The following is a 115,343-nucleotide window of genomic DNA, read 5'->3' as shown; positions in this document are numbered from 1 at the left end:
CACATCAGCACACCGCGCTGTTCCGCCAGGCCATCGCCGGCGCCGGTGTCGCGCGCTCGAACCCCATGATGACCGGCGTGGACTCGCCGCTGCCGATCATGCCGCAGTCACCGGGGCTCAGCGAACGCATCTGGTGGGGCTCTGGCTCGCGCAAGACGGCTGTCTGGACGGCCGAGCAGGGCATGAACCTGATGAGTTCGACACTGCTCACCGAAGACACCGGTGTGCCGTTCGACCAGCTGCAGGCCGAGCAGATCGCGTTGTACCGCGAAGCGTGGAAGACGGCAGGGCACAAGCGCGAGCCGCGGGTGTCTGTGAGCCGCAGTGTGATGCCGATCACCACTGACGAAGACGCCGCCTACTTCGGCGACCGCGCATCGGCAGACGCGAAAGACCAGGTCGGTCACCTCGACGAGTCGACGCTCGCCCGCTTCGGCCGCAGCTACATCGGCACACCAGACAGAATCGCCGAAGAGCTGGCGCAGGATGCCGCTGTGCAGGCCGCGGACACCGTGCTGCTCACGGTTCCCAATCAGCTCGGCGTCGCCTACAACGCCCACCTGCTCGAGTCGATCGTGAAAGACGTGGCGCCCGCTGCCGGATGGCGGTGAGACCCCCTCGAGGTTCGCCCTCGCACCGCGACACCCTGCCTCGCCGGTCAGGGCTGTGGCGACCCTGGTTCTCTTCGTTCCTTTCGCACAACGTCTCGGCCGCTGTCGCGGTCGCGGCATCGTCGACAGCTCATCACGCGACGAGCGTGCCCAGCCAGAACGTGGTGCCGCAGAGCGTGAGCACGGCGAGGCCGAGCACACCAGCCCAGAGCAGGTCCCGCTGACGCTGGCGACGTGGGCTCCAGTAGGTGCCACGCCTGGCGCGGCGCTCGTGCCGGCGCAGACGACGCGCGTCTCGGCGAGTGCCCGGCGTCGCCATCGCATAGGCATCAGCCCCTCCGCGCAGCGTCCGCGCCACGTCGAAGGCAGTCGGTCGTTCCGTGGGCTCCTGCGCCGTCATCGCCATCAGCAGTTCGCGCCACTCCGGAGCAAGGCTCTCGGGAATGACAGGGTCTCGCTCGAGGCGGGCGAGCGCAGCGGGAATCACCTCTCCGTCGAACTCCCTTTTGCCGGTCAGCGTCTCGAGCAGCACAAGCCCGAGCGAGTAGATGTCACTCGCTCCCGTGATGAAGCCGCCGCGCACCTGCTCAGGGCTCAGGTAGCTCGCCGTGCCGATCAACGACCCGTCGTTGGTCAGTCGTGAGCCGTCGATCTGGTGCGCGATGCCGAAATCCGTCAGCTTCGCCGAGCCGTGGAATCCCGCATCGCTCGTGAGCACATTCTCGGGCTTCACATCACGATGCACGATGCCCTTGTCGTGAAGGTAGGCGAGGGCATCCGCCAGCTGAGCGCCGAGCATCGCCGACTCGACGCCGTTGAGCGGGCCGCTCTGCAGCCGCGATCGCAGCGATGGTGCCGCGATGAACTCCATCACCATGTAACGGCGCGCCTCTGAGCCGAACCAGTGCTGGCCTGCGTCGTACATCGCGATGACGGACGGATGCGACAGCTCACCGAGCAGGCGGATCTCGCGTCGCTGACGGTGGTCGTCGATGCCGGTGCTCACCTCTGCTCGAAAGACCTTGACCGCGACCTCACGGCCGATGCGTTCGTCCGTTGCTCGGTAGACGGAACCCATTCCCCCGCTGCCGACGCCCTCGATGAGTCGATATCGATCGCCCACCAGGTGTCCTGCCGCCGTGGCTGCCACTGTGACCACCGGTGCTCGCTCTCGTCTCCACCGCGAGAGAAACAGGTGAGGTGCCGTGGTCGGCGTCTCTCGAACGGGCGCCTCGGGCGGCGCGAGACTACGCTACGCGAGCACAACACAGGCCAGAAATTTGCCGCGCGGGGCTTCACAGCAGCAGATCGTTTGTGCTAATAGCTCGAGTTGTCGTTGGCGGACTGGGCCGAAGGCACGACGGCGCCACGACCAGTAGTGTCGGATCATGGCCAGACCCATCGCAACGACCACCATCGTGCAACAGGGCGAACTGCTCGATTTCGCCCGGAGCAGGCACCGGATGCTGCTCGCCACCCGGCGTGCAGACGGCGGCCCGCAGATGTCGCCGGTCACCGGCGGCATCGACCAGAACGGGCGCATCGTGATCTCGACCTATCCCGGCCGCGGCAAGACGCGCAATGCCGAACGCGACCCGCGGGCATCCGTCGTTGTGCTCTCTGACGACTGGAACGGCCCGTGGGTGCAGATCGACGGCGACGCAGAGGTTCTGCACATGCCAGAGGCCGAAGACGCTCTTGTCGATTACTTCCGCTGCATCTCTGGCGAGCACCCGGACTGGGCCGAGTACCGCGCGGCGATGCGAGTACAGGGCAAATCGCTCATCCGAATCACTCCGACGCGCTGGGGGCCGATCGCGACGGGCGGATTCCCCGCCGACGTCGCGGCGAGGCTCGACTCCGAATAGGGCCACTATGCCTCACGAACCGGACTCGCAGCCCGCGGATGACGCTGGCCAGGATCGCGGAGCGTCCGGTGACGCCGCCCCTCGCCGGCTGCCGTTCGCGCTCTATCTGACGATCGCCTTCTGCGAGATGCTTGTGCTGGCCGTGCTCGCGGTCAGCCCGCTGTTTGCGGTCATCCTGCTCTCGGCATCCGGCCTGATCACGCTGATGACCCTGCCGCTCGCCGTGTTCTACATCGTGTATGCCAGCCGTGTGCGCGCCGGAGTGCGCACGGCTCTTGCCGCACCGGCGGTCGGCACCGCGACTGGTGGCGGCGAGCTGCCACCGGCTTCCGCCCAGGTGGGGCGAAAGCTGCTCACCGCGCGAGCGTCGGGGTTTCGACTCTGGAGACAGGGGAGCCTGTTCGCCGCGCAGTCGCTTGCGATCCTCTCGCTCGTGGGATGGGCCGGGTACGCCGTCGCCACGCTCAACGAGGGCTCGATATTCGTGGCGGTGCTGATCGCGGCACCGCTGATGCTCGGGCTCGCCGTGTTGGTGATCACACCGTTCTGGGCGTTCCCGCGGCACGTCGTCGAAGGCGAAGAACGGGCCCTCGCCACCCGCACGGGGCGGTGGCAGCTGATCCGAGCCCATCGCATCCTCAACCTGGTCACCCTGCTGGCTTTCGCCGCGCTGTCGCTCATGCTGGTGCTCGTCGAGGTCGTCACCCTGTTCGGCTGAGCCTGCGCCCGCCTCCGCCCGCCTCACGCCGGTGAGTGTCCAAAAACAGCCGAACTCGCGAGAATCGCGATCCTTGGCTAGCTTTTTACCCACTCACACTCAACGAAGACGCGCACGCCCCAGGGCGACGATACCGACACCGAGTGCGACCAGCCGCACGACGTTCACCGTGTGCCAGCGCGTCTTGAGGCCGGACAGCCGTGCCGCTGACACACTCTGGTCGCCGGTCAGCAGCGGTACGTTCACCGTGCGAATCAAGAAACCGCTCAAGCCGAGTGCTGTGCCGAGTGCGCCCATTGCTACGGTCGCCTCGGTTGTGCGTCCTCGTCGCCAGGCGGTTGCCACTGCGAGCGCGGATGCCGGGAGGGCAGCAAGCCCATTCAGAGCGAAGTACCGCACAGGACTCCCCGGCGCGATCACGCCGGGCCGTCGGTGCGAGCGCGAGTCGATGAGCAACTGCGGAACATCTACGAGACCTTCATAGAGATTGGCCACGAACCAGGCAGCATCCCCCACCAGGGCAATGTCGACGGCGAGTTCCCGACCACTGCGCGCGCGTCTTCCCATGTCTGGAGTTTATCGCCGCGCCGGACCCACTCCCCAGCCTCGCCTCCGACCTCGCTCTCCGGCCGCTGAGTGTCAAAAAAGCAGCCAAGCTCGCGAAGATCACGACCCCTGGCTGCTTTTTTGGCACTCACACTCGGGCTCACGCAGCCCACAGAAGAGGCCAGACGGAAACTCCGCCTGGCCTCTTCTGGTTCTCGGGTGGGTGGTCAGGGGGTCACGCCGCTGCAGCCAGCCGCTCGCGGTTCGCCGTGGCGACGAGCCCGTCGTCGCCGACGGTGATCTCGACGCGCGCACCGGCATCCAGTTCGGCGTCGATCATCAGCTCGGCAATGCGGTCGTCGACCTGCCGCTGAATGACGCGGCGCAGCGGGCGAGCACCGTACTCGGGCTCGTACCCGTTCTCTGCGATCCAGTCGACGGCCGCCTCGTCGATCGAGAAGCCCATCCCCTGGGCGTGCAGCCGGGCGGATGTCTGCTCGAGCAGCAGCTGCACGATCTGACGCAGCTGCGCCTGGTCGAGCTTGCGGAACAGGACGATCTCGTCGATGCGGTTCAGGAACTCGGGGCGCATCGCCTCACGGAGCTTGCCCATCACGCGGTCCCGAAGCGCCTTCTCCGAACCGAAGCCGTTGTCGGAGCCGTCTGCAGACGGGGCCACGAACCCGAGCGCTCCGCTCTTGCTCGCGAGAAACTCTGAACCGAGGTTCGAGGTCATGATCACGACCGCGTTGCGGAAGTCGACGGTGCGGCCCTGCCCGTCGGTCAGGCGCCCGTCGTCGAGCACCTGCAGCAGCAGGTTGAACACGTCTGGGTGCGCCTTCTCGATCTCGTCGAGCAAGATCACCGAGTACGGGTTGCGCCGCACACGCTCGGTGAGCTGACCGGCCTCGTCGTAACCGACGTATCCGGGAGGAGCACCGACCAGGCGGCTGACCGTGTGCCGCTCGCCGAACTCGCTCATGTCGAAGCGCAGCATGGCGTTCTCGTCGCCGAACAGCGACTGCGCGAGCGCCTTCGCGAGCTCGGTCTTTCCGACACCCGTCGGGCCGAGGAACAGGAAGCTGCCGACCGGCCGACGCGGGTCGCCCATGCCCGTGCGGTTGCGCCTGACCGCCTTCGCGATCGAGGTGACCGCGTCATCCTGGCCGATCACGCGCTCGTGCAGCTCTGTCTCGAGCTTTCCGAGTCGGACCCGGTCGCCCTCGGTGAGACGCGTCGCCGGGATGCCCGTTGCGCGCGACACCATCTCGGCGATCTCTTTCTCGGTGACGACGGACGACACGTTCCTCGCCTCTGCGGTCAGCTCGGCGTTGGTCGCCTCTGCCTGCTCGATCCGGCGCTCGATGGCCTCGACCTCGTCACGCAGCCTCGAGGCGTCTTCGTACCGCTCTTCGGCGACCGCCGCGTTCTTCGCGTTCTCGAGAGCTGTGCGCTCTTCGCTCAGCGCATCGACGTCGATCCGCGAACCCAGACTGAGGCGCAGCCTGGCACCGGCCTGGTCGATGAGGTCGATCGCCTTGTCCGGCAGAAAACGGTCGGTGACATAGCGCGCAGACATCTCGACGGCCGCACGAACGGCATCCTCTGTGTAGTGCACGCCGTGGTGGTCTTCGTAGCGCACCTTGAGCCCGTCGAGAATGCGAACGGCATCGTCGATGCTGGGCTCAGCCACGGTCACCGGCTGGAACCGTCGCTCGAGAGCGGGGTCCTTCTCGACCTTGCGGTACTCGTTCAGAGTCGTCGCACCGATGATGTGCAGCTCACCGCGGGCGAGACGAGGCTTCAGGATGTTTCCGGCATCCATTCCGCCGCCCTCTCCGCTGCCGCCGGCGCCGACGACGGTGTGCAGCTCGTCGATGAAGACGATCAGCCGCTCTTTGTGTGCGCTGATCTCGTCCATGACCTTGGTCAGTCGCTCTTCGAAGTCACCGCGGTAGCGGGTTCCAGAGAGCATGCCGGCGAGGTCGAGGGCGACGACGCGCTTGTCGCGCAACATCTCGGGAACATCGCCGTCGGCGATCGACTGAGCGAGCCCCTCGACGATGGCCGTCTTGCCGACACCGGCTTCGCCGATCAGCACCGGGTTGTTCTTGGTGCGGCGCAGCAGGATCTCGACGGTCTGCTCGACCTCGTCTGCACGACCGATCACCGGGTCGAGCTCACCCTCGCGGGCGAGCGCTGTGAGGTCCGTGCCGAAGCTGTCGAGCGTCGGCGTCTCCGAATCCGGGGACACCGGACGGACGCCCTGCGCCTGCCCCTGCTGGGCCTGCTGGGCCTGCTGGGTCTGAGCCTGGCCGGCCTGCAATGCCTCTGGGGTCACTCCGTGACGGGCAAGCAGCTGTCCGGCGACGGCATCCTGGTTCACCACCAGGGCGAAGAAGAGGTGCTCCGGGTCGATGTAGGTGGAGCCGAACGCACGTGCGACCTGGTGTGCGTCGAGCAGGGCGCGCTGCGCGGACGGCGTCAGCGACGGACGCCCCTCGATCTCGGCACCCGATTTCTGCGGCAGGCGTTCCTCCACGGCACTCGCGAGCGCAGACGGGTCTGCGCCGGTCTGCCGGATGGCGTCTGCCGCCGGAGACTGCTCGAGCGAGGCACGCAGAATGTGAAGCGCGTCGACCTCGGAGTGGCCGTGCTCGACGGCGTAGTTCGCCGCAGCGGCGAGCAGCTCGTGGGTGCGCCGGCTCAGCAGCCGGGTGATGTCGATGGAACGCCCCGACTGCGCTGCGCGCTGGCCCTGCAGGTAGCGGGCGATGAACTCGTCGAACGAGCCGTCACCGGCGCCGGCCGAGCTGAAGAATGTAGGCATCAGACCTCCTGTGTTGAAACTTGAGTGCCTTTGACTCATGTTAACGCAGGCGAGGGCCATCCATTCCCGGATCCTCAAAAAGTTGAGCGGATTGGGCTCAAGGTTCTCGACACATCATGTCGGCGGCGCTGAAGATACGTCGGTCGTACCGCACCGAAGAGGCCCGTGCCCACAGCGCGAACTCACCGCACAAGCTCGTAGAACCGAAAGAACCCAGCCTCGCCGAGCGTGCGAACACCGCTGAATCCCGCCTCGCGGGCATACCGATGCAGGGTCGATGGCCTCATCACCGTGCCGGTGCCGGCCGACGGCGTCGTCGAGAGCCCGTCCGGCAGGCAGACGAACAGGCTGAACCCGTACATAAGCCGTTCGATATCGTCACCCCGCCCCGTGAACTCGTCGCCGACGGCCTCATCCATAACGATCACAACACCGTCATCGCTGGCGAGCTCGCGCATCGCCGTGAGCACCGGAACAGGCTGCGCCATATCGTGAACGCACTCGAACGCCATCACGACCTCGAAGGTGTCAGCGGGCGGACTCTGCACCACGTCATCGGCGCTGAACGAGACCCGCTCGGCAACCCCCTCCTGCCGGGCGTTGGCTGTCGCCATCTTGATCGAGGGGGCATCGATGTCGTAGCCGGCAACCGTGAGCGCCGGGTAGGCCCGTGCGAGGGCGATGGACGACCATCCCGCACCGCACCCGATGTCCGCAGCACGCGAGCCGGGTCGAGAGAGAAGCTCGTGAACCCTGTCGAATCCGCGGAGCTGGTCAGCCAGCAGACTCTCGAAGAACGGCCGGTTCATGTCACTCTGGCTCTCGCGCATGCCCTGCCCGAAGGCGTCCCACGACACCCCTCCGCTCACCCGGTGCGCTTCGAGGAGTGCCGTCATCTGCTCTCCCGCAGTTGTCAGCATCCGCGCGAGGGGCGCAAGATAATCGGGATTGAGCACATCGACCAGCACTGCCTGATGCTCTGGCGGCAGCGTGAACCGTGGCGTCTCCCCGTCGAAATGGACGGTGAGGATGCCGGTGGTCGCCTGCTGCTCGAGCCACTCTCTCGCGTATCGCTCGGATGTTCCGGCTTCGGCGGCGATCTCGCGTGGCGAGCGCGGACCGGCGGCCAGTGCGCGGTAATAGCCGAGGCGATCCCCCATGTGGATTGCGAGCATATCGATCATTCCGAGGGCGGAACCGAGAACTCTTTCAGCAAACTGCTCTGTTGTGCTGGTCATGACTGCCTCCGGCCGTCAGCGGGTGAGAAGGCAAACGTTACTCGCCGCCGCGCGAAAGCGCACGCATCCGTGCCTGCGACGGACGCCTCTCTAGGCGGGGGCCTCTAGGTGGGGGCCTCTAGGTGGGGGCCTCTAGGTGGGGGCCTCTAGGTGACTTTTGCGGACCCGGGTGCGCGTTCCGCCGGCCACACCCGTCCGGAAAGGTCACCTGGAGTGACGGGGTGGGCGACCCGGATCGCTCCGGCCGCCCACCCCGTCTCTGAGATGAGCCAGACCTCGCTCAGCCCCGGCTCATGCTCCTGCCGCGTCGTGCGAACAGCAGCGCACCCGCCGCCGCGAGCAGAGTGAGCACCGCGAGGAGCGCTGGTCCCGCATCGACCCCGGTGTGAGACAGTTCGCCCCGGTTCTCGCCACCCTGCGCGGCGGCGTCACCACCGGCATCCTGGCCACCGCCTTGCGCACCATCGTCGCCACCACCGTCGCCACCGTTGTGCCCGCCGTCGTCTCCGCCTCCTTCGCCGCCTCCGTCGGTCGGTGCGACCGTCAGAGCAGCGATCGCATCGAGGATGGCCTGCGCCATCGCGTCGACGACATGCTGCTGATCGGCCGTCAGCGAACGATCGACGGCCGCCACCGCACGGTTGAGCGCGGCCACCGACTCGGCGGTGTATCTCGTCAGATCCGTTGGGATCTCAGCCAGCGCGGCATCCACAGCGGAGTAGTCCGCGGAACGGTCTGTGTCCGGTGCGACGACGGCCGAGAACGGCACAAGCGGGTTCGGAATCGTGACCTGCCGCAGCTGCTCATCTGTGGCGAAGTCGTACGCTGTGACCACTATGCGGTCGCCGTAGGAATCAAGGGTCAGGCCCCGGTTGACGTCGCGTGTGACGATCTCCTCGATCCCCGCGGTGTTCTCACCCCGAGCGTCCCACTCGACGTGCATTGCGAGGGTGTTGACGGCCCAGAAGCCGTCTGAGTGCCCGTCTGCGGTCCGGCGCTGCACGGCCCAGTCGCCCAGTTCTGCCGGGTAATGGGTGTGACCGCTGAAGACGATCGCATTCGGATAGTTGCCGAGGATGCTCGTCAGCCGGTCATTGTGCAGATGGTGGTTGTGATACGCCGGGATCCACGAAGCCGAGACGGTATCTCCCAGCGGGAAGTGGGTGATGACGACGATCTGCTTGTCGCGTTCGGTCCAATAGGCCAGTCGTTCCTCGAAGAAGCGCACCTGTTCCTCACCCATCGCCACCTCCGAGGGGTTCGCGAACTCCTGCCCGAGCACGATGACGGGCTGCTCGCCGGACGGCCCATCAAGCACGTACTCACCCCACGCCTTGTCACGTTCCGCAAAGTCGAGGAATCGCTGGAAGTTGGCGTTGAACCCGCCGGCCGCATAACGTTCGTGATTGCCGATCGCCGCGACGGTCTGCTCAGGACGGAAGCCGGCTGAAGCGTCCATCACCCCGTAGATCTCGTCCCATTCGGCGCTCGTGCCCGAGTTCACGATGTCGCCGACCATAAGCAGTCCGCTGGCGTCAGGCGCGATCTCCCGAAAGTCTTCGAGGCCGTGGGCGAAGTCTTGCGGATGGCCCTGGATGTCCGAGACGACCCAGGCCTGCGTCGGCGTCTGCGACGTGTCGGTGAGCACCTGGTGCACCGCAACCGAGTCGATCGCCCAGTAGCGCGAGTCAGCGCCGCCCGTGAACTCCCAGGAGAAGACCACGCTCTTGGCCCGCGCGGGCACGTCGACCCTCACGTCGTGGGCGCTGTTCATCTCCATTCCGTCATAATCGCTGGTGACGCTGGTGTCGTCGAGACGCAGGATGTCCACCGGTGCCGCGCCATCGAAGCTCGCCCGAACGATGCCGGACTGGCCTGGCGCGCCGCGGTAATGACTGTCGAAGGTGAGACGAACCGCGCCCAGGTCGGTGACCGTCACGGGTTCGCTGGTGAGGGTCGCCGCGAACGGGTGATCGCCGAACTGCTGGGCGTCTGCGACGGCAATGGCGTCGTGCGACCGCCCGAAGCGCTTGCGCATCTCATCGGTGGTGCTCGTCCAGTCCGCACGCGTCGTGAACTGCCAACCTCGGTACTCGTCAGAGCCGATGCCGTCCATCCCGGGGGCCGACTCGACTGCCCATCCAACGGGCGCGGATGCGACCTCGAAGCCCTCGCGCAGGATCACGCCATCTGTCGCGGTGTCTGTGACGACCGGATCGATCTCGACCGGGGCGTTGGGATCGCCGGGGCCCGGTGCATCGGGGTCGCTGACGACCGTGAACGTCTGCTTTTCGGCCAACGGCGTGTACCCGTCTTCGGCCAGGAACCAGACATCGTATGCGCCCGGGGTGAGATTGAGAGTAAAGGTCAGTGAGCCTGACTCGTCTGGGGCGTATTGCCAGAGGGTGGATGAGACCGCACCCGGCGCCTCACCGTCGCCGTAGATGCCGATCCAGTTCAGCGCGTGCTGCGCGTCTGTCGTGTAATCGATCGTCAGCACGCTCTCCGCCTCCAGCTCACTGGCAGACAGCGTGAACGAGGAGCCGGTTGCGTCGGCGGCAGAAACAGCGGAAGCGGTTGGTGCGGAGGCGTCCGTGGCACTCGCATCGGCGACAGGGGTGACGATAAGCGCCACGGCCATCGCAATGCTCGCGAGCACAACGCGGCGACCGCCTAATCGGACGGCTTGAGGAGATGACATGTCAGGGTTCCTTTCGAATGATCCGCGGGGGCGGCCATGGGAAAGAAGTTCACGATCTGAATGTGAACAACTGGTTGACTCCTGCAGAACTATCGACTGCCACACAGCGAAACCGGCGACGCGGGGGAGATGAGTGTGCACAGCGGTTCAGAATCGTCGCTGCTTCCGGTTCATTCCACGGACATCACACCGAAGGATGCCCCTGTGACATCCCGCAGTGTCGCGATGCGTCCGTAGGGGGTGTCCTCCGGCTGCATCTCCACACTCCCACCCAGTTCAACCGCGCGAGCAACCGTTGCGTCGACGTCATCCGATCCGAACGACACCGACCAGGTGGCCGGTTCGCCGGCCGGGAGGGAGCCCGCGGCATCCCACAGCCCCGCGTACTGCTCACCGTCACGATCGAAGACCTTGTAGCGGAAGTCATCCGTGTCGCTCTCGGTCACGAGCGACCAGCCGAACGCGGCTTCATAGAAATCCTGCGCAGCCTCATAGTCGGTCGCGAGCAGTTCGAACCAGACCGGCGCGCCGTGTATGCCCTGCACCTGAAAACCCGTGTGGTCACCCGACTGCCAATACCCGACACTCGCGCCCGTGGCATCGACGGCGAAGCCCATGGTGCCCATCGCCGGAACCTCCATGGGTTCGAACATGTTGCTTCCGCCGGCCTCGGCGATGGCCTCTGCCGTCGCCGCCGCGTCATCGGTGCGCAGGTAGATCGTCCAGGCATCGGGATAGGGCATGGTGTCGTCTTTTTTCATCATGCCCGCCACCCGGTTGCCGTCGAGGGTGAAGCTCACGTAGCCGCCATAGACCTCGTCATCGCCGCGTGTCGCGTTCCAGCCGAACAGCGTGCGGTAGAAGTGTTCCGACCGCTGAGGTTCCGCGGTCGACAGGTCGATCCAGCAGGGGGCGCCGCCCACCGTTGCGGGTGCGTTCGGCATGGAAACATCCTTTCGTCGTCGATGACGTGGCTCACACTACGCCGGTCGTACACGGCTCGCCAGGGCGATGGCGCCGATGCACCCGTTCCGCACTATGGCGCCGGCTCGATGCGCACGATCCAGTCTGCCGTCACGTCCGGGTCGTGCGTCGCGTGCACAACAGCGGCCCCGGCATCCGCACAGTCCCGCAGGATGCCGGGCAGCAGCGCTTTCCCCTCGGCGTCGAGACTCGTGGCCGGCTCGTCGAGCAGCAGCAGCCGCGGCTGCTGCGCAAGAGCCTGGGCGAGAAGCACGCGCTGCCGCTGCCCTCCCGAGAGCGACGAGAGCGGCCGGGCGGCGAGGTGGGCGAGGCCCAGCCGGTGCATCCATCCGGTCACGATGTCGCGGTCGCGCGCACGGGGCGCCCGCCAGGCGCCGAGATGCGCCCACCTTCCCATGCCGACGGCGTCTCGCACGGTGATCGGAAGCGCATCCGTCACGGCGCTGCGCTGCACCAGGTAGGCAGGTCGTCCGCCGTGAGATCGCACGACTGTTCCCCTGTCCGGACGACGGATGCCCGCGATCACGTCGAGCAACGTCGACTTTCCCGCACCGTTCGGCCCGGTGAGCACGGTAATGCCCCCGGGGCGGATCTCGAGGTGCACCCCGGAGAACACCGCCTCGCCACGGTGCCAGACGCCCACGTCTCGCAGCACAACGACGCCAGATGCCTCTGAGGACGATTCCCCGAGAGCCTCATGTGCCGCCGCGCGGGTGCGCGGATGTTCCGAGCGCATATGACCTCCGGTGATGTCGGCGCGGTCGCGAGCGGCGGCGGCGGGCCGATCGCACCACTGTTGAGAATGAGTATCATTAGCAGTATAGGGTGGGATCATGGACTGGTTCGTGGCACCCTTCGAGGTCGCCTTCGTGCAGCGCGCACTGATCGGCGGCATGCTCGTCGCCGTGCTCTGCGCGCTCGTCGGCACCTGGGTGGTGCTGCGCGGGATGGCGTTCCTCGGCGAGGCGATGTCGCACGGGCTGCTGCCCGGCGTCGCGCTCGCGACCCTGCTCGGAGGCAGCCCCCTCATCGGGGCCGCTCTCAGTGCGATCGCGATGGCCGGCGGTGTGACGCTGCTCGGGCGATCCCGCCGCATCAGCGCCGACACGGCCATCGGCCTGCTCTTCGTGGGGATGCTGTCGCTCGGCGTGATCATCGTGTCGTTCTCGCGCAGCTTCGCCGTCGACATCACGGGATTGCTGTTCGGTGACGTGCTCGCAGTGCAGCCGGCACACCTCGTGGTGCTGACCGTCGCGCTGATCATCGCCCTGGTTGCGAGCATCCTCGGCTTTCGCTCGTTCGTCGCACTGTCGGTCGACCCGCGCACGGCGGCCGTTCTCGGCCTGCGCCCGCGGCTCGCTTCGGCCATGCAGCTGGGACTCGTCACCCTCGCCGTCGTGGCCTCGTACCACGTGGTCGGCACCCTTCTCGTCGTCGGCCTTCTTCTCGCGCCGGCGGCCGCCGCCGTGCTCTGGGCCCGCAGCATCCCGTTCGTGATGGTGACCGCCGGCATCCTCGGCGTCGCCGCGGTCGCCACCGGTCTGCTCATCTCCTGGCACGCCGGCACCGCCGCCGGCGCCACGATCACGGCGGTCGCCACCGGTTTCTTCGCACTCTCGGCATCGGGCGCCGCCATACGGGACCGGCCACGGAACCGGCGCCGGCGCCACGACGCAGACGCAGCCGCGACCTCGGCGAGGGTGACGTGGTCCGTCGCGCATCCCCCCACCCTGCCCAGTCTCAGCCCCGGCCCGACCGACACCACGCCCGCGCCCGCATCACGATCCCGAACGAAACCACCTCGTATGGAAAGCAGCATCAGATGAACCGACCCACCGAACGCGCCGCACGACTGGCCGGCGCCATGCTCGTGTTTGCCCTCGTGCCGTCCGCCCTCGCCGGGTGCGCAGACCAGCGGGACGGAGAGAACAGGGCCGACGCAACACCGCACGGATACATCGAGGGCGCGGAGGAGAACACCGAGCCGCAGACCCGCCTGATCGTCGCCGACACCGCCAGCGGAGACGTCGAGCTCATCGATCTGCTCACCGAGCAGTCCACGGCACTCGAATCCGTCCAGGGTGCGTCGTCGCTCACGGCGGACGGCCGCTACGCCTATGTGCAGGGTGACGACGGGCTCACCGTTCTCGACGGCGGCGCCTGGACCGTCGACCATGGCGACCACTCCCACTACTACTCCGCGGAGCCGTCCGTCATCGGCTCGCTGCCGACGGGCGACGGCGTTGTGGTCGCCGGCGACACGGCCACAGCCGTCTTCGAGGACGACGGCACGATCACCCTGCTCGAGCGCGAGCAGCTCGACGATCACCGTGTCGAGACCGCCGACGTCCAGACCGTCACACCGCACAACGGCGTCGCCGTCCCGGTCGGCGACGCGGTGCTGCGCAGCACGACCGGCGGCGACGAGCTGCCGAGCGGACTCGAACTGGTCGACGGCGACGAGATCAGGCCGGTCGAGGTCACCTGCACCCGGCTGAGCGGGACCACGGTCACCCGCCGCGGCATCCTGTTCGGATGCGCGGAAGGCGCCGTGCTCATCGATGACGAGACGCTCGAGGCGACGACCATCCCCTATCCGGACGGCACACCCGCCGAGAGCCTGGCCCGGTCGTTCGCGCACCGCCCGGCGTCGACGGTGATCGCCGCTCTCGCCGACAACGGCGTGTGGTCACTCGACCTGGACGCACTGAGCTGGATGCTCCTGCCCGTCACGGATCCGGTAGCGGTGTCGTCGGCCGGCGCAGGGATGCCTGTGCTCGCCCTCGACGGCGCCGGAACACTCCATGCGTTCGACCCGGCGACGGCCGAGCCGATCGCCAGCGCGCCACTTCTCGAGAGCGTTCCAGACGAGGGTGTGTCGATCGTTGTGGACACCGACCGCGCATACGTCAACGACCCGCACGCCGGAGTGATCCACGAGATCGACTACCTCGACGATCTTCGTGAGGCTCGCGTCCTGACCCCGGACGTGCGCCCCGATCTGATCGTCGAGACCGGATGGTGAGCGCCGTGACACCGGCACGATCGAGTCGCGACACTCGCACACCGCGACCGTTCACCAGGTTCGCCGCCCTGTGCGCCATCGGCTCGGCCGTCGCCCTCACCGGCTGCGCCGACGCGGGCGACGACGGCCCTGAGGTCGTTGTGACCACCAACATCCTCGGCGACGTCGTCCACGAGATCGTCGGCGACGAGGTGTCGATCGAGGTCTTGATGCCGGCTGGGTCCGACCCGCACTCCTTCGAGATCTCTGCGCGGGACGCAGCCGACGTCGAGAACGCCGAGCTCATCGTCGCCAACGGGCTCGGTCTTGAGGAGGGGATCGCGCAGATCGTCGCCGCCGCCGAGCAGGACGGCGTGCCCGTTCTCGAGGCCGCCGCGGCCGCCGACCCTCTCCTCTACAGCGACGGCGCGAGCGCCGGCACCGAGGACCCGCACTTCTGGACAGATCCCGCCCGGATGCTCGCGGCTGTCTACGCCATCGAGCAGGCGCTGCTCGAGCACGTTCCGCGAGCATCGGCCGACGGGATCAGGACGGGCGCTGACGAGTACCGAGACGAGCTCCGCACCCTCGACGCGTGGATGACCGAGTGTTTCGCCTCGTTGCCTGACGACCGCAGACGCCTCGTCACGAATCACCACGTCTTCGGGTACCTCGCCGAGCGCTACGACTTCGAGGTGATCGGAGCCGTTGTCCCGAGCGGAACCACTCTTGCGTCGCCGAGCGCCTCAGACCTCGACGAGCTGGCGACAGCCATCACCGATGCGGGTGTGCCCGCGATCTTCGCCGATTCCTCTCAGCCGGATCGTCTCGCGCAGGTCCTCGCCGAACAGGCGGGTCTCGACGTCGCCGTCGTCGGGCTGCACACCGAGTCTCTCAGCACCGATGACGACGCCGACAGCTACCTCGACATGATGCGTTCGAACACCGAGGCGATCGTCGCGGCCCTGAAGCCCTGACCGGCATCGCACACCACGCATCACACGTCACACCACACGCATCCCGAGACCACAGCCCCACAGAAGCGGGCGACGGCATCCGTCGCCCCGACGAGAAAGAAGAGAAATGATCAGAAGAACACGCACCATGAGCCTCGCGGTCGCGGCGGGCGCGGCAATCACCCTGGCACTCACAGCGTGCGGCGGAACGCCCACGGCCGGTTCCGACCCGTCTGCCGCAGAGCCGGATGCCGTGGACTGGCAGGGCGATCCGATCGTCACGACGTACGACGGCGGTATCTATGTGCTCGACGGAGAAACCCTCGAGGTCGTGGCCGACATCCCCCTCGACGGCTTCAACCGGGTGAACCCTGCCGGAGACGACGACCATGTGCTCGTGTCGACCACCGGCGGGTTCCAGGTGCTCGACGCGAGGGGGACGGAACTCACGGACGACGTCTTCGAGGCCGCCACACCCGGTCACGTGGTGCGCCACGGGGAGCAGACGGTGCTCTTCGACGACGGGACGGGCGAGGTGACGATCTTCGATCCGCATGACCTCGGCTCTGGACTGCCTGAGACCCGCGGCTACAAGGCAGCCGACGCGCACCACGGTGTGGCCATCGAGCTCACGACCGGCGAGCTCGTTGTCAGTCTCGGCACCGAAGAAGAGCGTGTGGGCGCGGTGGTGATCGGCCCGGACGGCGATGAGATCTCTCGCGCCGAGAACTGCCCGGGTGTGCACGGCGAGGCGACCGCGCAAGACGAAGCGGTGGTCATCGGCTGCACAGACGGCGTGCTGCTCTATGCCGACGGCACGTTCACCAAGATCGACAGCCCGACCGAATACGGGCGCATCGGCAACCAGGCCGGCACAGACGCCTCGCCGATCGTCCTCGGCGACTACAAGCAGGATCCGGATGCCGAACTCGAGCGTCCAGAACAGGTCGCCCTCGTCGACACACGAGATGCGACCCTCGAACTCGTCGACCTGGGCACGAGCTACACCTTCCGTTCTCTTGCCCGCGGACCTCACGGGGAAGCGCTCGTCCTCGGAACGGACGGCCAGATCCACGTGATCGACCCCGAGACCGCCGAAGTCGAGCGCACGATCCCGGTCATCGACGAGGAGTGGACCGAACCGCTCGAGTGGCAGGACCCGCGGCCCGCGATCTTCGTTCGCGACCACACAGCGTATGTCAGCGATCCGGCCTCGAAACGGGTGCACGCGGTCGACATCGAGTCCGGTGAGATCCTGAAGAGCGTCGACCTCGACGAGGCGCCGAACGAGCTCAGCGGCACGGTGCACCAGCACTGAGTTCGTGCTCCGGCACACGGATCTGAACCCGCCGCCCGGCTCGCACGGTCATTCGACCGCGCGAGCCGGGCGGCTTCTCGTTCGACGCGCGGTCACGGGCGATGGCTCGAACGGCTGTTGCCCGGTCGAGCCGCGGCGTACCATGCGAATCAGGTGCGAGCTGTCGCAAGAGGTGTCGGCGCCGGTCGATGCTCGGCAACACGCGGAACGGATGACCTGCGAATGATGAACACAACGATGCAGATGATGCAGATGCACGAGAAGGACATGCCGATGCAGGGCATGGACATGGCGATGATGCAGGAGTGCATCGAGGCGTGTTCGGCCTGCGAGCAGGCGTGTACGACGTGTTCGAGCACCATGACCGGCGACGGGATGATGACGTGCATGAACATGTGCATGAACACCGCGGACATGTGCAACACGATGATGCGGATGATGATGCGGCCGGCCGGCATGCACATGCAGACGATGCTGGCGGCGCTCGAAGCGTGTATGACGCTCTGCACTGCCTGTGCCGAGGAATGCGACACGCACAAGGACATGCACGCGGACTGTGCGATGTGCGCTGAGGCCTGCCGCCAGTGCGCGATGGCCTGCCAGAAGATGATGGACTCGATGAAGAGCTCGATGCAGATGTGACACGAGCAGCACCGGACGTGACCAGCACCGGACATGACCGGCACCAGAATAGGAGATCGGCGCGGCACAAGGATGAAATCGGCGGTTTCTACTCGTTGCCGCCGCGACGTCCTTTTCTCGCGTTCATGACGGGGATGCCCCGTCCTCTTCTCGCGCTCACCCTCAGCCCTCGGCTGAGGGAACCGCTGGCGCCTCGAGAACGTTGACGAGCTGTCCGCCGAACGCGAGTGTGCCATAAAGACCGTGCAGCGCGACCGGGTCACCCGCGCGCAGACGGTCGCTGAGGTCGCTGTGGTGCCAGAGCCAGACCGTGTCGGCCGAGTCGATGCGGTCGATGGCGATCCAGCCGCCCGTCGTCACCGAGCGCACGATCGCGTCACTCCACTTGCTCGGAGTCGCGGCCGCGATGCGCGCCTGCAGCGGACGCAGCGCGTGGCCGGGCGCACCGTGCTCACAGATCGAGTGCGTGCACTCCATCGTGTTCCGCACCGTGTTCCGCGTGCGTGTGCGCCGTGTGTGATCGCGCTCTGTCGACATCCTGACCTCCTCTGCTGCATATCCGCGACCGGCTCGTGCCCGTTCGCTCATTCAAAGGTAGGCTCGGCGAACGGATGCCGCATCCAAGCCGTCACACGGCGCAACATTCGCGGGAGGGCGGCGACATCCGACCGTCGGCGCGGGACGATCAGCGGGCGAGGGCCGACGCGCCGACGCGCCGATGCGCCCTACGAGCGCACGACGTACCAGCGGCCGCGCACACGTTCTGTGACCTTCCAGCTCGGGGCTTCTGCGAGTCGATTGGTCACAGCGGCCACGTGACCGCCCACCTGGAGCGCGGTCTCGGCATCCTCTGCGGTGAAGCGCACGATGACCTGCGCTCTGCCCGCGACGATTCCGAGATCGGATGCCTCGACGACAGCGATTTGCGACGCTGCAGCGGCCGCCGCCGGCACAACGGACTCTGCGGCGACGCCGGCTCGCAGTGCACCGATGGGCATGGTCACGCGGAACGAAGGCATACCACCAGGGTATTCCGCTGAAGCCTCGCCGAAAGCGTAACAACAGTGTTACGCTTCTGGCATGGACCTCTTCGAAGCCGTCGCGGATCCGGTGCGTCGCGATCTGCTGACGCAGCTGTCCAGAAGCACTGCGACCGCCGGCACCCTCGCCGCGAATCAGCGGGTGAGCCGCCCGGCGGTGAGCCGACACCTGCGCGTTCTGCGAGAGGCCGACCTCGTTCGCGTCACGCAGCACGGCCGTGAGCGTGTCTATGAGATCAATACCGCACCGATGCGTGCGGTCTGCGCGTGGATAGAGAGCCTGACGGGTGACCACGAGCGGCTCGCGCCGATAAGCAGCACTCAACTCGACGCACTCGAGCTCGAGGTGCGACGCACGGTACGCACGCGCGAACGCAGCCACGCGCGCACTCGCGCACAACCCGGAACGAAGGCAGAGATCGCACGGCGCGCCCGTGCATCCGGCGACATCAGAGAGGATTCAGCATGATGAACGACAAACCGGGCACGGGAATCCCCCTCGGCACCGGCACACTTCACGAGCGGGGTGGCCAGCCTGAACTCGTCTTCGAACGACAGTTCACGGCGCCGATCCACGATGTGTGGGCGAGCATGACGAACCCCGAACAGCTCGGGCGCTGGATCGGCCGGTGGGTGGGAGACCCTGCAAGCGGGCGAGTCACCTTTCTGATGACTGCAGAAGACGACCCTGAGCCCGAAGAGATCATCATTCGCGAGTGTGCCCCACCCCACCGGTTCTCAGCCGACACCTCGGTGGGCGAAGGGTCATGGCACGTCTTCTTCGAGCTGAATGAAGACGCCGGCGTCACCACCCTCGTGTTCGGGCAGCGCCTCTCGCCGGGCGACGATCCCCGTTCTGTCGGGCCAGGGTGGGACTACTACCTCGACAGACTCGTAGCCAGCCGCGAGGGCCGCAACCCCGAGGACGTCGACTGGAACAACTATTACCCGGAACTCAAGGCCTACTACGCCGCCCTCGTGCCGATGGATTGAAGCACCATGTCGTGGCTCTGACCGCGCCACGGTGCGTCATCCGCCGTGCCGGGCGCTTCCGACGGCAGACTGGTCGCGCACGGTTCACCCGGCGAGGTCAGGAGCGGACATGGCGACGATTCCCACCGAGCGAGGCCTCGACAGGCTCGTCAACTTCTCTGACGCCTCTGTCGCGATCGCGATCACGATCTTGCTGCTGCCCCTCGTCGACGTGGCCCAAGACATCAACCAGGTCTCGCTCGGCGAGCTGCTCGACGAGAACTCGGGCACACTCATCGCCTTCGCGTTCACCTTCGCGGTGATCGCACGGTTGTGGACCGCGCACCACCGACTCCTCGAGTCGGCGGGCAGTTACGACCACCGGATCGTCTGGGTCAACTTCGTCTGGCTGGCGAGCATGGTGTTCATGCCGTTCACCGGCAACCTGCTCGCCCACGCCGACTTCGGTGACCGCGGGGTGAACGCGCTCTACATCGGCACGGTCTTCGTGTCGTCGGCGTCCCTCTTCGTGCTGAGGCTCATCCTGGTGCGCTCACCGCACCTCAGGGCCGGCAGCGACGACTCAGACGATCTGCTGATTCTCGACGGCGCTCTTCCGGCTGGTGTGCTCCTGCTCGCGCTCGTGCTCGGCGTGCTCATGCCTGACATCGGCGTGCTGTGGTTGCTCCTGCTCATCATCGCCGGCATCGCGAGGAGACTCATCGTCAGACGGCGGTCCTCCCGCTGACCGAGCCTGGCGCTGACCGAACCTGCCGAGCTCCCCTCCCGGTGACGGATGCCTGTTGAGATCCCGCTCCCCGAACGAGCCCGCCGGGCCACCCGTTGCCCGGCGGGCTCGATCACACGTGGGCCGTGTCGTACTACTCCTTGTTCATCCTGTCTTGGGCTGCGCCAGCTGCCTTCTCCACAACGTTCGGGAGCTCTGTCGTGCCATAGAAACGGGCGTCCGGATGCGTCGGAGGGGGCATCGGCACACTGCTCTGCGGCTCTGGAAGGTACTCGAACGTGCCGTTGCCGTCTGGCGTGACCCCGCTCGCCCATGATCCCTCTGCCGCCTGCCGGCCGTCAGAGAAGTTGATGTACTGGTATGACACCTCTGTGAACTCCTTCGACTGCGGAAAGTTGCTCGGCACCGGCAGGTTCTCGACTCCTTCTTCTTGCAGCTCACGGGCCGCGGCCAGCCACTGGTTCTGGTGCATGGTGTCGCGGGCGAGCAGAAACGACAGAAGGTCGCGCACCCCGGGGTCGTCTGTCATGTGATAGAGCCTGGCGACCTGCAGCCGACCCTGCATCTCGGCGTTGGCGTTCGACGTGAAGTCGGCGAGCAGGTTGCCGCTGGCGGTGATGTAGCTGCCCTGCCAGGGATTGCCCATGCTGTCGACGGGCCTGGCCCCGGCGCCCGCGACGATCCCCTGCTGGATGTCTGTGCCGCCGACGACGGCCGCCACCGTCGGATCGTTCTGCACCGCGTCTTCGGTGATGCCCAGCGGCGCTTTCTCGAGCAGCTGGGCGATCATCGTCGCGAGCATCTCGACGTGCCCGAACTCCTCGGCGGCGATCCCGAACACGAGGTCGCGGTACTTGCCCGGGATATGCATGTTCCACGCCTGGAAGCTGTATTGCATGGCGACCGTGATCTCGCCGTACTGTCCGCCGAGCACCTCTTGGAGTTTTCGCGCGTACACCGCGTCTGGCTTCTCGGGGGTGGCATTGTGCTGCAGTTCTTGTTTGTGAAAATACACCGCTGGCTCCTTCACCTTGACTGCCCCGGCACCGGACTGGCACGCCCACCTGGCCGGCGAACGAGGGTGCGGGGATGTCCGCCACGGTAGCGCCGGGCTCGATCCCCTCCACCGGCTTGATTTTCTGAGAAGTGGGCGCTAGTCGGCACCGGCGCTCTCGGGCAGCGACGCCATGTCATCCTTGAGGCATGAACGTCGGATGCGACTGGCGCGGGATCACACGCTGATGGCCAATTCACCGAGCGGCGAATCCGTCACCGAACGGATCGTGCGCGTGCTCGAGACGTTCGACACGGATCGCACCGTGCAGTCGGTGAGCGAGATCGGTCGCCGAGCCGGGCTGCCGACCTCGACCGCGCACCGCATGGTGCGGGATCTCGTCGAGAGCGGGATGCTCGAACGCGACGAGGCAGGGCGGATCCGGCTGGGCCTGCGGCTCTGGGAGCTGGCGCTGCGCGGATCCCGTGCACTGCGGTTGCGCCAGGCCGCCCTGCCGCACATGGAGCGTGTGCAGACCAGGCTCCGCGAGCACACGCAGTTGGCTGTGCTCGAGAACGACGAGGCGCTGTTCATCGAGCGCCTCTCGCACCCGCAGGCCGGAGCGAACATCACACGGATCGCCGGTCGCCTGCCGCTGCACGCGTCGTCGTCTGGACTGGTGCTGCTCGCGTTCGGGCCCAGCGAGCTGCGAGAGCGCGTGCTGTCCGGCCACCTCTCGACCGTTTCGTCCGAGACGGTCACCGACGCGACGCGGCTGCGCAGAGCGCTCGACGACATCCGCCGAGACGGTGTGGTCGTCGCACCGGGCACCGTCGAGACGGTGTCGACCGGGATTGCCGTTCCGGTGCGCAACGCGCGTGGCAGCGTGATCGCCGCGCTGTCGGTAGTGCTGCCGCGAGACGCGCCGACCGCGGGCGCCGTCGACGAGCTGCGGGCTGCATCGTCTGCGATCACCGCGACGCTGGGTGCACAACACTGAACGGGCCTCCCACTCGACCGTCTTTCCCATTCAACGGGAAGACGATGGCCGGCGCGCCTCCGATCGTCGATGATCGAATCACCGGCAGGCGCCGGAACCATCGGCCAACGCCACAACCATCGCCAACGTCATAGGAGACGCCATGACAGAACGCACCCGCGTCGCCATCATCGGAGCGGGGCCGGCCGGCCTGCTGCTCTCGCACCTGCTCGACAGCCAGGGCATCGAGTCGATTGTGATCGACTCGCGCACCCGCCACGAGATCGAGACCACGATCCGTGCCGGCATCCTCGAGCAGGGCACCGTCGAGGTGCTGACAGAGTCCGGGGCCTCCGACCGGGTGCTGACCGTCGGCCGCAAGCACAACGGCATCGAACTGCGCTTCGAGGGCGATGGGCACCGCGTCGACTTCGCCGGCACCGTCGGGCGGGGCGTCTGGCTGTACCCGCAGCATGAGGTGCTCAAAGACCTGATCGCCGCCCGCCTCGCCGCAGGCCAGGACATCCGTTTCAGAACACAGGCTGACCTCGTCGACGGCGCCGAGACCGAGAGGCCGCGCGTCGTCGCAACGGATGCCGAGGGGCAGCGCATCGAGATCGAGGCCGACTTCGTCGTCGGTGCAGACGGGTCGCGCAGCGTCACCCGCACCGCTGTCACGGGCTCGCAGACCGGCGGCTACTTTCGTGAGTACCCGTTCGCCTGGTTCGGAATTCTCTGCGAGGCGCCTCCGAGTTCCGACGAGCTGATCTACAGCAACTCTCCGAACGGGTTCGCGCTGATCAGCCAGCGAAGCCCCGAGGTGCAGCGCATGTACTTCCAGTGCGATCCAGAGGCAGACACCGAAGCCTTCAGCGAGGCCCAGCTCTGGGACGAGCTCCAGTCGCGCGTGCCGGGCACCACCCTGCATCAGGGCCCCATCTTCCAACGCGACGTGCTGCGCTTTCGCAGCTTCGTGGCCCACACGCTGCGCAGGGGCCGGGTGGCGCTCGTCGGCGACGCCGCCCACACGGTGCCGCCCACCGGCGCGAAGGGCATGAACCTCGCCATCGCCGACGTCGTGCTGCTGAACGACGCGCTCGGCGCTCTGCTGAACGAGAACGACAGCCGCCTCATCGACGAGTTCCCCGAGACGGCCTCGCACCGGATCTGGAAGGCGCAGCACTTCTCGTGGTGGATGACGAACATGCTGCACACCGCTCCGACCGCGACCGATTTCGATCGGCGCCGTCAGGTCGGCGAACTGCGCTCCGTCGTCGAGTCCGAAGCCGGCCGCACGTTCCTCGCCGAGGCCTACACCGGCTGGCCGCTCGCGGGGAGGTAGAACGGGCGGGCGGTGACGCATGAACGGTCGGGCGATCCTCTCACACGCGGCTAGACTCTCGCGGTGAGCATGCCAGACGTCGCAGACGGCCGACCCGACCGACGCGGACCCTCCCGCGTGCGCTCGTTCGGCCTGCTGTTCGCGGCGGTCTGCCTCATCGCCGTCAACCTTCGCGCCACGATCACCGGCGTCGGTCCGCTGCTGGCGCAGATCAGCGCCGACACCGGACAATCGCTCGCCGTGCTCGGCGCACTGACATCGGTGCCCCTCATCGTGTGGGCCATCTGCTCACCGTTCGCACACGGTTTGAGCCGCCGTTTCGGTCTGGGCCGCGCGGTGCTCATCGCGCTCATCGCCCTGGCCGCGGGCACCGTCGTCCGATCCGTTCCCGGCTCGACGGCGAACCTCTGGATCGGCACGCTCATCATCGGCATGGCACTCGCACTGGCGAACGTGCTGATGCCGGCTGTCGTCAGACGAGGGTTCGGTGCGCGAGTCAACGTGATGACCTCGCTGTACACAGCACTGCTCGCCGGGTGCGGCGCTATCGCATCCGGCATCGTCGTTCCGCTCTCGCACGTGCCCATGCCAGACGGCGGAAGCTGGGGATGGCGCGTCGCACTGCTGCTCACCGGCTCGGTGGTGCCCATCGCGATAGTGCTCTGGGTGCTGCACACACGACGCGTCCCCGAGAAACGGATGCCGCCGGTCGTCAGAGCCCAGAGGGGGCCGACGGTCTGGCGCGACCCGGTCGCCTGGCAGATCGGGTTCTACATGGGCCTGCAGTCGATCGTCTTCTACATGCTCGCCACCTGGCTCGCCCCCTATTCGGCGTCGACGGGGCGAAGCGAGGCGGTCGGCGGGGCCGACGCGATGATCTACCAGCTCTTCGGCATCGTCGGCGCCCTCGGGTTGTCATCGGTGCTTCGCGGCGGCCTCACCCGCTGGGTTCCAGCGATCCTGCCGGTTATGTCGTCGTTCGGCATCGTCGGTCTGATGCTCGCGCCCGGGTCGATCATCGGCTGGCTGATCTTGCCTGGACTCGGCAGCGGCGCATCGCTGGCCATGTCCATGTCACTCATGGCGTCTCGCGCTCGCGATCACAACACGGCATCCGCCCTGTCCGGCATGGCACAGACCGTCGGCTACGTGATCGGCGCCTGCGGCCCGATGGCCTTTGGCTGGCTGCTCTCGGCGAGCGGTGGCTGGACAGCTCCGTTCAGCCTTGTGCTGCTCGCCCTCGCCGGTCAGTGCGTCGTCGGCATCGTCGTGGGGCGTGAACACAACGTCTTCGACGCGCTCGAGAACCGGTGAGCGAGCCGCGACGGCAGCCGGCGGGGACTACGCCGGGAACGCCAGACGACGCAGCAGGTCGTGCAGGACTCCGCGCTCGTCGTCACTCAGTCCCGCATGCGCCGCGAGTTCGGCGCGGGCGACCGCTTCTGCGGCGCCGGCGTGCACAGACCGGCCCTCGCCGGTGAGGACCACCACGTTCGCACGGCGATCGTGGGGATCGGGTTCACGCACAACGAGTCCGCGCTGCTGCAGGTCATCGACCAGCGCAACCACCTGGCTGGGGTCCAGACGCAGGAACTCGGCGATCTCGCGCTGTGTCGGTTTCACCTCGTCTGCCGCGAACGCGAGCACCGAGTACGACCGCACCTTCAGGCCGAACGGGGTGAGCGCCTCGTTGCCCGCGATGACCGATTGCGCGTTGGCGCGAGCGAGCAGAAAGCTGACGTCGTCACCGAGACGCTGTGCGACAACGGGCGCCGGATCGTCTGTGCTCGCCATAGCCATACAGTAGCAAAGTGCAACTCATCAATTATTGACTTCTTCAAGTATCTTTGCTCTGATGGTACCGACGCGAAGGAGCACACCATGTCGTTGAAGGGCAAAGTAGCCATCGTCACCGGTTCCGGCCGCGGACTCGGGCTGGCATACGCGCGGGAGCTGGCCCGGCAGGGCGCATCCGTCATCGTCAACGACGTCGACCAGGCAGCTGCCGCAGACGCCGTCACGACCATCGAGCGGGCGGGTGGCACCGCCGCAGCCGTCGTCGCCCCGGTAGGTCCGGCCGAGACGGCGAAGAAGCTGGTCGACACCGCCTTCGAGACATACGGCCGCCTCGACATCCTCGTCACCAACGCGGGGGTACTGCGTGACACGGTGCTGTGGAAGATGAGCGACGAAGACTTCGACACCGTCGTCAACGTGCATCTGCGGGGCACGTTCACCTGCGTGCGCGAGGCCGCAACCCGCATGCGAGAACAGGGGGAGGGCGGCCGCATCATCTGCATCGGGTCGCCGACGGGCCAGCGAGGCAATTTCGGCCAGACGAACTATGCAGCGGCGAAGGCCGGCATCGTCGGAATGGTGCGCACCTGGGCCATGGAGCTCAAGAAGGCCGGGATCACCGTCAATGCCGTGATCCCCGTCGCCGCCACCGAGATGACCAAAACCGTTCCCTACTTCGCCAGTGCCGTCGAGGCCAGCGAGAAGGGCGAGGCGATGCCGGCGTTCTTCCGCCACGATCTCGGGTTCGGGACGCCAGAGGACGCCTCTGGCATCATCGCCTACCTGTCGTCGGACGAGGCGGCGGATGTCACGGGCCAGGCCATCGGCATCGGTGGCGACCGCCTGCAGCTGTGGTCCCACCCGGAGCCGGCGGCGACAGCCTATCGCGAGGGCGGCTGGACGTACGAAGCCCTCACCGAGTCGTTCGCCGACGCAGTCGGACCGCTTCAGAGCGTCGGCGAGACGTTTCCGCCGCTGCCGGACGAGCTCAAGCCCGCACCGAGCGCCTGACCAGCATGGCGCAGACGATCCGCTACGAACCCGCCATCGACGTCGGTGCGCTCGACGCGATCGACACACACGTGCACATCGAGATCGACGAACACGGTCATTCGTCGCTGCCCGACGACCTGGCCGAGGCGGCGAGCAGATACTTTCGCACGGACGGGCCCCGTCCAGATCTGGACAGCATCGCCGGCTACTATCGCGAGCGTCGTATGGCCGCCGTCGTCTTCACCGTCGACTCGACGACACAGCTCGGCCAGCCCCCGATCTCGAGCGCCGAGATCGCCGCAGGCGCCGCGCGTCACAACGACGTGCTGATCCCGTTCGGCTCCGTCGACCCCCGCCGCGGCGATGCCGTCGACCTCGCGACCAGGCTGATCGAGGAGTCCGGGGTGCGAGGCTTCAAGTTCCATCCCACCGTGCAGGGCTTCGACCCGAGCGACGAGCGCTTCCACCCGCTCTACGACACGATCCGGCGTGCGGGGATCCCCGCCCTCTTCCACACCGGCCAGACCGGCATCGGAGCGGGCATGCCCGGTGGACGCGGCTTTCACCTCGCCCTGTCGAACCCGATGCTGCTCGACAAGGTCGCCGCCGCCTTTCCCGACCTGCAGATCATCATGGCTCACCCCTCGGTGCCCTGGCAGGATGAAGCGCTCTCGGTCGCGACCCACAAGCACAACACCTGGATCGACCTGTCCGGCTGGAGTCCCACCTACTTTCCCGCCGAACTCGTCCGCTACGCCAACTCCCTCATCTCCGACCGTGTGCTCTTCGGATCCGACTTTCCCATGATCACCCCGGAGCGCTGGATGCGCGATGTGGCGAACACCGCGCTCAAACCCGAGGTCATGCCGGGCATCATCAAGAACAACGCGGTCCGCCTTCTCGGACTGGGCTCGTAGGCCCGCCATGGATCCCGTCATCGACAGCTACGGCTTCGGCACGCGTCTGAGCCCGGCTGCGCGTCGCGCGCTCAACGGCCTGCAGCAGGTGCTCGACCGGGACGTCCGGCCACTGCTCGCAGAGGCCTGGGAACACGCGGTGATGCCGCAAGAGGTGCTCGACGTTCTCGCGTCGCTGCATCTCATGCAGCCCGATGGCGTCGACGTCGCAGAGGCCGATTCGAGTATGTTCTCGGGCTTTCGCAACCTGGTTCTGGCCAGAACGGATGCCTCGGTGGCGACACACTACAACGGCCAGTCCGGTCTCTTCCGCACGGCGGTGCGCCACGGCGGATCGCCGGAGCAGGCCGACGAGTGGGATCCGAAAGTGCGCTCATTCGCCGTGAGGGGAGCGTTCGCGCTGACCGAGCCCGAGCACGGATCCGACATCGCGGGCGGTCTGGCGACAGTGGCGAAGCGCGACGGAGACACGTGGACGCTCCACGGCGAGAAGCGCTGGATCGGCGCGGCCGCAGACGCAGACGTGATCGCCGTCTTCGCGCGCGACGCAGATGATCGCCGCGTCAAGGCGTTTCTCGTCGACCGTGACACGCCAGGTCTCGGACTCACGACGATCACGGGCAAGATCGCCCTGCGACCGGTGCAGAACGCCCACATCACCCTGAACGGCGTGTGCGTGCCTGAGCACCGCCGCCTGCAGGGCATCGATTCGTGGCGGGATGTCGCCGGACTGCTTCGGCGCATGCGCTCGGACGTCGCGTGGATCGCCACGGGTGTGCAGGCCGGCGCGCTGGACGCCGCTGTGCGCTACACACGCGAGCGCGAGCAGTTCGGCCGGCCCATCGGCGGTTTTCAACTCGTGCAGGAGAAGCTCGCCCGGATGCTCGGAAACGTCACGGCATCACTCGCGATGGTCGTGCAGCTCTCTGCCCATCAGGACGCCGGCGAATGGAGCGATGAGAACTCGGCGCTCGCCAAGATGTGGACGGCGCTGCGAGCGCGCGAGACCGTCGCGCTCGGCCGCGAGCTCCTCGGCGGCAACGGTCTGCTGCTCGAGCACGATGCCGCCCGCTTCTTCGCCGACGCCGAGGCCGTCTATTCCTATGAGGGCACCCACGAGGTCAACGCGCTCATCGTGGGGCGCTCGCTCACCGGCGAATCCGCCTTCATCTGAACCGCCACTCATATCCCCGCAGGAGGAACCCATGACCCGCACAGTCGCATACGCCGACATCGAAAGCCTCGCCGGCGCCGACCTCGGCTGGACCGACTGGTTCGAGATCGCTCAGGACCGCGTGAACCGGTTCGCCGAGGCGGCCGATGACCAGCAGTGGATCCACGTCGACCCCGAACGCGCACGGGCCGAGAGCCCGTTCGGCGGCCCGATCGCCCACGGTTTTCTCACTCTGTCGCTGACGATCCCGTTCTGGACCGAGCTGCTCGATGTCGAGGGGGTCACCACCAAGGTGAACTACGGGCTGGACAGGGTGCGCTTCATCTCGCCGGTGAAGGTCGGCGCGCGAGTGCGGATGAACGCCGTCGTCGCAGAGGTGACCGAGGTCAAAGGCGGCTACCAGCTCGCCGTCGACGAGACCGTCGAGGTCGAGGGGGGCGACCGCCCGGCGGTGGCGGCACGTGCCCTCTACCGCTTCTACGCCTGAGGCCCGATTCTGCCCGGGCGGATCCGTGCTGCGCTCCACCGTTCGGCGCCTGCCCGGCTCATCGAAGACCACCCCATCGCTCTCGACGAGGAGAAAGTGACATGCAGAACCAGGGAATCGGCGCTTGGATGGCCAAGCGTCGTCTGAAGAACCCCGACAAGACGGCGCTCGTCTTCGAGGGCCGCACGTATACCTACGGCGAGCTGGCCGATGCGGCCGACCGGATCGCGGCCGTGCTGCATCTGCGCGGCATCGGCAAGGGGGATGCCGTCGCGTACATCGGCGAGAACAGCCCGGAGTTTCTCCAGACGCTGTTCGCAGCGGCGCAGATCGGGGCCGTCTTCACGCCGGTCAACACACGTCTGGCTCCGCCGGAGATCACCCATGTGCTCACGGACAGCGGGGCGCGTGCGTTGATCCATGACCCCGCCTTCGCCGAGAAGGCCGCACCCGGCGTCGAGGCGGCCGGCATCGCCCACGTCATCCAGACCGGCGAGGGCGACGGATCCGGCCCCGGGCTGAACCGCCTGGCGGCCGGGCGCCTCGGCGGCCACCTCGACGTGAGCGTCACGCCCGACGACCCAGCGGTGATCATCTACACCTCGGGCACCACGGGAAAGCCGAAGGGCGCCGTGCTGACGCACGGCAATCTCACGTGGGCCTCGATCAACTGCCTCGTCGACTACGACCTCGTCTCCCGTGATGTGGCTCTCTTGATCTCGCCGCTGTTCCACGTCGCCGCGCTCGGCATGGGCGCACTGCCGATGTTCCTGAAGGGTGCGACGATCGTTCTCGAGAAGGGTTTCGAGGCCGGCCGGGCACTTGCCCTGATCGAGCAGCACGGCATCACCATGCTCAGCGGGGTGCCGACGACCTATCAGCTGATGGCAGACCACCCCAGCTGGGCGGACACAGACCTGTCGACCCTCGAGAAGCTCACCTGCGGCGGGTCAGCGGTGCCCACCCGCATCCTCAACGCATATGAGGAGCGCGGCCTGTCGTTCTCGCAGGGATACGGCCTGACAGAGACATCGCCAGGCGCCACGAGCCTCTCCCCGGACAGGACGCGCGACAAGCAGGGCAGCGTGGGGTTGCCGCATTTCTTCACGGACGTGCGGATCGCCGACGAGAACGGCGATGTGGCGCCGCGCGGCACAGTGGGCGAGGTCGAGATCGTCGGCCCGAACGTCTTCCCCGGTTACCACGGCCTGCCGGACGAGACGGCGAAGGCGTTCACCGACGACGGATGGTTCCGATCGGGCGACATGGGATTTCTCGACGCCGACGGGTTCTTGTTCATCGCCGACCGGCTGAAGGACATGATCATCTCTGGCGGCGAGAACATCTACCCCGCGGAAGTCGAGAACCTGATCAACGACTATGAGGGCGTCACCGGAGTCGCCGTCATCGGCGTCCCCGACGAGAAATGGGGCGAGGTGCCGTGGGCGGTTCTCACGACCCGCGAGGGGGTCGATGTGACGACGGATCAGCTCAAGGGGTTCCTCGACGGCAAGCTGGCGCGTTACAAGATTCCGAAGAACGTTGTCATCGTCGACGAGTTCCCCCGCACAGGCTCTGGAAAAGTCCGCAAAGCCGACCTTCGCGCCCGTTTCGGCGGGCGGTGACGCCCGCCGGTCCTCCTGGGCGTGTCATCTCGTGGATTTGCCTATAGACATTCCCTATGGTGATAGGTACTGTAATCGGGATGGCGTAACGAGGCGCATCCAATCGGAAGGACCCATCCGTGACAGCTGGTCAGAAACTCATCGAAGACTTCTCCCTGGAGATGACCGGGAAGGACATCCCCGGCCTGCAGGAAGCACGGGATCTGATACCGCAGGGAACACGCATCAACGTCACTTTTCTCGGCAACGAAGACATCGACATGCGTGTTGCGGCCGCGAAGGCCGTGAAAGACGCCGGTTTCGTCCCGATCCCCCACATCTCGGCCCGCCGCCTGGCATCGCAGGCACAGCTCGAAGAGTTCCTCGACCGTCTGCAGCAGGTCGGCGCGACCGAGCATGTCTTCGCCGTCGGTGGCGACCCCGCTACACCGGAGGGGCCGTTCGACAGCTCGTACGACGTCATCCGCTCCGGGGTTCTGCAGCGCTACGGCGTCACGGAGGTCAGCATCTCCGGCTATCCCGAGGGGCACCCGGACATCGCCGACGACGTGCTCTGGGATCACCTCGAGAAGAAGTCGGCCTCGCTGGCGGAGCAGGATCTGGGCGCCGTGATCCTCACCCAGTTCGCCTTCGACACCCAGCCCGTGAAGACGTGGATCAACGGGGTGCGCGAGCGTGGCATCGAGTCGACGATCCGCGTGGGCACACCGGGCCCCGCCGGAATCAAGCGCCTTCTCGGGTTCGCACGGCGCTTCGGAATCGGTGCAAACGCGATGATCGTGAAGAAGTACGGCTTCTCGCTCACCAACCTGATGGGAACAGCAGGACCTGACCGGTTCATCAACGACCTCGGCGGCCTCGTTGATGCCGACCCGGCATCCGGCGACGTGAAGCTGCACTTCTACACATTCGGCGGACTGCGCGCGACAGCCGACTGGGCGCGCAACTTTCACGAGTCGGCGTCTTAAGAAGCACAACGCCCCACAGGCGTCGAACTCATCGATTCCAGACCACCCACACAAAAGAAAGGTTCATCGTGGCACCGAAGAATCTCCAAGAAGTCCTCGATTCATCAGGGAGCGCCGTCGACCTGCTGCGCAACTCGCAGATCGGCTCGTACATCTACCCGGTCGTTCCGGCCGACTTTCAGAACTGGATCAAGGAACAGCGCGCATGGCGGCAGACCGCCGTGCTCTACGACCAGTCGCACCACATGGACAACCTGTTCCTCAAGGGCTCAGACGCGATCAAGCTGATCAGCGACACAGCTATCAACTCGACGGCGAACTTCGCCGTGGACAAGGCGAAGCAGTACGTTCCGACGACAGCAGGCGGTCACGTCATCGGGGACGGCATCCTGTTCCGCGAGGCCGAAGACGAGTACGTCTACGTCGGCCGCTCGCCCGCTGCCAACTGGCTCACCTTCCACGGTGAGACCGGCGGATACAAGAACCTCGAGATCGAGGTCGACCGCCGTTCACCGTCCCGTCCGTACGGACACGCCGTCTCGCGCAACTACTACCGCTTCCAGATCCAGGGCCCGAACGCCTGGGCCGTGATCGAGAAGCTCAACGGCGGGCCGCTCGAACAGCTGAAGTTCTTCAACATGTCGACGATGACGATAGCGGGCAAGACCGTGCGCACACTGCGTCACGGCATGGCGGGAGCGCCCGGTCTCGAGATCTGGGGCCCCTATGCGGACCACGACCTCATCCGCGACACGATCGTCGAGGTGGGCGCCGAGTTCGGCCTCGTGCCCGTCGGGTCACGCGCCTACCCGTCGAACACTCTCGAGTCCGGCTGGATCCCCTCGCCGCTGCCCGCCATCTATAGCGGCGAGGCGGAGCGCGCCTACCGCGAATGGCTGCCGGCCGACAGCTATGAGGCCACCGGCACCCTCGCCGGATCGTTCGTGTCCGAGAACATCGAGGACTACTACCTGACCCCCTGGGAACTCGGGTATGGCTCGTTCGTGAAGTTCGACCACGACTTCATCGGGCGGGACGCGCTCGAGAAGCTCGACAAGGAGTCGGCGAAGAAGAAGGTCACGCTCGCGTGGAACGGCGAAGACCTCACGAAGATCTTCGGATCGCTGTTCGACGTCGAGGGGCCGCAGTACAAGTTCTTCGACCTGCCGCTGGCGAACTACGGTTCGGCGAACTACGACTCCGTCGTCGACGCAGACGGCACGGTCGTGGGCTATTCGATGTTCACCGGCTACAGCGCCAACGAGCGTCGCGGCCTGTCACTCGCCGTCCTCGACCCGAACGTGCCGGAGGGCACAGAGGTGAAGGTCGTCTGGGGCGAGCCGAACGGCGGCACCAAGAAGGCCGCCGTCGAGCCCCACGAGCAGACCGAGGTGCGCGCGGTGGTCAGCCCCGTGCCGTACTCGACGGTCGCGCGCGCCGAATACCACGGCGGCTGGCGAACCGGTTACTCCGACGAAGGCTGACGCTCAGCAGGCCTCGCACACAACGAGGGGTTCGGGTTCGACTGCTGTCGCCCGAACCCCTCGCTCGTACCCGCATGCTCACCCTCGAGCACCTCGGGTGACGGATCACAACGCAGATCTCCCGGCGGACCGGACGACGGAAAGGATGGACGGATGAGCCTTCGCTATGCGCTCCTCGCGCTGCTGCGCGTCGGACCCCAGTCGGGGTACGACCTGTACAAGCAGTTCGAGGTGTCGGTAGGGCACCTGTGGCACGCGCCGGACAGCCAGATCTACCCCGAGCTGCGCAAGATGGAGACGGAGGGGCTCGTCCGCGGCGAAGATCAAGTGCGCGGAGAGCGAGGCACACGCCGCGTCTATCACGTGACCGACCTCGGAGAGGCGTCCTACCGCGAGTGGATGGAGGGCCCGCTGAGCTACTCGCGCGTGCGCGAGCCGGCCAATCTCAAGGCGGCCTATCTCGAGGCCGCCTCGCCCGAGGCGGCGCGGGCGTTCCTCGAGGGGCACATTCGCCACTGGCAGGGCGAGCTCGAGCAGTGGGACGAGGAGCTCATGCGCATCGACACGCGCGCGAACCCGATGCTGCGCCGGCGCCTCGACGCGACCCCAGACGGCGATCGAGACCGTGTCGTCGCGTTCAAGCGCTTCAGCTACGAGGGTCTGGTCGACCGCGCCCGCGCCGAGATCGCGTGGGCCGAGCGAGGATTGAAGCTCGTCGAACGCTTCTACGGGGCCATCGATGTCAGAGGCCTGTCCTAGAGTTCCCGATGAACACCCTCGGTGCCGGCCGCACTACATACGTCTGCATACGAGCGGTTACAAATGCCTCGCCGTGCTGTACTCTCTAATGTTGCCACTGTCCACACTCCACTGATTACTCTAGGAACTCTTTGTGGTCCTCCTCCGTTTGACCCTCCATCACGCACGTCCGTATACGCGATCGATCATCGGTGTGTTCATCTGTCAGTTGATCGCGACGATGGCGGCGCTCTACCTGCCCAGCCTGAACGCAGAGATCATCGACAAGGGCGTCTCCACCGGCGACACGGACTTCATCTGGTCGACGGGCATCACGATGCTCGTCGTCTGCCTCGTGCAGGTCGTGTTCGCGATCTCGGGCATCTACTTCGGCGCGAAGGCAGCGATGGCGATCGGCCGCGACCTGCGGCGCGAGATCTACCGCAAGGTCGACTCGCTGAGCGCACTCGAGGTCGGCGGCTTCGGCACCGCCACTCTGATCACACGCAACACGAACGACGTGCAGCAGGTGCAGATGCTCGTGCTGATGACCCTCAACTTCATGGTGTCGACACCGATCATGTGCATCGGCGGCATCATCATGGCGCTCCGCGAGGACCTCGGGCTCTCGTGGCTCGTCTGGGTTGCCGTTCCCGTGCTGTTCGTCGTGGTCGGGTTCCTCGTTGTGCGCCTGCTGCCGTTGTTCCGCGAGATGCAGGAACGCATCGACACCATCAACGGTGTGCTCCGCGAGCAGATCGTCGGCATCCGCGTCATCCGCGCGTTCGTGCGTGAGTCCCACGAGGCCTCCAGATACAGCGAGGCGAACCAGAACCTCACCAGGGTCTCCATCCGCGTCGGCAACCTGTTCGTGTTGATGTTCCCCGTGATCATGATGGTTCTGCACCTCGCGACGGCGGCCGTTCTCTGGTTCGGCGGGCAGCGCGTCGACGCGGGCGAGATGCAGGTGGGCGCCCTCACGGCGTTCCTCCAGTACCTGCTGCAGATTCTCGTCGCCGTGATGATGGGCGTGTTCATGGTCATGATGATCCCCCGCGCGGTCGTCTGCGCCGAGCGCATCAACGACGTGCTCGAGACCGAGCTCAGCATTCGCGCGACGGCACACCCTCGCGACGAGCTGCCGACAACGGGTCGTGTCGAGTTCCGGGGTGTGAGCTTCGGGTACCCCGGTGCCGAGCGGCCGGTGCTCGACGACATGAGTTTCATCGCGGAACCGGGAAAGACCACGGCGATCGTCGGTTCGACCGGAGCCGGGAAGACCACCCTGCTCAACCTCATCCCGCGCCTCTACGACCCGCAGCAGGGAACCGTGTCGATCGACGGCATCCCCGTCACCGAGCTCAGCCGCAAGCAGCTGGCACACGTGATCGGCCTCGTTCCGCAGAAGCCCTACCTGTTCTCGGGCACGATCGGCTCGAACCTGCGGTTCGGACGACCGGATGCCACGGACGAAGAACTCTGGCATGCCCTGCGCATCGCCCAGGCGGAGGACTTCGTGAGAGACAAGCCGAAGGGGCTTGACGAGGGTGTGGCCCAGGGCGGCACCAACGTCTCTGGCGGCCAGCGCCAGCGGCTCTGCATCGCCCGCGCGCTCGTGTCGAACCCGAGGGTGTTCCTGTTCGACGACTCGTTCTCGGCGCTCGACGTCGCAACCGATGCCAGGCTGCGGGCCTCGCTGCACGACGCGACGGGCGACGCGACGGTCATCATCGTCGCGCAGCGGGTGTCCACCATCCGCGAGGCCGACCAGATCCTCGTGCTCGACGCCGGTGTGATCGTCGCCCGCGGCACACACGACGAACTCCTCGAGTCGAACGAGACCTATCGCGAGATCGTCGAATCGCAGATGAGCGTCGAGGGGGTGGCCTGAGATGGCACGAGCAGACAGAGCAGCGCGCAAGAAGAGCGCGGGGAAAGGCGTGACGGACCCCATGCCCGACACCGGCGTCGATCCCGTCGACGAAGAACTCGAATACACGCCGACGGAGGCCGACGGCGACATGTTCGGCGGCACCGCTCCGGTGAAGAAGGCTCAGCACTTCGGACCGTCCGCCGCCCGGCTGATCGGGCTGCTGAAACCGGAGCGAGCGTGGATGGCCGTTGTCATCGCACTCGTTGTGGTGTCTGTTGTGCTCACCGTGATCGCCCCGAAGGTTCTCGGCGCCGCAATGGACGCGATCTTCACGGGTGTGCTCGGCATGAACCTGCCCGCCGGCGTGCCACTCGATCAGATCGTGGAGCAGACGAGGTCAGACGGCAATGCCGAGCTCGCCGACATGCTCGAGAAGTCGAACCCGACACCGGGCGAAGGCATCGACTTCGTTGTGCTCGGCCGGCTGATCTTCATCGTGCTCGGCATGTATGTGGTGGCGTCGGTGCTGATGTGGGCACAGGGATTCATCTTGAACGCGCTCGTGATGCGCGTGGTGTTCACGCTGCGCCAAGACATCGAGAAGAAGCTGAACCGCCTGCCCCTCAGCTATTTCGACACCCGCCAGCGCGGTGACCTGATGTCTCGCGTCACCAACGATGTCGACAACATTCAGGCGGCACTGCAACAGGCGTTCTCGCAGATCGTGCAGTCTGCGCTCACGATCATCGGCATAGCCGTGATGATGTTCATCGTGTCGTGGCAGCTCGCGCTGATCGCGCTCATCGCGCTGCCCCTCTCCGCGATCATCGCCGGCGTCATCGGCGTGCGATCACAGAAGCTGTTCGTCGCGCAGTGGAAGAACACGGGTTCCCTCAACGGGCACGTCGAAGAGTCGTATTCGGGCCTCGAGCTCGTGCGGGCGTTCGGCCGAGACGAAGAGATGCTCGAAGAGTTCGACGAGCGCAACGAGAAGCTCTACAGGGCATCGTTCGGCGCGCAGTTCGTCTCGGGCATGATCATGCCCGCGATGATGTTCGTGTCATACCTGTCATACGTTCTCATCGCCGTCGCCGGTGGCCTGCGCGTCGCCTCTGGCCAGATGACCCTCGGTGACGCGACGGCGTTCATCCAGTACTCGCGCGAGTTCTCACAGCCCATCAGCGAGATCGCCGGCATCGCGAACATGATCCAGTCCGGGGTCGCGTCCGCCGAGCGCACCTTCGAGCTGCTCGATGCAGACGAGCAGGACCCAGACGACGTCACAGACGCTCTGCCGGAGCGCACAGACGGCCATGTCGAGTTCGAGCACGTCTCGTTCAGCTACGCACCGGATGCTCCGCTGATCGAAGATCTGTCGTTCTCTGTCGAACCAGGTCAGACGGTCGCGATCGTCGGACCGACCGGTGCGGGCAAGACGACACTCGTCAACCTCGTGATGAGGTTCTACGAGCTCACGAGTGGCCGCATCCTCATCGACGGGGTGGATGTCACCTCCCTGTCTCGCGCTGAGCTGCGGTCGCAGGTGGGAATGGTCCTGCAGGACGCCTGGCTGTTCGACGGGACGATCCGCGAGAACATCCGTTACGGACGACTCGATGCCACCGACGACGAGGTCGTCGAAGCCGCTCAGGCGACGATGGTCGACAGGTTCGTCAGGCAGCTGCCTGACGGCTACGACACGGTCGTCGACGCAGAAGGCGGCAGCATCTCGGCCGGTGAGCGTCAGCTCATCACGATCGCGCGCGCGTTCATCGCGAACCCGTCGCTGCTGATCCTCGACGAGGCGACGTCGTCTGTCGACACCCGCACCGAGCTGCTCGTGCAGCACGCGATGGCGGCGCTGCGCACCGACCGCACCTCGTTCGTGATCGCCCACCGGCTGTCGACGATCCGCGACGCACACACCATCCTGGTGATGCAGAACGGCGCGATCGTCGAACAGGGCAACCACGAGCAGTTGCTTGCGGCCCGCGGCGCGTACCACACGCTCTACATGACGCAGTTCCGCGGCGAGAGCATCGACGAGGCGGATGCCGATGAAGACGGAGCGGGCAGCACGCCCCCGGCGGATGCCGAGCCGGTGCGCTCGACCTGATCCCTGGTCCCTGATCCCTGGTTCCTGGTCCTTGGTCCCTGGTCCTTGGTTCCTGATCCCTGATCCCTGGTCCCTGACCCAGCCTCCGGCCCCGGCCGTGCCCCTCGAGGGTGAGTGTCCAGAAAGCAGCCACCCGGCGCGATTCCACGTCGGATGGCTGCTTTCTGGACGCGCGCCGACATCGGGACGGCCGGGTGGGAGGGCCGGTAGCGCGAGCGGAGTGAGAGGTCTGCGGGAGCGAGCGGTGTGGCGGCCTGCGAAGATGGATGCCGATGGCTGAACTCGCTGACGACAACAGGTGCCCGTGCCTGAGCGGCAATCCCTATGGGGAGTGCTGCGCACGCTTTCACCGGGGCGAGACCGCAGCGCCCACGGCCGAACTGCTGATGCGCTCACGCTACTCGGCGTTCGCCGCGCACGATGCCGCCTATCTGCTCGACACATGGCATCCGCGCACCAGGCCGGCTGAGGTGCGCTTCGAACCGGGGCTCCGCTGGTTGCGGCTCGACATCGTGGCGACCAGCGGCGGCGGCATGCTCGCGACAGAGGGCACCGTCGAGTTCGCGGCGTTCTACCGCGACGAGAACGGCCGTGGCGAGCTGCACGAGACGAGTCGCTTCGTGCGCGAGAACGGCACGTGGTTCTATCTCGACGGTGACGCGCCCTGACCCCGCGTTTTCACCCCGTTCGGACGTTGTCACCAGCTATGCGGGATGAAAACGTCCGATCGAGGTGAAAACGTTCATCCGCGGCAGCGGCAACGGCAGCGGCAGCGGCAGCGGCAGCGGCACCAGAGGTAACACCCGCGTGAACAGATTCCAACTCGGGGTGAACGTCTGCTGATTCGAGCGGCCGCCGACGGGGTGCCCGTTAGCGTGGAGAAGGCCCTGACCCCGAACGGGGTCGGGATGCGCCGCGGTGTACCCGCACGCCGCCGTGCATAGGGAATCGTGCGCAGGGAATCCGTGCGCAGGGAATCCGTGCGCAGGGAATCCGTGCGCAGGGGTGCTCTGTGCAGGACACCCGTGTGCGCGACGAATCGTCGACAATCGCTTTGTAGAGAGGCAGATCCATGAGCAGAACCGTGAAACGAATCGGGACCGGTGCCGCGCTGTGCGCGTTCGGCGCGATCATGCTCCCCGCTGCGCCGGCATTCGCGGCACCCGGTGACGTGACTGTCACCTATTTCGAGGACCGCTACTCGGACGGCGTCTTCGACACGAGCAAAACCAGTCCGGCTGGTGAGGTGGATCAGAAGCGCACATCCGGCTACGTGTACCTGCAAGACGCGTCCGGTGCCTGGTGGGCGACGATCGCAGACGCGAACGGTGACTTCTCGTTCAGCGGGCTGCCCGCCGGTGAGGCGAAGGTCTACCTCGGCACACCAGACCCCTATGTGAGCACTGCCGTGTTCGATGCGAGCGTCGCCGGCGCACCCGTGAAGCTGCCGCAGACCACTGATGTCTCGTTCGAGACGGGAACCTATGTGGCCCCCGACGGCGCCACGCGCCCGATCGTCCTGCCCGCGGGCCGCCTGCTCGCCGAAGCGACCATCGCGGTCGGCGACACGGAACAGGCCGCCTCGATCGGCATGTCGTCGCTCAGCGCAGGAGCCACGGTGGTGCTCGAAGGCGCCGAAGGCACCCCGGTCAGCGACCTTGCCGAGATCACGTTCAGCAACAACGGCTCCGAGTTCGACGCGGTCGAGTGGGCCGATGGCAAGTACTACCCCGCCGAGGGCGACGCGGCCGCGCACTTCACGGCGCCGACCATCGGCATCGAGGTCGCCCCGGTGCACGGTTATGAGGTCTCATCGGTGACCGCAGAAGCGTCGGGTGAACTGCCCGTTGTGCACAACGGAGATCGCTACACCGTCGCCACCGATTCGATCGGCAGGTACTTCGAATCCGCTGACTTCACCGTGACACTCGCCGAGGCGGATGGGGCGGATGTCTCGATCACCCGCTTCGACGACCGTTACCTCGACGGGGTCTTCGATCCGTCGCTCGTCACGGATGCCGGTGATTCAGACGTCAAGCGCGACACCGGGTACGTCTACATCGAAGACGTCAACGGCGACTGGTGGGCGACCACGGCCGACGACGAGGGCGACTACAACCTGACCCACATCCCCACCGGACGCGCGACGATTCACCTCGACACCCCGAACTCCTACGTGTCCGAGGTGTTCTGGAATGCGACGAACCTTGACCACTACAGCGACATCGAGCGCGGATCCCACGAGTCGATCACGTTCGACGAGGCAACCTACATTGCGCCCGACGGCTCGACCACTCCCATGACCAAGCCGTCGCCGGAGCTCACCGGTGCGATCGAGGTCGAACTCGTCGAGGGCGAGCAGCAGCTCGAGATCGGGATGGCGAGTGTCACGCAGGGCGCGACCGTCGTCGATGAGGCCGGTGCGCCCGTGACGGATGCCGCCGAGCTGACCTTCCGTGCCAACGATGAGACGTTCGCGGCAACCGAGTGGCAAGAGGCGGCGTATTACGCCGACGAGGCAGGAGCCGAAGCGTTCTTCTCAGCAGCCGTGCTCGGAATCACGGCAACGCCGGCAGAGGGGTATGAGGTGGTCTCTGTCGAAGCCGTGTCTTCACTCTTCGGCGACACGTTCGAGATCACACACGATGCGGACACCTCTTGGTCGATGACCCCGGAGCAGATCGATCGCTACTTCGACGGTGTCGAGTGGGTTGTGACGGTGGCCGAGGTCGTTGAGCCGGAGCCGACGCCGGAGCCGACGGATCCGGGCACACCCGGCCCGACCGGTCCCGGCGCTCCGGCCGGTCCCGCGGCACCCGGCACCGGCGGCTCAGCGGGTGACGGCTCGCTCGCCGACACCGGCTCCGACGGATCTCTGACCGCACTCGCCGCGGCTCTCGGTGTCGGGCTGCTCGCCCTCGGCGCTCTGCTCGCGCGCCGCCGCCGAATCAGCTGACGCGACGGCATCACAGCCCCGCCCGGCGCGGCATCCTCTGGCGCACGGCGCACGGCGCACGGCGCACGCTCATCCTGTTCGGACGTTTTCACCCGCTATACGGGGTGAAAACGTCCGAATAGGGTGAAAACGTTCAGTCACTGGCGCGGAGCGCGCTCACGCCGGCACTCGTCTCCGCCCGCAGGTCGAGCCGCCGCAGCAGCTGCGCGTTCGCCGCGACGATGATCGTCGACAGCGACATGAGGATCGCACCGACAGACATCGGCAGCACGAACCCGACGGGCGCGAGCACACCGGCGGCGAGCGGCACCGACACGAGGTTGTAAGCGCCAGCCCACCAGAGGTTCTGCGACATCTTGCGGTAGCTCGCCCGCGACAGCTCGATCACCGACAGCACGGAACGGGGATCGTCGCTCGCCAGGATCACGCCGGCAGACGCGATCGCGACATCCGTGCCTGCACCGATCGCGATGCCCACGTCGGCCTGCGCCAGCGCCGGGGCGTCGTTCACCCCGTCGCCGACCATCGCGACCTTTTTGCCCTCTGCCTGCAGTTCTCGCACCTTCGCGGCCTTGCCCTCTGGCCTGACACCGGCGAAGACGCGGTCGATGCCGAGCTCGGCGGCGACGGACCGCGCGACAGCCTCGGCATCACCGGTGATCATCGCCACCTCGACGCCCCGCGCGTGCAGAGCATCCACCGCCTGCCGCGATTCGTCGCGGATGCCGTCGGCGAGCGCCAGCGCACCGATCACGGCGCCATCCTGAAGCACGTGCAGGATGATGGCCCCACGTTCACGCCACTCGCCGACGAGGTCGAGTTCGTGCACGCCGCGCTGCTCGAGCAGCGCAGGGCCTCCGACGCCGATCTCGCTGCCGTCGACCGTGGCGGTGACGCCGACGGCCGGCGATGACGAGAAGCCGCTCGCCGCAGGAACAGACAGCCCCTTCTGCCCGGCGGCGGCCACGATCGCCCGTGCAAGCGGATGCTCGCTGTCCGCCTCGGCGGCGGCCGCCAGCGCGAGAACACGGTCGCGACGAGCGTCACCGTCCGCCTTCGGCTCGGCGCCATCCACCGCCTCGACAGCGATGACGGCCGGCTCACCCCTGGTGAGGGTTCCGGTCTTGTCGAACAGAACGGCGTCCACCGTGCGCATGCCCTCGAGTGCGAGACGGTCGGTCACGAGCACTCCGCCGCGCGCGGCGCGCTCCGTCGCAATGGAGACGACCAGCGGGATTGCGAGCCCGAGCGCGTGGGGGCAGGCGATCACCAGCACGGTGATCGTGCGCACGACCGCATCGTCTGCAGACCCGAACATGGTCCAGACGACAGCGGTGATGACTGCAGATCCGAGCGCGAACCAGAACAGCAGGGCAGCTGCGCTGTCGGCCAGCCGCTGCGCGCGCGACGATGAGTTCTGGGCATCCGCCACCAGTCGGCGGATGCCGGCGAGCGCCGTATCGTCACCGACCTTGTCTACCCGGATGCGCAGCCCGGAATCCGTTGCGACGGTCCCGGCCACCACGGTGTCGCCGTCGCCACGGTGAACGGTGCGAGACTCGCCCGTGATCATCGACTCGTCCATGCTCGCTGAGCCCTGCACGACCTCGCCGTCCGCCGGCACGCGCGCGCCTGGCCGGACGATGACGATGTCGCCCACACGCAGGTCGGCCGGCGGCACCGTGACGATGTCGTCGTCGTCGACACGCTCGGCTTCGTCTGGCAGCAGAGCCGAAAGCGAATCGAGAGCAGACGAGGTCTGCGCGAGCGACCGCATCTCGATCCAGTGCCCGAGGAGCATGATCACCACGAGCAGGGCGAGCTCCCACCAGAAGTCGAGCTGATGATCGAGCAGCGAGAGGCTCGCGCCCCATGATGCGACGAACGCCACCGTGATGGCGAGCCCGATGAGCAGCATCATGCCGGGCTTGCGCTGCCGTAGTTCCGTCACGGCTCCCGTGAGGAACGGCCGGCCACCCCAGACGTACATCACGGTGCCGAGCACCGGTGAGACCCACGGGATCCATGGGAGATCCGGCAGCTCGTATCCGAGGATCATGGCGAACATACCGCTGAGCCCGACGACCGGTATCGCCATCACGAGCATGATCCAGAACAGCCGCCTGAACTGTCCCACGTGGTCGCCGTGACCACCATGGCCGGTGTGACCACCGCGGTCACCGTGCCCACTGTGGTCCGCGTGCTCACTGTGGGCGCCCTCGCGCATCGCCGCCTCGTCGCGCCCACCATGCACGTCGCGACCTGACTGCACGTCTGAACGGGTCACCCCGTGACCCGCGTGCTCGTTCCGTGCCCCGTGACCGGCATGCTCGTTCTGCCCCGAATGATCGGCTGCGTGTTGTTCGTATGGATCGGTCATGTCTCGATGCTATACCCCCTAGGGGTATATGGAGAAGGGCTGGCGACGAGTGTCTGGTTCAGTCGGCCTGACGGACCCCGCCTCCTCGGCAGAGGCTACCGTGTGCAGGGAGCGGCCGCGGCCGCGGGAGGCGAGGACGCCCTTCCGCAGGCTAGAGCGCAGTCCCAGCGTCGCCGCCAACGCGTCGCGCGGCGATCGCGCCATGAGGGCGGTAGCCCGGACCAGTCCTCGTGTGGGCCTCGACGACCTCGAATCCGGCGCTGCGCAGTTCGTCACCGAGCATCTCCACGGGCCAGCTGTAGGCATCCACGACAGCGTGATCGAATTTCTCGATCGCAGGACCCTCGACGAATCCGAGCAGCAGCCCGCCACCCGGTCGGATGACACGCGCAAACTCCACGAGAGGGACCTGCATCAGGTCGGGGTCGAGATGGATGAGCGAGTACCACGAGAGCACTCCTCCGGCCGATCCCGTCGCGACATCGAGGTCGTCGAGGCTACCGACCCGGTACGGGATGCCGGGGTAGCTGGCGCGCGCACGCGCGATGAACTCGGGAACGAGGTCGACGCCCGAGGCCGCGATTCCCTGCTCTGCCAGATGGTTCGTCCACTGTCCGGGTCCGCATCCGGCGTCGATAACCGGTCCGTCGATGCCGGCGGCCCAGCTCTCCACCAGCTGGCGGTCGGAGGGATGCGCAGCCGTGATCGACCCGAAGATCTCGGAGTACTCCGCAGCCCGGCGTGAATAGGCATCTCTTACGTGGGTTCCCATCTGATCCAGCATATGCACCTTCAGGCGCGACGGCGGTGGCGACGATCAGCGTGGAGCGGTATACACGCCGCCCGCCCTGATGAACTCGGTGACCGATGGCACCAGCCCAGCGGCGATCTCTTCTTGCGTCCGCTTGCGCCCCGCGACGGCAAAGGAGTGGTCGGCGCCGTCGAGCCATTCCAGGGTGCCGGACGGAATCCGCTCCACCACCCGATCGAGCAGGTCTCCGGTCGCGAACGTGTCGCGTCGCCCCTGCAGGAACAGCATCGGCACCGTGAGGCCATAGAGGTGCTCGTCCCTGATCTTCTCGGGTTTGCCCGGCGGATGCAGCGGGTACCCGAGAAACACCAGGCCGGCCGCCGGCATCCCCTCGGCGACGGCCATCGACGCCATCCGGCCGCCGAACGACTTGCCGCACGCCCACACCGGCTCTCCCTCTGACCGTGCGATCGCCTCGCCCATCGCCGCACGCCAGGTGGCGATCGCCTTCGGTGCGCGGTCCGGCATCCGCTTACCCTGCTCGGCATAGTCGAAGTTGAATCGCAGCGTCGCGAATCCGGCACCGTTCATGGCGTCGCTGAAGCCGCGAAGAAAAGGGTGGTCCATGCCTGCTCCCGCGCCGTGAGCGATGACAACGGATGCCGCGGGGTCCGCCGGGCGGGCATACGCACCGCTGACGGTCGAGTCACCGGTTGTGATCGAGATGCGCTCTTCGCTGCCGTCGCCCATGCTCACCATGATCTCCCATCCGCCGGTGACACGACGCATCCGGCGGGGGCTTGTGTAAGGGTGACCGAGTGTTTACCATAGTGATCATGCGTTCACCGTTTCACGTGTCGAACGACGATCTCTCCACAAAGGCGAGGGTCCGTCAGGCCGCCATCGCGCGTTTCGGGCGTGACGGCTTCGATGCGAGCGTGCGCACCATCGCGCACGATGCCGGAGTCAGCGCGGCAGCGGTGATGAAGCAGTTCGGGTCGAAAGTCGGGCTGCGCCGCGCCTGCGACGAATACGTCTTCGCCCTCATCCGCGACACGAAGCGCTCAGTCGTCGCCGAGCGGAGCAGTGCGCCCGGTGTCTTCATCCAGCAACTGGCACGGACCGCCGAGTACCGGCCACTCATCGCCTATGTGCTTCGCAGCCTTCAGGCGGGCGGCGAATACGCCAGATCCTTCATCGATCACATGGCCGAGGACGCACTCGAATACGTGACGGAAGGAGTGGCGAACGGTCTCATCGTGCCCAGCCGCGACGAGCGGGCGCGCGTGCGGTTTCTCATCGGTGCGTCGCTCGGCAATCTGCTGCTCGACCTCGCCACGGCGACCGACCCGCACGCCGTCGAGAGCGACGAGTTCTGGGAACGCGCGCTCGGCCGCCTCACGCTGCCCGCCCTCGAGATCTACGCAGAGGGCTTTCTGACCGACCGCTCCCTGCTCGAGACGTACCTGCTCTACATGCCGGATCCGCCGGTGGAGACCTCAGGCGAACGCGCCTGACACCCGACTCACTCCACCTTCGATCGAAAGAGCGATCTGTTATGACCACCACAACACCGGGCGCCAGCGTGCCCGCCATCCGGATCTCCGGCCTTCAGAAGCACTTCGGTTCCGTGACCGCACTCGACGGCCTCGACCTGCAGGTCGAGCCGGGCGAGGTGCACGGGTTTCTCGGCCCGAACGGCGCAGGCAAGTCCACAACCATCCGCATCCTCCTCGGCCTGCTCCGCGCAGACGGCGGCGAGGTCCGCGTTCTCGGCGCCGACCCGTGGGGGTCAGCGGTCACCCTGCATCGCCGTCTCGCGTATGTGCCCGGCGACGTGGAGCTGTGGCCGAACCTCACCGGGGGTGAGGCAATCGACCTGCTCGGCCGTCTGCGCGGCGGCGTCGACCGCGCTCGCCGAGACGAGCTGTGCGAACGTTTCGACCTCGACCCGCGCAAGAAGGGCCGCACCTATTCGAAGGGCAACCGGCAGAAGGTCGCCCTGATCGCCGCGCTCGCCAGCGACGTCGAACTCCTGCTGCTCGACGAGCCGACGGCGGGTCTCGACCCGCTGATGGAGGCCGTGTTCCAGGCGTGCATCCACGAAGCGACGGCAGACGGCCGCACAGTGCTGCTGTCGAGCCACATCCTCGCGCAGGTCGAGGTGCTCGCACACCGCATCTCGATCATCCGCAAGGGTCGCATCGTCGAGACCGGAAGCCTGCGCGAACTGCGCCACCTCACCCGCACGAGCGTCACGGTGCTCACCGAGCGCCCCGCCGGCGGGGTCGCCGACCTCCCTGGTGTTCACGAACTGCACCGCGACGGCGAGCAGCTGCGCTTCGACGTCGACGGCGACGCCATGCCCGCAGTGATGCGCGAGCTGGCCGGCCTCGGAGTCACCGGACTCACGGCGACGCCGCCGACGCTCGAACAGCTCCTGCTGCGCCACTACGGTGACGAGCTCGCCGCGGGCGTCGGCGGCGGCACGAGCAACGGCACGGGCACTGGCGCAACGACTGGGACGGGAGCGACACGATGAGCACAACAGCCGCACCCGCTCGCCGCCCGCCTGCGGAACCGATCGACGCGAATGGCCGCAGGCATCCGCTCGCCGGGTTCGGCACCCTCCTGCGGTTCATGCTGCGCCGCGACCGCATCCGCTTCTTCGGGTGGACACTCGGGCTGGCGATCATGCTCGTCTATTTCGCGAACGTTCTGGAGATCGTTTTTCCGGCCGTTGAGGATCTGCAGGCCATCGCCGTGTTCGCCTCGAACCCGGCGGCCGCCCTGCTCATGGGCCCGGGATTCGGCACGGAGGCCATCACCCTCGAGCGGTTCCTCGTCGGCACCTATGGCATGTACCTCATCATCGGGGCGGCGTTGATGAGCATCCTCACCGTTACCAGGCACACACGCCTCGAGGAGCAGTCCGGTCGCGCCGAGCTCGTGCGCGCGAACGTCGTCGGACGCTATGCATCGCTGACGGCTGCACTCACGGTGGCGGTGCTCATGAATCTGATGGTCGCTGTGCTGATGGGCGGCATCCTCACCGGGATGGGCAACGACGCGGGCGGCTCCTTCCTGTTCGGCGCGAGCGTGGGCGCGGCCGGCCTGGCCTTCACCGGCATCACCGCGAGCTGCGTGCAGCTCACGGAGTTCTCGCGCACGGCGTCCGGCATCGCCGGGGCGGTTCTCGGCGCGGGTTTTCTCGTGCGCGGGCTCGGTGACATGTCGACGGCGCAGAACGGCGACCTCGGCTGGTTGTCGTGGCTCACTCCGATCGGGTGGTCACAGCAGACCGCGCCGTTCACCCACAACAGGTGGATGCCGCTCGCACTGTCCGTCGCGGCCTTCGTGCTCTTCGCCGCCGTCGGTTACCTGCTCTCGGCGCGGCGGGATTTCGCAGCCGGTCTCGTGCCCGCGCGACGCGGTTCTGCGCACGCACCCGGCTGGCTGTCGAATCCGTTCGCGCTCGCGTTCCGACTGCAGCGAGCGAGCCTCATCGGGTGGGGCCTGTCGCTGTTCGCGGGCGGACTCGCCTACGGTGCGTTCACCCAGGCCATGATCGACGGTTTCTCGGACGCGCCGCCCGAGCTGCTTGTGCTCTTCGGCGGCGAAGAGAACCTGCTCACCGGCTACCTCGGGCTCATGGGGCTGATGTTCGCGATGTTCACTACCGTGTATGTGATTCTCGCGACGCAGTCGCTTCGCACAGAGGAGTTCGACGGTCGGGCCGAACCCGTTCTCGCCACGGCGGTGAGCCGGCCGGCCTGGCTCGGCGCCTGGACCGGAGTGACCGCCCTCGGAGTCGTTGTGCTGCTGTTCGCCGCCGGCCTCGGCGAGGCGATCGGCGCCGCCGCGAGCACCGGCAGCGGGGAGCTGTTCGGCGACGTTCTGCTCGGACACGTCGCGCACGCTCCGGCGGTGTGGGTGACGCTCTCGATCGCGATGCTGCTCTACGCGGTCGCCCCACGCCTTGTGCCGCTGGTGTGGATCGTGTTCGCATACGCGTTCCTCTTCGGGTTCTTCGGGCCGTTGTTCGACCTGCCAGAAGCTGTTGTGAAGGCGTCTCCGTATGAACACATCGGCGAGTACCCCGCTGAGGACCTCTCGGTGCTCGCGATGGTCGTGCTCACCGCGATCGCGGCGGTGCTCGTCGCGGCGAGCCTCGCCCTGTTCCGCCGCCGGGACCTCGTCACGGCGTGAGACGTGTGACATCGGACGCGTTCGATGTCGAGGCTCCCCAGTGCCCGGCCGGTCCGGTGACCGGCCGGGCGGCACAGCGCTGCTCGCGAACGCGGTCATCGACAGTCCTGTCGCCCGGTCACGAGATCATCGACGACTGGATCCGACCGCATCGCCGGAGGGGCGCAGTGGATCAGCGCAGGTCGTCTTGGACGTGCTGTGAGCCAGCCTCGGCGAGCCAGAGTCGCGCGAACGTTCCTTCGGACCGTGCGAGCAGTTCCGGCATCGTCCCCGACTCAGTGATCGTGCCATGGCTGAACACGGCGACGAGCTCGGCGCCGCGTGCGTGCGTGAGCTGATGCGCGATGATGATGGCGGTGCGCCCGCGGGTAACGGTGCGCAGCGCGGCCAACAACCTGCGGTCGGTTCCAGCCTGCGCCGTGGCTTCGTCGAGCACGACGACGGGCGGGTCGGCGAGAAGCACACGCGCGAGAGCGATCTGCTGGGTATGGAGGTGGCTGGCGCCGTGGCCCAGCACCGTGTCCGCTCCGTCGAAGAGGGAGTCCATGTCGAATTCGACGGCCACGAGCGCCGCGAGGAGCTGGTCGTCTGAGGCGTCCGGGCGTGCGAGGCGGAGGTTGTCGGCGACCGATCCGGCGAACAGGTGTGCCTCTTGTGTGACCAGGAGCGCTGCAGGCCTTCCTTCGTGTCGCGCCTCGTGAGCGGGGACGCCGCCGATGTGCACCAGGCCGCGGCCCGGCCGGTCGAGTCCGGCGATCAGGCGGGCCATAGTGCTCTTGCCCGAGCCGGATGCGCCCACGAACACGGCCGTCGTGCCGGCGTCGATGTCGAGGTCGATTCGGGAGAGGGCGTCGCGTCGCGCGTTTGTGTCGTACCGGAAACCGACCTCGCGGATTCGAACGCTCGCGTCGCGGATCGGAGTGCCTTGTTCACGTCCGGATGTGCCTGTCTGCAGCACTCCGATGAGGCGCTCGAGGCCGGCCAGCGCGCGCTGCAGGTCGTCGATGCTGCCGAGCAGCGCGCCGATCGGTCCGAAGAGGCGGTGGAAGAAGAGCGCAGCGGCGGTGACGGCGCCGATCGTCAGGCCGGTCGCTGTGGTGAGCACGAATCCCGTGGCGAGGACCGCGGCGAGCCCGACGAGCTCGGCGGCATTGAGCCCTCCGTTGAAGCGGTTGCGCGCTCTGGCAGCCTGCCGCTGGGTCTGGACGGCCGACGTGCTGGCTCGGGCGATGCGCTCGAGGTGACTGTCCTGGCTGCGATGGGCGCGCACCGTATCGGCGCCCGCGGCCGCTTCGATGAGCACCTGTCCACGGTGGGCCTCCTCTTGCCGGAGCCGGGTGTACAGCGGGCGGGATCGACGGAGGAAGCGGACGGTGGCGGCCACCTGGAGCGGCACCGCGAGCACGGCGGCGAGCGCGAGCCAGGGGTCGAGGATGCTGAGGCCGACCGCAGTCAGCCCGATGGTGAGCGCCGCCTGCAAGAACCTGGGCAGCACGTCTGAGATCGCTTCGGTCACGGCCTGGACGTCGCCGGTGACGCGGGCGACGATGTCGCCGCTCCCCGCCTCTTCGACGACGGTCAGCGGCAGAGACAGCGCCACGCCGAACACGCCCTCTCGAAGTTCGCTCAGCGCGGCCTGGAGGGTGTGCACCAGCAGCATCCCCCCGGCCCACTGCAGGCAGGCGGCGAGAGATCCGGCCGCGAGCAGCACGGCGCAGATCTGCCAGAAGTGCGCGACTGTCTGGCGGGCGATCACCGCGTCGACGAGTGTGCCGAGCAGCAGGGGCACCCAGAGCGCGGATGTGGCGCCGAGCAGGAGCAGTGCAATCGTCGAGACGAGCTGCCACGGCCGCTTCCAGAGCAGCCGGAGCGTGACCCGTGCGGTGTCGCGGGGTGTCGCGATCGGAAGCGTCACGCCGGCACTCCTGTGGTGGACCGTCCGGCCGCGGGCAGCGTCGGGGCGTCGATGACGTGACGGCAGGCGTCCAGCAGGATGCGGCTGGACGTGATGACGACGATCGGTCGCTGCAGCAGGTGCAGTCCTGCCGCCACCTGCTGCTCGGTCACCGGATCCAGTGCCGTGGTCGGTTCGTCGAGCACCACGACATCGCCGTCGGCGTGCAGTGCGCGGGCCAGGAGAAGCCGCTGACGCTGTCCGCCAGAAAGCCGGCGCCCGCCTTCGCCGACGGGCGCCTCGGGTGAGCCGAGCTGTTCGATCACGTCGTCCAGCGCCGTGGCGGCGACGATGCGGACGTCGAGCACGCGATCGGCGGCGACGTTGTCACGCAGGGATCCGGTGAACACCATAGCGTTGTGCGGGGGTGCGACGACGCGTGCGGCGTAGCGGTCCGGCCCCAGGTCGACGGCGTCTTCCCCCACCAGGAGTATCTCCTCTCGGGCCGGCGTCGTGCGGTATGCGAGGCGCGCCGAGATCGCGCGCGCCTCGGCGGCGGAGCCTACTCGCACTCCGACCAGCCCGCTGCGCCCGGTGATCGTCAGCGCGCTGCCCGCCGCCGGCCGCCACACGAGGAAGGGCTCCTCAGCCTCGGCGACGCCGCCGCCCGATGCCGGTGATCCGGGCGGGAGCTCGAACGGCTCGGTGAGAAGCCCGACGAGCCGGCGACTCGAGGCGCGTTTGTGCGCCCAGTTCGGCGCGAACGTGCCCAGGTGTGCGAGCGAGCCCTGCAGGAACTGGGCCAGGCCCACCACCGTGACCAGCTGGCCGGCGGTGATGTGACCGGCCGATGCCATCCATGCGGCGGCCAGGGCAAGTCCGGCGAGGTAGAGCACCGACACGGCCGCGCTCAACGCCTGATAGCTCAGCAGCATACGGGAGGCCGCCGTCGCATCCGTTCGGGAGGCGGAGCTGGCGAGACGGTAGCGGCGGAGCACCTCGTCTTGCGCGCCGAGACCGTGCACGATCCGCAGTCCCTGCATCGTGTCGGTGGCGACGTCGCTGGCCCGTGCGACTGAGGCCTGCTCGGCCAGGCCCCTGCGCTGGATCGGGCGCACGAGCAGCTGCATCGCCGACAGCACCAGCACCGCGCCGATCAGAACGCCGAGGCCCAGGGGGACCGAGACGACGAACAGCACGCACGCCGATACCAGCACCGCCGCGATCGTGGCCGCCTGCTCCGCGATGCTCCACGACACCCCGGCCACCCGGTAGGTGTCGCTCGTGGCGATCGAGAGCAGCTCCCCCTCGCGCCGTCGTCCGACCTGGCGGAGCGGATGCAGAACGCGCGTCAAGGTCAGCTGGCGCAGATCGTGCTCGCCGAAGCTGTAGACGCCGACCATTCCGAGCGACGCCCACTGGTAGCTCAGCGAGAGCACCACGAACACCACGGCGAGTGCGCCGAGCCAGAACAGCAGCTGCATGAGATCGCCCGTCGCGACGGCACGGTCGATGATCACACCGATGAGCACGGGCACCGCCGCCTCGCACACCTGGTGCACCATGAGTCCAGAGGCCGCCGCGGCCAGACGCCAGCCGCGACCGTTCCGCGACAACGCGATCCGTAGCACGGTAGGTGTGCGCAGTCGCTCCGGGTGCTCCATCATGTCCCACATCACCTCGACAGTAGGCCGGGACGCACGCCGGTGTGCGACAGTCTCTATCGCGTTCGAGACAGGTGAATGTAGGGTAGCCTTGCCTCAGCCAAGGGGGATCTTCATGTCGCATCGCGTTCGCGTCGACGCAGACGACGCCCGGCCGGCCGAGCAGGGCCCGGTCGTGCCGCCGGGTTACCTGCTGACGACCCGCTCCTTGGGGCACAGCTACCTCGACAACGACGACGGCTGCCGCGCTTCTGCGCATACGCATCCGGAGCACGTGGTGTTCTGGCCCGAGCGCGCGACCGCCTCCGTCGACGTCGGCGGCGTGCAGTGGCCGCTGTCGCTCGGGCAGGGACTCTGGGTGCCCGCGGGCACCCCGCACAGCGCGAGCCGCGATCCCCGCACCACGCTCGCCGCCACCTACGTCGTCGCCGATGCGTGGAGCCGTCCGGCGAGAGAGGCGGGGACCGTCGTCGTCGACGTCGCGCTGCGCGAGCTGCTTATGTACCTCGCCGCCACCGGCATGCCTCGCGAACAGCGACTGCGGGCCCAGGTGGTGTGCCTCGAGCTGATCACGGAGCAGACCCGGCCGTCGATCGAGCTGCCGATCCCTCGGGACCCTCGGATCAGCACCATCGCCCGGAGCATCATCCGGGATCCGGGCGACGACCGTTCGATCGAGCAGTGGGCGAGCGTTACCGCGCAGAGCACCCGCACGATCGCCCGCGCCTTCCGCAACGAGACCGCACTGACGTTCACCCAGTGGCGCACCTATGCCAGGCTCACCGAGGCCGTGCGCCTGCTCGGCGACGGGATGCCGGTTGGCGCGGTCGCCCGGCGGGTCGGATACGCCACCCCGAGCGCGTTCACGGCCGCGTTCCACCGCACGATGCACCAGACTCCGAGGGACTTCCTCCCGGCTCGCTCGCGCTGATCGCCACAAGTCTGTCTCGGCGGCGACGGGCTTTGTCCGTTGCTCGATACTCGCGAGATTTACAGTTGATTGAGGTGAGGCTACCCTTACCCAGAAATCGACTCGCTCAGCACAAGGACCACCATGCCCCCTCGCCGCCCCATCGCCCTGCTCGCCGCCTCGGTGTCGGTTCTCCTCGCTTTGTCGGGGTGTGCGCCCTCCCCTGACGCGGCCCCGGCGGAGTCCGAGAACAGGGTGTTCGCCGAGGCCGAGGCCGACGCCTATCCGGTCACGATTCCGCACGCCCTCGGCGAGACGACGATCACCTCGCAGCCGCAGCGCGTCGTCGTCATCGGCTGGGCGGGCGCGGATCTCGCGGTGCAGCTCGGCACCGTGCCCATCGCGCAGGGCACGGCCGCGAGTGTGCTCTCAGACGACCACTACCCATGGTTCGAGCAGGCCGTCGACGACCTCGGCGCGCCTCTTCCCGCAGTGGACCCGTCCCTGGAGCGCGGTGAGGTGGACCTGGAGTTCGTGCTCGCACAGGAACCCGATCTGATCCTGGCCATCAACTCTGGCATCACCGAAGAGGAGTACGGGCGCCTGAGCGAGATCGCACCGACGGTGGCGTACCCCGATGCACCGTGGGCGGGGTCCGTCGACGAGCACCTGACGATGATGGGCGCGGCGCTCGGACAGTCGGCGCGCGCCTCGCAGATCGAGCAGGACCTCGCCGACCGGCTGGACGAGGTGGCCTCGCAGCATCCGGAGTTCGAGGGCGTCACCTATATGCAGGGTTTCGCCCCATCGGATGACGGCCAGGCGGTGGTGTACGGCGCGAGCGATCCGCGCAGCGCCACCCTCACGGCGCTCGGCCTGGAGCCGTTGCCCGGAGCCGTCGAGCTGCAGCATGCTGCAGGAGACCCGAGCAGCTACTCGGTCAGCCTCGAGGAGCTGCTGCCGTTGACACCCGATCTGTTCGTCACGGTCTCCGACCAGGAGCAGTGGCAGTCGATCGTCGATGCACAGCCGGCTTTCGCGTCGTGGGCGCCCGTCGCCGAGGACCGGGTGGCTCTCATCACCGACCTGGAGGTGGGCCTCGCGTTCTCAACGGCCACGCCGCTCGGCATCGACTGGGCGATCGAACGCATCGCCGACGATCTGTCGGCGGCCCTCGCCGGATGAGCGGGGCACGCGCCTCGACCATGTCTTCGCCTCATGCCGCAATCCTCCCCAAGCTTCATCCCTCCCCGAGAAAGTGTGCCTCCCGCCATGCTCAGATTCCGTCGCTCCGTCGCGACCGCCGTCCTCGCCGCCGCAGCCCTGATCGCAACCGGCTGCTCCGCCACGACGGCTCCGGGCGATCGGTCCGCTCAGAGTTCGTCGCCCGGATTCCCCGTGAGCATCGAGCACGTCTACGGCACGACCGAGATCCCGAGCAATCCTGAGCGCGTCATCACCATCGGCTGGATGACTCAGGACATCGTCGCGGCGCTGGGCACGGTGCCGATCGGCACGCCGACGTCGTGGGGCGGCGACGAGGAGGGCTTCACACCGTGGTTCCGCACCCAGGTCGAAGATGTGCTCGAGGCAGACATGCCGACGATCCTCAACGAGGGCGAGGAACCCGATTTCGAGCAGATCCTCGCACTGGAGCCCGATGTGATCCTCGCCCCGCATTCGGGGATCACCGAGACGCAGTACGCACGCCTCAGCGAGATCGCCCCCACGGTCGCCTACGCCGAGCGCCCGTGGGTGTCGGGCGACTGGCAGGATCTCACCCGGGTGGTGGCCACCGCACTCGGCGAGAACGAGAAGGCCGAGGAGCTGATCGCCCAGACCGAGCAGGCGATGCAGGAGGCGCTCGTCACGCATCCCGGCGTCAAGGATACGTCGCTGCTCTATGGAGTGTCGCTGTCGGAAGGGTCGGCCGAGCTCGGCTTGTACATCTCCGCGGACCCGCGCGTGGCGTTCCTGCGCGAGTTCGGGCTCGTCGACAGCCCGAGCCTGAGCGACGCCCTCGGCGACGTCGACGATGACGACTTCCACGGCGCCGTGAGCCTGGAGAAGCTGAACACGATCGACGCCGACGTGTTCATCGCCTGGTCCAGTTCACCCGAGGAGACGCAGTACACCCTGGACCACCCCGCCCTCTCGCGCTGGGAGCCGATCGCCGATGGACGGTATTACATCATCGAGGACGCGACCATGGGCATGGCGACCAACGGCCCGACCCTTCTGAGCATCCCCTGGGCGATCGAGGAGGGATTCGTCGACGACGTCGCCACCGCCATCGACGGGGGCGCCATCGTGCGAGGTCAGGACTGACATGGCGGCCACGATGAAAAGCGCCCGAGAGCACTACCCCGGCCTGCCCCAGGGCTACGAGCCCCGCATCCACCTCGCCGAGGTCGTCGGAGTCGCGCGCGTGGGCTCAGGGGTGATCAGGGTCACGTTGGGCGGCGCCGACATGGCCGACTATCCGACCACGGGTGTGGGCGACGAGTACGTGCGGCTGTTCTTCCCCGACGAGCCCGACGGCGTTGTGCGGATGCCGTTCGTCGACGGTCGGGGTTGGGACTACCCCGACGGCGCGGCGCCGTCGCAGATGCGCACGTACACGATCCGGCAGCACCTGGCCGGTGAGGTCGACATCGACTTCATCGCGCACTCCGGCGGCATCGCGGCAGCCTGGGCGATGCAGGCACGACCCGGCCAGCGAATTGCGCTCAATCCGCCGATCGGGCTGTACGACCGTCCGGAGCCGGCGCGGAAGCAGATCCTGGTCGCAGACGAGCCGGCGCTGCCTGCCGCTTTGCGCATCGCCGAGCTCACCGCCGGCGCCGTGGACACCGTTGTGATCGCCGAGGTGCCCGACGCCAGACACCAGGTGCACGCCGCGGGCGTCGAGGTGTCGTACACCTGGCTGCGCGGAAGCGGCAACGGGCAGTCGCCCAGCGCCCTCGTGCACGCCCTGAGGCGGCACCCGCTGGGCCCCGACACATACGTGTGGGTTGCGGGCGAGACCCGTATGACCCGCCATACGCGAAACTTTCTGCGTCATGAGGCCGGACTCGCCCCAGAGCTCTACAAGTGCATCGGCTACTGGACCGACAAGGCGGAGGAATGGACCGAGCGCTACGGGCAGCTCGGGGCCGAGTTCCACGAGCGGGTACGGCGACTCTACGAGAGCGATCGGGATACCGAGGAGATCGCAGACGAGGTGGCGCGCCTGTACGAAGCCGCGGGCCTGTGAGCACCCCGACGGTCACCTCGGAGGCGACCGAGAACCGATCCATGTCGAACGGCGTCGCCCGCGGGAACGCCGCACGATCGACCGGCCTCTTCCTCGCCCTCGCCCTCCTTCTCGTCACGGTGATCGCGAGCGTTGCGGTGGGCGCCCGCCCGATCCAGCCTTCGATCATCTGGGATGCGCTGACCGCGTACGACGAGCGGATCGACGAGCACGTGATGATCCTGGAGCTGCGCGTTCCCCGCACCATCGCCGGCCTGATCGTCGGACCGGCGCTGGGGTTGTGCGGGGCGCTCATCCAGGCGTTCACCCGCAATCCCCTCGCGGACCCAGGCATTCTCGGCGTCAACGCGGGAGCGACCTTCGCCGTGACCATCGCGATCGGCGTGCTCGGCGTCACTGCCCCGATGGGATACGTCTGGTTCGCCCTGGCGGGGGCTGCTGCCGTGACCGTGTTCGTCTACGTCCTCGGCTCGATCGGCGGAACGCGCGCGACGCCGGCCAAGCTGACACTCGCGGGGGTCGCGATCAGCGCCGCGCTGGGCGGCGCGACCACCGCACTCACGCTCTCGAACCGGGAGACCTTCGACGACATGAGGTTCTGGGGCGTCGGATCGATCGGGGGCAGGAGCCTGGAGGCGATTCTCGGGTTCGCTCCACTGATCCTGATCGGGCTGCTCCTCGGCCTGGCGACGGCGAGGGCGCTCAACGCGCTGGCGCTCGGCGACGAGCTGGCCGCGTCGCTCGGCGTGCGCATCGGACCGGTGCGGATCGGCGTCGTCGTGGCTGTCACCCTGCTGGCGGGAACCGCGACCGCGCTGGCCGGCCCCATCGGGTTCATCGGGTTGATGGTCCCGCACGCCGTGCGCTGGTTCGTCGGGCCCGACCAGCGCTGGATCCTCGGCTACACAATCGTCGTGGCCCCCGTCATCCTGCTGCTGTCCGACATCCTCGGCCGTATCATCCTGCCCAATGGGGAGCTCCGCGTCGGGCTCGTGACGGCGATCGTGGGGGCGCCCGTACTCATCCTGCTCGCCCGCCGTCGGACGGTGAGCACCCTGTGACGTTCCGTCACGACCGCACCGCCCGCGACGGCGCCCCCCTCCCGAAGGCGGCCCCTGGCGCCCAGCCGGCGATCGATCACGGGTATCGCACCCTCACCGTCCGCTTCTGGCGGGTCTCGCAGCTGGGGAGCGTGCGCGGTGCGGTGGTGGTCGCGACGCTCATCGTCTTGATGGTCGTGCTTCTGCTCGTCTCCCTCGGAATCGGCACCTACGCGCTCGATCCCGTGCGCATCCTCTCCGCCCTCCTGGGCGTCGGCGACGAGCAGGCCCGGCTCCTGGTCGTCGGCTGGCGCCTGCCGCGCGCGCTGTTCGCCGTCGCCTGCGGGGTGGCACTCGCCCTCGCCGGCGCCGTGTTCCAGTCGCTCACCCGCAATCCGCTCGGCTCCCCCGACATCATCGGGTTCTCGTCCGGCTCCTACACCGGGGCCATCGTCGTGATGCTGCTTGGCTCGTCGCGCTACCTCGACATCGCGGCCGGCTCGCTCCTGGGCGGCTGCGCGACCGCCGCCGTCGTGTATCTGCTGGCCTTCCGGGGGCGCACGGTACAGCCGTTCCGCCTCATCATCATGGGCATCGGGGTCGGCGCGCTGCTGTCGTCGCTGAACGCCGCGCTTATGCTCTTCGTCAACGTCGACACCGCCATGCTGGCGGCGGTCTGGGCGGCCGGTTCCCTCAACGGACTCGGCTACGAGCAGTTCTGGCCCCTGTCCGTCGGCCTCGTCGTGCTGCTCGTTCTGCTGGCGCTCACCGCACCCCGGCTGCGCCAGCTCGAGCTCGGCGACGACTCCGCCCGGGCGCTGGGCGTGCGCAGCAACCATGTTCGCGCCGCCGCGGTCGTCGTCGGCGTGGCCCTCACGGCACTGGTGACAGCGGCGGCGGGCCCGATCTCGTTCGTCGCGCTCGCGGCGCCCCAGATCGCCCGCCGCCTCGTGCGGGGGTCCGGCCTGCTGCTCGTGCCATCGGCGTTCGTCGGCGGCTTCGTGCTGCTGGCCTCCGACGTGCTGGCCCAACGGCTCGGCTTCCCCGTCGGCGTCGTGACCGCCTCCCTCGGCGGCGCATATCTGGCTTGGCTGCTCGCCTACGAGTTCCGGAGAAGGACATGACCGCAACCATTTCGCCCGCCACGGCCCCTGGCACTGCCGACGCACACGTCGTCCTGGCCACCAGCGGGTTGGGTGTCGGCTACGACGGCCGCGTCGTCTGCGACGACGTGACGGTGGGCATTCCTGCGGGCTCCTACACCGCGATCATCGGGCCGAACGCGTGCGGCAAGTCCACACTGCTGCGTGCCATCGCGCGGATCCTCCCTCTCTCGGCCGGCACCGTGCTTCTCGACGGCAAAGACATCTCAGGAGTGCCGACGAAGGCCCTCGCGCGGCAACTCGGGCTGCTGCCGCAGTCGTCCACTGCGCCCGACGGCATCCGCGTGGCCGATCTCGTCGCTCGCGGCAGATATCCTCATCAGCGGATGTTCGACCGGTGGTCGGCGGAAGACGAGGCCGCGGTGATGCATGCCCTCGAGGCCACCGAGGCCACATCGCTGTCGGGTCGGCTGGTCGACGAACTCTCGGGTGGCCAGCGGCAGCGGGTGTGGCTGTCCATGGTGCTCGCCCAGCAGACGCCCGTGCTCCTGCTGGACGAGCCGACGACGTTTCTCGACATCGCTCACCAGTACGGCCTCCTGGAGCTGTTCGGCCGGCTGAGAGACGACCTGAGCCGCACGATCGTCGTTGTGCTCCACGACCTCAACCAGGCGGCCCGCTATGCCGACCATCTCATCGTCATGAAAGACGGTGCGATCGTCGACGCCGGCCACCCCGTCGACGTGATCACCGCCGAGATGGTGAACGACGTCTACGGCCTGCCCTGCCGCGTCGTGCCCGATCCCGAGACCGGCACGCCCATGGTCATCCCGCTCGCCACGTTCGGCTCCCGCACGGCTGGCGAGACCGGAGTTCAGGCGCGCACACGAACGCTCCGCGGCAACGACTGAGGCCGGCGAGGAAGTCGCTTCTCGGGGCTTTCGGACGGGCTGACAGGACCCCTTGGAGTATCCGGCCGGTTTCCGGTCTCCGCCGATCGTCTCGGGAACTCGCGGATTCCCTTGTGTTACAGGGAACCAAGCGGCGCCGAGCTGGTTCCGCTTCGTCAGAGAGCAGAAGAATTTGGCACAGTCGCTCGCCCACATCGATTTGGAACGCGAACGATTGAGCGCAGACGACGCTCTCCGTCAGCAGCCTCTAAGCGAATCGCTCGATCTCCTCGAAGACGCGCACTCCCGCTACCTTGCGGCGGCACCTGCGGACCGGAAACAGCTCAACAACGCGCTCCTCGAACACGTCCTGATCGGTCCCTCACCCGAGGACATCCAGGTCAGCCTCCGCTCCGAGATCACTGAGCTCAGGTCCAACGTGCGATTCCTGTGGCGCGCATCAGGTGGCCGCCGACTCACTTGTCGCCGACGGCGTGGACCTCAGCCAGTTACTGGATGAAAACGCTACCGAGACCACGTCGCTGCCTGAGCGTTCCAATTCCCTTCTGCCACCCGAGTGAGCGCAGGGTCGGAAAAGTTTGCGACAGCGTTCAACACCAGACCAACGAGCTTCACGCGGATCCCGGCGTACTCGTCATCGTCACGGATGCTCGAGGCGGTGATGCTGTCCGGATCGACAATAACGCCGTCGGGCAGATCGATGGTGACGATTTCCCGGATCCGTTCCGCAACGTCAGTCTCGTCGTTCGCGATACCGGTTGCCTGGAGATCGATGTCTTTGGTCGATCGACGAACAGCGAAGGCCGCGAGCAGCACGCCTCCTTTGAGGACGAAGTCGTCGCGATGCTGGGATGCGGCGAGCCGAGCCAGGAGCGCCTCGAGTACGTAGAGCGTCTGTAACTCCTGCACGTCGCCGGCCGTCTGGCGGGCAAGCCGCTGGATCGCCAGGGTCGCATCACCCGCGGGAGTGCCGTGTTGCGGATTCGGACTCACAGCAGAATCTCCAAGGCGTTCTGTAATGCCGGACGAGCCTTCGGGAACGACTCGGCCATCGCCGACAGCGTCGCCGGGCTGTTGCCGCGTTCTCGAAGCCATCGCTTGAGGGCGCCGACGGCCAGATCGCTTCCCCAATCGTGGCGGAGGCGGAAGAGGTCGATGATCGTCCGTTCCGGTGAGTACAGCCCGATCGACAGACCTCCGGGCAGTGCATGCTCGGTACGGCCGATCGTGAACGTGTCGGCGTCGAAGCGGTGCCACGCGATCGGAGCATGATGGATCATCACAGGCTGGGCGCCACGGGGGATGGCGATGTCGCTGCGTGTCGGGATCTCGTCGGTCAGGTTATGTATCGCGAGCGCCGACAGCAGACAGATCGTCGCCTCGGGCTTCTTCGTGGCGATCGCCATCCAGGCGGCCGTCGTGTCGTCCGTGCTGCCAGTCCGGAGGAACAGCCCGGCGGCGATGCGCTCGTACTCGCCCTCGTCGATCAGCCGGTCGAAGCGGTGGCGGGTCAGACCGTGCTTGTCGATATCTCCGTAGCGGAGGAGGTCGGGCAGTGTCTCGGTATCCATGCCTACCTCCATTTCAACGGAAACCATTACACATCCATAATATCTGGCTGTGTTTCTGTTGGCTAGGGCTGATGCGCTCATCGTTCGTCCTTCGCGAAAGCGCGGTCCAGCAATTCAGCGGTGATGGGGTTCACCATCTCGATAGCGGGCGCGTACACCGAGATACCGGGCGAGCTCGTTCACGTCGAGCAGGGGCTCCAGTCCCCACCAATTGCCTACGGCAGGATCGTCGGTATTCATACCGAATAGGTGCGTCGCGCTCGCCCTCAAGAACCGGAGACAACCGGAGCGCTCGGCCGTCCAACGGAGTACGCCAGCGCCACCCTGCGACCTCTTGGCGGATCCGGTCATTTCCAGCCCGAAACAACGACGGGAACCACCCGAGGCCGAGTTCCGGGGGATGGGCCCGCCGACATCCTCACTAGGCTGGTGCGACACACGTCTCTGGGGGGGTCACACACATGCGCACTGCTTTCGCACCACTCGTTCCGCTGGCCGCTCTCGCACTCGTGTTGACCGGCTGCGCCTCTGACACCGGCAGTGGTACTCCGAGCACGACGTCATCGCCCACCCCGACCGCGTCTTCCCCAGAACCCAGCACACCCCCAACGGCACGGGCGTTGCCCGCCGACTGCTATGCGATCTACGACGAGGAGTTCCTCGCAACCTACGGCCAGATGGAATTGAACGATCCCAGCGTGATGCAGGGCGGGTTGTCGCGAGTGCCCGAGGTCGAGGCGCTTCGCGAACCGCTGAACGGCCTCGACTGCCGGTGGGGCCTCGCCACTGAGGGCGGCACGGCGAGCGCCCTCGACGAGGTGCCCGCAGACGTTCAGGAGCAGGCGATCGGCGTCATCCAATCGCTCGGCGGAACGTGCGAGGACTGGAACGGGGGAACCCTCTGCCGCTACTCGTTCCCCATGGATGGCGACACCGAAGGCTGGTCGATCAGCGAACAGTACTTCTTTCGCGACGGGTGGTGGGTCACCACGTGGTGGGCCGGAACCGTCGGCAGCATCGACGACGTCACCGACGGGATCTACGCCACCCTCTGGCCCTGATCGCGTCGGCCCTGATCGCGTCAAGCGGCGGGTGGCCGTCGGCGGCCGCTGAGGATGAGCGCTTATGACTACCGCTGAAACTCGCACAGACCCGTGTTCTGGCCCGGTGTTCCCCGGCCCGCCTGCACCCGTGTTCCGGGCCGAAACCGCCGAAAGCTCTCAATCCGGCAGGCGTTGTCTCGACGAGCCCGACAACCGGGGCTCATCGGGGTATACCGACATTCGGTCGGGCGTGCTGCGATCATGAATGTATGACTACCCACGTGATCACCGGCGCCGGTTCCGGAATCGGCTCAGCTGTCGCCCACAGGCTTCTCGACCGCGGCGATGCAGTTGTGCTCATCGCGCGCGACCGGAACAGGGCAGAAGAGCTCACAGCCGAGTTCGCCGGCGCTTCGGTGATCGTCGGCGATCTCGCGCGCCCAGAGAGGCTTGCGGACACCATCGCGGAGGACGACCCGCGGCAGGTCGACACGCTTCTGCACATCGCGGGCGTGGTCGAACTCGGTCCGGTCGGAGAGCTGCCCCTTGCCGCCTGGACGAGCCAGCTCACCGCGAACCTCGTCTCACCTGCCGAGCTCACCCGTCTGCTGCTCCCCCGACTCAGGGCCTCGCGCGGGCACGTGCTGTTCGTGAACTCCGGCGCTGGACTGCGCGCCAACGCCGACTGGTCCGCCTATGCGGCGTCGAAACACGGACTGAAAGCGCTGGCGGATGCCCTGAGGCACGAAGAGCGCGACAACGGCATCCGTGTCACAAGCGTCTTCCCCGGCCGCACGGCCACTCCGATGCAAGAGAAGGTGCACAGGCAAGAGGGACGCACGTATGATCCCACCCGATTCATCGATCCGGACTCCGTGGCCACGAGCATCCTCACCGCCATCGATCTGCCCCGCGACGCCGAGATCGTGGATCTCGCTGTGCGGCCTGGCCCGGGCGACGAGTGAGAGAGCTCTGAGCTCACCGCAGAACAAACCGCTCCGACAGAGCATCGCCTCGACCGCAGCGCCACCGCGCCACCGTGCCACCGTGCCTCAGCGCCTCCGTTCCCGGGTCAGGCGACCACCCAGTTGCGGGCCAGCGCCGCGATAAGCGTGTGCCGGCTGCACGGAAGGCCGTCATTCGACCAGAAGTAGAGCACGCGTTCGAGTTCGATGACGTTGGTGAGCACGATGGCCCGCGCCAGGTCGTCGTCGTCGAAGGCAGAGCGATAGTTCCGCATGTCGTCGACGATGTCGGCCATGCCCGACAGCCACACCGAGTCCAGCTCCGGCTTGAGCGACAGCGCCTGCAGAGCCGTGCGGCCGATGCGGCCGTGGTTCTCCCAGTATCCGACGACGTCACCCAGCCAGGCCCGCGTCGCCGCCACAGAGAAGTCGGCCGCATCGTCGAAGCTGCGAAAGAGCTGGTCCACCTCGGGCAGGTCGTACTCCCGCCAGGTCGCGAGCAACGCCTCCGTCTTGTTCGTGAAGTGGAGGTAGAACGTCGCGCGGCTGGTGTTCGCGTCTGCCACGATGCGCTCGACGGTCGTCGCCGCGAAACCCAACTCGATGAATGCCTCGCGGGCCGCCTGCAGCAGACGCTGACGTGTGGCCGCCTGCTGCTCCTGGCGCAGTGTCGGACGCTGTTCGGTAGCCATGCACCGACACTACCTGAACACGTGTCAACTCAATAGACAGACCTCATGCAGGGTGGACGCGCGCGCGGAGGCCTCTGCATCAGAGCTGGATGAGTGCACGAGCCCGAGCGAGGATGGCATCTGGCGTGTCTTCGTCGCTCAGCGCCCAGAAGACGATCGCGCCCCAGAGACCCGACCAGATCATGCCGCCGAGAACCCTCGCTTCGAGATCTTCAGGCGACGCATCGGGATTCGGAGACCGCCGTGCGATGAACAGGCTGACGCTCTCGATCCACTCGCCGTAGTTCTCCCAGGTCGCGGCGACCTCGTTCGGCTCACCTGCGACGAGGGCGACACGCGACTTGATCAGATGCAGTCTCGACCGCTGCTCGGCGAGCATCGCGCGGTAGGCGTCGAAAACGGCGTCGACGGCAGAAAGACCGGGATCGGATAGGAGCAGCAGTTCCCGGAAACGCTCCACGTTGTCGGCGTAGGTGTTCCACAGGATCGACGGCTTCGACGGAAAGTACCGAAAGAGCGTCGGCGCGCTGATGCCAACGGCTTCGGCGATGTCGGTCATCGTGGTCCGGCCGTAACCGTTGGCCCGGAAGAGCTCGAATGCCACGTCGCTGATCGTCGTGGGATCGGAGGCCTTGGGGCGCCCCCGGCCACGCTTCGACACGCCCTCTTCCATCTGACTCAATGTAGCGCACCACCGGAAGGCACTCGACGTCTGCTCAGGTGAGGGCCCTCACGTCGGTCTTGCGCTTGTCTTCTTTATAAGGAGCGGGCGCGACGGTGGCTCGCACCACCTTCTGCCGCTGGCCAGGGTCGCCCCACAGTACCTCGACGCGGGTGCCGATCGCGGCGTGCTCCACATCGATCACCGCGAGCGAGATCATCTCGCGAAAGTAGTAGCTGTAGGCACGAGAAGTCGTGTGTCCGATCTCGTCCCCGTCCACCAGAACCCGGTCGGCGATGACGTTGCCGAGCATCGACCTCGGCCATTCGAACGGTTTGAACGGCGTCTCGTCCTTCTCGAAGAGCGATGCGACGATGTCGACGACGTCGCCAGAGTCCCATACGAGAGTGCGGATTGTGCGACTCGCGGACTCCACCACGGCGCGAAGCGCCTCGTCGCCGAGGAACGGGTGGTCGAACTTCACGCTTCTGCCCCAGCCGAGTTCGACGGGATTGCGGAACAGAGCCTTCCCGTCGGAGGAGACGACGCTGCCGCTGTGGGTGCGGAAGAACTCGACGGGTCGCCACGAGTTGCCCTGAACCCACTCGAGGAACCCCTCGACTCCATCGTCGAACCACGCCGGCACGAAATCGATCGTGGGGGTCGGAAAGCAGGCCTCGATATGGTTCACGAGCTTCGTGCGCCCGCCGAGCCGGCGGATGCCGTGCTTCTGCCCGGCCTCCCAGATGCGCTGGTAGACGGCGGCGCCCTCGTCCCAGTCGCCGTGCAGTTCGTAGCCGATCTCTCCCGCCATCCCCTGCCTCAGGATCTCGAACTCCATGCCGTCGATCGAGGCCGTGCGAAAGTGCATGAACCGGATGTCGCGAAGATCCTCCCCCGTGACCTCCTCCAGCAGGGCCAGCGCGTTCGGCCCCTGGACCTGCTGGATCGTGTATTTCTCCGTGACGTCGTCCGCAACGACGTCGTAGCCGCCCTGTTCGAGCAGGTAGAAGGCCCACGGGACAGCGAAACCGCTGGTGAGGTGGAGGGTGTCCTCCGAGATGCGCATCAGGATGCCCTCGCCCATGATGTTGCCGTTGGCGTTGCAGAAGACGGCGTGCTTGGCCTGGCCGACATCGAACGCCTTATAGCTGTTGACGGTGTGGTCGGAGAAGAAGCGCACCGCGTCCGGACCCGTGATACGCATCTTCGTCATGGGCGACCAGTCGCCGATGTAGCAGTTCTCCTTCCACGACATGCTTTCGTCGACCCAGCCCGAGAACTCGAAGGGCTCGTAGAAGCCTCCGAAGGCCGAGTAGCGCGGAATGAATGGGTCGTATGGAACGGTGGGGACGTGTCGGATCGGCGATTCAGGCATGTGGGTTCCCTTTCGGTCGGCGGCGGCTGTGCGGCGTGTCGCTCGCACGGTAGGCAGACGGCCAGATGCCATGACGGCCGGGCGAGAGGATCCCGTTCGGGTCGACGGAATCTTTGATCGTCTCGACGAAGCGACGGTAGGCGTGGTCGTTGAAGGAATACTGTTCGGCCGCGAGGTCCATGAACTCCAGGTGCGCGCGGTACTCGCCATAGCCGAGCGCTCCGATCTCGGTCACCAGCGATTTGGCCAGCTCCATCGCGTTGCGAACGCTGCCGGGGTCTGTGTGGTCGAACTGCATTCCGCAGACGATCACGGCCGAACGCTCGCCGGTGACCATGATGCCGCCGGAGAAGTTGAGGCCGCGGGCCAGGATGCGCGTGCGCAGCTCATCGACGACGAATCGCACCTGCTCGCCGTCCATCGGCACCACCGGCGAGAAGCCGACGTGGCCGACATGGTCTGGCGTGAGTTCAACGGCCTTCAACGTGGGAATGCCCGCCTGGATCTTCTCGTGCGCGAGAGTGATCTCGCCGTACTCCTCGGGTGCGTAGATCCGGTTCGGCGTGAAACGCGCGGACGGGATCTTCTCCCAGGCTGTGCGGATCTTGCGGATCTTCATCTCGACCATGTCGCGATCGCCCCAGACCGCTGCGCGGAGCGCCCACGCGCCCACGCCGGTGCGCTCGCCGATCTCGCGGTAGTCCTCTGGGGTGAGCTGACGACGAGCCGGCACCACCGGGTCGTCGGTCAGCATCACGGCTGCACGCAGCGTCGGATAGAGGGTTGGCACCCCCTCGAGGTGTCCGGCGAGACGCAGCTCGCGGATGGTGTCGATCGCCGGAGCCAGGTCGGCGTCGTCGGCGATCGACATCAGAAGGGGCGCGTAGGCCTCGGGCTTGCGCGTGAGCCACACACCCATCTTGGTGACGATCCCGAGGTTCGACTGCACGAACAGCGGGTCGAGGGTGGGCCCGAGCGAGCGCTTGTACACGTGCCACGACTTGCCCCCGGGAAGGGCGCCATGCCCCGTTCGGAGCAGCTCGCCGTCGGGGAGCACGACCTCCATGCCACAGGGGAACATGTAGTCGGCGCCGTATGGCATGTAGGTGATGCCGGAATCCATCGAGTTGCCGATCAGGCTGCCCCAGCCGATGTCCGGCACGGAGTGGGTGAGCCCGGGCGCCTGCTCTTCGAGTGCGGCGTGCAGGTCGAACCAGCGCACACCCGGCTCGACCACCGCGTAGGCGAGCTCCTCGTTGATCTCGAGCACACGGTTCATCCGCCGGAAGCCGATCTGGATGGAACCTGCCACTCGGGGAGACGGTCCCCCGTAGCCGTTGTTGCGCCCCTGCGAGTGAGGCCATACGGGCACGAGGAACTCGTTCGCGATGCGCATGATCTCCTGCACCTGTTCGGTGGAGGTGGGCTGAACGACCGCGGACGCCGCGTATGTGTCGTCTCCCGCGATCCAGAACGGATCTTTGAACTCGTCGATCCGCGCGCGCTCGGTCTCGATACCGGGCTGACCGACGACGGCGGTGAGCCGCTCGATCAGGTCGTCTGGCAGAGTGAGGCTGTGCCGCTGTGCGTCCTCGCTGATGCGGGAGTCTGTCATCGTATGGTCCTTTCGGGTGGTCAGAGGGCAGCGCCGACGACGAGGTCGGAGAGCTGCTGGAAGCGGCGGATGTTGTCGGCCTGGGGCAGAAGGCCAGCGCTGAGCATCACAAAGGTGACGTCGAGCTCAGGGTCGATCCAGAAGAGCGAGCTGCCTGCCCCATAGTTGCCGAAGGTCTCCGGCGAGGTGAGCGTGCCGAACTGGTGGTCGACGATGCGGTCTCCTCGAACGCTGAAGCCGAGCCCGATGTATGCGGGGGGCGGCGCGTAGCCGGCGCGGAGCGCCACCGCCTTGTACAGCTCGTTGGGCATGTCGCCCGTGCGATTCTGGCGGGCGAGGGCGATGATGCGTGGCGAAAGGATGCGGGTTCCGCCCAGTTCCCCGCCCCGGCGGAGCATCTCGGCCAGCCGGAACAGATCGCCCGTGGTCGAGGCGCCCCCCATCCACGCCGCCTCATTCGTCTCGGCTGCGTACAGACCGTTGTCGCCCGGTGCGCTCCTCGAGAGCGCTTTCACGGGAACGATCCCGCGCATGTCGGGGAACGCGTGCCTGGGCTTCATGTGGGGCGCGATGCCGAGGCCGGTGTCGTGCATGCCGAGCGGTTCGAACAGATCCTCGCGCAGGATCTGCCCGATACGGCGCCGCTGCGGGTCGACCCGGCAGAGCACCGCGGCGAGAAGCACATGGTTGGCCATCGGCGAGTAGTCGCATCGCTCGCCGGGCTCGTTCGACCCGAGGGCGAACCGCACGACGGTGTCGAGGATCTCGTCGAGGTCGTCGAAGTACTGCTCAGGCCGCATCTCCCACATGGCCGGAACGCCGGTGGTGTGGGTGAGGAGGTGCAGAATGGTCGCTCGTTCGCGCGGTTCGCCGCGGTACTCCTCGATGTAGTCGGTGATCCGCGCCGTGAGCGAGACCCGCCCGAGATCAACGGCGCGGAGGACGAGCACGTTGATGAAGGCCTTGGTCACGGAGAGGACCGAGAACACGGTGTCCGGTGCGATCGGCCTGCCCTCCTGCGGCGATGCCGTGTCGTGGCCGAGCGCGAGGTCGAGGGCGAGAACGCCGCCGCGGGCCACTTTGATCGACGCGCCGTAGTAGCGGCCGCCGGCGATGTCGGCCTCGACGACCTCGCGGAGGCGATCGAGACGAGAGGAATCGAACCCGGAATGGGTGTGCATGGATGGTGCTCCACTTCTTTGTTCGAGCGAATCATCCTATTTTCAATAGTTACACTCAAAAAAGCAAGATTCTGGGCTAATCTCTTGACCAGACGTCAATTCGAAGGAGAAGAACGTGAGCAGTCCAGAGCACACACCGGATCGCGGGCCGCAGCCCAGCCCGACGCTCGCCGTGATCGGGCTCGGCCACATGGGCGCCCCCATGGCCGAGCACTGGCTCCGGGCCGGCCTGCCCGTGAACGGCTTCGATCTCGACACCGCGGCGTGTGACCGACTGCGGGCGGCGGGCGGCACGCCTGCCTCAGACGCCGCGCTCGCCGCGCGGGGCGCCGACATCGTCGTCCTGATGCTGCCGAACTCGCTCGTCGTCGATTCGGTGCTCGACCGGCTCGACGCAGCCGGGGCGCTCGCACCGGGCGCGACGGTCGTCGACATGGGATCCTCCGACCCGGCCGAGACGCAACGTCAGGCTGCTCGGCTCGCCGAGCGCGGTGTGCGCTACGTCGATGCACCGGTCTCGGGCGGCGTTCGTGGGGCTGTCGCCGGCACCCTCACGATCATGACCGGGGGTGAGCAGGCCGACGTCGACCGCGTGCGGCCGGTGCTCGAGCTGGTCGGCACCGTGCACCACGTCGGGCCCATCGGGGCCGGCGACGCGATCAAGGCGCTCAACAATCTCGTATCGGCCGGCCACCTCTGGCTCACCAGCGAGGCCGTGCTGATCGCGGAGCGCGTGGGCATCAGCGCCGAGGCGGCCCTCGCCGTGTTCAACAGCTCGAGCGCCAGGAGCGGCTCGAGCGAGGTGAAGTGGCCGGCGTTCATCCTCACCGGCAGCTACGACTCCGGCTTCGCGGCACGCCTGATGCTCAAGGACACCCGCATCGCCACCGAGCTCGCCCGTTCGGTGGAACTCCCCTCGACGCTCGGCGACGAGATCGTGCGCCTCTGGGGACGTGCCGTCGACGATCTCGACGCGGCGGCCGACCACACCGAGATCGCACGATGGCTGCGCGCGAGCGGGACGGCAGCGTCATGACACGCGTGCGGGGCTCAGTGGCTGTGGTGACCGGTGCGGCATCCGGAATCGGGCGCGGCATAGCCGAAGAGCTCGCCGCGACCGGCGCGTCAGTGGTCGTAGCGGACATCTCGCTCGAGAAGGCCGCGGCGACCGCCCGCGAGATCGGCGCCACCGCGGCACACGTCGACGTGGCAGAGCTCGCGAGCGTCGAGCGGCTGGCCGACACGGTGCTCGAACAGCACGGGCGGGTCGACATCGTTGTGAACAACGCGGGGGTGGGGCCGAGCGGCGACCTCGCACAGATGACGATCGCTGACTGGCGCTGGCTGATCGACGTGAACCTGTTCGGCGTCATCCACGGCGTGACGGTCTTCCTGCCCCTGCTCGAGTCGAATCCGCATGGCGGCCATCTGGTCAACACATCGTCGATGTCGGCATTCGCCCCGATGCCGGGGCTCGGAGGTTATGCGGTGACGAAGGCGGGTGTCTCGGCGTTGACCGAGGTGCTGCAGAGGGAACTCCTCGAATCCGGGTCGCGAGTGCACGCCACAGTGCTCGCTCCCGGCCCGGTCGACACGGCGATCGCCGACAGCATGCGCCACCGCGACCCGCAGCCCGCGACGGGCCTCACCCGCTTCGAGCCGAGCGCGGCCGCCCGCCGGATCATGATCACCCCCCGCGAGAGCGGCCGGATCGTGCGCGAGGCGATCGAGAACGACGCGCCCTATGCGATCACCCATCCGCAGCTCTGGCCGCGGGTGGAGGAACGCTACGCCGAGCATCGGCGCGCCTTCGGCGCCTGAGGCGGCGCGCCGGCGCCCACCGCGTCGGGAAGGCGATCGCCGCTCCACCGGTTCTGCGGCGCCCGGCCGTCGAGGAGCATCCGAACGCCTGCCCGATCGCACAGGACGTCGAGCGGCCGATCAGAACAGGTCGGCGAACTGGGTCCCCGTGCCGCCGAGCGCCACACCGCCGTCGACCTGCAACGGGGTTCCCAGCATGTACGACGCCGAGTCCGAGCACAGCCACAGCACCGCCTGCGCCATCTCCTCCGGTTTGCCGAGACGCCCGATCGGGGTGGCCAGCAGCAGGCGGTCGATCGCCACCTGGGGAAGATCCGCGATGAACGGGGTGTCGATGGGGCCCGGGCAGATGGCGTTGATGCGGATGCCGTGAGCGGCGTAGTCCATCGCCGCAGCCTTGGTCAACCCGACGACGCCGTGCTTGGCAGCGGTGTAGCAGGCGAGTGTGTAGCCGCCGATCAGGCCTGACGCCGATGCGGTGTTGACGATCGCCCCGCCACCTCTCTCTTTCATGTGCAGGATCTCTGCTTTCATGCAGTAGAAGACGGAGGTGAGATCGATGTCGATGACCCGGCGCCACTCCTCCGAGGTCAGTTCCGCCATCGGCACGTTCCGCGCCTCGATCCCGGCGTTGTTGTGCGCGATGTCGAGCCGCCCGTGATCGGCGACGATGCCGTCGACCAGTGCGATCACACTGTTCTCGTCGGCGACGTCGACGGGGCGGAACTCGGCGGCGCCGTCGGCGGCGGTGATCAGGTCGACGGTCTCCTGCCCTCCGGTCTGCGAGATGTCGGCCACGACGACCGTCGCGCCGCTGCGGGCGAACGCGCTGGCGCTCGCGCGCCCGATGCCCGACCCCCCTCCGGTCACCAGAACGGTTTTGCCTGAGTAGTCGAATGTGGTGTTCATGTGTGCCTGCTTACTCACTCGTGGGGCGGGTATGTGCTGGGGATGGTCGACACGTCGAAGTGCTCGTTGCGCACCGGGTCGATGAGATAGGGGAATCGCGCCACCCTGGCCCTGATCTCCTTCTGCGGCGTTCCCTCGTCTCCCCAGAGCACAACGACCTCGGTGTCCTCGGCGGCGAAGCGGGTGTCGATGGTGGCGAGCGAGAGCATCTCCCTCGTCCACTCGGTGAAGGTGCGACCAGACGAGGTGCCGACGTCTTCGCCGTTCACCAGCACCTTGTCGGCGCGCAGCACCTGCCCCTTGTTGAGCTCGCCGGGTTGATAGCTGAAGTCGTTGGGGAAGGGCATCGGCGTGTAGTTCTCGTCTTCCCGGAACTGGGACATAAAGAGGTCTCCGATGTCATCGGCGTTCCAGACGAGGGTCACCATGGTGGTCCTGTTCTCGGCCGCCTCCTTCTCGAGGGCCGCCTTGCCCGGGAAGTCGTGGTTGAAGTTGACCAGGTGCCCCCAGCCGAGGTCATACGGGCTGCGGTAGCGACGGGCGAGATCCTGGCCTGCGCTGCCGGTGTACCTGATGTTCGCCGTGGCGTCGAAGCCGATGGCGAGCATGAACTGATGCAGCGCCGGGTCCTCGGTGCCCCAGGGCAACGGCATGTGGTGGTACGCCTGCCCGAAGCCGCTCTCGGTGTGGTTGCACATGTAGGCCTGAACGCCGAGCTTCCGGATGCCGTACGGGAGGCCGGCGTCATAGATCGCCTGGTACACCTTCTGAGCGACCTCGATCGGGCCGTGGATCTCGTAGGAGAGCGTTCCGGCCATTCCGATCCGCAGGATCCGCACCTCTTCTCCGGCGATCTCGGTGAGCCTGGTGCGCAGGAACTTCACGTCGTGCAGATTCTCGTGCGCAGCGTCCTCGAGGATCTCAAGTGACTTGGGACCCCCGATCTGGAACAGGAAGACCTGGCCCGTCAGGTCGTCTACCGTGACGTCCAGGTCTGGACGCTGCAGCTGCCGGAAGTTGAGGTACGGCGAGAGCCAGTAGGCGAGGAATTCCTCCTCGGCGACACGCACGAGCATGCCGTGGGCGGCCACCCGTCCGGCGTCGTCGGTCATGACGGCGTGTCTGGCGGCGCCGACCTGGAACGCCTGGAAGCTGTTGACGCAGACGCCCTGCAGGAACTCGAGGGCGTCTGGGCCCGAGATGCGTGCCGTCGGCGAGGGGTTCAGATGCCCGTGGATGTAGGCGGTCTTCTTCCACGAGAGCGTCTCGTCGCGCCATCCGGTGTACTCCCACGCCTGGGCCACACCGCCGAACTCCCAGTGCTCGAGGCTGTAGAGCACCACGCGTTCGTCGTAGGGCACCCACGGGGACTGTGGCCATACCTTCTGGTTCGGGTCGGAGGCGGCGGGTGAAGTGGCCTCGGTTGTGTCTGTCATGGTGTTCCTCTCATCGTCGAGTCGGGGTGGAGCGGGTAGTGCCTGGATGTCGGGGTTCAGCGAAACGAGGCGGGCCAGATCCCGGATTTGCCGGGCGCGAGGATCCCGTTGGGATCGACGGCGTCTTTGAGCCGTTCGACGAAGCGCAGCAGGGCGCCGTCGCCGAAGTCGAACTTCGATGCGACGTGGTCCATGTTCTGGAGGTTGGTGCGGTAGGGCACGTAGCCGGCGTCGGCGAGGCTGTCGACCATCTGGCCGTATGACCGGAAGACCGCTTCGGTGTCGTCCTTTTCTCGAGGGTCGTAGAAGGTGGTGGAGATGTGCAGCGCATAGCGCCGGCTCAACAGGATGCCGCCCACCGAGAACCTCCCGTGATCGGCGTAGAGGTCGCGCATAAGCTGCTGGAGGCGCACCGCGTCGCTTCCGGTGGCGGTGCCGATCGGCGAGAGGTCGAGGTGTGCCGTGTTCTCGCCGAACGGCAGCATGCGCGGGTCGAGCAGATCCATGTCGGGGATGCCTCGCTGCACTCGTTCGTCGTGGTTCGACGGGCCGTCGTGGTCGGCTCCGGCGAAGTCCTTGCGCACGACATCCGCTCCCTCGACCGACGCGAACGCCTCGGTGATGACGTCGTAGGCGGCGTCGATCAGGGCCGGACGACCGTAGAGCGCGAAGCGGGCGCTCCAGCCGTCGCTTCCCGGAACGATGACGGTGTCGCCGTTCTCGTCGACCTCGAGCCCACGCATGAACATGGGCAGGTTGGTGATGACGCCTTCGAGCATCAGGCTGTGCATCACGTCGACGACGGCGCCGAGACGCTCGAATCCACTGAACCGCACGGAGCACGACGCATAGGTGTGCGGGCGCGGGAGCAGCCACACGCCGACCCGCGTGATGATGCCGAAGTTCGATTGCGTGAACAGCCCTTCGACATCGGGGCCGAAGGCGTGCGGGTAGGTGTGCCAGTTCTCATTGCCCTCGCGCGCGCCGAGTCCGGTGCGCATGACCTCGCCGTTCGCGAGCACGATCTCCATGCCGCAGAGCTGACTCGCGTGGTCGCCGTTGGGTGAGTAGCCGATGCCGTAGTCGAGCGAGTTGCCGACCACGCTCCCCCAGCCGAGGTCGGGGATGGAGGACCACAGCGCGCCGCCGCGCGCCTCGAGCTCGTCGTGCAGGTCGAACCAGCGCACACCCGGTTCGACGACGGCGTAGGCCAGCTGCTCGTTGACCTCGAGCACCTTGTTCATGGCGCGCAGGCTCACGATGACCGAGCCGCGCACGCGGGGAGCCGGGCCGCCGTAGGTGTTGTTGCGTCCCTGCCCGATCGTCCACAGGTGAATGCCGTGCTCGTTCGCGATGCGCACGACGGCCTGCACCTGCTCGGTGGTGGTGGGAAGCACAACGGCGGCGGCGTCGAAGTCGGCGGACTCGCGATAGCTGTACGGATCGCGATACTCCCGAAGCGCATCGGGATTGGTGATGACCGCATCGGCGCCGAGTGCGTCGGCGAAGAGGGCGGTCACCTCGGGGCTGAGGGTGAATGGGCTTGTCACGGATGTGGTCATGGCTGGTTCTTTCGTTCGGGGATCAGCACGATGTCGAAGGTGGCGCGGCTCCAGCTCCCGTCGACCACGCGGCCGTCCGGGGTGTCGGCGGATGCGGGTTGGCGCACGAACTCCTTGATGAGCGACGGCTTGACCCCGAAGACCGAATCGGTCTCGAGGTGCGGGTCGCCTGCGACGAAGATGTGGGTGACGAGGCGGCGGTGACCCTCTGCCGTCACCATGAAGTGGAGGTGCGGAGCGCGCATGGGTGTGCGGCCGGTGAGCTCGAGGAGGCGGCCGACGGGGCCGTCGGCGGGGATGGGGTACGGGGTGGGCGTCACACCCCAGAACCGGTAGCTCCCGTCAGCGGCCGAATAGAGATGGGCGCGGCCGGCCGTGCGGCCGTCGGCGTATTGAACGTCGTAGTGCCCGTCGTCGTCGGCCTCCCACACCTCGATCCTGGCCCCCGCGATCGGCCGGCCGTCCACATCCGTCACCCGGCCCTCGACCCAGCACGGTTCGCCGCTCGCCCCGCCCGCGATGTCGCCGCCGTTCGGGACGAACGGAGCGTCGTCGGCGAAGAAGGGGCCGAACACAGTCGATTCGGTCGCACCGGGCACAAAGGCGTTGTTGACCCCGATCGTGAGCATCGAGATGCCGAGCACGTCTGAGAGCAGGATGAACTCCTGCCTCTTGTCGTCGGTGATGTTCCCGACCTGGGTGAGGAACGCGATCGCCGCGTCCCACTCCTCCTCGGTGAGACTCACCTCTTTCACAAAGGCGTGCAGGTGCTCGGTCAGGGCGGTGAGGATCGTGCGGAGCCGCTCGTCTGGCGTCCCCGCGAAACTCGCGAGGACCTGATCCGTCACGGTGCGGAGTGCACGCTCCTGGTCGTCGCCGTCTGGGCCCGTCATCGGATCCCTCCCGTTCGCCTTTGAATCACGAAAAATCACATCTCGCTTGACATGAGTGTAGCGACTAGATTGTAGTCTTGTACACTGCGGATAGCGGAGCCGACGACGATCCGCCCGATCGAAGGAGATACGGTGGCGACCAGAACCGATGTGGTGATTGCCGGAGCGGGCCCTGTGGGCCTCACCCTCGCTCTCGCACTGGCACGTGACGGCTTCACCGTCACCGTGCTCGAGCGCGACCTCGAGCTGAACATGTCGCCGCGGGCGATGGTCTACCTCCATCCGCTGCTCGGCGATCTCGACGCACTCGGCCTGCTGCCGGACATGCTCGAGCGCGGTGTGCGCGACAGAGAGGGCCTCAACCTGCACGTGCGCGACACCGGGGAGCTCATCTCGGTGCCGAACACCGCTTTGGACGGCGTCGATCCCTACCCGTTCAACGTGAACCTGGGGCAGGGCGAATACTGCCGCATCGTGCTCGATCAGCTCTCGGGCTTCGAGAACGCACACGTGGTGACGGGCGCGGAGGTCGTCGGATTGACCGACACCGATGAGGGCGTGAGCGTCGAGTACAGCCGAGAGGGCGAAGTCCACGTGCTTCAGGCCCGCTTCCTCGTGGGAGCGGACGGCGGGCGCAGTGCCGTGCGCTCCCTCATCGGCGCCACTCTGGAGGGCACCACCTGGAGCGAACGCTTTGTAGCCACGAATGTGCGCTACGACTTCCGGAGCCGCGGCTACCGTTCGTCGAACATGGTGGTCGATCCCGAGATCGGCTGCATCGTCGCCCAGATCACCCCGGACGGCCTGTGGCGCTGCACCTATCAGGAACCGGAGACCCTGCCAGAGGAGACCGTAGCCGATCGCATCCAGAACCATTTCGACCGGCTGCTTGGACCCGGCGCCGAGGTCGAGGTCGTCGACTTCCGCCCGTACCGCATGCACCAGCGTCTCGCGAGCTCGCTGCACGAGGGTCACGTGGTGCTCGCCGGCGACGCCGCGCACCTGACCAACCCCACGGGCGGGCTCGGCCTGACCACCGGTCTCTACGACTGCTTCCTGCTGAGCGAGGCTCTCGGCCTGATACTGCGCGGCTCGGCCGGGCTCGAGCTGCTCGCCCGCTATGCCGCGGAGCGCTCCCGGGTCTTCTCCGAGGTGTCCTCTCCGAACGCAAGCTACTTCAAGACCCTTGTCTATGACACCGCAGACTCCGCCGTCCGTGACCAGCAGCTCCAGCCCTTCCGCGAGGCCGCCAGAACGCTGGAGTCGCAGCGGGCCTTCCTGACCGGCCTCGACCAGGTGCGCTCGCCCTCCTTCGCCGGGGCGACATCGTGACCGCGCGTCCGCACGAGTCCGGCGTGGCTCCGATCACCATCAGGCGCGGCTCGTTCTGGATTCCCGGAGACCCGGTCGTGACCGAGTTCGGAACCCTGCAGCACGCACCCATGCACGTCGAGTGGGAGGCCCCCGTCGAGCGGAGCCACCCGTATCCGCTGGTCCTGGTGCACGGGGGCGGTGGTCAAGCCACCGACTGGAAGCGCACCGCCGACGGCAGGCCCGGTTGGGCCGATCGGTTCGTCGAGGCGGGTTTCGCGGTCTATCTCGTAGACCGTCCCGGCTACGGTCGCTCGCCGCGCCAACCGGCTGCGGCAGCGGGCGCCGTTGGCGTTCCGAGCGGCTACGAGTCGACGATAGGCGTCTTCGCCCCGCCGCCCTTCGCCCCGACACAGACCCAATGGCCGTGGGATCGCTCCCCGGACGGCCCCGAGGTCCAGCAGCTCACAGCCAGCAGCGGATCGCTGCCGGCCGACCTCGCCGCCGCCGACGATCTGGACGGGGAGCGGCTCGCCCAGCTTCTCGACATCACCGGCCCCGCCATCCTGGTCACACACTCGCTCGGGGCGCCGGCAGGCTGGCACGCGGCGAACCGCCGTCCCGGCGTCGTCCGCGCCATCGTCGCCGTCGAGCCGATGGGACCGCCGTTCGTCGAAGTGCCGGGTGTCGGCGCTCTGTCGTGGGGGCTGACCGCGAGCCGGATCCTGACCGAGCCGAAGACGGATGACCCTTCGATCTTGCAGGACGAGAACCGGCGCTGGAGCATCCCCGGCCTGGCAGGGCTGCCCGTCGCCGTGGTCACTGCGCCTGCCTCGCCGCTGTCTGAGGCCGGCGCCTCCATCGTGGGGTTCCTGCGTCGCGGCGGCGCGACGGCCGAGCTGCTGCGACTGCAGGATCACGGAGTCCTCGGGAACGGCCACGGTCCGATGCTCGAGGCGAACTCCGACCGGGCAGTGCGCCCGATCATCGACTGGATCACCGGGAACGGCTGAGGCGACGACATGCGATTCCTCTACGAGTCCCTCCCGCTCAGGGCATTCTTCGGAGCCGGTGAGGCAGGCAGGAACATCGCCACCGCTCTCGGCGAGCTGGCGATCTCCCGGCCCCTCGTCATCACCACCGAACGCGAGAAGCGGCGTGCGCACGACCTTCTCGCCGACCGCCTGGCCCCCGCCGCCGTCTTCACGGCGATACGCCAGCACGTTCCGGCCGAGACGGCGGCTGCCGCTCGGCTCGCAGCCGTCGAATCCGGCGCGGACGGCATCCTTTCGATCGGCGGGGGATCGACCACCGGAACCGCCAAAGCCGTCGCCCTCACCTCCGGCCTGCCTCTTGTGGCCGTGCCGACGACCTACGCCGGCTCTGAGGTGACCCCGGTCTGGGGGATGACCACCGGCCTCCGCAAGGAGACCGGCACCGACATCCGCGTGCTGCCCCGTGCAGTCGTCTACGACCCGGATCTGCTCGCGGAGCTGCCGGACTCGATCGCGGTCGCCTCGGCGTTGAACGCGGTGGCGCACTGTGTGGAGGCCTACTGGACGCCGCGCTCCAACCCGGTGGTGGCTGCCATCGCGACCGAGGGCCTGCAGGGCCTTGCGCGTGGCCTCCGCTCGCGGGGCGACGACGCCGCGATTGCCCGCGAGCAGCTTCTGTACGGCGCGTTCCTCGCCGGGCTGTCGTTCGCCAGCGCCGGATCAGGCCTTCACCACACGATCTGCCACGCCCTGGGCGGAGCCTTCGATCTGCCCCACGCGCCGCTTCACGCCGTTGTGCTCCCTCACGTTGTGGCGTTCAACGCAGAAGCCGCACCGGATGCCGTATCACGAGTGGCTGCAGCGCTGGGCAGCGCCACCGCGAGCGAAGGGCTCGCCGCCCTCTATACGGCCGTGGATGCGCCCCGCACGCTCCGCGAGATCGGCCTGAGGGAAGATCAGATCAACGAGGCGGTCGACGTCGTTGCCGCCCGCCTGCCCATCGCGAATCCGCGAACCGTGACTCCCGAAGACGTCGAGCAGATCGTTCACGCGGCCTTCGGACCATCAAAGGAGTAGATATGACCTCGCTGCACAACAAGATCGCCGTCGTGACGGGAGGCGCCTCCGGCATCGGACGGGGAATCGCCGAGGAGTTCGTCGCGCTCGGCGCCACGGTGATCGTCGCAGACATCGACGGTGATCGCGCCCGTGATGTCGCCTCCGAGATCGGCGCGACCGGAGTGGGCCTCGACGTCTCGGACGGCGACGCGATGACGCAACTCGCGACGTCTGTGGTCGAGCAGCACGGCCGGGTCGACGTCGTCGTCAACAACGCGGGAGTCGGACCCGATGGGCGGATCGCCGACCTCACCCTCGACGACTGGCGGTGGATCATCGACGTGAACCTGTTCGGGGTGATCAACGGCGTGCACGCCTTCCTCCCCTCCCTGCGGTCGAACGCCGACGGCGGCCACATCGTCAACACCGCCTCGATGGCAGCCTTCCTTCCCCTCGAAGGACTCGGTCCGTACGTGGCGTCGAAGATGGGGGTTCTGGGGCTTTCAGAGGTCCTGGCGGCTGAGCTCGAGTCCGAGGGGTCCGACGTCAAGGTCACCGTGATGCTTCCCGGTCCGGTGCGCACCAACATCCGAGAGAGCCTGAAGCACCGCCCAGACGGCCAGGTGGGCAATCTGTCGGACGTCGACCTGGAGGCCTCGGAACAGGCGCAGGGTCTGCGCTGGATCGACCCGCGTGAAGCCGGACGCATCGTGGCACGGGCGGTTCAGAACAACGACTTCCTCGCGCTCACTCACCCCGAGTGGTGGCCCATGCTCGAGGCGCGCCAGGCAGCGACGCGGGCTGCGTTCGACAAATACCCGCCGGGCCTCCCGGCTTGATCGCGGCATGGAGCGGCGAGATCACCGATGGGCGAAATCGCCGAGATGACGGCGGCAGGGCCGTGCGGCCTCACAGTCTGGTGAGCGCCACCCCGTCTTTCGCTGCCTCGCCGATCCGGATGGCCTGACCCAGACGGGAGCGCAGCAGACGAGACACCGTCTTTTTGTCCGCAATCGCCGATGCCACAGGAGAACCGTCGACATGGAGCCGCAGCTGCGCGGCATCCCCGTCCACTCCCAGCTCCGCCTCGATGACATGAGCGCCCGCGGGCAGCGCGTTCACATCCATCGCGGTCATCTCAGAGCCGGTGAGGTCGGTGGCCATCGTCCAGAAGACCCGCCTCCCGGCGAGCCCGAGGCTCCATCCTCCCGCCGGCCCGTCCTGCCACACCCACTGCTCATCGGCGTGATCGCTCCCGATCTTCACCTCGACCCGCAGCCGGAACCCGGTTGCGAGCAATGGCGAAGGGATTCGCGAACCACCGGGGCGAAGCCTCACCGGCTCCCCCTGGGGCGGGGCTGGCCTCATAAGCGCGTACGGAAAGATCTCGCCCGGCCGTTCCATCAGAGGCAGCACGCCGTAGCGGCCGGCCTCGTGCCACCACATATCGACCAGGCGGCGCAGCCGCGCCGGTTCCTCGCCGGCCCGATCGATGCTCTGCGAGAAGTCGTTCCGCAGGTCATAGAGCGACCAGCGATCCTGATCGAGGTCCTGGCTGCCCGTGACGAGGTCCTGTTCCGATTGGGCCGTCCCGGTCACATGGTCGGTGACAGCGATCCAGCCGTCGTGATAGAGCGCCCGAGATCCCATGATCTCGAAGTACTGGGTGCTGCGCGTCGACGTGTCGGCAGACGCGAAGGTCGCGAGAGCGGTCTCACCGTGAATGGCTTGTTGCGTCACGCCGGCGACGGCCTCTGGCTCGGCTATCGACGCGGCATCCAGGATGGTCGACCTGATGTCGATGGCATGGAGGAACTGATCGCGCACCTGTCCGCGTTGCTCCGGGGCGATCCCGCCCGGCCAGCGCGCGATCAGCGGCGCTCGCACACCGCCGAGCCAGGTGAAGTGTTTCCACAGATGGAACGGAGAGTTCGATGCCGCCGTCCAGCCCCACTGATACTGCGGGTAGCTCCTCGGGCCGCCCAGGTCATCGAGCTCGTATACGACATCGTCGGGCTCGTAGCCCACCTTGAAGTCGTGGGCGATATTGACCCTGCCGTCTGGCCCGCCGTCGGGGCTCGCGCCGTTGTCCGACATCACGAGCACCATTGTGTCTTCGGCGTGGCCGGTCGCGTCGAGGTGCGCGAGAAGCCTGCCCAGCTGGGCGTCCGTATGCGTCAGGAAACCGGCATAGACCTCCATCAGCCGTGTGGCCTTCGCCCGCGCGTCGTCGTCGAGACTGTCCCAGGCGGGAATCCACGCCGGCCGCTCCGTGAGTGCGGTGTCAGGCGGAACGATGCCCTCGTCTATCTGGCGTCGCAGATTCTCTGCGCGCAGCTCGTCCCACCCTCGGTCGAACGCGCCACGGTACCCGGCCACCCACTCCTCTGGAACGTGGAGCGGCCAATGGACGGCTCCCGGAGCGAAGTAGAGAAAAAAGGGACGCGTCGGGTCGGAGTTCTCGAGATCCACCAGGTACGAGAGAGCAGCGTCGGTGAGGTCCTCGGTGAGGTGGTACCCCTGCTCCGGCCCTCGCGGCGGCTCGACGAAGGAGTTGTCTCTCACGAGGTCGGGGTGCCACTGACTCGTCTGCCCGCCGAGGAATCCGTAGAAGCGCTCGAAGCCTGCGCCGAGCGGCCACCTGTCGAGTGGACCGGCCGGAGACACCTCGTCGTCGGGCGCGAGGTGCCACTTTCCGACGGCGTAGGTGGCGTAGCCCGCGTCGCGCATCACGCGCGGCAGAAGCGCGGCGTCCTCGGGGATTCGGCTGGTGTAGCCGTCGAACTGCAGTGGAATGTTGGCTAGCATGCCCATCTCGACCGAATGGTGATTGCGTCCGCTCAGCAGGCTCGCGCGTGTCGGCGAGCACAGTGCGGTCACGTGGAAGGAGTTGTACCGCAGTCCCTCGCGCGCGAGCCGATCGATGTTCGGAGTCCGGATCTGCGAGCCGAAACAGCCGAAGTCAGCGAACCCGAGGTCGTCGAACAAAACGACGATGACATTCGGGCGCCCGCCGCTGCTCTCTGAGAGCGGCGCCCGCATCGGCTCGGAATCCGAGAAACGAAGACTCGGAAAGTCCACGGTCCACCTCTCACAGCTCTGTGGTCACGATGCATACGCCACAACGCGGCACCATCTCTCCGCCAGGGTAACATGATACTGAACGTCGTTCAGTGTTCCGTCAGAGGAGATGCAATGGTGCAGCCAAACGTCTTGTGGATTTCGACCCACGACATCAATCCCCATCTCGGCGCCTACTCTGGCCAGTGGCCGGGAGCCGAAGAGGCGATCACACCGAACCTCGACCGACTCGCCGCAGAGGGCGTCAGATATGACCGTGCGTTCGCCGCCGCACCGATCTGTGCACCGTCGCGCTCCGCGATGATGACGGGATGCTTCCCCACGGCGATCGGGGCCATGCACATGCGGACCAAATCGGTGCCGCCACCCGAGGTGCGGCTCCTGCCCGAGTACTTCCGCGAGGCGGGGTACTACACCACAAACAACTTCTTCACCGACTTTCAGGTTCGTGTGCCCGCCACGACTTTCGACGTGTGCGGCCCCGAGGCGCACTGGCGCAACCGCCCAGACACCTCGACCCCGTTCTTCGCGATGTTCCATGGCATGACCACACACGAGTCGCGGCTCTACATCGATGACGACGAGTTTGCAGCACTCACCGCAGACGTCACCGATGAGCAGCGCCGCGACCCCGACGCCGTCCAACTGCCTCCTTATCACCCGGACACACAGGTGTTTCGTCGGACATGGGCGCGGTATCACGAGCTCATCACCCAGATGGACCACTGGGCAGGCGATCTTCTCCGGCAGTTGGAGGAGGACGGCCTTGCCGAGAACACGATAGTCGTGTTCTGGAGCGACCATGGGCAGGGCATGCCGCGCGGAAAGCGCTGGGTCGGTGAAACCGGGCTGAGAGAGCCCCTCATCGTCCGCTGGCCAGGACACCTGCCGGCCGGCTCCGCTCGCCGCGAGCTCGTGCACCTGATGGACCTCGCGCCGACGATGCTCACCGCCTGTGGACTTGACGTGCCAGAGCATATGCACGGCAAACCCCTCTTCACGGGGAACGGGCCCGGCGACGACTGGCACGTCACGGACGGGTGGGACTTCACCTACGGCGGGCGCGACCGCTTCGACGAGCAGGAGGACGTGATCCGCACCGTCCGCGATCGGCGCTTCCGCTACGTGCGGAACTATCACCCTGATCGCTCGCCCATGCAACACTCCTATTACCCGGACTCCAGGGACACCTGGCGCGAGTTCCGGCGCCTCGCTTTCGAAGAGGCCGGGCAGCTCGCGCGCGGGAGGGAGCCCGACCTGCTCAGCCAGGAACAGCGGAGGATCGTCGCGGCGTCCAAACCCCGCGAGGAGCTGTATGACTCCGAGCAGGATCCGTACGAGTCGGTTAATCTCGTGGACGATCCGCGGTATGCGGAGGACCTCGCACGGCTGAGCGCGGCGCTGGATGCGTGGCAGCTCGAGTACGGCGACCTCGGGATGATGCCGGAGTCAGCGCTGCTTCGCAGCTGGCGCCCCGACGGACAGTGGCCCGTCACCGCCGACCCGGTGGTCGAGCACAGCGACGCGACGACCACCATCACGTGTCCGACCGAGGGAGCGGTTCTCGGCTGGACCTACGACGACCCCCGGCCCGTTCGCCCGTGGTCTCCCCTCGCCGATGCCACCGGTGATCCTGAACTGGATGATCGCCACTGGCAGCTGTGGAACGGGCCGTACCGCCCTGAGGCCGGCAGAAGCTTCTGGGTGAGAGCCTGGCGGCTCGGCTACCAGACCAGCAGCGACGTCAGGGTCACACGGCCGTGACCGCGTCCGCCCGGTAGCTGTCCCACAAGCGCTCCAGCACACCGGGGAGGTCGATCGACGGATCGATCAGCCACTGTGCCTGCAACCCGTCCGACAACGCCAGGAATGCGCGCGCAAGCAGATCGGGATCGGCGTGCGACGTGAAGGTCCCCGCTTGCTGTCTGGCGCGGATGTCCTCCATGATTCTGGAGTGCACCACACGGTCGCGCTCCACAAAGTACTCGTGGCAGGGATGCGCGGGGTCGGCGGCAGCAGCAGCCAGCGCGACATACAGCTTCACGAGCCCGGGTACGTCCCTGTTGTGGCGAGCGAACTTGATCACACGCGGATAGTCGTCGAGGTCGCGTTCGGGGAAAAGACGACGATCGACCTCGTCACGCGCCCGGAGCACCTCCACAAGAAGGTTCTCCTTCGTTCCGAAGTGATGGAGGATGCCAGCCTGAGTCAGCCCCGTCGCCTCTGCGATGTCGCGGAGAGAGGTCGCTCCATACCCTTTCTCGGCGATCACCGCGAGAGCGGTCTCGAGAATTAACTCGCGTGCTTGTTTTCCACGCGCGTATGGCCCGCGATGCAATTCCACTCCTCCTCGGGAACTGAGAAACCGAACTCGAACAGAGCGTCGGCGATATCACCCGGAACATCTGGCCGAGATTCCGCAACAGCCTCCGCGCTGCCCGGCAGCTGAAACGGTAGCTTACCAACCGGCGGGATCCGGCCGGTCAGCGCGTCGAGCAGAGCCTCGTCCGAGGTGCCGTACACCGCCACGAGCCCGGCCGCCACCGCGGCAAGCGGAGTGAGCACAGCCGGACGGTCGAGGTGAACGACTGCCAGCACGGGCGCCGAAGCGGCGACTGTCGTGATCTCGTCGATCTCGTCTTCGGTGAACGTCAGTCTGCCCGCGTGGAAACTCGATTCGAGCATGTAGGTGTCGCGCGGGTCGTACGGCGCATCACGCCGGATGAGCGCGAGGTCCGCCTCGGCCGGGGTGGCGACCGGCACGAGTCCCGCGTTCACCAGTGCCACGTCGGAGACCTCGGAGGAGTAGACCCGGGTCAGCGGCGCAAGCGGAAGCGTGATCTGATCGGTATCGAGAGCGAGGACGGTCGCAGACCGGGCCTGCGCGCGATGGCCGGCTTCCACGTACTCGCGGAGCGCGACCTTCTGCTCCGCGGCGTCCTCGTCGACGTAGGGGTCGTCGAACAGGCCAAGCTGGAACTTGACCCGCAGCAGTCGCTGGGCCGACTCGTCGATCCTGGACTCGTCGACCAGCCCGCGCTGCACAAGCGTGACGACCCAGTGTGGATCGAGTTCGCCGCCGAGCTGATCGACTCCGGCGTCGATGATGCGCTTGACCCGCGCGATCTCGTCGAGGTGCTCCACGCCCCACGCTCTCGGAGGCAACGTCTTGTCTCCGATCTGAGACGGGGTCACGAGCCCCCAGTCAGCGCAGACCACACCCTCGAAACCGAGTTCCTCGCGGAGCAATCCGGTGATGATCTGTCGGTTGTAGCCGAACCCGACCTCGTCGATCGGAACGCCGTTGCGCACCAAGCCGACAGGCATGCCGTAATAAGGCATGATGGCCGACACACCTCGTTCGATCACACGGCGGAACGGCTCCAGGTGATACTCGAACATGTCGCCGGGGTATACCTGCTCTCTTCCGTAGGGGAAATGCGGGTCTTCACCGTCTTTCTGCGGTCCGCCACCGGGAAAGTGCTTCGCAATGCATGCGACACTCTGCGAATCGAGCTCGCTCCCCTCGAACCCGTCGAGATAGGCGAGGGCAAGCCGGGAGACGAGGTCCGCCTCCTGACCGAAGGTGCTGTACTGACGGGCCCATCGTGGTTCAGTGGCCAGGTCGATCGTCGGGTGAAGCGCGCCGCGGATGCCGACCGCCGCATACTCGGACCGGGCGATGGAGGCGAATTCACGAACAGTGTCCTCGTCGCCGATGGCGGCAAGGCCAAGGGGCTCCGGCCATGCCGAGAAGTACTCGGCACGGAACGACGCCCCCCAGTTCTCGACGAACGAGTGGCGTGAGTCCGTGTAGATCGTGATCGGGATGCCGTGGGGCGACTGCTCTGCACGTTCCTGCAACGAGTTGATCCATCGCGCCGCTTCGCGCGGCGGGGGAAGCGTGTGCAGGTTCAGGTGCGTGATCTTCCGTTCCGAGATGAGACGCTGCGCGCTGGGACGATGCGGCACGTCCTGTTCGTCGGCCAGCTCTCCCGTCGGAGGTCCGCTCACCGGCGGTTGAAACATGAGCCCGGCCTTCTCCTGGAGCGTCAGACGCCGCACCAGATCGGCAGCGCGCTCATCGACCGACAGACGACGGTCCTCGTACGGATCCATCCTCCCATTGCCGTTGAGATCGCGGTACACCGCCCCGTCGGGTGCTGTAGACAGCTTCAAACGACCGGTCAAAGATCGCGTCCTTTCGTGTTCGTGGAATGTACGGCCTTGAGCGCCTGTCTCGCCTCGCGCCGTTGACGTTGCTGAACGGGGTCAGGAACGGGCGCCGACATGAACAGCCGCTGAGTGTATTCCGCCCGCGGCGCGGAGGTGACCTGATCGGCTCGCCCCTCTTCGACGATCCGGCCTCGATAGAGCACAAGCACACGATGGCTGATGTGCCGGATCACGCTGAGGTCATGGGACACGAACAGGTAGGCGACTCCTGTGCGCTCCTGGATCTCGATGAGCAGATCGAGAACCCGCTGCTGGGTCGTGAGGTCGAGCGCCGACACGGGCTCGTCGCAGACGACGAGCCTAGGTTTCAACGCGATCGCACGCGCGATCGCAATGCGCTGCCGCTGCCCGCCCGAGAAATCGCTCGGCAGCCGGCGCCCGGCGTCGGCGGGCAGGTGCACGTGATCGAGCAACTCGCGGACGTGCCGCCGCGCATCCGCAGAGCTCCATCCCTGAACAAGCAGCGGCTCGCACAGGATGCTCTCCACCGAGATCGAAGGATTGAGCGACGAATACGGATCCTGGAACACGACTTGGATGTCGCGGGCGAGCTCGCGACGACGGGCCCGCGACGCAGAGGTGATGTCCTCGCCGTCGAACTCGATCTTGCCCTCAGAGACGCGGGCGAGACCGAGAATCGCGCGGCCGATCGTCGTCTTGCCCGAACCCGATTCGCCGACGAGACCCATCGTCTCGCCGGGGCGCACGGTGAAGGAGATGTCCTCGAGGGCGCGGAACGTTCCGCGACGCCGGGAGGCGTAGTCGACGGCGAGGCCCTCGACCGACAGCAAGGCGTTCATCGTGCTCCCCCTTCTGCGCCCGGTTCGTCGTCGAAGGGATACGGCCGCGTCGGTGTGCCTTCGAGGCTCGCCGCGAGCAAGCTCTTCGTGTACTCGTGGCGCGGTGCAGAGAGGATCGCGGCGACGTCGCCCATCTCGACGATCTCACCGGACCTCATCACCGCCACTCGGTCGCAGATGTCGGCGACGACGCCGAAATTGTGTGTGACGAGGATGACGGACATCCCGTACTCCTTCTGCAGGTCGCGCAGAAGATCCAAGACCTCGGCCTGCACGGTCACATCGAGCGCGGTCGTAGGCTCGTCGGCGATGAGCAATCGCGGGCGGACGGCAATCGCGCCGGCGATCAGCACACGCTGGGCCATGCCGCCCGAGATCTCGTGCGGGTACGAGTGGAAGGCCTTCACCGGATCGGGGATGCCGACGCGTTCGAGCAGTTCGAGCACGTGTGCCTTCGCTCGCTGCCGGCTCATTCCCGCTCGTGTGCGCAGCGGGGTCATCAGCTGATAGCCGATGCGGAACGAAGGGTCCAGGTTGCTCATCGGCTCCTGCGGCACGTAGGCGATATCGACACCGCGCAACGCTCTGCGCTCGGTCTTGCGCATGCCGACGAGTTCTCTTCCGTCGAATCGGATCGACCCTTCCGTCAGAGACCCGCCCTCGGGAAGAAGGCCCAGGATCGAGAACGCCGTCTGCGACTTGCCCGAGCCCGATTCGCCGACGATGCCCAGGACCTCGCCGCTGCGCACGCTCAGGTCTATCCCGTGCAGCACCTCGACGGGTGCGTCTGCGCCCGGGTACGCAACGTGCAGTCCCTGCACAGACAGCAGGGCGTCGGCCGGGTGGTCGGCAGCGGGAGCGCCGACCTGGGCAACCGGTCGCGGGACGCGCGCCCGATCGCCATGACTGTCCTCGAGCGCGTCGCGCAACGCGTTCCCGAACAGGATCAACGCCATGCTCGTGACACCGATGGCGATGCTCGGCCACATCACGAGACTCGGAGAAAGCGTGATGAGCCGGAATCCCTCGTTGAGCATGTTGCCCCACGAGGGTGTGGTGTTGTCGCTCACGCCCAAGAACTCCAGCCCGGCCTGGATGGCGATGGCGATGCTCGCCAGTCGCGCAGCTTGGATGATCAGCGGGGCGCGCACGACTGTGAGGATGTGGCGTCCGATGATCCTCGGGTCGCTCAGGCCAGAGACGCGGGCGGCATCGATGTAGAGCTCGTGCCGGACGGCGATCACCGCGCCTCGGACCAAGCGGAAGATTCCCGGTGCCAGGAGCACACCGAAGAGCGCCATCGCGATCCAGACAGATGGTCCGACCACGGCGCGCACAGCCAGAATGAGCACGATCCCCGGCAACGCCATGTTCAGGTTGTTCACCCAGTTCGCGACCGAGTCGAACCAACCGCGATAGTAGCCGGCGAGAAGACCGGTGGGCAGCCCGATGATGACGGCGACGGCCAGTGCCAGCGCAGCACCGGCGAGGTTGACGCGCGCTCCCCAGACCAGCCGGCTCAGAATGTCGCGACCGGAGCTGTCGGTCCCGAGGACGTGTTCAGCGCCAGGCCCCTGGTTCGCCATACGCAGGTCGACCAGGTTGGGGTCCACGAGGCCCAGCAGAGGCGCGCAGACGGCGATGAGCACGATGAGCAGGATGAGGCCGGCCGATACGACGCCGAGAGGATTGCGCAGAAAGCGGCGGACCAGCTGAGGGCGGGTCGAACGCGGGTCGATTGTGACGCTCATGACAGTCGCACCTTCGGGTTGAGCCAGGCGACGAGCACGTCGACCAGGAGGTTCACGATGACGACGATCACCACGTACGCCATAACGATCCCGATGATCAGGGGCACGTCGGCGCGGGTCGTCGACTCGATGGCGAGGCTTCCCAGACCGGGGAGCGCGAAGATCCGCTCGATGACAACGCTCCCGCCGAGAATGCCCACGACCTGGACCGCGAGCGCGGTCAGACCGTTCGTCGAGGCGTTGCGCAGGACGTTTGTGAGGATGATGCGCCGCTCAGACACACCACGGCTGCGTAGCGTCCGGATGTAGTCCATGCGGAGAACGCCGATAGTGGCGCTTCGCACCTGTTGCGACACGCCGGCGACGCCGAGGATGGTCATCGCGGCCACGGGCAGCGTCAGGTACCACACCCATTGGGCGACGGAATCGACCGGTGCGACGTAGCCTGTTGCCGGGAACCATTGGAGATCCAGTGCGAAGATGCTCACAAAGAACAGCGCGAGGATGAACGCGGGCAGCGCGTCGCCGAGGGTGATCAGCAACTGCAGCACTCGATCGATCCACCCGCGGCGAACGGCCGCGAGTGTGCCGAGCGCGAACGCGATGACTCCGCTGAGCACCGTCACCAGCACAACGAGGCTGACGGTGACCGGCAGACGCACGCTGAGGGCATCCCACACGGGCTGGCTCGTGAAGTACGAGCTCCCCAGGTCTCCCGTGATGGCGTTGCCGAGCCACTGGGCGTACTGGACCAGGAGGGGTTGGTCGAGCCCCAGCTGATGATTGAGCGCGGCGACCTGTTCTTCGGAGGCGTTCTCACCGAGGATGTTGCGCGCGAGGTCGGGAATGGCGGGATAGAGCAGCAGGTAGACGATGAATGACACCGCCACGAGCAGCACCACGCCGGACGCGATGCGGCGAAGGAGAAAGAGAGTCACGGGGTTCCTCGCAGAGGGGGTGCGCCGCGGCGCGGCGCACCCCCTCGTGGCCGGTCGTTATCCGGCCGGCGTGTAGTTGTAGATGGACGGCACGGCCTGCTCGGGCTGGTTGACCACGTCGACCGAGTCGTTGTAGTAGAAATGCTGCTCGAGCCGGTAGATCGGGTTGAACCAGTGGTTATCGATCACGTAGCGGTTGATGGCCTGTGACGCGGTCTCGATCTGCTCGTCTGAGGTGGCGTTCTGCAGCTCATCCAGGTGCGCGTTGAGCTCTTCGGTCTCCGTGCCGAACGGGTTCCAGGGAGCGTCCGGACCGATGAGGAACACGACCTGCGCCCAGTCGAGGCGACGGACGAGGCTCATATAGACGATCGGGAACTCACCGCGGAGCATGGACGGGATCGCCTGGCCCGGACCCCACTCGTGACGGTTGACCGTGATCCCCACTGCCTCCCAGTTCTGGATGAGAGCGTCATAGATCGCGGGGTCCCATACGGGCGAGATCGGAAGCGTGAACGTGAGGTCCTCGGCCCCGGCCTCGGCGAGCAGTTCGCGCGCTCGCTCCGGGTCGTATTGGTAGGCGTCTTCCTGATCCTCGAGGAACCCGAGCGACTCCGGCCCGTAGGTCTGGCTCGACAGCGTGCCTTTGCCCAGCTGCACGACATCCAGCAGGGCCTCGCGGTCGACCGCGAGCGTGAGGGCCTCGCGCACGCGCGGGTCTGCGAGCTCCGGCAGTATCTCACCGTTCCTGTCGAGATACCACACGCCCTCCCAGTTGGTTGCGAACGGCTCGTGTCGCAGGCCGGCGGTCTCTGCGTCGAGAGCCGACGCGTTGCGCTGGAGTACCGCGGCATCGACCTGACCGGACTTCAGCGCATTCAGTCTCGCGGTCTCATCCGTGACGACGTGGAACTCGACCTTGTCGTAGGGGAGCGGCGTGCCCCAATAGTCTTCGTTGCGCACGAGGGTGATCTTCGAACCGATCACTGTCGTCGCCGTGTCGAGCAGATAGGGGCCGGAGCCGACGGGCTCGGCGACGATCTCGTCGGTACCGATGGCTTCCGCGCTTCCCACGTAGCCGCCGGCGCCCGCCAGCCAGTACTGCAGGCTGGGATCGGGGGCCGAGAGGTGGAGCCGGACGGCGTGCTCGCCCGTGACCTCCACGGACTCGATGCTGTTCAGGTTGCCCTGGAGCGGCCCGTTCGCGGTTTGGAAGTGCTCGATGTTCGCCTTCACCACCTCGGCGTCCAGCTCGGTGCCGTCCGAGAAGACGACGTCGTCACGCAACGTGAGGTCGAAGCCGAGCAGGTCGTCGGTGACGCTCCACTCGGTCGCGAGCATCGGGCTGAGCGTTCCGTCGGCTTCACGTTTGAGCAACGTGTCGTACACGGACTGGAAAAGGGGGGCGAGGTGGCCCTCGTTCACCTGGGCAGGGTCCCAGCTGGTCGGCTCCTGGAGGGAGGCGATTCGCAGGAGCGGGGCGGTGCCTGCGGCTTGGTCTTGCGGTTCGTTGCTTCCCGCGGTGCAGGCCGTCGCCGCGAGGGCGACTGTGACCATTGCTGCGGTCAGCGCAAGGATTCTTCGGGTGCTGCGCATGTGTTCTCCAATGAACGCCATTGTTGCGGTAGGACTCCCGAACGGTGCATGTCTGTTCGAGTGAGCTCAATACTAAACTCGATTCAGTATTCGCGCAAGCGGGGCCAGAGACGCCGACGACGACCGATCCCTGAAGCGGATGCGGCGACTGAAGCGGCGACAAAGAAGTCCGCCCGCCCCTCGGCGTGTGCGTGGTCGTCTCGACCGGCAGCGAGAAGCATCATCCAGAAGTGACAAGCGGATTTCTGCGGAAGCGAGCCCACCAGCGAGCAACGCGCATCCGCAACTCGGCCCTCAGCGGCGAGACGCCCCGGTCAGAGGCCGAGCTTCTCGTCGAGCCAGTCGAACATACGCTGATGGGTGAGCGAGCGCGCCAGCGGCTGGCAGTGGAAGTTCGCTCCTTCTGCCGCCGTGAACGGCACCACCTCGTGATCGACGGCCAGCATCGCGCCGAGCTGTTCCGACTGGCCCGGCCAGAACTGTTCGTCTTCTGGGTCGGTGACGAACAACGGCGTGCGGATGGATGCCGCGAGCTCGGCATCGATCCGGTACTCGAGCACCCGGGTCATCGTGTCGAAATAACCCGAGGCCCGATAGGGCCGGGAACGGAAGTTCCACGCGCGAGATCCCGCTTTCGACAGCTTCATGCCGAACGCCATCTCTTTGTCGAACGTCTCTCCGTCGCCGTTGTGGAGCAGGGTGATCATGCTCTTCGGCATGTGAGCCAGCCACGACGCCGACACGTCGACGACGCCGGGATCCGCGATCGCGGCTGCGATCCGGTGCTCGAACGCGAGCGCCCTCGGCACCCAGTAGCCCGCCTGGCTGATGCCGTACATCGCGATCCGTCCGGCGTCGACGTCCGTCCGTCCGAGCAGGTAGTCGACGACGGGGGTGATGACGGCCTCCCAGTCCGGGCGAAAGCCGACGTTGTGCTCGAACAGCATCGACTGCTGCCCCGGTCCGTCGAAGAGCAGCACGTTGTAGCCGCGAGTGACGGCATCCGCCGCACCGCTGCCCCAGAGAGCGCTGACCGCTCCGTCGCTTCCGTTCACCATGATGAGTGTCTGCCGCTGACCCGCTTCTGAGCCGCTCACGAACCAGCCCGGCAGCGCCGTGCCTTCATAGGGGATCCGAACGCGTTCGATCGAGATCGGGGCGTGGTCGACGAATCGGTCCCACGATGCCCGGTGTGCGCGGAAGGTGCTCAGGACCCGGCTGTCGTCCGCGAGGCCGGCTGCGGCATTGACGGCGATGCCGTAATAGTTCGCGGCCCGGAGTGACGCCGCCGCCGCGCTCACGCTGTGGCCGGCAGCCGCAGAGGCATCGGCGATGGCCTGCACACGTTCGCCGAGGCCCGTCCAGGCGGCGAACCAGCCGTCGACATCCTTCTCGCCGACAGAGGCGATCGCCTGCAGGACCTCGCCGGCATCCGCGCCTCCCGACGGAGCGAGTCCGAGCGCGATGCGCACGTCGAAGTCGAAATCGTCGTTGCGATAGAACCCGGCGGTGAAGGCCTGGTGCGGATGCGCGATGACTGGTTTCGACACGTGAAACTCCCGATGGTTTCGCCGTCGGTGAGCACGACCGGCGGTCGTCGAGACGGTTCCCGGCAAGGATGCCACCGATCGAGCCGGCCGCGCAACGCACGCTCCGTGCCCCATCCGGGGGTGAGATTCAGGTGTCGAACAGGTCACGAAAAATTCACCCGAAGCGGGAATGGAATCCATGTTCATGCGGTTGCATGGAATTATGACTACTACGGATATTCACCCCCACTACACCGTCGGCACCTGGACGATCGACCCCCTTCACTCGAAGGTCGGTTTCAGCGTGAAGCACCTGATGATCAGCAAGGTGCGCGGCACCTTCGAGTCGTTCGACGCGACGATCGTGGCGGCAGAGAACTTCGCCGACAGCTCCATCGAGGCGACCATCGACGTGGCCTCCGTCAACACCGGTCAGGCAGACCGCGACAACCACCTGCGCACAAGCGACTTCTTCAAGGTCGACGAATTCCCCACGATGACGTTCCGATCGACCTCGATCTCAGTGGACGGCGACGACTTCACGGTCGAGGGCGACCTCACCCTGCGCGGGGTCACCAAGCCGGTCGTCTTCGCCGGAGAGTTCGGCGGCATCATCACCGACGGCTACGGCCAGACCAAGGCCGGCGCCACCGCGAGCGCCGTCATCAACCGTCAGGACTTCGGCGTCAACTGGAACGCTGCCCTCGAGGCCGGCGGCGTGACCCTGGGCGACAACGTCGCCATCGAGCTCGAACTGCAGTTCACCCTGCAGCAGTAATCCCGTTCCGAGTGGGGCCGCGCCCGTCGGGCGCGGCCCTTCGTGTGTCTGCGCGCCTCTCGACGGTGTTGTGACACTCCGGACGGCGAAGAGAACACCCCCGACGATGAAGAACGCGGGTGGGATCCACAACGCCAGGCCATAGTCCATTCCGTCCGGCATAAACCCGAGTGCCACGGCGACGACCATCCCGGTCCCGCCGGCGACCATCGCCGCTCCAAGGGCCACGAGGGCCACTCTCGCGCTCTTCGTCATGGTGTGGTGCTTCATACGACAGGGGCTCCTTTGCTCACCATGCCGTTGCACGGCGGATGTCTCTGGTAACTGCCTTGCGCCGCCCGCGAGTCTAGTGGGGCGGGCACACGCCTGCCAGCCGAGGTGGGCTCATCGGCTGCCGTTCGGCCGTCGCCAAAGCACCTATCGGCTCCGTATTCCGTGCGTTGGCGACGGATGAGCATCCCGCAGCATCTTCACCCTCTTCGGACGTCTTCGTCCGCCATAATGGGCGAGAACATCCGAAGTGGATGAAAACGCCGTCGGGCACCGGCGATCGGTGGCGAACAGATCACTGTCACACGTTGCTCCTACGCTCTGGCCAAGCTCACCGGGAGGGACGCATGGACAAGTACGACGTCAAGAAAGCGCATAGAGAGCTGTATTCGCCCCCGGCGGGCAGGTTCGTGACGGTCGATGTGCCTGAGTTCCGCTACCTCGCGGTCGACGGGCACGGCGACCCGAACACCTCGAGCGCCTACGCGGCGGCGATCGAGGCACTCTATTCGGTCTCGTTCACCCTGAAGTTCGAGAGCAAGAAGACGCTCGGCCGCGACTACGCCGTCGCTCCCCTCGAGGGTCTCTGGCATGCAGAAGACATGTCGGTGTTCGTCACGCGCGAGAAGAGCTCATGGGACTGGACCATGATGATCAACCAGCCGGAGTGGATCACCGACGACATGGTGGCATCCGCCCTGGAGAACGTGAATGCCAAGAAGGGGATCGCCACGAGCAGACTTCGGATGATGCCCCTCCACGAGGGGACCAGTGTGCAGACCCTGCACATCGGCTCATACGACGACGAGGCTCCCACCCTGCGGCGCCTGCACGAGGAGCACCTGCCCGAGAACCAGCTCGCCTTCAATGGCCTGCACCACGAGATCTATCTGAGCGACCCCCGTCGAACGGCGCCCGAGAGGCTCAAAACGGTTTTGCGGCAGCCGGTGAGGCCCGCGCTCTGACGCTCAACGTCATTCTGAATTCGCCGGCATTCTGAATTCGCCGCGCGCTACACCGTTTGTGACGCGCGCCCCTATTTCGGAGAGCGCGTCACAAACGGTGTAGCGCTCGCCGGTCAGCGTCCAGACAAGCAGCCGACCGCGGTCACACCAGCGGAGGTGGCTGCTTTTCCGGACACTCGCTCGTCTAGGATTTGCCATAGCGTGCGACGACAGAGGAGCATGTGTCCGTGCCCAGACAAGCCCGAGATGACACCGGTGCGAAGAGTGCGCACTCACAGACGCTGTCGCGCGGCATCCTCATTCTCGAAGTGCTCGCCGATGCGCGCACACCGCTCACCATCGACGAGCTCACCGCCGAACTCGGGCTGCATCGCAGTGTCGTCTATCGCCTGGTCAGAACATTGGAGGACCACCGCATTGTTGTGCGGGATGCCTCCGGACGCATCGCTCTCGGCTCTCGCCTCGCCGCCATCGCAGCCGGTGTGTCTCACGACCTGCAGGCCGCCGCGCTCCCCGAGCTGACGACCGCGGCGAACGAGCTCGGCATGACGTGTTTTCTCACCGTTCTCGATCGCGACGAGATCATCACTCTCGTGAGCGTCGAGCCGCGCCATACGATCGGCTCGATCGCGCAGCACCCGGGCACGAGGCATCCGATCGGGATCGGGGCACCGGGAAAAGCCATCTGCTCGCGCCTGCCCGAGTCGAGCTGGCCAGAGACCCTGGACGAGGAACACCGTGCAGACATCGCCGACGTCCGTGTGCGGGGGTGGGCCGCCAGCCACGACGAGGTCATCACCGGCCTGCGGTCCGTCTCGGTGGCTCTGCCCGACCGGGACGCCCCGGCGGCGATAGCCGTGGTGTATGTGTCGAGCACGCAGAGTGAAGCCGAGATCGCAGACCGGCTCGCCACAGCCTCTCGCGCCATCGCCGCCATGGTCTAGGTGCGTCTGGCGGCATCTGGTGCGACGCGCGCCGCCCAGCAGACGGGAGCGTCAGACACACCCGAGATGCCGCCGCGACACGGCGCCACGGTCGGCGCCCACACAGAGCCGTGTATGTACCCGCCTCTGCCTCGGGGCGCGGGGCGGTGGGCCGTGCGCACAGGATCAACTCGTACGCGCCCCTGAACAAGCGCGGGATGGCTGCGGCTCGTAGCGTGGGCAGTGACACGGACGTCGAACCTGGAGGACCCATGACCACATACGAAAGCCTGCTCGCGGCGATCACCCCGGCTTCGGGCAAGACGCGAGAGGTGCTCGACCCCGCAACCGGCGCCCCCATCGGAACCGCGCCGATCGTAGACACCGCGGCCGTCGACGACGCCGTCGCCCGCGCGGCACGAGCCCAGCCCGCATGGGCTGCGAAGAGCGACGAAGAACGCAGCGCTGCGTTGCACCGCATCGCGGATGCCGTCGAGGCCTCGAGCGAGGCACTCGCCGAGATCCTGTCGCGCGAACAGGGCAAGCCACTCAACGGCCTGAACGCGCGCTTCGAGATCGGAGGCTGCGTGGGCTGGCTCCGGGCCACCGCAGACACCCCCCTGCCGACAGAGGTCATCGTCGACGACGGCACAGACTACGCCGAGATGCACTACCGCCCCATCGGCGTCGTCGGCGCGATCACCCCCTGGAACTGGCCGATGATGATCGCGATCTGGCAGATCGCGCCCTCGCTGCGCATGGGAAACACCGTCGTCGCCAAGCCGAGCGAGCACACAACGCTGTCCGGTCTCGCTCTGCTCGAGGTCATGCGACGCGAACTGCCAGAGGATGTCGTGATCGCTGTTCCCGGCGACGGCGACCTCGGTGCGGCGCTCGTCGCGAACCCCTCCGTCGGCAAGATCATGTTCACGGGCTCGACGGCCACAGGCAAGAAGATCATCGAGGCCTCTGCCGGAAACGTCACACGGCTCACCCTCGAACTCGGCGGCAACGACGCGGGCATCGTGCTGCCCGATGTGAATGCCAAAGAGATCGCCGAGGGGCTGTTCTGGGGTGCATTCATCAACACCGGGCAGACCTGCGCGGCTCTCAAGCGGCTCTATGTGCACAACGACGTCTATGACGAGGTGTGCGCGGCGCTGGTCGATGTCGCGTCGTCAGTTCCGATGGGCGTCGGACTCGACGAGCAGAACGTGCTCGGGCCGCTGCAGAACGCCATGCAGTTCGGGATCGTCGACCGCCTCGTCGAGTCCGCGAAGAGCTCGGGAGCGCGTGTGCTGCTCGGCGGCGAGCCCGAGCGGGACCGGCCGGGCTATTTCTATCCGACCACTCTGATCGCCGACATCGAGCCGACGAACGACCTCGTCGTCGAGGAACAGTTCGGACCGGCCCTTCCGATCATCAGGTACTCGAATCTCGACGAGGCCGTCGAGCTGGCCAACGGCCTCGACGTCGGCCTCGGGGCTTCTGTCTGGTCGAGCGATCGCGATCGGGCTCGTGAGGTCGCCGCGCGGATCCAGGCCGGAACCGTGTGGATCAACGCCCACGGCAGCATCCACCCCATGATCCCCTTCGGCGGTGTGAAAGCCTCTGGCTATGGCCTCGAGTTCGGAACAGAGGGACTCAAGTCGGTGTCGATGCCGCAGGTGATCAGCGGCTGAACCACGGCGGAGCGGCCGGTGCGTTCTTGCGTCTGGCCCCGTCTGCCCGTCGCGATCACGGACGGGCAGTGGGGCCAGACGCATGATCGTATACAATCGGCCCTGATCGTGCACGGGCAAACGACGACGCATCTCAGCCGCGCCCGTCGCCGCCCGCCCCGCAGACAAGGATGTGATGCCATGGATGAGACCGAGCGAATGGCGATCGCCGATGAGCTCGCCGACGCCCACGACCGGCGCGCCATCGTGCCGCTTCTCACCGGGCGCCACCCGGGCATGACCATCGAGGACTCGTACGCCATCCAGGCGCTCTGGGCGAGCCGTCGGGCCGAAGGCGGCCATCGGGTCGTCGGTCACAAGATCGGGCTGACCTCGAAGGTGATGCAGGCGGCGACGGGCATCACCGAGCCGGACTACGGCGTGATCTTCGACGACCAGGTCTTCGAGTCCGGCTCGAGCCTGGACTTCGACGCGTATTCGAATGTGAGGATCGAAGTCGAGCTCGCGTTTGTGCTCGGACGCACACTCTCCGGCGCCCACAGCACGATCTTCGACGTGCTCGACGCCACGGAGTACGTCGTGCCGGCACTCGAGGTGCTCAATTCGCACATCGAGCTGGATGGACGGACCATCGTCGACACCATTGCCGACAACGCGGCACTCGGTGCGATGGTTCTCGGCGGCAACCCCGTCAGGCCCAGTGAGGTGGACCTTCGCTGGGTTTCGGCGCTGCTCTACCGCAATCAGACGATCGAGGAGTCCGGGGTCTCCGGCGCGGTGCTCGGGCACCCGGCGCTCGGGGTGGCGTGGCTCGCGCGCAAGCTCGCACGGCACGGGGGTGAGCTGACCGCAGGCGAGATCATCCTCGCCGGTTCGTTCACCAGGCCGCTCTGGGTCGAGCGCGGCGACACGGTTCACGCGGAGTATTCAGGGCTGGGAGCCGTGACATGCCGATTCGAATGACTCTTCCCCCGACCTTCATCGAACGCCTTCACGCTGCGGATCGCCCGCTCATCGGCATGTGGGTCGTCTCGGGCAGCCCGGTCGCCGCAGAGATCGCCGCCGGCAGCGGTCTCGACCTCATTCTCATCGACGGCGAGCATTCGGCCAACACGCTCGAAAGCATCCAGACCCAACTGCAGGTCGTGGCCGCGTATAACGTCTGCCCCGTCGTGCGCGTGCCGTTCGGCGACACGGTGACGATCAAGCAATACCTCGACCTCGGCGCGCAGAACCTCATCGTTCCCATGGTCGAGTCGGCCGAGCAGGCGCGAGAGCTCGTGCGCGCCGTGCGGTACCCGCCGCACGGCGTCCGCGGCGTCGGCAGTGCGCTTGCCCGCGCATCCAGGTGGAACCGGGTCGACGGGTATCTCGCGGCGGCGAGCGACACCGTCACACTCACGGTTCAGATCGAGTCAGCGATCGCCGTCGAGCACGCGGCAGAGATCCTGGCCGTCGACGGCGTCGACGCCGTATTCGTCGGCCCCGCCGATCTCGCCGCCTCGCTCGGGGTGCTCGGCAGGCAGGACCACCCCTCGGTGACGGATGCCGTCGATCGCGTCATCGCCGCCGCCCACGCGGCCGGCAAGCCGGCGGGCGTCAACGCTTTCGATCAGCTGATGGCTGAGCGCCACCTGTCCGGCGGAGCGCACTTCGTCTTCGTCGGGGCCGATGTCTCGCTTCTCGCCAGAGCCTCTGAGGCACTCGCGGAACGCTTCATCCACGGTCGTGGGGGCTCGGCTCGTTCCGACGGGTACTAGGTCTTCCCCTCTGCCCCACGATTGTATATGATTTCATATATCAACGAGAGGCTGTGCAATGGGCATCACAGGTGTCGCTTCCGGCGGAAAGATCATCGCCGTGCATCTGAACTATCCGTCGCGGGCGGCACAGCGCGGCCGCACGCCGGCGCACCCCTCGTATTTCTTCAAACCGTTCTCGTCGGTGTCTGGATCGGGTGACACCATCGAACGACCGCACGGCGCCGAGCTTCTCGCCTTCGAGGGTGAGATCGCCCTCATCATCGGCGATCCCGCCAGACGAGTCTCTCCAGACACCGCCTGGTCGCACGTCGCCGCCGTCACCGCGGCGAACGACTTCGGCTTGTACGACCTGCGCAGCGCAGACAAGGGCTCGAACGTCCGGTCCAAGGGCGGCGACGGCTACACCCCGCTCGGGCCAGACGTCATTCCGGCGGAATCGGTGAGCCCGGACGCCCTGCGCGTGCGCACCTGGGTCAACGGTCAGCTCGTGCAAGAAGACAGCTCGGCGACCCTTCTCTTTCCGTTCGGACAGCTGATCGCCGATCTCTCACAGCTTATGACGCTCGAGACCGGTGACGTGATCCTGACGGGCACGCCGGCCGGCTCATCGGTTGTGCTGCCCGGCGACGTGGTCGAGGTCGAGGTCGATGCCCCCGATTCCCCCGGCGCTCCGAGTTCCGGACGGCTGGTCACCACGGTCGCCCAGGGCCGCGAACCGTTCGCCGAGCACGGCGCCACACCAGAGGTCGACGAGCGTCAGCGCATCGAGGCGTGGGGAGACGCCGAGCGCGCCGCTGCCGCAGACGCAGCATCCCACGCGACAGCGCACACAGCATCCCACGCGACAGCGCACACAGCTGAACCTGCCGTCGCTCCGCTGGAGCCGGGGCTCGTGAAGCAACTGTCGAGCGTCGCCACCGCCACGCTGAGCGCCAGACTGCGTGCTCGGGGCCACACAGACGTCTTCATCGAGGGTGTCCACGCCTCCCGGGCAGGCACACGGCTCGTCGGCGTCGCACGCACCCTGCGCTTCATCCCGTTCCGCCCCGATCTCTTCGCCGAGCACGGCGGCGGGTTCAACGCCCAGAAGCGCGCATTCGACACCGTCGGCCCCGGCGAGGTCATCGTGATCGACGCCCGTCAGGATCGGACCTCTGGCACCGTCGGCGATGTGCTCGCACTGCGAGCCCAGCACCGGGGCGCGGCGGGCATCGTGACAGACGGCGGCATCCGTGATTTCGAACAGGTCGCCTCGTTCGACATCCCCACGTTCTCGCAGGGCGCTCACCCGTCTGTGCTCGGGCGACGGCACGTTCCGTGGGAGACGGATGTCGCGATCGGCTGCGGCCGAGCGACTGTCGTTCCCGGCGACGTGATCGTCGGCGACGGCGACGGCGTGATCGTCATTCCGCGCGCGCTCGCCGCCGAGATGGCCGCCGAAGCCGTCGCCCAAGAGGCCGAGGACGAGTGGATCGCCGAGCGGGTCGCCGCCGGTGAGGCCGTCGACGGGCTTTTCCCGATGAACGCGGCCTGGAGAGCCAGGTACACACGCGAACGGGAGGGCCGACGATGAGCGCAGAGAGCAAATCCCAGCGGGCATACAGCTACATCCGCGAACGCATCGACGACGGCCGCTTCGTTCCCGGCTACCGGCTTGTGCTCGGCCAGATCGCGGGCGAACTCGACATCAGCGCCGTTCCCGTGCGCGAGGCCATCCGCCGCCTCGAGGCAGAGGGCCTCGTCACCTTCGAACGCAACGTCGGCGCACAGGTCGCTCTTCTGCAAGAGACCGAGTACCTCTTCACCATGCAGACCCTCGCCCTCGTCGAAGGCGCCGCCACGTCGATGAGCGCCCCGTATCTCACCCCCGGGCATCTGACGCGCGCGCGAGAGATCAACGAGCGCATGCGCCGCAGCCTGAACGATTTCGACCCGCACACGTTCACAGAGCTCAACCTCGAGTTCCACTCCGTTCTGTTCGAGGAATGCCCGAACCCGCATCTGCTCGATCTCGTGCACCGCGGATGGAACAGGCTGAGGCTGCTGCGCGACTCGACGTTCAGCTTCGTTCCCGGCCGCGCCACGCAGTCCGTCGACGAGCACAACGGCATCCTGGCCCTGCTCGAATCGGGTGCAGACGCCCTTCAGATCGAACTCGCCGCTCGTGAACACCGCACGGCCACACTCGACGCCATGCTCGCCTATCAGGCCGAGCACAGACCCCCGGCTGCTGCGCCGCTCGCGCGGGCCGCTGAATGAAGGAGCCTCCGATGACCAACCACGTGCCCGCAGACCTGCCCGAGCGCATCCGCCATTTCATCGACGGCGAGCTCGTCGACTCGATCGACGGCGACACCTTCGACGTGCTCGACCCGGTGTCGAACGAGACCTATGTGCAGGCCGCCGCCGGAAAACAGGCAGACATCGACCGCGCGGTCGCCGCCGCGAAGCGCGCCTTCGATGAGGGACCGTGGCCACGCCTGCTGCCCCGCGAGCGCAGCCGGGTGCTGCACCGCATTGCGGATGCCGTCGAGGCCCAAGACGCACGGCTCGCCGAGCTCGAGACATTCGACACGGGCCTGCCGATCACACAGGCTCTCGGTCAGGCCAAGCGGGCGTCTGAGAACTTCCGGTTCTTCGCCGACCTGATCGTCGCCCAGCACGACGACACCTACAAGATGCCAGGTCGGCAGGTCAACTACGTCAACCGCAAGCCGATCGGCGTCGCCGGGCTGATCACCCCCTGGAACACCCCGTTTATGCTCGAGAGCTGGAAGCTTGCACCCGCTCTCGCCACCGGCAACACGGTTGTTCTCAAACCCGCGGAGTTCACCCCGCTCTCTGCCAGCCTGTGGGCCGAGATCTTCCGTGAGGCAGGTGTGCCAGACGGTGTCTTCAACCTGGTCAACGGGCTGGGCGAAGAGGCCGGAGACGCCCTCGTCAAGCACCCCGACGTTCCGCTCATCTCGTTCACCGGCGAAAGCCGCACCGGGCAGATCATCTTCGCCAACGCGGCGCCGTTCCTCAAGGGCCTCTCGATGGAGCTCGGCGGCAAGTCGCCCGCCGTCGTCTTCGCCGACGCCGACATCGACGACGCTCTCGACGCCACGGTCTTCGGCGTCTTCTCACTCAACGGAGAGCGCTGCACAGCCGGCAGCCGCATCCTCGTCGAGCGCTCCATCTACGACGACTTCGTGGAGCGCTACGCCCAACGGGCGAAGAACGTCGTCGTCGGCGACCCGCACGACCCGGCCACGGAGGTCGGCGCCCTCGTTCATCCCGAGCACTACGACAAGGTGATGGGCTACATCGAGATCGGCAAGACCGAGGCTCGCCTCGTCGCCGGGGGCGGCCGGCCAGAGGGTTTTCCAGACGGCAACTACGTCGCTCCGACGGTGTTCGCGGATGTCGCCCCAGAGGCGCGGATCTTTCAAGAAGAGATCTTCGGCCCGGTCGTCGCGATCACTCCGTTCGACGACGATGACGACGCCCTCGCTCTCGCGAACAACACGGCGTACGGTCTTGCCGCCTACATCTGGACGAACAACCTGAAGCGCGCACACAACTTCGCGCAGAGCGTCGAGGCCGGCATGGTGTGGCTCAACTCGAACAACGTGCGCGACCTGCGCACCCCGTTCGGCGGGGTCAAGGCCTCTGGACTCGGCCACGAGGGCGGATACCGGTCCATCGACTTCTACACCGACCAGCAGGCCGTGCACATCACTCTCAACCAGGCGCACTCCCCCCGGTTCGGCCGCGGCAGCGGAGCCACCTCCTCTCACTGACCAACTCTCAGATCGCCGCTCCGCGGCAGACAGAAGGACGCCCATCATGTCGAACCCGATCACCCCCTCCTCACCCGAGCCGGTCGTCACCGAGACGCACCCGATACCGGCCCCGCGCTCGCCCATCCCCACACCGACAGCGACTCCCCCGGACGTGCTGCGCTGCGCATACATGGAGATCGTCGTCACCGACCTCGAGGCCAGCCGCAGGTTCTATGTCGACGTGCTCGGCCTCATCGTCACAGAAGAAGACGAGAACACCGTCTACCTGCGCAGCTTCGAGGAGTTCATCCACCACAACCTCGTGCTGCGCAGGGGACCGGTGGCGGCCGTGGCGGCGTTCAGCTATCGGGTGCGCAGCCCAGAGGACCTCGATCGCGCCGTCGAGTTCTATACGGAGCTCGGCTGCCGGGTCGAGCGGCGCGCCGACGGCTATGTGAAGGGCATCGGGGACTCGGTGCGGGTCGAAGACCCGCTCGGTTTTCCCTACGAGTTCTTCCACGACGTCGAGCACGTCGAACGCCTCGCCTGGCGCTACGACCTCTATACCCCTGGCGCTCTCGTGCGCCTCGACCACTTCAACCAGGTCACCCCAGACGTGCCCCGCGCCGTGACGTACATGGAGGATCTCGGGTTCCGCGTCACCGAAGACATCCAAGACGAGGCCGGCACGTCATACGCCGCGTGGATGCGCCGCAAGTCGACGGTGCACGACACGGCGATGACCGGAGGCGACGGGCCGCGTATGCACCACGTCGCATTCGCGACGCACGAGAAGCACAACATCATCGCCATCTGCGACAAGCTCGGTGCTCTGCGGATGTCTGACGTGATCGAGCGCGGGCCCGGGCGTCACGGAGTGTCGAACGCCTTCTACCTCTACATTCGCGACCCGGACGGCCACCGTGTCGAGATCTACACCCAGGACTACTACACGGGCGATCCGGACAACCCGGTCGTCACGTGGGACGTGCACGACAACCAGCGCCGAGACTGGTGGGGAAACCCCGTTGTGCCCAGCTGGTACACAGAGTCGTCGCTTGTGCTCGACCTCGACGGCAACCCGAAGCCGCTCACCAGCAGGAGCGAAGACTCCGAGATGGAGGTCACCATCGGCGCGGACGGCTTCTCGTACACCCGCAAAGGCGAGGGCGAAGAAGCACGGGGATTCAAGCTCGGCAACACTCTGTGAAATCTGACCGGGCGCCGCTGGCGCCCGGTCTCTCACCGGGCCCCACCTCTCGGGCAGGTCGTCCACCGGGGCGGCGGGCCCGACCCGGTTCAGACGACGGATGCCGCCGGCGCGAGGGCCTGCCGGGTCCAGGGTGAGAGGGCGGCAGACGAACTCCATTGAATCGGGCTCCGAAGAGTGTGAGACTGCGACGGGTGGCGAATGCCCGCACGGGGCATCCGCCTGCCCCGACGAAAGGAATCACAATGTCAGTCAATCTGGAGGACGCCCGCCGCGTCATAGCCGCCGCCGAGGCACGTGCCGACGAGATCGGCCAGCCCATGAACATCGCCGTGGTGGATGCCGGCGGCAACCTTGTCGCCCATGTCCGCCAGGACGGCGCATGGATCGGCAGCATCGAGATCTCGATCAGCAAGGCCTGGACGGCGAAGGCATTCGACATCTCGACCAAGGACCTCGGCGACAATGCGCAGCCGACGCAGCAGTTCTTCGGCATTCACACCACCAATCACGGTCGTGTCGCGATTTTCGCCGGCGGGGTTCCTCTCACCCGTGACGGCAGGGTGATCGGCGCGGTCGGCGTCAGCGGCGGCTCGGGCGAACAGGATCAGACCGTCGCAGAAGCAGGCGCCGCCGCCCTCTGATCGCGTCTTCTGAGAGTCGGGACGGGTCGCTCTGTGGGCGACCCGCCCTCGGTTCACATGGCGTCTGCCGTCCGTGCCGCGGCCGGGCCCGGCGCGGCGACAGGCGCCGCAGCGGGCGCCACAGCGGGAAGCAGGATGCCTCGGAAGAACTGCGCGAGCTCTGCGGTCGCCGTCAGCGGCAGCACGTTCGCCGTGTACTGGTCGGGACGAACGATGACGACGGCGCCACCACGGTCGACACCGCGCAGGTCGAAGATGTCGTTCTGCGGGTCGGCGGCATAGACCTTCTCATAGTCGATCAGCCCGAACGGCCCGACGCGGGGGAGGAACACGTCTGGAACCCGCTCGATCTCGACGTCGGTGTGCGGCTGTTGATAGACCACTTTCACGTCGAAGACGCTGTCGAGGTCTGTGCCGGCAGGGGTGTGGACGAGCAGGGGCGACTCCGGTGATGTGCGAAGCCACTCCGCCCACTCCGCGAGCGCTGACGCCTGACCGGCGGCAGCGGCATCCGCGAACGCATAGACACGCCACCGCCCGTCTGCGCGGTGATGGTGCCCGAGGTGCACGGGGTTCGTGTCGCCGACCCGAACCACCGGCGCGGAGGTGAAGCGCTTGCCGAGCGGAAACCCAGAGGCGATGTTGTGGTGCGCGCCGTCGCCGACCAGCATCGATCGGGGGTACTGGGTCATGAAACCGGCGGGGAACTCAGCCGTGCGTGTGTAGAAGTCCTCGAGCGCAGAGGGGTCATCGAGGTCCTCCGGCTTCGCGGCCATCAGGTCCGACCACTCCTTGTCGAAGTCGATGAGGTTCTTCGCGATGATCTGACGCTCCGCCGAATAGGTGCTGAGCAGGTTCTCCGGACTGCGGCCGTCAAGCACATACCCGAGCTTCCAGCCCAGGTTGAAGCCGTCTTGCATCGACACGTTCATACCCTGCCCCGCCTTGGCGCTGTGGGTGTGACACGCATCGCCCATGATGAAGACCCGTGGCGTGCGAGTGCCGACCTCGCCGGGGAGCACATCGTCGAAGCGGTCTGTGAGCCGGTGCGCCACCTCATACACACTGTGCCACGCGACGTTCCTCACATCGAGTGTGTACGGGTGCAGGATGCCGTTGGCCTTCGCGATGATCTGCTCGATGGTGGTCCGGCGCACGGCACCGCCGGCTGTGGCGTCCACTTCGCCCAGGTCGACATACATACGGAACAGGTAGCCGCCTTCGCGGGGGATGAGGAGGATGTTCCCGCCGGACCCCGACTGGATCGCGCACTTTGTGCGGATGTCGGGAAAGTCGGTCACGGCGAGCACGTCCATCACGCCCCAGGCGTGGTACGCCTGGTCACCGGCCAGGCTGCATCCGATCGACTGACGCACCCGGCTGTGGGCGCCGTCTGCACCGACCACATACCTGGCCCGCAGCGTGCGCTCCTGGCCCTTCCGCTCGCCGGCCGTGTGCGCGAGCCTCACCAGAACCGGGTGCTCGCCTGAGTTCGTGTTCTCGAGGCTCACGAACTCCAGACCGTAGTCCGGTTTCATCCGCGTCGGCGAGAAGGCCATCACCTCGGCGAAGTAGTCCAGAACACGCGCCTGGTTGACAATGAGGTGGGGGAACTCGCTGATGCCCGTCGGGTCGTCGACGGCGCGTGCCGTGCGCACGATGCGTGAGGGGTCGCTCGGATCCGGCTTCCAGAAGGCCATCTCCGTGATGCGGTAGGCCTCTGCGACGATGCGCTCGGCGAAGCCGAACGCCTGGAAGGTCTCGACACTGCGAGCCTGGATGCCGTCGGCCTGCCCGATGGCCAGGCGGTCGCCGCGGCGTTCGATGATCCGGGTCGTCACCCCCGGGAACTGCGACAGCTGGGCTGCGGTGATCATACCGGCGGGACCGGTGCCGACGATGAGCACGTCGACCTCGTCTGGCAGCTCTTCCGGGCGATCGATTCCAACGCCGGCAGGCGGCTGAATGCGGGGGTCTGTGGACACGTATCCGTGGTGGTGGAACTGCACGGTTTCCTCACTTCGTTGTGGGCGGTCGGGGTTCGGACGGGTCTGTATTCGATTATCGAACACACTATTCTTATATCGCTCACCGCATCATACGATGCCGCTCACTCGGCCACAACCCGAGCAGCTCCACATCCCCTGCCTCCCGTTGGCATGGTGAGTGTCCGAGAAACAGCCACCCGCCGCCGGGTCCACGTTTTGGCTGCTTTTTGGACACTCGCCGTCTATAACACACCGTCCATAACAGACGTGGATCGGCACGATCGCAAAGACGTCGAGCCCGATCGCACGAGCGGTCAGGAATCAAGAAGCACGCGACCCGCACCCCTCATTAACGTGATGAACATGACATCTGCAGACGCGACCACAACACGCATCGACTCCGTGACGATCGAAGCGGACGACCCCGCTGCCGCCGAGCGCTTCTACACAGACGCGTTCGACCTCGGCTCGCTCGTGCGCGTGCGGCAGGCGCAGGAACCATCAAGCGGGTTCCGAGGCTTCACCATGTCACTGGTGGTGGCGCAACCCGCCAACGCACGAGAGCTGCACAACGCCGCGCTCGCGGCCGGCGCCGCAGAGGTCAAGCCGCCGGCGAAGTCTATGTGGGGCTTCGGAAGTTCGATTCAGGCGCCAGACGGAACCGTCTGGACGATCGCGACGAGTTCGAAGAAGGACTCTGGCCCTGCGACACGCGACGTCGACGAGGTCGTTCTTCTGATCGGGGCGGCTGACGTCGGCACCAGCAAGAAGTTCTATGTCGAGCAAGGACTGACGGTGAGCAAGAGCTTCGGCCGCACCTATGTCGAGTTCGCATCCCACCCGATCAAACTGGCGCTGAACGGGCGCCGCGCCCTCGCGAAGAACGCGGGGGTTCCCGCCGAGGGCGCCGGCTCGCACCGGCTCACCATCGGTGCGCGCACCGGTTCGTTCACCGACCCGGACGGCTTCCGCTGGGAAGCCTCTGCGTGAGTGCGCACTCACCGACCTCTCGACAGGCGGATGCGTCCGGTCAGGGGCGCGGAGTACGGTTCAATCAGGCGAACCAGACCAGACGGGAGCCCCATGGTCCTGACCTACCCCGCGACGGATGCTCCTGAGCGCCTCGACGCACAGGTCACGGGCGGAACCGTGCGGGGCGTGCGCGAGGGCAGCCTCGCCGTGTGGCGCGGCATCCCGTATGCCGCAGCCCCCGTCGACGAGTGGCGGTTTCGGGCGCCTCAACCGGTTCGCCCCTGGGATGGTGTGCTGGACTGCACAGCATTCGGACGCGTCGCGGTGCAGGCATATCGCGGGCAGTTCAGGGGCATCGGGCCGCGGGTTCCCTCTGGTGAGGACTGCCTGAGCCTCAACGTCGTCAGGAGCATCGATGGCAAAGCCGACCAATCCGATGAACCGACCACGGCTACAACCGGGACCACCGCCAAAGCCGTTATGGTCTTCATCCACGGCGGCGGCTACGCCTCCGGATCGTCACGCGACTTCTTCGGCGGTGTGGACGGGTTCGTGCAGGGCGGCGAGATCGTCTATGTGAGCATCAACTACCGGCTCGGCGCGCTCGGCTACCTCGACGTCACCCGCTACAGCACACCCGACCGCCCGTTCGAGAGCAATCTCGGCCTGCGCGACCAGGTGGCGGCGCTCGAATGGGTGCGCGAGAACATCAGCGCGTTCGGCGGCGACCCAGACAACGTCACGATCTTCGGCGAGTCAGCGGGCGGCAATGCTGTTACGACGCTGATGGCCACCCCCGCAGCCGCTGGCCTCTTCGCCCGGGCGATCGCGCAGAGCTCCCCACCACATGCCGTCTATGGCCCTGAGCTGACCGCCGAGTGGGCCGGGGAGTTCATCGAGGCCCTGCGAACGACCGTCGGTGACGCAGAGACGGATGCCGGCGCGACGCACGCAGACCCGGTCACCCTCCTGACGACAGCGCAGGCACCCGACCTGGTGGCCGCCGCGCTCACCCTGCAGCACAAGGTGCCAGACACGCATCCGGGAACCTTCCCCTTCGCGCCGGTTGTCGACGGCGACTTTCTGCCTGAGTATCCGATCGACGCCTTTCGGGCGGGCCGGGCGCATCGTGTGCCGTTGATCATCGGCACAAACGACCGTGAGGGCTCTGTCTTTCGCGGAAGGATCGATATTCTGCCGCGCTCGGCGGATCGCATCCGCTCGCTGATCAGGAATGCGCCGCCCGAATCGCGCCCGGTCATGCGCGAGGCCTATCCGCGGCTGCTCTCGCCGCGAGGGGCTGCCGACTTCGCGGGCGATTACGCCTTCTGGTACCCGAGTGTGAAGGTGGCCGACTTTCACTCACGGCATACTCGTGTGCACAGCTACCGTTTCGATGTGGCGCCTCGGCTGCTGCAGCTGGTCGGACTCGATGCCACGCACGGCCTCGAGATGTATGCGCTGTTCAATCACGTCGACGTTCCGCTCGCCCGTGCGATGACCGTGCTCGGCGGGCGCGACGAGCTGAGCGAAGCGGGTCAGCGGATGCGTGACTTCTGGATCCGGTTCGCCGTCGGCCACGATCTCGAACCGGAATGGCCCGCATACGGTGAGCCGCTGCGCCTCACGAACATCATGGGCGAGACCAACGAGATCGTCGCCGACCCGCGGCGGGCGCGGCGTCAGGCGTGGGAGGCTTTCCTCCCGCTCGGCGAGTGATCACCCGGGTGGCCGCCTGTGGACACCCCCGTGGATCACGCGTCGTCGAGCCGGCTCAGAAGCTCGACGGCGGCCGGGCTCGAGTGACCAAAAAAGCAGCCGAACTCGCGGCGACGCCCTCCGTCGGCTGCTTTTTTGGACGCTCACGTGTATGCACAAGGCGCTCAGACGAGGATCGAGAGGGGGTTCTCGATGCACTCCGTGAAGGCTGCAAGCCACCGGGCTGCGAGGGCGCCGTCGACCGCGCGGTGGTCGACCGACAGCGTGCAGCGCATCACGGTCGCCGCCCGCAGCTCACCGTCGACCACAACGGGCTGGGGCTTCGCCGCACCCACCGCGAGGATGCCGGAGTGCGGCGGGTTCAGGATGGCTGCGAACTCGAGTGTGCCGTACATGCCGAGGTTCGAGACCGAGAAGCTGCCGCCCTCGAGTTCGTCCTGCCGCAGCTTCTTCGCCTTGGCCCGGGCGGCGAGGTCGGCGATCGACGCGCTCACCGCGGTGACGCTCTTGCCATCGACACGCCTCACAACGGGGGTGACGAGACCGCCGTCGGTCGCCACGGCCACCGCGACGTCGACAGAGCGGTGCGTACGCATCCCCCGGTCGCTCCAGGTCACGTTCGCCTCGGGCACCGCTTGGAACGCGGCGGCCACCGCCTTCACCACGAAGTCGTTCAGCGACACCCGCACCGCGGAGCGCTCGTTCACCCGGGCCCGCAGCGCGAGCAGCTCGTCGACCCGGCACTCGGTCGTGAGGTAGAAGTGCGGCACCGTCGACTTGCTCTCGGTGAGCCGGCGCGCGATCGCCTTGCGCATCGGCGTGTGGGGCACGAGCTCGGTGTCGCTGCCGGCGGCTCCGGATGCCGGTGCCGGCGCGGCGGCAGAGGGAGCGGTGGTCGGCTCGTCGGCCACGCCCCGCCCCGCCATACTCGACGTGCCGGTGCCGGGGGCCACAGCCGTTGGCGCCTCCTCGACATCGCGTCGCACGATGCGGCCCTCGGGACCGGAACCGGTGATGGTCCGCAGGTCGATGCCCCGTTCCTTCGCGAGCTTCCGCGCGATGGGGCTGACGAAGAGACGCGAATCGTCGTGTGCCCGCGGGGCGGAGCCCGCGGGCTCCGGAGCCTCGCCGAGGCCGGCCACGGGCTCGACCTGGGCGGCGGCCTCGAGCGACGCGGCCTCCAGCACGGGCGCTCCGGAATCGGGGTCGCGCTCCGTCGCGTCCGCGGCGGAGCGGGGGCCGCTGGCCGCGGGCGCCATCTGTGCTCCAGAACCGGTGGTCTCGCCCAGCACGGCGTCGATGTCGGCGTCGGTCTCGCCGTCGGCGATCAGCACCGCGATGGGTGCGCCGATCTCACAGGCCTCACCGGCCGCGAGCAGCACCCGGCCGACCACCCCGGCGTCTTCGGAGTTGTATTCCACGACCGCCTTCTCGGTCTCGATCTCGGCCAGCGGGTCGCCGACCGAGATGGTCTGGCCCTTCTCCACCAGCCAGTTCGCGATGGCGGCCTCTTCCGAGCCCGCGAGCACACTCGGCATCCTGATGATCATCGCCATCTCAGGCACCCCTTCCGAATCCGGCGCGCACCCGTCCGAGCCCCGCCACCACGTCGTCGGCCTTCGCGATCGCGGCCCGCTCGAGCACCTTCGAGATGCTCGGCGACGCCTCGGAGCCGGTGACTCGCTGCACGGGCTGGTCGAGCCAGTCGAAGAACCGGCGCTGGATCTCATCGGCCAGCCAGGCGCCGTACGAGGTGCCCTGTGCCCCCTGCTCCACGATCATCACCGCATTGGTCTTTCTGATCGACGCGCCCACGGTGTCCCAGTCGAGCGAGGCTCGGTCGAGAAAACGCAGATCGATCAGCTCGGCATCGATCCCGGTCTGCTCGATCGCCTTCGCGCTCTCGCCCACCATCGACAGATAGCTGATGACGGTGACGTCGGAACCGGAGCGCCGCACCGCCGCCGTGCCGAACGGGATCTGGTAGTCCAGGTCATCCGGGATCTCGCCCGATTCGGCATAGAGGTCGATGTGCTCGATCATCAGCACCGGATCGCCGATGGCCAGCGCCGCGTTCATCATGCCCACGTAGTCGAACGGCGTCGACGCCGCCATGATGCGCCAGCCGGGACTGGTGGCGAAGATGCCCGCGGGGTCCATCAGGTGCTGCGAACCATAACCCGAGCCCATGGCGATCTTCGTGCGCAGCACGAGCGGCACGGGGCTGTCGCCGCCGAACATGTGCCGGGCCTTGCCGATCTGGTTGAACACCTGGTCTGCGGCCACCCACATGAAGTCGGGATACATAAACTCCACCACGGGCCTGTAGCGGCCATCGAGGGCGATGCCCCCGCCGAGCCCCGCGAAGGCGTTCTCGCTGATGGGGGTGCCGAGTACGCGGCCGGGATACTTCTCCGACAGCCCCTTGGTGGCGCCGTTCGTGCCGCCCTTGAGCCGATGCACGTCTTCGCCGAGCACAACTATGCGATCGTCGACGGCCATCCGGCGGTCCATCACCGCGGCCACGGCGTCGACGAGTTTGCCCCGCGACGTGGCACCGTCGTAGTCACCCTGCTCGAGCGTCAGCGCATCGGCGATCTCCGAGAGATCACCGCGGATGCCCACGTCGACGAAGCCGGGGTCGGGCCAGAGAGCGGGCCGGATGCGCTTCACTCCCGCCTTTCCGTCGGGGTCGGGCTCGGTGAGCGCGTCGACGGCCAGCCGCACCGCGTCCTGGGCCTGGCGGCGGACGCTCGCGATCCCGTCGTCGTCGACGAGACCGAGTGCCGAGAGCTCGCGGGCCATCCTGAGCAGCGGGTCGCGGTCGCGCCAGGACTGCTCCTCCTCCTTGCTGCGGTAGCCGAAGGCGCTGCCGGGGTAGGGGCCGTTCTGATGGAAGTAGCGATAGACCTCGGCCTCGATGACGGTGGGCCCCTCGCCCGCACGCATCCGCTCGGCCGCCCGCTGCATGGCGATGTGCACGGCCAGGGGGTCCATGCCGTCGACACGCCAGGCGGGGATGTCGAAGCCCAGGGCTCGGGCCGAGAGCCGCGGCTCGGCGGTCACCTCGGTGACGTGGGTGGAGACGGCATAGAGGTTGTTCTCGATGAAGAAGCAGAACGGCAGCTTCCAGGCGGCCGCGAGGTTCATGGTCTCGAGCACGGAGCCGATGTTCACAGCACCGTCGCCGAAGTAGCTGACCGTGAGGTCCGAGCCGGAGGCGGCAGTGGGGTCGGGGTCGGCCGACCCGCCGGCCGCGGCGTCCGCCGCGTGCTTCTGGGCCCAGGCGTTGCCCGCGCCGAGCGGAACGCCGCCGCCCACGATGGCGTTGGTTCCCAGCGCTCCCGCCTCGTGCCACTGCAGGTGCATCGAACCGCCGCGGCCCCGGCAGTAGCCCTGCGCGAGCCCGAGGATCTCGGCGAGTGTCTTCTGCAGCACCTCCTGCACGGCGGGAGTGACGAGCGCCGTCGGGTCGAGCCCGTCGGGAGCGACGTGCGCGAGCGCCTTGGCGAGGAACTGGTGGTGGCCGCGATGCGAGCCGTTCACGCCGTCACTCGAGCGCAGGCCGACGATGGATCCGACGGCGCCGCCCTCCTGGCCGATGCTCGAGTGCGCCGGGCCGTGCACGAGGCCGGCCCCGGCGAGCTCCAGCACCGCCTCTTCGAAAGCGCGAATGAGATGCAGCTGACCGAGCATCGTGGTGAGCAGCGCCGGGTCGGCGGCCTTCCAGTCGGCGGGCGTTGTGCTCAGCTCGACCCAGGGCGATCCGGGCTGCAGACGTTTCTCGCGTGGCATCAGAGGTTCTCCTTGCAAGTAGGGGTGGTGTGGCAGACAACGGAGCTCACCGCCATGAACAGGCCGCTGTTGAGCTGCAGGTCTTCGCCGGGCGCGTTACGGACAGCATCACCGGCGAGAAAGGCGGTCGCCGATGCGACGCCGCTTGATTCACCGTCTCGGCAGGGCGAGGTGGGTTCGAGGACGCTCGCCCGCTTACGGCGGCGGGTTCCGCGTCATCGCCGACGATTTGCGTGGAAGCCGCGTCGACGGGTATTCGGCATCTGAGTGCGCGCCGGAGTGCGCGGCCGGTGGTCTGTCGGTGATGTCGAACGTGACGCGCACGACTTCAATACCAGTCGCCGTCGATGGTCATCCCGCCGTCGACAAGAAGCGAGTGCCCGGTGACGTAGGACGCGTCTTTCGACAGGAGAAAGGCAATGGTCGAAGCGATTTCTTCTGGCTCGGCGAATCGCCGAAGAGGAGTGCGCGCTTCGATGCGGTCAGCGCGCAGCTTGCCGTCTTCGATGAGCTTTTTCGTGAGCGCCGTCTTCGTGTAGCCAGGGGCGACGGCATTCACACGGATGCCGTCGGAGGCCCACTCGACGGCGAGGGTTCGGGTGAGACCTTCGATTCCGGCTTTCGCCGTGCAATAACTGGCTCGCTGGGGCATTCCGGACGTGGCTGCAACCGACGAGATGTTCACGATCGCGCCGCTCGATTCGCTCAAGAGACCGTGCGCGGCTCTGGCGGTGCGCATCGCGCCGAACAGATGGATGTCGATCAGCCCCTCGAAGTCCTCGTCGCTCACCTCTGCTGAGGGCGACGGCCTCCCGATTCCGGCGCCGTTCAGAAGACCGTCGAGCCTGCCTTCGTGAGTGCGGATGGACTCTATCGCTGAATCGACCGAGGTGCGAGAGGTGATATCGCAGACGACTCCTCGAGCGGTTTCGGGCCCTCCGAGCTCTGCTGTGGCGGTGTCGAGGCCGGCCGCATTGATGTCGAGGAGGACGACCCGGCCCCCGTCGGCTATCCATCTTTTTGCGAATGCAAATCCGATCCCGGAAGCTCCGCCGGTGATGGCTGCCACTTTGCGTGTGTTGTCCACAGTTTCACGATCCTTTTCGTTGGTTGGGCGAGGGTGTTAGGCGATTCGTTCTTTGCGCAGGTACCTGGTCGCCGCGACAGCGAAGACGAGCACTGCTCCGGTGAAGATCGGTTCGATGAAGAACGGGACTCCGAGGACGTTCAGTCCGTAGATGCCGGTCGCGATCACGAACACCGCGAAGACGGTGCCCCAGACGTTGAAGCTGCCGGGGCGGAATGCCGTCGCCCCCAGGAAGGCGGCGGCGAACCCGGGGAGCAGAAAGGACGCACCGACGGTGGGGTTGCCCGAGCCCAGCTTGGCGGACAGCATAACGCCTGCGACGCCGGCGAGAAGGCCCGCGATCACGAATGCCAGCATCGTGAGTCGGTTAACGTTCAGTCCCGAAAGGCGAGATGCTTCCTTCGAGCCGCCGACGGCGTAGAGGAACCGGCCGAAGGGCGTCTGATCGAGGATGTAGAACGCGATCAAGGCCACAAAGATCAGTGCGATGACTGAATACGGCGCGCCGAAGAGTGTCCCGCTGCCCATTGCTGACAGCTCGGGCGGGACGTTGGAGTAGATGACGTTCCCGTTTGTGTACCACAGCACCGCACCGGCGAGTGCCGACTGAACACCGAGGGTCGTGACGAAAGAGTTCACTCCGACTTTGGTGACGAGCAGACCGTTGACCACGCCGATGAGGGAGCACGCCGTGAGGCTGATCAGCAGCGACACCCACAGCGGGAGGCCGTTGTTGGCGCTCAGCCCCACAACGAGAATGGCGCCCAGCCCCAGATTGGAGCCGACCGAGAGATCGAACTCTCCCACCACAAGCGGAAACAGGACGGCGATGGCCAGCACCCCGGCCACCGCTTGGTTTGTGGCAATCGTCTGCAGCGTGTTGAGGGTGAGGAACGTGTCGGGGCTGAGAATTCCGAAGGCGATGATCTCGACCACGAGGATCACCGGTAATCCGAATGTGGCGATGGAGATTCCGAGTGATCGCCGGGAACGCGCTGGTGTGCGCGGGCTGGGCGCTCTACGCGCCGCTGAGACTTCTGTTGTGGTCATTGTTATCTCCTAAAGAGCGAGCGCAGCGAGGCGTTCACGTGATTTTTCGGCACCGGAGACGTCCGCGACGATGCGGCCGTCCTTCATCACGAGCACACGATGGCAGAGGTGTGCCAGGTCCTCGAGCTCTGTGCTGATGACGATCACGGCCGCACCATCGCGGGCAGCCTGGCCGATGACTGAATAGACCTCGGTCTTGGCTCCGATGTCGATTCCTTGGACGGGTTCCTCGAAGATGATGACCTTCGGGTTCCGGTTCAGCCACTTGGCGAGAACGACCTTCTGCTGGTTTCCGCCCGAAAGCGAGAAGATCTCGCGATCCGGGTCGTTCGGGCGCACGTTGAACCTCTCGATCAACGACTGGGCGTGAGCCTTCTCGCGACCGCGGTTCCGCCATCCGTTGATGAAGTACCTGCGCGAATCGACGAGCATGATGTTCTCTGTCAGGGAGGCGCGTGGGAGTATCGCCTCCCTGGCCCTGTTCCCCGGCACGAAACCGATGCTCCGCTTCATGGCGCCGTCGGGGCTTTGGGCGGAGAAGGGAACTCCTTGGACCGTGACTGTTCCGGATTTCGCCGTGGCGGCTCCGAAGAGAAGCTTGCCGAGCTCCGATGACCCACTGCCGAGCAGTCCGGTGACCCCCACGATCTCTCCGGCGCGAACCGAGCCGGTTGCGCCCTGCACGATGTCACCCGAGATGCCGTCGAAGGTGAGGGCGACCTCGTTTCGGACGGATTCTGCTGTGGAGGCGGCGAACGGCTCGACGTCGTCTCCGACGATGAGGTTCACGAGCCCGTCATAATCGAGGTCTGCCACGTCGACAGTGCCGACATTGCACCCGTTGCGCAGAGCGGTGACGCGATCGCAGAGAGAGAAGATCTCTTCCAGCCGGTGAGACACGTACAGCACCGCGACCCCTGTTTCGGCGATGCGGCGGATGGAGGCGTGCAGTTTCTCGACCTCTGCGTGA

At 66.9% G+C, this 115,343-nt stretch carries 99 protein-coding genes (2 of these 99 only partly in view); 58 read left to right on the top strand and 41 right to left on the bottom strand.

The window, feature by feature from the left end; translation table 11 throughout:
• Positions 1–611: the 3' portion of an LLM class flavin-dependent oxidoreductase gene (locus ACYVF5_RS15130; protein ID WP_460947887.1), read on the top strand. 412 nt of this gene lie to the left of the window's left edge; 611 of the gene's 1,023 nt are visible here — the last part of the coding sequence; the start codon falls outside the window, past its left edge; its stop codon occupies positions 609–611.
• A gap of 133 nt (positions 612–744) precedes the next feature.
• Here ACYVF5_RS15130 and ACYVF5_RS15125 read toward each other — a convergent pair whose 3' ends face one another.
• Positions 745–1,770, bottom strand: a complete 1,026-nt coding sequence (locus tag ACYVF5_RS15125; RefSeq protein WP_460947885.1) for a serine/threonine-protein kinase — start codon at positions 1,768–1,770, stop codon at positions 745–747.
• 229 nt (positions 1,771–1,999) lie between these two features.
• Between ACYVF5_RS15125 and ACYVF5_RS15120 the strand changes: the two genes are divergently transcribed.
• Positions 2,000–2,479: a PPOX class F420-dependent oxidoreductase gene (locus tag ACYVF5_RS15120; RefSeq protein WP_460947883.1), complete on the top strand. Its 480-nt coding sequence runs from the start codon at positions 2,000–2,002 to the stop codon at positions 2,477–2,479.
• A gap of 7 nt (positions 2,480–2,486) precedes the next feature.
• Positions 2,487–3,197: a hypothetical protein gene (locus ACYVF5_RS15115; RefSeq protein ID WP_460947881.1), complete on the top strand. Its 711-nt coding sequence runs from the start codon at positions 2,487–2,489 to the stop codon at positions 3,195–3,197.
• A 99-nt stretch (positions 3,198–3,296) separates the two neighbouring features.
• On the opposite strand, the gene ACYVF5_RS15110 is transcribed toward ACYVF5_RS15115, so the two are convergent.
• From ACYVF5_RS15110 to aztA, 6 genes are all read right to left on the bottom strand, one after another.
• The gene (locus ACYVF5_RS15110; RefSeq protein ID WP_460947879.1) at positions 3,297–3,764 is read right to left on the bottom strand and encodes a hypothetical protein; all 468 of its coding nucleotides are present in this window, start codon (positions 3,762–3,764) and stop codon (positions 3,297–3,299) included.
• Positions 3,765–3,978: 214 nt separating this feature from the next.
• On the bottom strand, positions 3,979–6,573 hold the full coding sequence (locus ACYVF5_RS15105) for an ATP-dependent Clp protease ATP-binding subunit (protein ID WP_460947877.1): 2,595 nt from the start codon (positions 6,571–6,573) through the stop codon (positions 3,979–3,981).
• 182 nt (positions 6,574–6,755) lie between these two features.
• Entirely contained in the window at positions 6,756–7,811 is a 1,056-nt protein-coding gene (locus ACYVF5_RS15100) for a class I SAM-dependent methyltransferase (protein WP_460947875.1), read from the bottom strand.
• 280 nt (positions 7,812–8,091) lie between these two features.
• Positions 8,092–10,512, bottom strand: coding sequence for a DUF4073 domain-containing protein (locus ACYVF5_RS15095; protein ID WP_460947873.1), 2,421 nt, complete (start codon positions 10,510–10,512; stop codon positions 8,092–8,094).
• Between the two features lie 170 nt (positions 10,513–10,682).
• A complete protein-coding gene (locus ACYVF5_RS15090) occupies positions 10,683–11,456 on the bottom strand; it encodes a VOC family protein (RefSeq protein ID WP_460947871.1) in 774 nt (257 codons plus the stop codon).
• Positions 11,457–11,548: 92 nt separating this feature from the next.
• Positions 11,549–12,232, bottom strand: coding sequence for a zinc ABC transporter ATP-binding protein AztA (gene aztA, locus ACYVF5_RS15085; RefSeq protein WP_460947869.1), 684 nt, complete (start codon positions 12,230–12,232; stop codon positions 11,549–11,551).
• A 97-nt stretch (positions 12,233–12,329) separates the two neighbouring features.
• On the opposite strand from aztA, the gene aztB reads away from it, so the two are divergent.
• The 5 genes from aztB to ACYVF5_RS15060 all read left to right on the top strand — a co-directional run bounded on the left by aztB (position 12,330) and on the right by ACYVF5_RS15060 (position 17,416).
• Positions 12,330–13,322, top strand: coding sequence for a zinc ABC transporter permease AztB (gene aztB / locus ACYVF5_RS15080; protein WP_460947867.1), 993 nt, complete (start codon positions 12,330–12,332; stop codon positions 13,320–13,322).
• On the top strand, positions 13,319–14,521 hold the full coding sequence (locus tag ACYVF5_RS15075; RefSeq protein WP_460947865.1) for a hypothetical protein: 1,203 nt from the start codon (positions 13,319–13,321) through the stop codon (positions 14,519–14,521). The genes aztB and ACYVF5_RS15075 overlap by 4 nt, the downstream gene beginning before the upstream one ends.
• 5 nt (positions 14,522–14,526) lie before the next feature.
• Complete coding sequence (gene aztC, locus ACYVF5_RS15070; RefSeq protein WP_460947864.1) at positions 14,527–15,477, top strand: zinc ABC transporter substrate-binding protein AztC; 951 nt, start codon at positions 14,527–14,529, stop codon at positions 15,475–15,477.
• 106 nt (positions 15,478–15,583) lie between these two features.
• Positions 15,584–16,774: a zinc metallochaperone AztD gene (gene aztD, locus ACYVF5_RS15065; RefSeq protein WP_460947862.1), complete on the top strand. Its 1,191-nt coding sequence runs from the start codon at positions 15,584–15,586 to the stop codon at positions 16,772–16,774.
• 222 nt (positions 16,775–16,996) lie between these two features.
• The gene (locus ACYVF5_RS15060; protein WP_460947860.1) at positions 16,997–17,416 is read left to right on the top strand and encodes a hypothetical protein; all 420 of its coding nucleotides are present in this window, start codon (positions 16,997–16,999) and stop codon (positions 17,414–17,416) included.
• A gap of 162 nt (positions 17,417–17,578) precedes the next feature.
• Here the strand turns inward: ACYVF5_RS15060 and ACYVF5_RS15055 are convergent, their stop codons facing one another.
• Entirely contained in the window at positions 17,579–17,953 is a 375-nt protein-coding gene (locus ACYVF5_RS15055) for a hypothetical protein (RefSeq protein ID WP_460947858.1), read from the bottom strand.
• A gap of 188 nt (positions 17,954–18,141) precedes the next feature.
• On the bottom strand, positions 18,142–18,435 hold the full coding sequence (locus ACYVF5_RS15050) for a hypothetical protein (protein ID WP_460947856.1): 294 nt from the start codon (positions 18,433–18,435) through the stop codon (positions 18,142–18,144).
• Positions 18,436–18,496: 61 nt separating this feature from the next.
• Between ACYVF5_RS15050 and ACYVF5_RS15045 the strand changes: the two genes are divergently transcribed.
• The 3 genes from ACYVF5_RS15045 to ACYVF5_RS15035 all read left to right on the top strand — a co-directional run bounded on the left by ACYVF5_RS15045 (position 18,497) and on the right by ACYVF5_RS15035 (position 20,176).
• On the top strand, positions 18,497–18,925 hold the full coding sequence (locus ACYVF5_RS15045; protein WP_460947854.1) for an ArsR/SmtB family transcription factor: 429 nt from the start codon (positions 18,497–18,499) through the stop codon (positions 18,923–18,925).
• Entirely contained in the window at positions 18,922–19,449 is a 528-nt protein-coding gene (locus tag ACYVF5_RS15040; RefSeq protein ID WP_460947852.1) for an SRPBCC family protein, read from the top strand. Before ACYVF5_RS15045 ends, ACYVF5_RS15040 begins: the two co-directional genes overlap by 4 nt.
• A gap of 109 nt (positions 19,450–19,558) precedes the next feature.
• A complete protein-coding gene (locus ACYVF5_RS15035; protein ID WP_460947850.1) occupies positions 19,559–20,176 on the top strand; it encodes a TMEM175 family protein in 618 nt (205 codons plus the stop codon).
• Between the two features lie 133 nt (positions 20,177–20,309).
• On the opposite strand, the gene ACYVF5_RS15030 is transcribed toward ACYVF5_RS15035, so the two are convergent.
• Positions 20,310–21,191 carry a manganese catalase gene (locus ACYVF5_RS15030; protein WP_460947848.1) on the bottom strand — a complete coding sequence of 294 codons (882 nt, stop codon included), beginning with the start codon at positions 21,189–21,191 and terminating at the stop codon, positions 20,310–20,312.
• Positions 21,192–21,417: 226 nt separating this feature from the next.
• On the opposite strand from ACYVF5_RS15030, the gene ACYVF5_RS15025 reads away from it, so the two are divergent.
• From ACYVF5_RS15025 to ACYVF5_RS15015, 3 genes are all read left to right on the top strand, one after another.
• Positions 21,418–22,170 (top strand): IclR family transcriptional regulator, encoded by a 753-nt coding sequence (locus tag ACYVF5_RS15025; protein WP_460947846.1) that lies wholly within the window; start codon positions 21,418–21,420, stop codon positions 22,168–22,170.
• 142 nt (positions 22,171–22,312) lie between these two features.
• Positions 22,313–23,491 (top strand): 4-hydroxybenzoate 3-monooxygenase, encoded by a 1,179-nt coding sequence (locus tag ACYVF5_RS15020; RefSeq protein ID WP_460947844.1) that lies wholly within the window; start codon positions 22,313–22,315, stop codon positions 23,489–23,491.
• A 69-nt stretch (positions 23,492–23,560) separates the two neighbouring features.
• The gene (locus ACYVF5_RS15015; protein ID WP_460948404.1) at positions 23,561–24,805 is read left to right on the top strand and encodes an MFS transporter; all 1,245 of its coding nucleotides are present in this window, start codon (positions 23,561–23,563) and stop codon (positions 24,803–24,805) included.
• Positions 24,806–24,832: 27 nt separating this feature from the next.
• Here the strand turns inward: ACYVF5_RS15015 and ACYVF5_RS15010 are convergent, their stop codons facing one another.
• Positions 24,833–25,285, bottom strand: a complete 453-nt coding sequence (locus tag ACYVF5_RS15010; protein ID WP_460947842.1) for a MarR family winged helix-turn-helix transcriptional regulator — start codon at positions 25,283–25,285, stop codon at positions 24,833–24,835.
• An 87-nt stretch (positions 25,286–25,372) separates the two neighbouring features.
• Between ACYVF5_RS15010 and ACYVF5_RS15005 the strand changes: the two genes are divergently transcribed.
• The 12 genes from ACYVF5_RS15005 (at position 25,373) to ACYVF5_RS14950 (ending at position 40,619) form a co-directional block, all read left to right on the top strand.
• On the top strand, positions 25,373–26,299 hold the full coding sequence (locus tag ACYVF5_RS15005) for an SDR family NAD(P)-dependent oxidoreductase (RefSeq protein WP_460947840.1): 927 nt from the start codon (positions 25,373–25,375) through the stop codon (positions 26,297–26,299).
• Positions 26,300–26,304: 5 nt separating this feature from the next.
• A complete protein-coding gene (locus tag ACYVF5_RS15000) occupies positions 26,305–27,198 on the top strand; it encodes an amidohydrolase family protein (RefSeq protein ID WP_460947838.1) in 894 nt (297 codons plus the stop codon).
• Positions 27,199–27,205: 7 nt separating this feature from the next.
• A complete protein-coding gene (locus tag ACYVF5_RS14995; protein ID WP_460947836.1) occupies positions 27,206–28,372 on the top strand; it encodes an acyl-CoA dehydrogenase family protein in 1,167 nt (388 codons plus the stop codon).
• 31 nt (positions 28,373–28,403) lie between these two features.
• Positions 28,404–28,859 (top strand): MaoC family dehydratase, encoded by a 456-nt coding sequence (locus tag ACYVF5_RS14990; protein WP_460947834.1) that lies wholly within the window; start codon positions 28,404–28,406, stop codon positions 28,857–28,859.
• A 101-nt stretch (positions 28,860–28,960) separates the two neighbouring features.
• Entirely contained in the window at positions 28,961–30,484 is a 1,524-nt protein-coding gene (locus tag ACYVF5_RS14985) for an acyl-CoA synthetase (protein WP_460947832.1), read from the top strand.
• 161 nt (positions 30,485–30,645) lie between these two features.
• On the top strand, positions 30,646–31,452 hold the full coding sequence (locus ACYVF5_RS14980; RefSeq protein ID WP_460948402.1) for a methylenetetrahydrofolate reductase: 807 nt from the start codon (positions 30,646–30,648) through the stop codon (positions 31,450–31,452).
• Between the two features lie 68 nt (positions 31,453–31,520).
• Complete coding sequence (ligM, locus tag ACYVF5_RS14975; protein WP_460947830.1) at positions 31,521–32,936, top strand: vanillate/3-O-methylgallate O-demethylase; 1,416 nt, start codon at positions 31,521–31,523, stop codon at positions 32,934–32,936.
• Between the two features lie 153 nt (positions 32,937–33,089).
• Complete coding sequence (locus tag ACYVF5_RS14970) at positions 33,090–33,695, top strand: PadR family transcriptional regulator (protein WP_460947828.1); 606 nt, start codon at positions 33,090–33,092, stop codon at positions 33,693–33,695.
• Positions 33,696–33,828: 133 nt separating this feature from the next.
• Positions 33,829–35,565, top strand: a complete 1,737-nt coding sequence (locus ACYVF5_RS14965) for an ABC transporter ATP-binding protein (RefSeq protein ID WP_460947826.1) — start codon at positions 33,829–33,831, stop codon at positions 35,563–35,565.
• Between the two features lies 1 nt (position 35,566).
• Entirely contained in the window at positions 35,567–37,663 is a 2,097-nt protein-coding gene (locus ACYVF5_RS14960) for an ABC transporter ATP-binding protein (protein ID WP_460947824.1), read from the top strand.
• Positions 37,664–37,935: 272 nt separating this feature from the next.
• Complete coding sequence (locus tag ACYVF5_RS14955; protein WP_460947822.1) at positions 37,936–38,331, top strand: YchJ family protein; 396 nt, start codon at positions 37,936–37,938, stop codon at positions 38,329–38,331.
• A gap of 404 nt (positions 38,332–38,735) precedes the next feature.
• Entirely contained in the window at positions 38,736–40,619 is a 1,884-nt protein-coding gene (locus tag ACYVF5_RS14950; protein ID WP_460947820.1) for an LPXTG cell wall anchor domain-containing protein, read from the top strand.
• Positions 40,620–40,752: 133 nt separating this feature from the next.
• On the opposite strand, the gene ACYVF5_RS14945 is transcribed toward ACYVF5_RS14950, so the two are convergent.
• From ACYVF5_RS14945 to ACYVF5_RS14935, 3 genes are all read right to left on the bottom strand, one after another.
• Positions 40,753–42,999 (bottom strand): heavy metal translocating P-type ATPase, encoded by a 2,247-nt coding sequence (locus tag ACYVF5_RS14945; protein ID WP_460947818.1) that lies wholly within the window; start codon positions 42,997–42,999, stop codon positions 40,753–40,755.
• A gap of 151 nt (positions 43,000–43,150) precedes the next feature.
• Positions 43,151–43,771 carry a class I SAM-dependent methyltransferase gene (locus tag ACYVF5_RS14940; protein ID WP_460947816.1) on the bottom strand — a complete coding sequence of 207 codons (621 nt, stop codon included), beginning with the start codon at positions 43,769–43,771 and terminating at the stop codon, positions 43,151–43,153.
• A gap of 45 nt (positions 43,772–43,816) precedes the next feature.
• Positions 43,817–44,539 (bottom strand): alpha/beta hydrolase family protein, encoded by a 723-nt coding sequence (locus ACYVF5_RS14935; RefSeq protein WP_460947814.1) that lies wholly within the window; start codon positions 44,537–44,539, stop codon positions 43,817–43,819.
• Between the two features lie 47 nt (positions 44,540–44,586).
• Here ACYVF5_RS14935 and ACYVF5_RS14930 point away from each other — a divergent pair, with 47 nt between their 5' ends.
• From ACYVF5_RS14930 to ACYVF5_RS14920, 3 genes are read left to right on the top strand one after another with little or no spacing between them, the layout of a single operon-like run.
• The gene (locus tag ACYVF5_RS14930) at positions 44,587–45,267 is read left to right on the top strand and encodes a TetR family transcriptional regulator (protein WP_460947812.1); all 681 of its coding nucleotides are present in this window, start codon (positions 44,587–44,589) and stop codon (positions 45,265–45,267) included.
• Positions 45,268–45,308: 41 nt separating this feature from the next.
• On the top strand, positions 45,309–46,292 hold the full coding sequence (locus ACYVF5_RS14925) for an ABC transporter ATP-binding protein (protein ID WP_460947810.1): 984 nt from the start codon (positions 45,309–45,311) through the stop codon (positions 46,290–46,292).
• Positions 46,289–47,959 (top strand): ABC transporter permease, encoded by a 1,671-nt coding sequence (locus tag ACYVF5_RS14920; RefSeq protein ID WP_460947808.1) that lies wholly within the window; start codon positions 46,289–46,291, stop codon positions 47,957–47,959. The genes ACYVF5_RS14925 and ACYVF5_RS14920 overlap by 4 nt, the downstream gene beginning before the upstream one ends.
• A 172-nt stretch (positions 47,960–48,131) precedes the next feature.
• On the opposite strand, the gene ACYVF5_RS14915 is transcribed toward ACYVF5_RS14920, so the two are convergent.
• Positions 48,132–49,874 (bottom strand): ABC transporter ATP-binding protein, encoded by a 1,743-nt coding sequence (locus tag ACYVF5_RS14915; RefSeq protein WP_460947806.1) that lies wholly within the window; start codon positions 49,872–49,874, stop codon positions 48,132–48,134.
• Positions 49,871–51,520 carry an ABC transporter transmembrane domain-containing protein gene (locus ACYVF5_RS14910; protein WP_460947804.1) on the bottom strand — a complete coding sequence of 550 codons (1,650 nt, stop codon included), beginning with the start codon at positions 51,518–51,520 and terminating at the stop codon, positions 49,871–49,873. The genes ACYVF5_RS14915 and ACYVF5_RS14910 overlap by 4 nt, the downstream gene beginning before the upstream one ends.
• Positions 51,521–51,632: 112 nt before the next feature.
• On the opposite strand from ACYVF5_RS14910, the gene ACYVF5_RS14905 reads away from it, so the two are divergent.
• From ACYVF5_RS14905 to ACYVF5_RS14875, 7 genes are all read left to right on the top strand, one after another.
• On the top strand, positions 51,633–52,448 hold the full coding sequence (locus tag ACYVF5_RS14905) for a helix-turn-helix domain-containing protein (protein WP_460947802.1): 816 nt from the start codon (positions 51,633–51,635) through the stop codon (positions 52,446–52,448).
• Between the two features lie 123 nt (positions 52,449–52,571).
• The gene (locus ACYVF5_RS14900; protein ID WP_460947800.1) at positions 52,572–53,612 is read left to right on the top strand and encodes an ABC transporter substrate-binding protein; all 1,041 of its coding nucleotides are present in this window, start codon (positions 52,572–52,574) and stop codon (positions 53,610–53,612) included.
• Positions 53,613–53,699: 87 nt separating this feature from the next.
• Complete coding sequence (locus ACYVF5_RS14895; RefSeq protein ID WP_460947798.1) at positions 53,700–54,755, top strand: iron-siderophore ABC transporter substrate-binding protein; 1,056 nt, start codon at positions 53,700–53,702, stop codon at positions 54,753–54,755.
• A gap of 13 nt (positions 54,756–54,768) precedes the next feature.
• Positions 54,769–55,683 (top strand): siderophore-interacting protein, encoded by a 915-nt coding sequence (locus tag ACYVF5_RS14890; protein ID WP_460947796.1) that lies wholly within the window; start codon positions 54,769–54,771, stop codon positions 55,681–55,683.
• Entirely contained in the window at positions 55,680–56,744 is a 1,065-nt protein-coding gene (locus ACYVF5_RS14885; protein ID WP_460947794.1) for a FecCD family ABC transporter permease, read from the top strand. The genes ACYVF5_RS14890 and ACYVF5_RS14885 overlap by 4 nt, the downstream gene beginning before the upstream one ends.
• Complete coding sequence (locus tag ACYVF5_RS14880; RefSeq protein WP_460947792.1) at positions 56,741–57,847, top strand: FecCD family ABC transporter permease; 1,107 nt, start codon at positions 56,741–56,743, stop codon at positions 57,845–57,847. The genes ACYVF5_RS14885 and ACYVF5_RS14880 overlap by 4 nt, the downstream gene beginning before the upstream one ends.
• Positions 57,844–58,737, top strand: coding sequence for an ABC transporter ATP-binding protein (locus tag ACYVF5_RS14875; RefSeq protein ID WP_460947790.1), 894 nt, complete (start codon positions 57,844–57,846; stop codon positions 58,735–58,737). The genes ACYVF5_RS14880 and ACYVF5_RS14875 overlap by 4 nt, the downstream gene beginning before the upstream one ends.
• Before the next feature lie 504 nt (positions 58,738–59,241).
• Here ACYVF5_RS14875 and ACYVF5_RS14870 read toward each other — a convergent pair.
• Complete coding sequence (locus ACYVF5_RS14870) at positions 59,242–59,730, bottom strand: nucleotidyl transferase AbiEii/AbiGii toxin family protein (RefSeq protein WP_460947788.1); 489 nt, start codon at positions 59,728–59,730, stop codon at positions 59,242–59,244.
• Positions 59,727–60,389, bottom strand: a complete 663-nt coding sequence (locus tag ACYVF5_RS14865) for a type IV toxin-antitoxin system AbiEi family antitoxin domain-containing protein (protein ID WP_460947786.1) — start codon at positions 60,387–60,389, stop codon at positions 59,727–59,729. The genes ACYVF5_RS14870 and ACYVF5_RS14865 overlap by 4 nt, the downstream gene beginning before the upstream one ends.
• Before the next feature lie 380 nt (positions 60,390–60,769).
• On the opposite strand from ACYVF5_RS14865, the gene ACYVF5_RS14860 reads away from it, so the two are divergent.
• Positions 60,770–61,369, top strand: coding sequence for a hypothetical protein (locus ACYVF5_RS14860; protein WP_460947784.1), 600 nt, complete (start codon positions 60,770–60,772; stop codon positions 61,367–61,369).
• A gap of 251 nt (positions 61,370–61,620) precedes the next feature.
• On the top strand, positions 61,621–62,316 hold the full coding sequence (locus ACYVF5_RS14855; protein WP_460947782.1) for an SDR family oxidoreductase: 696 nt from the start codon (positions 61,621–61,623) through the stop codon (positions 62,314–62,316).
• Positions 62,317–62,423: 107 nt separating this feature from the next.
• On the opposite strand, the gene ACYVF5_RS14850 is transcribed toward ACYVF5_RS14855, so the two are convergent.
• The 5 genes from ACYVF5_RS14850 to ACYVF5_RS14830 form a co-directional block, all read right to left on the bottom strand.
• Positions 62,424–63,008: a TetR/AcrR family transcriptional regulator gene (locus ACYVF5_RS14850; RefSeq protein ID WP_460947780.1), complete on the bottom strand. Its 585-nt coding sequence runs from the start codon at positions 63,006–63,008 to the stop codon at positions 62,424–62,426.
• A gap of 79 nt (positions 63,009–63,087) precedes the next feature.
• Positions 63,088–63,681, bottom strand: a complete 594-nt coding sequence (locus ACYVF5_RS14845) for a TetR/AcrR family transcriptional regulator (protein ID WP_460947778.1) — start codon at positions 63,679–63,681, stop codon at positions 63,088–63,090.
• A 43-nt stretch (positions 63,682–63,724) separates the two neighbouring features.
• A complete protein-coding gene (locus ACYVF5_RS14840) occupies positions 63,725–65,047 on the bottom strand; it encodes a glycine cleavage T C-terminal barrel domain-containing protein (protein WP_460947777.1) in 1,323 nt (440 codons plus the stop codon).
• Complete coding sequence (locus ACYVF5_RS14835; RefSeq protein ID WP_460947775.1) at positions 65,040–66,662, bottom strand: FAD-binding oxidoreductase; 1,623 nt, start codon at positions 66,660–66,662, stop codon at positions 65,040–65,042. Before ACYVF5_RS14835 ends, ACYVF5_RS14840 begins: the two co-directional genes overlap by 8 nt.
• Positions 66,663–66,682: 20 nt before the next feature.
• Positions 66,683–67,843 carry a serine hydrolase domain-containing protein gene (locus tag ACYVF5_RS14830; RefSeq protein WP_460947773.1) on the bottom strand — a complete coding sequence of 387 codons (1,161 nt, stop codon included), beginning with the start codon at positions 67,841–67,843 and terminating at the stop codon, positions 66,683–66,685.
• 115 nt (positions 67,844–67,958) lie between these two features.
• On the opposite strand from ACYVF5_RS14830, the gene ACYVF5_RS14825 reads away from it, so the two are divergent.
• Both ACYVF5_RS14825 and ACYVF5_RS14820 read left to right on the top strand, forming a co-directional pair.
• Positions 67,959–68,879 carry an NAD(P)-dependent oxidoreductase gene (locus ACYVF5_RS14825; RefSeq protein ID WP_460947771.1) on the top strand — a complete coding sequence of 307 codons (921 nt, stop codon included), beginning with the start codon at positions 67,959–67,961 and terminating at the stop codon, positions 68,877–68,879.
• Entirely contained in the window at positions 68,876–69,664 is a 789-nt protein-coding gene (locus tag ACYVF5_RS14820; RefSeq protein ID WP_460947769.1) for an SDR family oxidoreductase, read from the top strand. Before ACYVF5_RS14825 ends, ACYVF5_RS14820 begins: the two co-directional genes overlap by 4 nt.
• A 120-nt stretch (positions 69,665–69,784) precedes the next feature.
• Here ACYVF5_RS14820 and ACYVF5_RS14815 read toward each other — a convergent pair whose 3' ends face one another.
• The 4 genes from ACYVF5_RS14815 to ACYVF5_RS14800 are packed head-to-tail and all read right to left on the bottom strand — an operon-like array spanning position 69,785 to position 74,464.
• Positions 69,785–70,573, bottom strand: a complete 789-nt coding sequence (locus ACYVF5_RS14815) for an SDR family NAD(P)-dependent oxidoreductase (protein WP_460947767.1) — start codon at positions 70,571–70,573, stop codon at positions 69,785–69,787.
• Between the two features lie 14 nt (positions 70,574–70,587).
• On the bottom strand, positions 70,588–72,009 hold the full coding sequence (locus ACYVF5_RS14810; protein ID WP_460947765.1) for a hypothetical protein: 1,422 nt from the start codon (positions 72,007–72,009) through the stop codon (positions 70,588–70,590).
• Between the two features lie 56 nt (positions 72,010–72,065).
• A complete protein-coding gene (locus ACYVF5_RS14805; RefSeq protein ID WP_460947763.1) occupies positions 72,066–73,571 on the bottom strand; it encodes an FAD-binding oxidoreductase in 1,506 nt (501 codons plus the stop codon).
• Entirely contained in the window at positions 73,568–74,464 is an 897-nt protein-coding gene (locus ACYVF5_RS14800; RefSeq protein WP_460947761.1) for a dioxygenase family protein, read from the bottom strand. Before ACYVF5_RS14800 ends, ACYVF5_RS14805 begins: the two co-directional genes overlap by 4 nt.
• Before the next feature lie 132 nt (positions 74,465–74,596).
• On the opposite strand from ACYVF5_RS14800, the gene ACYVF5_RS14795 reads away from it, so the two are divergent.
• From ACYVF5_RS14795 to ACYVF5_RS14780, 4 genes are read left to right on the top strand one after another with little or no spacing between them, the layout of a single operon-like run.
• Positions 74,597–75,796: an FAD-dependent oxidoreductase gene (locus ACYVF5_RS14795; protein WP_460947759.1), complete on the top strand. Its 1,200-nt coding sequence runs from the start codon at positions 74,597–74,599 to the stop codon at positions 75,794–75,796.
• Complete coding sequence (locus ACYVF5_RS14790; RefSeq protein ID WP_460947757.1) at positions 75,793–76,788, top strand: alpha/beta fold hydrolase; 996 nt, start codon at positions 75,793–75,795, stop codon at positions 76,786–76,788. Before ACYVF5_RS14795 ends, ACYVF5_RS14790 begins: the two co-directional genes overlap by 4 nt.
• A 9-nt stretch (positions 76,789–76,797) precedes the next feature.
• Complete coding sequence (locus tag ACYVF5_RS14785; protein ID WP_460947755.1) at positions 76,798–77,847, top strand: maleylacetate reductase; 1,050 nt, start codon at positions 76,798–76,800, stop codon at positions 77,845–77,847.
• Between the two features lie 2 nt (positions 77,848–77,849).
• A complete protein-coding gene (locus ACYVF5_RS14780; RefSeq protein ID WP_460947753.1) occupies positions 77,850–78,668 on the top strand; it encodes an SDR family oxidoreductase in 819 nt (272 codons plus the stop codon).
• Between the two features lie 70 nt (positions 78,669–78,738).
• Here ACYVF5_RS14780 and ACYVF5_RS14775 read toward each other — a convergent pair whose 3' ends face one another.
• Positions 78,739–80,910, bottom strand: coding sequence for an arylsulfatase (locus ACYVF5_RS14775; protein WP_460947751.1), 2,172 nt, complete (start codon positions 80,908–80,910; stop codon positions 78,739–78,741).
• Positions 80,911–81,024: 114 nt separating this feature from the next.
• On the opposite strand from ACYVF5_RS14775, the gene ACYVF5_RS14770 reads away from it, so the two are divergent.
• The gene (locus ACYVF5_RS14770; protein WP_460947749.1) at positions 81,025–82,674 is read left to right on the top strand and encodes a sulfatase family protein; all 1,650 of its coding nucleotides are present in this window, start codon (positions 81,025–81,027) and stop codon (positions 82,672–82,674) included.
• Here the strand turns inward: ACYVF5_RS14770 and ACYVF5_RS14765 are convergent.
• From ACYVF5_RS14765 to ACYVF5_RS14735, 7 genes are all read right to left on the bottom strand, one after another.
• The gene (locus ACYVF5_RS14765) at positions 82,661–83,254 is read right to left on the bottom strand and encodes a TetR/AcrR family transcriptional regulator (RefSeq protein ID WP_460947748.1); all 594 of its coding nucleotides are present in this window, start codon (positions 83,252–83,254) and stop codon (positions 82,661–82,663) included. The two genes, ACYVF5_RS14770 and ACYVF5_RS14765, sit on opposite strands and share 14 nt — an antisense overlap.
• Complete coding sequence (locus ACYVF5_RS14760) at positions 83,203–85,029, bottom strand: glycoside hydrolase family 3 protein (protein ID WP_460947746.1); 1,827 nt, start codon at positions 85,027–85,029, stop codon at positions 83,203–83,205. Before ACYVF5_RS14760 ends, ACYVF5_RS14765 begins: the two co-directional genes overlap by 52 nt.
• Positions 85,030–85,097: 68 nt before the next feature.
• Entirely contained in the window at positions 85,098–85,946 is an 849-nt protein-coding gene (locus tag ACYVF5_RS14755) for an ABC transporter ATP-binding protein (protein WP_460947744.1), read from the bottom strand.
• The gene (locus tag ACYVF5_RS14750; protein WP_460947742.1) at positions 85,943–87,697 is read right to left on the bottom strand and encodes a dipeptide/oligopeptide/nickel ABC transporter permease/ATP-binding protein; all 1,755 of its coding nucleotides are present in this window, start codon (positions 87,695–87,697) and stop codon (positions 85,943–85,945) included. Before ACYVF5_RS14750 ends, ACYVF5_RS14755 begins: the two co-directional genes overlap by 4 nt.
• Positions 87,694–88,635 (bottom strand): ABC transporter permease, encoded by a 942-nt coding sequence (locus ACYVF5_RS14745; protein WP_460947740.1) that lies wholly within the window; start codon positions 88,633–88,635, stop codon positions 87,694–87,696. Before ACYVF5_RS14745 ends, ACYVF5_RS14750 begins: the two co-directional genes overlap by 4 nt.
• Positions 88,636–88,692: 57 nt before the next feature.
• The gene (locus tag ACYVF5_RS14740) at positions 88,693–90,231 is read right to left on the bottom strand and encodes an ABC transporter substrate-binding protein (protein WP_460947738.1); all 1,539 of its coding nucleotides are present in this window, start codon (positions 90,229–90,231) and stop codon (positions 88,693–88,695) included.
• Positions 90,232–90,545: 314 nt separating this feature from the next.
• Entirely contained in the window at positions 90,546–91,781 is a 1,236-nt protein-coding gene (locus tag ACYVF5_RS14735) for an alpha/beta hydrolase family protein (protein WP_460947736.1), read from the bottom strand.
• 202 nt (positions 91,782–91,983) lie between these two features.
• On the opposite strand from ACYVF5_RS14735, the gene ACYVF5_RS14730 reads away from it, so the two are divergent.
• The 11 genes from ACYVF5_RS14730 (at position 91,984) to ACYVF5_RS14680 (ending at position 103,762) form a co-directional block, all read left to right on the top strand.
• A complete protein-coding gene (locus ACYVF5_RS14730) occupies positions 91,984–92,538 on the top strand; it encodes a YceI family protein (protein WP_460947734.1) in 555 nt (184 codons plus the stop codon).
• Positions 92,539–93,155: 617 nt separating this feature from the next.
• Positions 93,156–93,773, top strand: coding sequence for a GyrI-like domain-containing protein (locus ACYVF5_RS14725; protein WP_460947732.1), 618 nt, complete (start codon positions 93,156–93,158; stop codon positions 93,771–93,773).
• A gap of 227 nt (positions 93,774–94,000) precedes the next feature.
• Complete coding sequence (locus ACYVF5_RS14720) at positions 94,001–94,717, top strand: IclR family transcriptional regulator (protein WP_460947730.1); 717 nt, start codon at positions 94,001–94,003, stop codon at positions 94,715–94,717.
• Between the two features lie 251 nt (positions 94,718–94,968).
• Positions 94,969–96,378 (top strand): aldehyde dehydrogenase family protein, encoded by a 1,410-nt coding sequence (locus ACYVF5_RS14715; RefSeq protein WP_460947728.1) that lies wholly within the window; start codon positions 94,969–94,971, stop codon positions 96,376–96,378.
• 180 nt (positions 96,379–96,558) lie between these two features.
• On the top strand, positions 96,559–97,341 hold the full coding sequence (locus ACYVF5_RS14710; protein WP_460947726.1) for a 2-keto-4-pentenoate hydratase: 783 nt from the start codon (positions 96,559–96,561) through the stop codon (positions 97,339–97,341).
• Positions 97,326–98,138: an HpcH/HpaI aldolase family protein gene (locus ACYVF5_RS14705; protein ID WP_460947724.1), complete on the top strand. Its 813-nt coding sequence runs from the start codon at positions 97,326–97,328 to the stop codon at positions 98,136–98,138. The genes ACYVF5_RS14710 and ACYVF5_RS14705 overlap by 16 nt, the downstream gene beginning before the upstream one ends.
• A gap of 58 nt (positions 98,139–98,196) precedes the next feature.
• Positions 98,197–99,714 (top strand): fumarylacetoacetate hydrolase family protein, encoded by a 1,518-nt coding sequence (locus ACYVF5_RS14700; protein WP_460947723.1) that lies wholly within the window; start codon positions 98,197–98,199, stop codon positions 99,712–99,714.
• Positions 99,711–100,400 (top strand): GntR family transcriptional regulator, encoded by a 690-nt coding sequence (locus ACYVF5_RS14695; protein ID WP_460947721.1) that lies wholly within the window; start codon positions 99,711–99,713, stop codon positions 100,398–100,400. Before ACYVF5_RS14700 ends, ACYVF5_RS14695 begins: the two co-directional genes overlap by 4 nt.
• 11 nt (positions 100,401–100,411) lie before the next feature.
• Complete coding sequence (gene hpaE, locus ACYVF5_RS14690; protein ID WP_460947719.1) at positions 100,412–101,926, top strand: 5-carboxymethyl-2-hydroxymuconate semialdehyde dehydrogenase; 1,515 nt, start codon at positions 100,412–100,414, stop codon at positions 101,924–101,926.
• Between the two features lie 46 nt (positions 101,927–101,972).
• Positions 101,973–103,118, top strand: a complete 1,146-nt coding sequence (gene hpaD / locus ACYVF5_RS14685) for a 3,4-dihydroxyphenylacetate 2,3-dioxygenase (protein ID WP_460947717.1) — start codon at positions 101,973–101,975, stop codon at positions 103,116–103,118.
• Positions 103,119–103,363: 245 nt separating this feature from the next.
• Positions 103,364–103,762, top strand: a complete 399-nt coding sequence (locus ACYVF5_RS14680; protein WP_460947715.1) for a GlcG/HbpS family heme-binding protein — start codon at positions 103,364–103,366, stop codon at positions 103,760–103,762.
• 53 nt (positions 103,763–103,815) lie between these two features.
• On the opposite strand, the gene ACYVF5_RS14675 is transcribed toward ACYVF5_RS14680, so the two are convergent.
• Complete coding sequence (locus tag ACYVF5_RS14675; RefSeq protein ID WP_460947713.1) at positions 103,816–105,771, bottom strand: FAD-binding monooxygenase; 1,956 nt, start codon at positions 105,769–105,771, stop codon at positions 103,816–103,818.
• Between the two features lie 342 nt (positions 105,772–106,113).
• Between ACYVF5_RS14675 and ACYVF5_RS14670 the strand changes: the two genes are divergently transcribed.
• Both ACYVF5_RS14670 and ACYVF5_RS14665 read left to right on the top strand, forming a co-directional pair.
• Positions 106,114–106,740: a VOC family protein gene (locus ACYVF5_RS14670; RefSeq protein WP_460947711.1), complete on the top strand. Its 627-nt coding sequence runs from the start codon at positions 106,114–106,116 to the stop codon at positions 106,738–106,740.
• A 93-nt stretch (positions 106,741–106,833) separates the two neighbouring features.
• The gene (locus ACYVF5_RS14665; RefSeq protein WP_460947709.1) at positions 106,834–108,441 is read left to right on the top strand and encodes a carboxylesterase/lipase family protein; all 1,608 of its coding nucleotides are present in this window, start codon (positions 106,834–106,836) and stop codon (positions 108,439–108,441) included.
• Between the two features lie 164 nt (positions 108,442–108,605).
• Here ACYVF5_RS14665 and ACYVF5_RS14660 read toward each other — a convergent pair whose 3' ends face one another.
• The 5 genes from ACYVF5_RS14660 to ACYVF5_RS14640 all read right to left on the bottom strand — a co-directional run.
• On the bottom strand, positions 108,606–109,997 hold the full coding sequence (locus tag ACYVF5_RS14660) for a dihydrolipoamide acetyltransferase family protein (protein WP_460947707.1): 1,392 nt from the start codon (positions 109,995–109,997) through the stop codon (positions 108,606–108,608).
• A gap of 1 nt (position 109,998) precedes the next feature.
• Complete coding sequence (locus tag ACYVF5_RS14655) at positions 109,999–112,236, bottom strand: alpha-ketoacid dehydrogenase subunit alpha/beta (RefSeq protein ID WP_460947705.1); 2,238 nt, start codon at positions 112,234–112,236, stop codon at positions 109,999–110,001.
• 328 nt (positions 112,237–112,564) lie between these two features.
• Positions 112,565–113,323, bottom strand: coding sequence for an SDR family NAD(P)-dependent oxidoreductase (locus ACYVF5_RS14650; RefSeq protein ID WP_460947703.1), 759 nt, complete (start codon positions 113,321–113,323; stop codon positions 112,565–112,567).
• Positions 113,324–113,359: 36 nt separating this feature from the next.
• Positions 113,360–114,373, bottom strand: coding sequence for an ABC transporter permease (locus ACYVF5_RS14645; protein ID WP_460947701.1), 1,014 nt, complete (start codon positions 114,371–114,373; stop codon positions 113,360–113,362).
• A gap of 9 nt (positions 114,374–114,382) precedes the next feature.
• Positions 114,383–115,343, bottom strand: the 3' portion of a protein-coding gene (locus ACYVF5_RS14640; RefSeq protein ID WP_460947699.1) for a sugar ABC transporter ATP-binding protein. Its footprint extends 545 nt past the window's final position; only the last 961 of its 1,506 coding nucleotides appear in the window; its start codon lies beyond the right edge, outside the window; it ends in the stop codon at positions 114,383–114,385.

Source organism: Okibacterium endophyticum, from assembly GCF_054780075.1.
This window is presented reverse-complemented; position numbering and strand designations above follow the sequence as displayed.

Bases quoted from the DNA above. Each gene is read 5' to 3' on its own strand.
- ACYVF5_RS15115 (WP_460947881.1), top strand. From the start codon at position 2,487: ATGCCTCACGAACCGGACTCGCAGCCCGCGGATGACGCTGGCCAGGAT.
- ACYVF5_RS14935 (WP_460947814.1), bottom strand. From the start codon at position 44,539: ATGCGTCGTGTCACCGGCGGATGGGAGATCATGGTGAGCATGGGCGAC.
- aztA (WP_460947869.1), bottom strand. From the start codon at position 12,232: ATGCGCTCGGAACATCCGCGCACCCGCGCGGCGGCACATGAGGCTCTC.
- ACYVF5_RS14835 (WP_460947775.1), bottom strand. From the start codon at position 66,662: ATGACAGACTCCCGCATCAGCGAGGACGCACAGCGGCACAGCCTCACT.
- ACYVF5_RS14940 (WP_460947816.1), bottom strand. From the start codon at position 43,771: ATGGGAACCCACGTAAGAGATGCCTATTCACGCCGGGCTGCGGAGTAC.
- ACYVF5_RS14840 (WP_460947777.1), bottom strand. From the start codon at position 65,047: ATGCCTGAATCGCCGATCCGACACGTCCCCACCGTTCCATACGACCCA.
- ACYVF5_RS14725 (WP_460947732.1), top strand. From the start codon at position 93,156: ATGGACAAGTACGACGTCAAGAAAGCGCATAGAGAGCTGTATTCGCCC.
- ACYVF5_RS14860 (WP_460947784.1), top strand. From the start codon at position 60,770: ATGCGCACTGCTTTCGCACCACTCGTTCCGCTGGCCGCTCTCGCACTC.
- ACYVF5_RS14760 (WP_460947746.1), bottom strand. From the start codon at position 85,029: ATGGATCCGTACGAGGACCGTCGTCTGTCGGTCGATGAGCGCGCTGCC.
- ACYVF5_RS14660 (WP_460947707.1), bottom strand. From the start codon at position 109,997: ATGGCGATGATCATCAGGATGCCGAGTGTGCTCGCGGGCTCGGAAGAG.
- ACYVF5_RS14665 (WP_460947709.1), top strand. From the start codon at position 106,834: ATGGTCCTGACCTACCCCGCGACGGATGCTCCTGAGCGCCTCGACGCA.
- ACYVF5_RS14845 (WP_460947778.1), bottom strand. From the start codon at position 63,681: ATGGAAGAGGGCGTGTCGAAGCGTGGCCGGGGGCGCCCCAAGGCCTCC.
- hpaD (WP_460947717.1), top strand. From the start codon at position 101,973: ATGTCGAACCCGATCACCCCCTCCTCACCCGAGCCGGTCGTCACCGAG.
- ACYVF5_RS14815 (WP_460947767.1), bottom strand. From the start codon at position 70,573: ATGAACACCACATTCGACTACTCAGGCAAAACCGTTCTGGTGACCGGA.
- ACYVF5_RS15015 (WP_460948404.1), top strand. From the start codon at position 23,561: ATGCCAGACGTCGCAGACGGCCGACCCGACCGACGCGGACCCTCCCGC.
- ACYVF5_RS15020 (WP_460947844.1), top strand. From the start codon at position 22,313: ATGACAGAACGCACCCGCGTCGCCATCATCGGAGCGGGGCCGGCCGGC.
- ACYVF5_RS14805 (WP_460947763.1), bottom strand. From the start codon at position 73,571: ATGACCACATCCGTGACAAGCCCATTCACCCTCAGCCCCGAGGTGACC.
- ACYVF5_RS14645 (WP_460947701.1), bottom strand. From the start codon at position 114,373: ATGACCACAACAGAAGTCTCAGCGGCGCGTAGAGCGCCCAGCCCGCGC.
- ACYVF5_RS15035 (WP_460947850.1), top strand. From the start codon at position 19,559: ATGGCGACGATTCCCACCGAGCGAGGCCTCGACAGGCTCGTCAACTTC.
- ACYVF5_RS15090 (WP_460947871.1), bottom strand. From the start codon at position 11,456: ATGCCGAACGCACCCGCAACGGTGGGCGGCGCCCCCTGCTGGATCGAC.
- aztD (WP_460947862.1), top strand. From the start codon at position 15,584: ATGATCAGAAGAACACGCACCATGAGCCTCGCGGTCGCGGCGGGCGCG.
- ACYVF5_RS14715 (WP_460947728.1), top strand. From the start codon at position 94,969: ATGACCACATACGAAAGCCTGCTCGCGGCGATCACCCCGGCTTCGGGC.
- ACYVF5_RS14980 (WP_460948402.1), top strand. From the start codon at position 30,646: ATGACCGGGAAGGACATCCCCGGCCTGCAGGAAGCACGGGATCTGATA.
- ACYVF5_RS15095 (WP_460947873.1), bottom strand. From the start codon at position 10,512: ATGTCATCTCCTCAAGCCGTCCGATTAGGCGGTCGCCGCGTTGTGCTC.
- ACYVF5_RS14920 (WP_460947808.1), top strand. From the start codon at position 46,289: ATGAGCACAACAGCCGCACCCGCTCGCCGCCCGCCTGCGGAACCGATC.
- ACYVF5_RS14875 (WP_460947790.1), top strand. From the start codon at position 57,844: ATGACCGCAACCATTTCGCCCGCCACGGCCCCTGGCACTGCCGACGCA.
- ACYVF5_RS15045 (WP_460947854.1), top strand. From the start codon at position 18,497: ATGGACCTCTTCGAAGCCGTCGCGGATCCGGTGCGTCGCGATCTGCTG.
- ACYVF5_RS15060 (WP_460947860.1), top strand. From the start codon at position 16,997: ATGATGAACACAACGATGCAGATGATGCAGATGCACGAGAAGGACATG.
- ACYVF5_RS14955 (WP_460947822.1), top strand. From the start codon at position 37,936: ATGGCTGAACTCGCTGACGACAACAGGTGCCCGTGCCTGAGCGGCAAT.
- ACYVF5_RS14995 (WP_460947836.1), top strand. From the start codon at position 27,206: ATGGATCCCGTCATCGACAGCTACGGCTTCGGCACGCGTCTGAGCCCG.
- ACYVF5_RS14890 (WP_460947796.1), top strand. From the start codon at position 54,769: ATGAAAAGCGCCCGAGAGCACTACCCCGGCCTGCCCCAGGGCTACGAG.
- ACYVF5_RS14705 (WP_460947724.1), top strand. From the start codon at position 97,326: ATGCCGATTCGAATGACTCTTCCCCCGACCTTCATCGAACGCCTTCAC.
- ACYVF5_RS14905 (WP_460947802.1), top strand. From the start codon at position 51,633: ATGTCGCATCGCGTTCGCGTCGACGCAGACGACGCCCGGCCGGCCGAG.
- ACYVF5_RS14895 (WP_460947798.1), top strand. From the start codon at position 53,700: ATGCTCAGATTCCGTCGCTCCGTCGCGACCGCCGTCCTCGCCGCCGCA.
- ACYVF5_RS15040 (WP_460947852.1), top strand. From the start codon at position 18,922: ATGATGAACGACAAACCGGGCACGGGAATCCCCCTCGGCACCGGCACA.
- ACYVF5_RS14670 (WP_460947711.1), top strand. From the start codon at position 106,114: ATGACATCTGCAGACGCGACCACAACACGCATCGACTCCGTGACGATC.
- ACYVF5_RS14710 (WP_460947726.1), top strand. From the start codon at position 96,559: ATGGATGAGACCGAGCGAATGGCGATCGCCGATGAGCTCGCCGACGCC.
- ACYVF5_RS14780 (WP_460947753.1), top strand. From the start codon at position 77,850: ATGACCTCGCTGCACAACAAGATCGCCGTCGTGACGGGAGGCGCCTCC.
- ACYVF5_RS15105 (WP_460947877.1), bottom strand. From the start codon at position 6,573: ATGCCTACATTCTTCAGCTCGGCCGGCGCCGGTGACGGCTCGTTCGAC.
- hpaE (WP_460947719.1), top strand. From the start codon at position 100,412: ATGACCAACCACGTGCCCGCAGACCTGCCCGAGCGCATCCGCCATTTC.
- ACYVF5_RS15075 (WP_460947865.1), top strand. From the start codon at position 13,319: ATGAACCGACCCACCGAACGCGCCGCACGACTGGCCGGCGCCATGCTC.
- ACYVF5_RS15010 (WP_460947842.1), bottom strand. From the start codon at position 25,285: ATGGCGAGCACAGACGATCCGGCGCCCGTTGTCGCACAGCGTCTCGGT.
- ACYVF5_RS15005 (WP_460947840.1), top strand. From the start codon at position 25,373: ATGTCGTTGAAGGGCAAAGTAGCCATCGTCACCGGTTCCGGCCGCGGA.
- ACYVF5_RS14855 (WP_460947782.1), top strand. From the start codon at position 61,621: ATGACTACCCACGTGATCACCGGCGCCGGTTCCGGAATCGGCTCAGCT.
- ACYVF5_RS14820 (WP_460947769.1), top strand. From the start codon at position 68,876: ATGACACGCGTGCGGGGCTCAGTGGCTGTGGTGACCGGTGCGGCATCC.
- ACYVF5_RS14970 (WP_460947828.1), top strand. From the start codon at position 33,090: ATGAGCCTTCGCTATGCGCTCCTCGCGCTGCTGCGCGTCGGACCCCAG.
- ACYVF5_RS15110 (WP_460947879.1), bottom strand. From the start codon at position 3,764: ATGGGAAGACGCGCGCGCAGTGGTCGGGAACTCGCCGTCGACATTGCC.
- ACYVF5_RS14930 (WP_460947812.1), top strand. From the start codon at position 44,587: ATGCGTTCACCGTTTCACGTGTCGAACGACGATCTCTCCACAAAGGCG.
- ACYVF5_RS14750 (WP_460947742.1), bottom strand. From the start codon at position 87,697: ATGAGCGTCACAATCGACCCGCGTTCGACCCGCCCTCAGCTGGTCCGC.
- ACYVF5_RS14700 (WP_460947723.1), top strand. From the start codon at position 98,197: ATGGGCATCACAGGTGTCGCTTCCGGCGGAAAGATCATCGCCGTGCAT.
- ACYVF5_RS14785 (WP_460947755.1), top strand. From the start codon at position 76,798: ATGCGATTCCTCTACGAGTCCCTCCCGCTCAGGGCATTCTTCGGAGCC.
- ACYVF5_RS14730 (WP_460947734.1), top strand. From the start codon at position 91,984: ATGACTACTACGGATATTCACCCCCACTACACCGTCGGCACCTGGACG.
- ACYVF5_RS14910 (WP_460947804.1), bottom strand. From the start codon at position 51,520: ATGATGGAGCACCCGGAGCGACTGCGCACACCTACCGTGCTACGGATC.
- ACYVF5_RS14865 (WP_460947786.1), bottom strand. From the start codon at position 60,389: ATGAGCGCATCAGCCCTAGCCAACAGAAACACAGCCAGATATTATGGA.
- ACYVF5_RS14680 (WP_460947715.1), top strand. From the start codon at position 103,364: ATGTCAGTCAATCTGGAGGACGCCCGCCGCGTCATAGCCGCCGCCGAG.
- ACYVF5_RS14925 (WP_460947810.1), top strand. From the start codon at position 45,309: ATGACCACCACAACACCGGGCGCCAGCGTGCCCGCCATCCGGATCTCC.
- ACYVF5_RS15120 (WP_460947883.1), top strand. From the start codon at position 2,000: ATGGCCAGACCCATCGCAACGACCACCATCGTGCAACAGGGCGAACTG.
- ACYVF5_RS14755 (WP_460947744.1), bottom strand. From the start codon at position 85,946: ATGAACGCCTTGCTGTCGGTCGAGGGCCTCGCCGTCGACTACGCCTCC.
- ACYVF5_RS14800 (WP_460947761.1), bottom strand. From the start codon at position 74,464: ATGACGGGCCCAGACGGCGACGACCAGGAGCGTGCACTCCGCACCGTG.
- aztB (WP_460947867.1), top strand. From the start codon at position 12,330: ATGGACTGGTTCGTGGCACCCTTCGAGGTCGCCTTCGTGCAGCGCGCA.
- ACYVF5_RS15025 (WP_460947846.1), top strand. From the start codon at position 21,418: ATGGCCAATTCACCGAGCGGCGAATCCGTCACCGAACGGATCGTGCGC.
- ACYVF5_RS14810 (WP_460947765.1), bottom strand. From the start codon at position 72,009: ATGACAGACACAACCGAGGCCACTTCACCCGCCGCCTCCGACCCGAAC.
- ACYVF5_RS14830 (WP_460947773.1), bottom strand. From the start codon at position 67,843: ATGCACACCCATTCCGGGTTCGATTCCTCTCGTCTCGATCGCCTCCGC.
- ACYVF5_RS14960 (WP_460947824.1), top strand. From the start codon at position 35,567: ATGGCACGAGCAGACAGAGCAGCGCGCAAGAAGAGCGCGGGGAAAGGC.
- ACYVF5_RS14740 (WP_460947738.1), bottom strand. From the start codon at position 90,231: ATGCGCAGCACCCGAAGAATCCTTGCGCTGACCGCAGCAATGGTCACA.
- ACYVF5_RS14770 (WP_460947749.1), top strand. From the start codon at position 81,025: ATGGTGCAGCCAAACGTCTTGTGGATTTCGACCCACGACATCAATCCC.
- ACYVF5_RS15050 (WP_460947856.1), bottom strand. From the start codon at position 18,435: ATGCCTTCGTTCCGCGTGACCATGCCCATCGGTGCACTGCGAGCCGGC.
- ACYVF5_RS15055 (WP_460947858.1), bottom strand. From the start codon at position 17,953: ATGTCGACAGAGCGCGATCACACACGGCGCACACGCACGCGGAACACG.
- ACYVF5_RS14900 (WP_460947800.1), top strand. From the start codon at position 52,572: ATGCCCCCTCGCCGCCCCATCGCCCTGCTCGCCGCCTCGGTGTCGGTT.
- ACYVF5_RS14695 (WP_460947721.1), top strand. From the start codon at position 99,711: ATGAGCGCAGAGAGCAAATCCCAGCGGGCATACAGCTACATCCGCGAA.
- ACYVF5_RS15000 (WP_460947838.1), top strand. From the start codon at position 26,305: ATGGCGCAGACGATCCGCTACGAACCCGCCATCGACGTCGGTGCGCTC.
- ACYVF5_RS14990 (WP_460947834.1), top strand. From the start codon at position 28,404: ATGACCCGCACAGTCGCATACGCCGACATCGAAAGCCTCGCCGGCGCC.
- ACYVF5_RS14985 (WP_460947832.1), top strand. From the start codon at position 28,961: ATGCAGAACCAGGGAATCGGCGCTTGGATGGCCAAGCGTCGTCTGAAG.
- ACYVF5_RS14850 (WP_460947780.1), bottom strand. From the start codon at position 63,008: ATGGCTACCGAACAGCGTCCGACACTGCGCCAGGAGCAGCAGGCGGCC.
- ACYVF5_RS14655 (WP_460947705.1), bottom strand. From the start codon at position 112,236: ATGCCACGCGAGAAACGTCTGCAGCCCGGATCGCCCTGGGTCGAGCTG.
- ACYVF5_RS14950 (WP_460947820.1), top strand. From the start codon at position 38,736: ATGAGCAGAACCGTGAAACGAATCGGGACCGGTGCCGCGCTGTGCGCG.
- ACYVF5_RS15100 (WP_460947875.1), bottom strand. From the start codon at position 7,811: ATGACCAGCACAACAGAGCAGTTTGCTGAAAGAGTTCTCGGTTCCGCC.
- ACYVF5_RS14945 (WP_460947818.1), bottom strand. From the start codon at position 42,999: ATGACCGATCCATACGAACAACACGCAGCCGATCATTCGGGGCAGAAC.